We start from the raw sequence: 113236 nt of genomic DNA, 5'->3' as shown, positions 1-113236 counted from the left end.
GCTCAACCCAGGCCACGCGAAAACTGTCGGGCGAGGCGCGGATGACGCTGGAGACGTCGATCGCGACCTGCTGCTTGCCGAGATTGGCGAAGGGGTCGTTGGCGCGGGCGTAGTCGTTCAGCGCCGCCGCGCCCGCCGTGGTTGTGAAATCATAGGCCTGCAGCCAGTTGTGCCGCACGATGATCGGGTCGGCCGGAAGCGAGCGAACGATCTGAATGAAGTGGGCGAGATACCAGGCGATCTGTGGGTCGTTCGGCCTGTAGTCGGCGGTAGCGGGCGCCATGACTTGCGCTTCGCCGAGCTTGTCGACCTGCACCACCCAGGGAACGACAGTGCCGTGCGTGGATTGCCAGACGAGTCCACCGGCAAGGCCGCAGGACAGCATCAGCGAACCGAAGGCCATCAGCCGCCAGTTCCTGGCCTGCACCCGGGCGGATCCAATGCGCTCATCCCAAACTTGCGCTGCGCGCTGGTAGGGGGTTTCTGGTTCGGGCGTGCGGCCGTAACGAACCGACGATCGCCGGAAGACTGACATTCGTTATTCTCCTCCCGAGAGGTCGACGGAGTGGCCGCCGCCATGGCTGTCGCCGGATTTGAGGGCTTGCGCGGTGGTCTGAGCGCCGTGAATGACGGTCTGATTGCGCTTGACGCGTTGGGCCCAGGCGGGCGGACCGCTCTCGCTCGGCACTTGAGATGCGGCTCCATCGTTTGCGGCCGCGCCGCTCCGAATGGTCCCCATCGTCGAGGAGCCACCCGTGTTGGCGACGCCGGCACGGGCGCCAGAAGTGAAGCTCTCCGTCATTGTCCCTGCCGCTTGCGCAGCGGCGCGTCTGACGGGAGCTGCCGCGTGACTAGCCGCCGCACGGCCTGCACCGCCGAGACCGGACGCGACGCCGCCGGCGCCGGACCGACCGGCTGATGCGAGGCTGTAGGCGGAGGACATGCCGCCCGCCATCGCCGCACCGCCGCGCGCGGCAGCCGCAGCACCAGAGCTGGCTGCCATCGCTCCCCTTCCGGCCAAACCGAGCGCCGCGCCGCCGACCATCGCTGTACCGGCAACAGCCAGACCCGTGCCGACGGTAGCGCCCGCACCAAGCTGCGGCGCGCCGGAAACAAGCCCGGTCGCGATGCCGGGCCCGAAGATGCCGAGGCCCAGCATAGCGAGCGCCGCGAGCACGACAGAGAGCGCCTGCTCGATCGTCGGCTGGCCGCCGGCATAGGCGGTGGTGAACTGCGAAAAGAGCCCGGTGCCGATGCCGACGATGACGGCGAGCACCATGACCTTCACGCCGGAGGCAACGACATTGCCCAGCACCTTCTCCGCGAGAAAGGCGGTCTTGTTGAAGAGCGCGAACGGAATGAGGATGAAGCCGGCGAGCGTCGTCAGCTTGAACTCGATCAGCGTGACGAAGAGCTGCACCGCCAGAATGAAGAAGGCGATCAGCACCAGCAGCCAGGACACCATCAGCACGGCAATTTGTACAAAGTTGGAAAAGAAGCTGGTGAAGCCCATCATTTGGCTTGCGGAGTCGAGCAACGGCTGCCCGGCGTCGAGGCCGACCTGCGCAAGCCGGCCGGGCCGCAGGAAGTCCGCCGTCGAGATCGACGAGCCGCCGGCCTTCAGGCCGAGGCCTGCGAAGCTGTTGAAGATGATGCCTGAGAGCTTGGTGAAGTTAGTGATGATGAAGGCAAAGAAGCCGATGTAGAGGGTCTTCTTCACCAGTCGCTGGAGAATGTCTTCGTCTGCGCCCCAAGCCCAGAACAGGCCCGCGAGCGTGATGTCGATGACGATCAACGTCGACGACAAATACGTGACCTCGCCCTTGATCAGGCCGAAACCCGAATCAATGTAGGTCGTGAAAGTATTGAGAAAGGTGTCGATGACGCCGACGTTGTTCACGGCTTCTCTCCCTTTGGAACAGCCGTCATCGGCTGAGTGGCCGGCGCGGCTTGCGGCAGACGTGGCCGCGCCGGCCTGCCGAAGAAGCGCGCGCGGTTCTCCTTCCAAACCGCCTGGCAGTGCGGATCTTCGGCATCCTGGGGTCCAAGCTCGGCGCAGCGGAGCAGCTCGGCCGAGAGGTCATCGGGAGCGGAGACAGAGGGGGCGTCGGATACCGGCCGCTCGGCTGGACGCCGATGGATGACGTGCAGCGCGGCGAGGAAAATCACGAACACGACGATCATCGCGCCTGCGCGAAAGATATCCGAGCGCTCCATGATCGGTGCCTCAGTTGCCGCTGAACATGGTGACGTTGCCCGGCTGATAGCCGCTGCGTGTCGAGAAGATTTTGTATTGCTGCTGGCCCTGCGACTCGGTCGCCGTTACGCGCGCCTGCTCCAGCGCATCCGCCCGTCCCTTCGCGGCGAGCACCGCGACGAGATCGGATAGCTGCTGGGATTGCAGCGCGAGGAGTTGGTTGCCGGCTTGAGCGGCTTGCAAAGCGCCACTTGCCGACTGACTGGCGGTAACCAGCGTACTCATTGCGCTGGAGTTGGTCGAGATATTGCCGACGACGCCGGCCTGCACCTTCAGCGAGTCTTCGAAAGCGCCCACCGAGTTCTGCCAACGACTTTGAGCCGCGGCAAACATTGTTGCATTGGAGCCCGTCGCCGCCGCCGTGCCGTAGGTGCTGGAATACATCGTCTGGACGCGCTCGACGTTGAAGGCGATGTTCTGGGCCTGGCTCAGCAGTGACTGGGTCTTGGCAATCGATGACTGAAGCTGGGTCAGCGTCGACAACGGCAGGTTGGCGAGGTTCTTTCCCTGATTCACCAGGCTTTGGGCCTGATTGGTCAGCATCTGGATCTGATTGTTGATCTGCTGCAGCTCGCGCGCCGCGGTCAGCACGTTCTGGCTGAAGTTGGTGGGGTCGTAGACGATCCACTGCGCAAGGACCGAGGTCGTCGAAAGCGGCGAGATCGAAAAGGCGAGCGAGAGAGCCGTCGCAGCGGCCAAGCCAGCGCGCCGCACTTCGAGAGCGGTCATGATTGCACCTCCAGGTTTGTCAGGTCAGGGATGAGATCGGCGGCCCACAGCAGTTCGTGATCGGCGAGCCAGGCGGCCGTGAAGTCGTCACGGCCGTGCTCGGCAAGCAGCCGTTCGATTGCGGCATGGTCGGTCTTGGAGGAGGCGGCGCAGAAGGCGAGCGCAACTGGCCCAAGGCCGAGCTCGAACAGCCGATTGCCGCGACGAGACTGGCAATAGTAGTCGCGCTTCGGCGTCGCCCGCGCGATGATCTCGATCTGGCGGTCGTTCAAGCCGAACCGCTGGTAGATGGCGGTGATCTGCGGTTCGATCGCGCGCTCGTTCGGCAGGAATATCCGCGTCGGGCAGCTCTCGACGATCGCTGGCGCGATGTTGCTGCCATCGATGTCGGAAAGCGATTGAGTGGCGAAGACGACGGAAGCGTTCTTCTTCCGCAGGGTCTTCAACCATTCCCTGAGCTGTTGCGCGAAGGCTGGATCGTCGAGGACGAGCCACCCCTCGTCGATGATGAGGAGGGTCGGCCGGCCGTCGAGCCGGCCCTCGATGCGATGGAAGAGGTAGGTGAGGACGGCAGGCGCCGCGCCTGCGCCGATCAAGCCCTCGGTCTCGAACGCCTGCACCGACGCAAAGCCGAGCTGCTCGGCCTCCGCGTCGAGCAAACGGCCGGAGGAGCCGCCGACGCAATAAGGTTGCAGCGCCTGCTTGAGTGCGGTCGATTGCAACAGAACCGTCAAACCGGTGATCGTGCGTTCCTCGGCCGGTGAGGACGCCAGTGACGTCAATGCCGACCAGACGTGCTCCTTCACGGTCGGATCGATGGTGACGCCCTCCTTGGCGAGGATTGCCGTCACCCATTCGGCCGCCCAGGCGCGCTCGGCCGCATCGCCGATACGTGCGAGGGGTTGAAGGGAGACTGAATCTTCGGCGCTGTTGGACAGACTTCCGCCGAGGTCGTGCCAGTCGCCGCCCATGGCAAGGGCCGCCGTGCGGATCGAGCCACCAAAATCGAAGGCGAAGATCTGGCTTTTCCGGTAGCGCCGGAACTGGATCGCCATCAGCGCCAGCAGCACGGATTTGCCGGCGCCGGTCGGGCCGACGATCAGGGTGTGGCCGACGTCGCCGACATGCAGCGAAAACCGGAACGGCGTCGAGCCTTCGGTCTTACCGAAGAAGAGCGGGGAGCTGCGGAAATGCTCATCCCGATCTGACCCGGCCCAGACCGCTGAAAGCGGAATCAGGTGAGCGAGGTTCAGTGTCGAGAGCGGCGGTTGGCGAACGTTGGCGTAGGCGTGACCCGGCAGAGAGCCGAGCCAGGCTTCGAGCGCGTTCACCCCTTCCGGCATGCAGGTGAAGTCGCGCCCCTGGATCACCTTCTCGACGAGGCGAAGCTTCTCAGTGGCGAGACCGGGGTCCTCGTCCCAGACGGTGACGGTCGCGGTGATGTAGGCTTGACCGACGTCGTCGGTGCCCAGTTCCTGCAAGGCGAGATCGGCGTCAGTGGCCTTATTCGCCGCATCGCTATCGACCAGTGTCGAGGCCTCGTTGGTCATCACCTCCTTGACGATGGCTGCAATCGACTTGCGCTTGGCGAACCACTGCCGGCGGATCTTGGTCAAGAGTTTCACCGCCTCGGTCTTGTCGAGGAGGATCGCGCGGGTCGACCAGCGGTAAGGAAAGGCAAGCCGGTTCAGCTCGTCGAGGATTCCGGGATAGGTCGCGGTCGGAAAGCCGACCACCGTGAGTGTACGAAGATGATGGTTGCCGAGCCGCGGCTCGAGGCCACCGGCAAGCGGTTCGTCCGCGAGCAGCGCGTCGAGATGCATCGGCGTCTCGGGGACGCGCACGCGCTGTTGCCGGGTCGAGATCGTCGAATGCAGGTAGGTCAGCGTCTCGCCATCATCGAGCCACGCCACCTCAGGCATGAACCCTTCGACAAGTTGCAGGACGCGGTTGGTCCGATCAACAAAACCACGCAGCAGCTCGTGGGGATCGACGCCGCTCTGCGCGCGGCCCTCATAGAGCCAGCCTTCGATCCGCGAGGCGTCCTCAGCCGGCGGGAGCCAGACGAAGGTCAGGAAATAGCGGCTCTCGAAATGCGCGCCCGCCTCCTCGAAAGCGTCCCGCCGCTCCAAATCGACCAGCGCTGATGCGGCGTCAGGAAAAGTATTGTGCGGATAAGTCTGGGCGGCGATGCGCTGGGCCTCGACGAAGATCGCCCAACCTGAGCCGAGACGGCGGAGCGCGTTGTTGAGTCGGGCCGTTACGCCGACCAGTTCGGCAGGCGTCGCGCTGTCGAGATCCGGCCCGCGGAAGCGCGCCGTGCGCTGGAACGCGCCGTCCTTGTTGAGGACGACGCCCTTCTCGACCAAAGCGGCCCAGGGCAGGAAGTCGGCAAGACTGTGGGGCCGGTTGCGGTATTCGGCGAGGTTCAGCATGGAAGTCTCACACGCCGAGGTAAGAAGGATAGCGGAGGTGGCGTCGAACGACGTCCACGAACTGCGGGTCGCGCTTGGCCGCCCAGACCGCCGCGGCATGGCCCACGGCCCAAATCAGCGCGCCGGGGATCCAGAGGTGGAGGCCGAGCGCTATTGCCGCGGCCAACGTGCCGTTGGCGATCGCAACCGTGCGGGGCGCGCCGCCCATCAGGATTGCCTCGGTGAGCGCGCGATGAACCGGCGCGAAGAAGCCCGGCACGTCTAGATCGATGATGCCGGCCATCACACCAGCGCTCCGCCGGAGAAGCTGAAGAAGGTCAGGAAGAAGCTCGACGCGGCGAAGGCGATCGACAGACCGAAGACAATCTGGATCAGCCGGCGGAAGCCACCGGAACTATCGCCGAACGCAAGCGTCAGGCCGGTCACGGTGATGATGATGACCGACATGATCTTCGCGACCGGCCCTTGCACCGACTCCAGGATCTGATTGAGCGGCGTCTCCCACGGCATCGACGAGCCGGAGGCGTAGGCCGCGGGCGCGATTGCAATGGAGATGACGGCAATTGCGGCGAGGCCCGTGAAGCGGAGTCGCACGCGACGGATCGCGGGAGGAAACTGGATCATGAGGGGTCTCCGGGAAGTGAGGATGGGCCGCCCGCCGCGGCAGAGTTGACGCGGTAGTCGCCGGTGGCGGGATCGAGGCCGGCGACGAGAGCAAGTTCAGCGAGGCGGCGTTCGCTGCCGCGGCCGCGCAGAACCGCGACGAGATCGATGGTCTCGGCGATCAGCGCCTTGGGAACAGTGAGGACGGCTTCCTGGATGAGCTGCTCGAGGCGGCGAAGCGCGCCCAGAGCCGTGCCGGCGTGAATCGTTCCGATCCCACCGGGGTGGCCCGTGCCCCAGGCTTTGAGGAGCTCCAGGGCTTCGCTGCCCCGTACCTCGCCGATCGGAATCCGGTCGGGGCGTAGGCGGAGGGAAGACCGAACCAGATCCGACAGGGACGCCACGCCGTCCTTGGTGCGCAGCGCGACCAGATTCGGCGCGCGGCACTGCAGTTCACGCGTGTCCTCGATCAGGACCACGCGATCGGTGGTGCCGGCGATCTCCGCCAGCAGCGCGTTTGTCAGGGTGGTCTTGCCGGTCGACGTGCCGCCGGCGACCAGGATGTTCTTGCGGGCCGCGACGGCTTCGCGGAGCATGCCCGCCTGCCCGGCCGTCATGATGCCGGCCGCCGCGTAGTCATCCAGGGTGAAAACAGCCACCGCAGGCTTGCGGATCGCAAAGGCCGGCGCCGCAACGACAGGCGGGAGAAGCCCCTCGAACCTCTCCCCCGTCTCGGGAAGCTCGGCCGAGACGCGGGGCTTTTCGGCATGCACCTCAGCGCCGACATGGTGCGCGACCAGGCGCACGATCCGCTCGCCGTCGGCGGCGGACATCGTTCGTCCGCTATCCTCCAGCCCGCCGGACAGCCGGTCGACCCAGAGCCGACCATCGGGGTTGAGCATCACCTCGACGATCGAGGGGTCTTCCAGGAAGGTGGCGATCGCGGGACCAAGCGCGGTGCGCAGCATGCGCGCGCCACGCGAGAAGGCTTCCGAATGGAGTGAAGTGCCCGCCACGATCGTCCCCCGTCGAGTACCAATCGCGGCAAGCGATCAGCAACGGGGATGGATAGAAAAGGCAGGAAACGGGTTAGTTCAACAAGTATTCAGGCGTCGTAGGAAGCGGGCGTAGAGCGGCGAAAAAATACTTGCTGCGTCGAAGCATGCTGATCGACAGTAAGCGCGAATTTCCCTCCACCTTTTGCTTTTGAGTACTCTGATGCATGAGGTGTCCACCAAAATAGGTGGGCACCTTGTGATGGCAGACGATGATCAGAAATTGCGAGTGAGGCTTGTTGGCCGGAACGGTCGCCGGCGCTACGAGGCGGCATCGAAGGAGCGTCTTGTCGCGACCTGTCTTGAGCCTGGGGTTTCGGTATCGAGACTTGCGCTCGAACACGGGGTCAACGCGAACCTGCTTCGGAAGTGGATCAAGAAGCACACCGCGACCAGGTCTCTGCCGCCATCTTCACCATCGGCGTTCATCCGGGTTCAGCTTGAGGAGACCGCCGATCGAGCCCTGTCGCGACAAGACAGCGTGGCGACGGTTGATTTGCCGGCGACTTGCGATGAAGTGCGCGGGTCGGAACCCAAGGGGACTACAGCTTTTTGTTCTCTAGCTGTGGAATCTCAACAGGTCGTCCTTCGGGAGGCCGAGGCGGCTGATGGGTGGTTTGGCCTGCAGGCTGCCGTGCGGGCGATGCCAGTTGTAGTGATGAAGCCAGATTGGCAGGTTTTTGGCGCGCTGGTCTGAGGTGTCATAGGCGCGAGCGTAGGCCCATTCGCGCAGCACTGTCTGGATGAAGCGTTCGGCCTTGCCGTTTGTTTGCGGTCTGTAGGGTCTGGTGAAGATGTGCTTGAGGCCGAGCTTCCTGCACGCTCTGGCGAAGGCCTTGGCGCGGTAGCAGGAGCCGTTGTCGGTCATGATGCCGGTGACCTTCATGCCGAGGCTGCGGTAGTAAGTGACGGCCTCCTTGAGGAAGGCGATGGCGCTCTCCTTTTTCTGATCCCGCCGGATCTGGGAGAAGGCCAAGCGCGATGCATCGTCGATGGCCACGTGGACGAACTCGTGGCCGGCGCCGCGGCTTCGCCTTTCTGGCGATCGTGTGTGATGCGGTGGCCTGGTCTTACGAACCTGCCGAGCTTCTTGATGTCGATATGGATGAGCTCGCCGGGGTGCTCGCGCTCGTACCGGCGCACCGGCTCGGCGGGCTCCAGATCGCGTATCCGGCTTAATCCCAAGCGGCGAAGGATACGGCTGACGGTGGCCGGTGACACCTCGACCTCGGCAGCAATCTGCTTGCCGGTGTGGCGCTGCCGGCGCAACGTCTCGACGGCGGCGCACGTGGCCGGCGGGGTTTGGCTCGGCGATGAACGAGGTCGCGACGAGCGGTCGCGCAAACCATCCACGCCTTCTGCGCGGAACCGCTTGACCCATTTGGCCACGGTTTTCGGTGTCGTGTTGAACTGATTTGCCGCATCAGCCTGGCTCAGCCCGCCCTCGACCACGCCTCGCACCATCGCCTCTCGACCTTTGAGCGTCAAAGGCGCATTCTTGTGGACGTTCATCTGCCTTGGAACACTGAAGCTTCGCAACCTCAGCTTCCTCGGTTCAGACCAGATGGACAACCTCCTGAGAGACCAAATCTAGCCCAAGTGAGCGCGTCCCTGCCGAACGGCGTGAAGCTTGCGCTGGAATGCGGCGATGTGGATGCATGACGGCGATCATCGGAGCACTGGGCCATGTTCAGACTGGGCGGTGAGCTTCAGGTCTATCTGCACCGTGAGCCGATCGACTTCCGGGCTGGCATCAACAGCCTTGCGGTTCTGGTCCAGGAGACGATGGCGCTCGATCCGTTCGCTCTTGCGGTTTTTGCGTTCTGCAATCGCCGTTGCGACCGGATGAAGCTGCTGTTCTTCGATCGGTCCGGCTTTGTGCTGGTCCTGAAGCGGCTAACCGAGGACAAGTTCCGATGGCCGCGCCGCCAAGAGGCGGTCGTCACGCTGACGACCGAGCAATTGCACTCGATCCTTGACGGCATCGATATCGATGCGATGGTCCGCCATCCGGTGCGGCAATATCAGGTTGCCGGCTGAGCCCCAAAGCCGCCACGGCCTGAACAGCCCAGTATCGCCAGATACGAACGCCATCCGTCAAAAGCCCGCGCGTCAACGTGCGAGGAAAATCGTGCTTACGCTCAATCAACGCCCTTTGCGCGTTCTTTACTGCTTCACCTTTCGAGCCTAGTACCCGGAATCAGAGCTGAGTGATACGGCGGCCTTTGAAACGGCGTTGCCGGACCTTTTTCTTGGTCCAGACGAAGGGCTCGGCTCTGTCGTTGTATGCGTTGACGTAGGCATCGATGTGTTCCTGAAGCTGCTTGAGGCTCGTGAAGGAGGTGCCGCTGAGCGACTGCCCCTGCAAGATGGAAAACCATACTTCGACCTGATTGAGCCATGACGCACTTGTCGGCGTGAAATGAAATTGCACGTTGGGGTGGGCCTTGAGCCAGTCCTCGTTCTTTTTATGGGTGTTGAGGTTGTCGAGGATGACGTGAAGCTTGCGGTTCGGAAAAGTCGCGGTGACGCTGTTCATGAAATCGAGAAACTCGACGCGGCGCCGGCGTTTTGAATGGGTCGCGATGATCTTTCCGGTGGCGACTTCGAGCGCCGCAAACAATGTTGTGGTGCCATGCCGCTTGTAATCGTGGCTTTGGCCGGTTAAGGCGCGGCCATTGGGCAACTTCAGATAACCCTGCGCTCGCTCCAAAGCCTGGATCGAGGGCTTCTCGTCCACGCACAGCACAATGGCCTTCGCCGGCGGCGCGACATAGAGGCCGACAACATCGGCGGCTTTGGCCGTAAAGTTCGGGTCGTTGCTCTCGCACCAGGACTTGCGAGCCACCAGGTCAATCTTGTGGCTGCGCAGGAACCGCCAGACATATTGGACATCGACATCGCCCAGCGCCTCGGCCAGCAGGGGGCCGGTCCAGCGCGCAAACCCTTGCGGTGGCGGCTTATCCAGCAGCTTCAGAATCCGCTTGTCGGTCGTCTTCGTATAAATCGGCTGCTTGCCAGGCCGCGGCTTGTCTTGCAGCCCTTCAAGGCCATGGTCGGCATAGCGATGCCGCCAAAGGCTGACAATCCGCGGCTGGACCCCAACTTCCTTGGCGATCGACCGGGTGCTGCGCCCATCCGCCGCCAACAGAACTATCCGCGCCCGCTTCAAATCGCGCTGCAACGTCACCGGTGAGCGACAGCACGCCTCAAGCACCTTGCGATCTTTCCTCGAAAGGTGGACTTCTCTTGCTTCGGGTATCATCCCGACCTTGAATCACGACTCACGTTCCAAGAAAAGTGGGTACTAGCTCGATGAGTGGCCCGTTCTTTAATCGCGGGCACGGTATCAAGTGGCCGTTCCGTCATGGAGATTGCCAAGCTCCGAGGGGAGAACGACGAGCTCCTGAGGATGGTCCGCCTCGTCACCCTGAAGCTTAACGAGGCCCAAAAAGAGATGAGAGACGCCGGCGTGGCCGCACGCGAGGCGCGCGCAATCGCTCGCCGTTTCAGCCCCTGCGCTGTACTACAAACGCAAGATGCCGGAGCGCGACCATGCGCTCATGCGCTCCGGCGGCAGATCGAGGAATTCTTGCGCGACCCGCTCTCGGCAATGCGCTCCTTGCGCACGGCCGTCCCGCGATCTTCCGCCCCGACAACGGTGCCGAGTACAACGCGAAAGCCGCCCGCGCCTTCCTTGTGTCGCTCAATATCGCCATCTCCCGCTCGAAGAAAGACCGTCACTGGGAGAATGGGTACCGGGAGAGTTTCTACGACAAATTCAAGATCGACCTCGCGATTCCGGTCCGCTTCTCTTCCCTCGGCGAGTTTGTCGCTGAAATCTACAGACAGATTCACTACGACAACAATGATCGCATCCGACAGCGCACGGCGAGCGGCCGGTCGTGCTCGTGGGCATGCCGGGTGCCTGAAACTGGGCGTCTTACGAAACGGCTGCGGCACTCTTCGTCTAAGTCACTGACAAGGCGCAGTCGGTCAGATCGACCACGACGTCGCTCGTGGAGATGACACCTCTCCGATGAGTGATCGCTAGCACAGTCACATCCTCAGCTAGCGTGCGTATATGGTCCATAACGTCCCGTTCGGTTCGTTCGTCGAGCGCGGAGCTAGCCTCGTCGAGAAGAAGGATCGCCGGCTGTCCATAGAGCGCGCGGGCAATAGCAACGCGCTGTCGCTCCCCGCCGGAAAGCTTCAAGCCGCGTTCTCCAACGGTTGTTTCAAATCCTTCCGGTAGCGCCTCAATCAACGGGAGAATAGCGGCTTCTTTCGACGCATCGCGAAGGCGTACCTCGTCGCGGGGCCGTCCTAACAAAATGTTGTCAGCTAGCGGCTCATTGAGCAACATCACCTCCTGCGGCACGAGAGCAACTGCGGCATACCAATCCGCGCGATCGACGCTCGCTATATCCGTTCCATCGACGAGAATTCGGCCGTAGTCGGGCTCAATCGATTTCAGGGCGAGCTTAAAGATCGTGGACTTCCCCGATCCGGTTTCACCGACAAGAAAAGTAATCCCGCCGCGCCCGGCCTTAAACGAGACGTCGGTAACGCCGCGACCGTTGTCGTAGGCATAACCAATGCTCTCGAAAGAGAGCTGGTCAGCGGAGGGCTTGAAATCGTGAGCATGAGATGCTTGCCGCTCTTCTGGTGCGGCCCACAGTCTACCTAGAGGGATGAGGTCGGCTCGCGACCGCGCCACGTCAGAGATCGCCCTCGCGACCGTCTCAAAGGGCATATTGAGCTGAAGCAGAAGCGTATTGAATAGCACCATATCGCCAATGGTGATCGCGCCGGCGTGATATTCAGGTATAAGAAGGAGAAGCGTGACCGCAAATTGCAGCGCGACGGCAAGGCCGAGCACGGCGATGTAGGCCAGTCGTTGCAACACGTAGGCTCGCCAGTTATCACGCACCTCCCGCGCCCTTATCATAAAGCACTCGTTGATCCAGGAGTGACTGCCGAAATGGCGCAACGTGTCCATCGCGTTCATGACGTTGCCGACGAACCGAGCATTCTCCTGTCCGGCTTCGATCGCCGCATCCAGGAGCGCGCGTGCCTGACGCGTGGAACTCCAGGTCAATGCAATCGCGATTGCGGTCTTCTTCACCTCGGTCAATGTGGTGAAGCAGCGCTTGCGCCTGGCCTCGGTCTCGCCCGCGTTGCTCGACATCTATGCCGAGGACGGCATGTCGCTTGAGCAGTTGATGGCCTTCACCGTCACCGCGGATCATGGACGCCAGGAACAGGTCTGGCAGGCCATCTCCGGCTCCTGGCAGAAGGAGCCCTATCAGATCCGCCGCATGCTGACGGAGAAGACGGCGCGCGCCTCCGACCGGAGGGCCGTGTTTGTCGGCCTCGACGCCTACGAGGCGGCTGGCGGTGTGGTGCTGCGCGACCTGTTCCAGTCCGACGACGGCGGTTGGCTCGAGGACGTCGCTCTGCTCGACCGCCTGGTCGCCGAGAAGTTGAAGGCGGAGGCAGAAACGATCGCTGCCGAAGGTTGGAAGTGGATCGAGGTCGCGATCGACTTCCCCTACGGCCACACGCGTGGCTTGCGCGAGCTGGACAGCGTATCCGCCGGTCTCACCGCCGAAGAGCAGGCGACCATCGAGGCGCTCAAGGCCGAATTTGCCAGGCTGGAAGCCGAGCATGACGGCGCGGATGAGCTGCCCGACGAGGTTGACCAGCGACTTGGCGAAATCGAGACGGCTCTCGCCGTCTTTGACGATCGACCCATCAACTATCAGCTTGCCGACATCGCCCGCGCGGGTGTGTTCGTCGGCATCGACGCCGAAGGCACGCTCTTGGTTGATCGCGGTTACGTCCGCCCTGAGGACGAGCTACCCGTGGCCGAGCCAGAGCAGGGCAGCGATGGCGAACCCGCTGCCGCGACCTTCGACGGCGCCGAACCATCAGCGCCGGGAATCCAGCGCGCCGTCATCACCATCGGCGGGCAGCTCGCGGAGGCAGAGGATGAGGATGATGATGCGGTGAAGCCGCTCCCCGATCGCCTGCTGACCGAGCTCACGGCGGAGCGGACTTTGGCGCTGCGCGACAGGCTGGCGATCACGCCTTCGGTCGCCTTCCAGGCGGTGCTGCACAAATTCTGCCTCGACGTCTTCTCCCGCTATTCCTCCTACGGGACGGCGATGGAGGTCTCGGTGCGCAGCGTCAGCTTCCCGGTGCAAGCGCAAGGGCTGAAGGACACGCCAGCGGCCAAGGCGATCGACGCGCGCCACAAGACGTGGGAGGAGCGCCTGCCCAAGGAGAAGACCGAACTCTGGGATTGGCTGACCGGCCTCACCGGCGACGAGCAGGCGGCGCTCTTCGCGCACTGCGCCTCATTCGGCATCAACGCGCTCTACGAGAAGGGCGACCGCTACGGCGGCGGCATCACGCCGCACACCGTCGAGCACCGGATCACTGAGGCCGATCGCATCGCCCGGGCCGTCGACCTCGACATGGTGGAGTCCGGTTGGCGCCCGACCGTCGAGAACTATCTCGGCCGCGTCCCGAAGCTCCGCATCCTGGAAGCGGTGCGGGAGGGGGCCGGCGAGCGGGCCGCGCAGCTCATCGATCATCTGAAGAAGGGCGACATGGCCAAGGAGGCCGAGCGCCTCCTCGCCGAGGCCGGCTGGCTGCCCGAGCCCCTGCGGATGCCCGACGCCCAATTGGCGGCGGCTGTCGATGCTGCGGAGCCCGAGGGCGATGGCGAGGCGCTGCCGGAATTCCTCGCCGGCGACGACGAGGAAACTCCGGCCGATGAAGCAGACGAGTCGCGCATGATCGCGGCCGAATAGCTCGAGCACGCGGGGCGGCTTCGGCCGTCCCGCGTCTTTTCACTGCCATTCACACCAAAGCCTGGCGCGAGCCGGGCTTTTGCATTCTGGAGGCTATCGTGCCCTTCTTCACCATCGAGACGACCTATCATTTGCCGATCTATCGGCAGCGAACCTACGAAGCCGAAACGCTCGACCAAGCCTGCGATCTTGCGATCGCCGACGAGGGCTGGGACGACAACAGGTCGGACGTTGAAACGTCTGGCGATACCTATGTTACCGGTGCCTGGGAAGGCCGCGACGCTGCCTATAGCGGCCCACGCCTGGCGTTTCCCTCACGTTTCGGCGAGCAGGTCCAGCGCAAGGCCGGCCATTTCGAGTTGCTGCTCGGTCTGCTCAAAATACTCATCCACGTTCCGGAGGAAGGCTCAATGGATGTCGAGCTTTGGCGCCGGCGGGCAGACGCCGCCATCGCGAAGGCCGAGGCCATTCTCGCGGGCGAAAATGATCCGATCGAAGGAGCTGCGTCGTGACGAAATACGCCGTCACCGTCGTCGAAGGCGATGCGAGCTACCTCGCGGAAGCGGGCGCCGCTGACGAAGGCCAGGCGTAGCCGTCCTGGCAGTTCGGATACTGACGAACGCTTTGTACACGGCGCGCCGCCAACCCGGTGGGGCGCCGTTTCTCATGTCGGGCACCGCCTTGATGCTGAGAGGGAGAGGACGGCCGGGACGGGTTTGAGCCGGCGCGGTCAGAGAGAGCGCCGATCGGCTCGCCCATTCCCGCTCTCCTGAAGGCTTCCTCCATGAATGACCATTCCCCGATCGCGGCCGACCCGGCCGCTCCGATCTCGCCTGTTCGCGCTCCCGAGGGCGCCAGTATCATCATCGCTGCCGCGAGTCATCTCCTTCCGCATCTCGAGCGTGGCCGACGCATCGACGCCGCGCTTCTCCGCGCCGCAATGGAAGTGGCCTCCGGCGCATCCGATGCGACGGGCGCCTGGGACTGGAAGATGGCCTATGACACTTGTGAGGTCGCCACCGTCCTGTTCTTACGCAAATACGGAAAGGCGCTCTTCCGCAAAGCTGATTCTGCGGCTTCACGACTTTCCGCTTTGGAAAAGATCGCAAGGCTTCTGCCGACCCACACGCGCCGCTCTGCCGAGAGCGAAATCTTCCAGCAATTCTCGACCCCGATTCCGCTCGGCCTGGCTGCGCTGACTGCGGCCGCCATTACTGCGGCGGATCGCGTGCTGGAGCCGTCCGCCGGCACCGGGCTGCTCGCCATCCTCGCCGAGATTGCCGGCAGCGGGCTTGTGCTGAACGAACTGGCCAAGACCCGGGCCGTGTTACTTTCTTCTCTCTTTCCGGCCGTTTCCGTCACGCGCTTCGACGCGGCCCAAATCGACGACCACCTCGATCCCACGGTGGTCCCGAGTTTCGTGCTGATGAACCCGCCGTTCTCGGCGATGGCAAACGTTTCGGGCCGGATGGCCGACACCGCGTACCGTCACATCGCCTCGGCCCTGGCGCGTCTCGCCGATGGCGGCCGGCTGGTCACGATATCAGGCGCAAACGTCTCACCCGAAGCCTCAGCCTGGCATGACGCCTTCGCCCGACTGCAGGAACGCGGCCGCGTGGTGTTCACTGCGGCGATCGCCGGCGCGGTCTATGCCAAGCACGGCACCACGATCGAGACGCGTCTCACCGTCATCGACAAAGTGCCTGCCGCGGATCCGAGCGCGTTCCCGGCGTCGCCGGGAATGGCGCCCGACGTTGCGACACTGCTCCGCTGGATCGGCGAACACGTTCCACCTCGTCTGAGCGTCGCATCGACCGGTGTGCTTCCCGTGTCAGCCTCGCCGGCGCGTCGCACCGTGCGCGGCTATCTCGCGAGCGCCGCTGCACAGCCGGTTAAGGCGTCGGTCGCCGATCCCGAAGCCGTCGACCTCGCTTATGAGGCGACAGATTGGGCGCCGCCCGAGGGCGCGCGCCTCAGCGACGCCATCTACGAAGAATACCGGCTCCAATCGATCCGGATCCACGGTGCGCAGGCGCATCCGACCAAGCTGGTGCAGTCGGCCGCGATGGCCTCGGTCGCGCCGCCGAAGCCGAGCTATCGGCCACGGCTGCCGGCAAACCTCGTCAGCGATGGCATTCTGTCCGACGCCCAGCTTGAGACGGTCATCTATGCTGGCGAGGCGCATGGTAACTATCTCGCTGGCGCCTGGACGGTAGACGAGACCTTCGACCTCGTCGCGGCCGCCCGCGACGACGCACCGAACGCCGTCCGCTTCCGTCGCGGCTTCATGCTCGGTGACGGGACCGGCGCCGGCAAGGGTCGCCAGTCCGCCGGCATCATTCTCGACAACTGGCTCCAGGGCCGGTGCAAGGCGGTCTGGATCTCTAAGTCCGACAAGCTGCTCGAGGACGCGCAGCGCGACTGGTCGGCGCTCGGCATGGAGCGTCTGTTGGTCACGCCGCTCTCGCGCTTCCCTCAAGGGTACGACATCCGGTTGGCCGAGGGCGTCCTATTTTTAACCTACGCTGCGGTCCGACGACCGCGGCGAGAAGCTTTCGCGCGTCCGGCAGATTGTTCAATGGTTGGGCTCCGACTTCGACGGCGTCATCATTTTCGACGAGAGCCATGCCATGCAGAATGCCGGTGGCGGCAAGGGCGAGCGGGGCGATGTCGCGCCCTCGCAGCAGGGGCGTGCAGGCTTGCGTCTTCAGCATGCGCTGCCCAATGCCCGCGTCGTCTATGTCTCGGCGACCGGCGCCACCACCGTCCACAATCTCGCCTACGCCCAGCGCCTCGGGCTGTGGGGCGGCGAGGATTTTCCGTTCGCCACCCGCGCCGAGTTCGTCGAGGCGATCGAGGAGGGCGGGGTCGCTGCGATGGAGGTGCTCTCTCGCGATCTTCGTTCGCTCGGTCTCTACACCGCCCGCTCGCTTTCCTACGACGGCGTCGAGTATGAACTGGTCGAGCACCAGCTCTCCGACGAGCAGCGCCGGATCTATGATGCCTACGCCGCTGCCTTCAGCGTCATCCACAATCACCTCGACGCGGCAATGGAGGCCGCCAACATTACCGGTGAGAACGGCACGCTCAACCGCCAGGCGAAGTCGGCCGCGCGCTCGGCCTTCGAATCGGCCAAGCAGCGATTCTTCGGTCATCTGCTCACCAGCATGAAGACGCCGACCCTGGTCCGCTCCATCGAGCGGGACTTGGCCGAGGGCCATGCCGCGGTGATCCAGATCGTATCGACCGGCGAGGCGCTGATGGAGCGTCGGCTCGCCGAGATTCCACCTGAGGAATGGAACGACGTGCGCGTGGACATCACGCCCCGCGAATACGTGCTGGATTACCTCGCCCATTCCTTCCCGGTGCAGGCCTATGAGCCCTTCACCGACACCGAGGGCAATCTCTCGTCGCGGCCCGTCTTCCGCGACGGCCAGCCGGTCGAGAGCCGCGAGGCCGTCGCCCGCCGCAATGAGCTGATCGAGCGGCTCGCGTCGCTTCCGCCTGTTCCCGGCGCGCTCGACCAGATCGTGCAGCGCTTCGGCACGGACCTCGTGGCGGAAGTGACCGGCCGTTCGCGGCGCGTGGTGCGCAGATGTGACCGCCTTACCGTCGAGCCGTGCAGCTTCCGCCAATCTCGCAGAGACCGCCGCCTTCATGGATGACCTGAAGCGCGTGCGTGTCTTCTCGGAGGCTGGCGGCACAGGCCGCAGCTACCATGCCGAACTCTCGGCGCGGAATCGCCGGCTTCGGGTCCATTATTTGCTCGAGCCGGGCTGGAAGGCCGATGCCGCGATCCAGGGTCTCGGCCGAACGAACCGCACCAACCAGGCGCAGCCGCCTCTATTCCGCCCCATTGCGACCGACGTGAAGGCGGAAAAGCGCTTCCTCTCGACCATCGCGCGCCGGCTCGACACGCTGGGTGCCATCACGCGCGGCCAGCGCCAGACCGGCGGCCAAGGCCTGTTTCGGCCTGAGGACAATCTCGAGAGCCACTACGCCCGCGATGCGCTGCGCCAGCTCTACCTGCTGCTCGTGCGCGGCAAGGTCGAAGGCTGCTCGCTCGAGATGTTCGAGGACGCCACGGGCCTGAAGCTCGTCGACGAAAACGGCATCAAGGACGAGCTACCGCCGATCACGACGTTCCTGAACCGGCTGCTCGCGCTCACGATAGGCCTGCAAGCTTTGCTGTTCACGGCCTTCGAGCAATTGCTGAACGCCAAGGTCGAAGGCGCCATTGCTAGCGGCGTCTACGACATTGGCCTGGAGACGCTACAGGCCGACAGCTTCGTCGTCACCGGTCGGCATCCGATCTACACGCACCCTGCGACCGGCGCGGAAACCCGGCTGCTCACGATCACCGAACGCCGGCGCAACCGTCCCATGACGCTGGATCAAGCGCTCGATTATCTCGCCGATGCTCGGGCGGTGCTGCTGGTCAACGAGCGCTCGGGTCGCGCCGCGGTGCAGATTCCGGCGCCGAGCTTCATGCTCGATGACGGCGAGATCGAAAGTCGGGTGCGGCTGATTCGTCCGATGGAGCACCATCATGCTTCGATGAAGATGATGGACGAGAGCCACTGGCAGCCTACGGATCGCGAGACATTCGCCGCGGCATGGAACGGCGAAGTCGTCGACGTTCCCGAGTTCGCTGAGAGCACGCTCCACATCGTCGCAGGTCTGCTGCTGCCGATCTGGAAGCGGTTGCCGAACGAGTCGACGCGCGTCTATCGGCTCCAGACCGATGCTGGCGAGCGCATCATCGGTCGCAGGGTCTCGCCAGCTTGGGCCGCGAGCGCTTGCATGACCGCGACCTGCAGCTTGACCCCGAACGAAGCCTTCTCGGCGCTGATGGAGGGGCGCACCGTCCTTGAGCTCGCCGAGGATCTGCAGCTCCGTCGTGTCCGCGTGATGGGCGCCCATCGCTTCGAACTGTCCGGCTTTACAGATGTGATGCGTGACCGGTTGCGCGCATACGGCCTCTTCAGCGAAATCATCTCGTGGAAGCTGCGCATGTTCGTGCCATCAGATGCGACCGGCGCCGCCGTGTTGGCAAAGGTGCTCGACCACTATCCGATCGTGCGCATCGGCGAGCGGGAGGCCGCCTGATGGCCCGCGACAACGCCTCCGAACTGGCCCGCCGTCTTGCGCGTGACGCCGAGGCCGTGTGCCGCCATTACCTGTCCAACGGGCGGCGCCAGGGCCGATATTGGACGGTGGGCGACGTCCGCAATACGCCCGGCCGGTCGATGTTCGTCCGGCTCAGCGGACCGGAATCCGGACCCGGCGCCGCTGGGCATTGGCGAGATGCTGCCTCGGCCGAGCATGGCGATCTCCTCGACGTGATCCGCGAGAGCTGCTGTTTCACGAACTTTCGCGACGTCGCCAATGAGGCACGACGCTTTCTGAGCCTGCCGCGTCCAGAACCGGAGCCTGCGCCAAATCGCCTCCGGTCGAGAACGTCGCCCGCGCCCCTCGGATCGCCAGAGGCGGCGCGGCGGCTCTTCGGCGTGTCTCAGTCGATCGCAGGCACACTCGTAGAAGCGTATCTCCGCAATCGCGGCATTACGGCTTTGCACGAAACCGGAAGTCTGCGCTTTCACCCACGTTGCTACTACAGGCCCGACGACCACAGCGCGACCGAGACCTGGCCGGCGATGATCGCCGCCGTCACCGATCTCCGCGGCCACCTGACCGGCGCGCATCGCACCTGGCTTGACCCCGGAGGCTTCAGCGAGACGACGCTCGGCAAGGCGCTGATCGACACGCCGAAACGGGCGATGGGCGACCTGCTTGGTCACGCCGTTCGATTTGGCCTAGCGGGTGAGGTCATGGCGGCCGGCGAGGGCATCGAGACGATGCTGTCGCTCCGCAGCGTGCTGCCGACCATGCCGATGGTCGCGGCCCTATCGGCGGCGCATCTCTCAGCCATCCTTCTCCCGGACACGCTCCGCCGGCTCTACATCGCCCGCGATGACGATCCTGCCGGTGACGGCGCCATGGCGACCTTGATCGATCGGGCGCAGGAGGCCGGGATCGAGGCGATCGTGATCTCGCCACGGCTTGGCGACTTCAACGAGGATCTTCGTCTGCTCGGATTTGACGCCCTTCGGGCCGCGAGCCGCGTGCAGATCGCGGCGCAGGACGTCGCGCGCTTTATCGAGCTGGCGGCATAGCCGGAACGGGGATGAGGTGCGACGCAGCCGCTTCGTTATCGCGAGGCCGGTGGTCCTGCTTCCCCTCGGCGCCGGAGAGGACCGCCCCACGGCCTTCCGAGAGGGCGATCGGGCGGCAAGCGGCCCGGACCGGCAACCTCGTGGACCGACTATTTTCCGTCGGCGGCAGAGCCGCCTTTACATCGCGAGGCAAAATAGTCGGCCCCCTTCGTTCCTCCGCTAACGCTCCGGCCCTCCGCTGCGCTGCGGGTGCAAGTCCGTTCCGCCCGCCGCTTTCGTCGCCATGAAGATCCTATGAGTGGCGACGGCGGTCCGTTTCGATACGATCGGCATTGCCAATCGTCGAAAAGGGAGCGATCAGATGAAATTAAATGGAGATGCTAACAAGACGACGAACAAAGTACTGAACGCAATCTTCGTCTCTGTCGAATTGAGCCGGAAGACTTGGCTCGTCACATCGCTGGTGCCGGGAACGGGGGAGAAGCTGTCACGTCACACAGTGATGGGTGGTGACATTGCGGGGCTTTTGGAACGTCTCGCCCGACTGAAGCAGAAGGCATTGGACAGAACCGACCAATCCTATCCCATCATCGTCATTCAAGAAGCTGGACTCGACGGCTTTTGGGTCCATCGGGTTCTGCAGGCCCAAGGGCACGAGAGCCATATTGTTGACGCCGCCTCGATCGCAGTTTCGCGGCGTCGTCGCCGGATCAAGACAGACCGGCTGGATGGAGAGACCCTCATCCGAGCCTTGCTGGCCTTTGAGCGAGGCGAGCCGCGTGTTTGCTCGATGCTGCGTGTGCCCTCGCCCGACGACGAGGACCGTCGCCGCATAACACGCGAACGCATGGTGCTGATGCAGGAGCGAATCCAGCATAGCAACCGAATCAAGGGCCTTCTCTTCTCGCAGGGCGTCACCGATTACGATCCACTCCGGCGTGGTCGGCGCGAGCGGTTCGAGGCTGTGCGAACCGGTGATGGACGAGATCTCCCGCAGCATATGAAGCGCCAGTTCGACCGGGATCAAGGAATCGGAAAGTCCGGAAACACGCGCCTGCGCTCCACACTGCTGGAGATGGCTTGGCTTTGGTTGCGTCATCAGCCCGGCTCGGCGCTCAGCCGATGGTTCAACGAGCGTGTCGCCCAGAATGGCGGCCGCTTCAAGAAAGTCATGATCACGGCATTGGCGCGCAAGCTCATCGTGGCTCTGTGGAAATACGTTAGCGCCGGAGTTGTGATCGAAGGCGCCATCGTTCGGCCATGACAACATCGCTTCCCAGTTCGGTCCGGGCCTAATCAGCTCGCCCGGAACCAGGGTGGACGACCGGATCGCGGCTTGGCTCGCACGCCGTCACGAAGAATGGTCTCGTCCTCTTGAGCCTTTGCCGCCGTAGGCGGGATTTTGGTGCGGCCGCATGCGCGGCGACCGGATGTGAGGTTGATACGTGCATTGGCGCGGATCAGCAGATCGGCTCAGACCTTGGGTTCGAGAGCGGGAAGCAGGCCGGTAAGGGGCAGCGCCGACGATATCGAGGTGCGCCCAATGCCAGCGTCGTTCTCGGCAGACTTGCCGACGAAGCCACCGTGCGGCCTCTCTCTTGGCTGGTCTGGCGCTGTCCGGCCTATGCCAGCAACGGCTTCGCCGACCTTCTTCCCCGGCGTGTGCCACGCCTTCCTCGCGAGACAAGAAGCTCGGCTATCGCCGTCCTCCGCTGTGCTGCGGCCCTCCGGGTGCAAGCCGGCCGTCCATCGCCTCTCGACCGCCATCGAGACCGCATCGGGTGGCTTCGAGGAACAGTCAGGAGAAACGAAAATGGCTCAGATCGGTACGTTCAATCACGGCGAAGATGGCTCCTACACCGGCACCAAGCGTCCGATTTGTACTCCACAATAATCTCGAGTTCACCACCGCTCATTCTTGCCTTGACCAAACAACTCTCATGTGAGGCCGCGATGGGCGCGGTCGATCCGACCAGGGAAAGCCGCAATGACCACCGACCACGACGACGATCTCGAGCCGCACCAAAGCTCATCCCCAACCGACCAAGTGCTCCAGGAACTCCAGCTCTTTGGCTACCGTCCCTTCCACGATGAGCCCGATCCCCGGCGGCTCCCTGAAGCGCGAGTCCTCGCCGGCAGCATCGTCGACATCTTCGATGCCCTCGTGGTGGAGCTGTCCGATACCCGTCTTGAGCCCGACCTCGAGGACCTGCTCTGGTCGACGGTGAACGTCTTCCACCGCGCCAGCGACAGGATCGAACGAGAGCTCGACGGCAATGAACTGGCCCAGCAGCGCTCCCAGCGCGAACAGGACGGCAGCGAGGTGAAATCCGTCGAATTGGAGCGCCTGACGGCGGAAGGTCAAACACTGATCGAGCGACGCAACGCCTTCGAGCTGATGCGCGACCAGGCCGCCGACGAGTTCGAACGCCACACCCATTCCGTCTGGCGGCCGCGCAACGGGTCGAGGGTCAACCACCGCAATCTGACCTCCGCGATGATCGACAGCCGCGACTTCCTGGTCGCGAAGAAGCGCGCCGACAATCAGGTGCTCATGCCGCCCGGACCGAAAGTCGCGCTGACCGGTGGTCTCGACTTCAACGATCACCGGTTGATCTGGGCCAAGCTGGACCAGGTGCACGCCAAGCATGCGGACATGGTGTTGCTGCACGGCGGATCCCCCAAGGGCGCCGAGTTGATCGCCGCCAAGTGGGCCGGCAATCGCAAGGTTCCGCAGATCGCCTTCAAGCCCGACTGGACGAAGCATGCCAAGGCCGCGCCGTTCAAGCGCAACGATGCGATGCTGGAGACGCTACCCATCGGCGTGATTCACTTCCCCGGTACCGGTATCCAGGACAATCTGGCCGACAAGGCGAAGAAGCTCGGCATCCCGGTCTGGAGGTTTGGCGGCGCGTAAGCGCTGCCGCAAACACTAACGGCTAGAAGCCTGCGGCTCGCTCAATGCGGCTGATTGTGCGATTTGAGCTGCGGCCCCGACGCGTCGGCCGCAGCCTTGCACCGGGTTTGCTCGGATCTTCGTTCAGATCACAATTTCGAGCAAGGCCCCCACTCTCGTCCCCGCGCGCGGCCTTGATCACCTCTCCGACGTCGAGGGCGGTGTTGGTAATTGTCCATCCTTGCAGAGCGGAGGTCTGCCGTACCTCCTCATCGCTCGCGGCGAGGATTTCCTCGCTCAGCGCTCCGAGCAGGCGGGCCAGATCGAGACTGGGGTGCTAGCGTGTCACTTACTCCAGTTTTGTTGATGGCGCAGCAGGGTGCGCCGCATCCGCCGTCGCGTCGTGTCGTAGTCGAGCTCGGACATATCATGGACCTTGCAGATTTCTCTGGCCGTCAGGCCATCGGCCATGCCCGCAATGATCTTCAGCGCCCGGGGATCGGCTTCGAACAGCCGATAGACGTTGGCCAACTTCTGGGCGGCGGCCAGGATCCGCTCCGGATCGGGCTCCTCATCGGCCTCGTCACCGGGCCAGCTTCTCTGGTCCGGATCATCTCGGCTCACAAGCAGCCTTTGCTCGAGCCGCGCACGCCGCCAATGGTCGTTGCAGATACTGCGCATGACACCCGACAGAAACGCAAGAATGGGTACGTCTGGCGGCCAGGGGCGCGAGCCGTCGAGAACGCGTGCGATCGCCTCGTGGAGGATGTCGTTCCAGCCAACTCCTCCCGGCAGCATGCGTGTTTTTGTTGAGGCTCGCACAATCGTGACGACCTCGAGGCTGCAGTCGTAGGCGGGAAGTCAGCTACCGTAAGAATCGCAATTCCTGAATAATATCAGGGCAAGCCTCACAAATCCGAGGCTCTCTTTTTGCCGCGGTAATTGCCTATGGTGTTCGGAGACGGTGACCCCGATTGCGCTGCGGATCTGGCGCATCGATTTGTGGACGGCATCGAGGAAGGCTCGACTGGCGTTCTCCATCAACGATCTGCGACCTGAACCGCGTGCGGCAGGGCCTTTGCCGCAGCTTCGCCATATCCCCCGCCGCGATCGCGATCGTGGGATGAGGGCGAGCCGGGCTTGGATCCGGCAGCAGGGTGACGATCCGGTGCCTTTCCAGGTTACAGATGATGCTGGCGTATCAGGTCGCGAGATCTTGAGTGGCGATCATCCACTGCTCGGCGTGATATCCCCGCTGCTGTTGATCCACAAGATCGACGACGAAGTCCGCGGACTGGCAAAACTGGACGAGACCGCACGCCGCCTGATGACGGTTCCTGGTGTCGGCGTGGTGACGGCCTTAAAGATCCGACATACGATTGATGACCCATCCCACCTTCGATCGGCATCAGCCGTCGGCGCTTATCTGGACCTTACACCGCGGCGCAGTCAGCCCGGCGCAACCATTGGCAAGATCTCTCGATGGGGTGGCCGGCTTCCCCGAACCTACTTGTTTGAAGCCGCGGCCGTCCTGCTTTATCGAACGAAGAAATGGTCCTCCCTCAACGCCTGGGGCATGAAGCTCGCAAAGCGGATCGGCATGAGGAAGGCAAAGGTCGCCATTGCGCGGAAGATCGCCATAGTTCTTCACTGCATCTGGGTCAATGGCACATCGTTCGACTGGGGTCAGGCGAAGGAAGCCTGACCCGGTTTGTCAGCTCCTGGTACGGTCCGCCGAACTAGCGATGTCCCGCTGGGACGGTGCTTGTGACGACCTCGTTCATTCATTCGGCTGGTGGCGGCTCGACCGTACTCCGCTGCAGACGTTGAGGCGTCCGCCCCGGACCTCATCATGAGGTGCTGCGCGACCTCGGAAAGGACCATGATCTCAGCGATGGCATCCGCAGGTCCAGGGCGCGTGCAATGCTTGGCCGACGATCATGTATCAGCTGCGCTCGCACCATCTCCACAACCCCGGCCAACGGCGCGAGCGCTACCGTCGTGCCGCAGGCGAATCCAGAAGGATTGCTTGACATTGAACTGCAAATTAAAGGGCCGAATGATAGTATTGCGCTAGGAAGCCGTCGATAGCACTGGGGGCCGGCGCGCCTGCCAGCCTTACTTACCTGGCATAGAGAACTCGTCCCGACCGGTGAGCCGCTTCTCGTAAAAGATCACCGCATATCCGTCCAGTATCCCTTCTCTGCGGCGAACATAGCCAGTGCTCTCATAGAGTCTTTGAGCCCCTACCTGGATCGTTGTCGTGTCGAGCACGATCTGCTTGAATTCCAGCGCAACGGCTCGCGATTCCAACTCACGAAGAATCCGTCTTCCAAGCCCCCGTCGTTGAAAGGAGGGATGGACCCGCATGCGCTTCAATTCTACGACGTCATTGTCAAGCGGTTTCAAGCCACCCATGGCAGCGAAATCGGAACCGATATGCGCAACCATGAAGTCGCCGCCTGACTTGATGTAGACCTCCCCGATATTCCGTAGATCATCGCCCCATGTCCCTTCCGGACTACATACACCAACATCCTGCGACGCGGTTGTATGCAGATGCCAGACATTATCGGTGTCCGCTGGCGCGAACCGACGAAAGATCACTTCGTCCTTAGACATCTATGATACTTTATCCTTTGGCATCGGACGCCGGTGCTCCGACACGATCCCGGGTTCTTCCGAGCAGATACTAATCCTCGGCCTACGGAGGCAGTGTCAATAGCCGCTGGCAAAGCACGACCTCAATACTCTCCGACGCCTCAACTCCGACAAGTGGTCGACCTGGCTCAACCGTGTGCTTCAGGGCCGCACGACGATGCATCCGGGTAAATCGGTCCAGCGCGCAAACACAGGCCTCGTGTAGTCTCTCGATTTCACGGCCGCCGCGCTCGACCACGGGCGAAATGGTTGCAGACCTTGGAAAGTCCGCTTTCCCTTCGAGCCAGGCTGGCTTGAGCCATGCATCCCTGTTGTCTGGCGACAGCCAACAGAACACCTTGCCAATGCTCGTCTGCGGATAGTATTCGGACAGCCGATATAGATCCCAATAAAATTGAGGTTTTTGACGAAATAGCTCTTCGCCGACCAGCAAAACCGAGACCGCGACAACGCGAGCCGAGAAACGGCCGCTTGGACCAAGCGTATTCCTATAAGGATTTTTTCCGTAGAACGCGCGAAACTGGCTGAACAGTTCTGGCGACATATGGTCCTCGAAACGCGTCAAAACATCTTGTGCGGACTCAAGCCGCGCCACGCATTGCGTAAGACATCGAGAAGCATCCGCGCCACCTAAGTCTCGCAAGTCGAGCAGCGCATCCATTGCTGACTGCAATTCGCTCTCGATCAGTTGATGGCCGGCGCAAAAATCACGCTCCTCGACGCCAACTGCGCCAAGGCAATACAGGCGGGGGTCGCTCTGTACCGGATTCGTAAGGATCATGTCTTCGTAGGAGAGGACACCAACGCTAGGCTGACGCTGGCACGTCAAGCTCGCCAGGCGGCTTAATTCCGCTCCCACGGTCAATTCGGCGTCAGAAGGATCGAGGCCGGCAAAGGCCGACATCTGATAAGTGCAATTGACGAGATACTGGATGTCTGTTTTGGCTATTTCGAAATCGCACTGCGGCAGCCTCAACAGCAGCCCGCTGTAGTCTGCCTCACCAATCATTGCGTTGACGCTACGCCCGAACGCCTTTATCGCTCCATTTGGTCGTTCACTACGTTGGATCTCCGCAACACAATGCGGCAGTTGTTCGACGGTAAAGTTGCTCACTGGTCCAAGCGGACGCTTTCGTTCACTTCGATCAATGCTATCAGTTAGATGAGAAAAAATGTCCTCCGAACGGTTGGGCGACCGTTCAGGGGCGACTGGCGAACCACTATCGACCGCAGTCGGGCGCACCACCGATGTCATTGAAAGACCTCTTTCATCTGAACACTTGAGCCGTATCTCGCCGCCGGCGAGTAATCATGTTTTTCGATAAGATCCGTTCGTTTGTCTGCTATCCGACCGTCATTGTATGCGACCTGCTCAAGCACATTATTCGAGAAGAACAGCAGTGACACTGCACCCGAATTGATAGTGCCGGCATCAGTTAACGAAAGGACGCCATCCTTCGAAATGCAGATGAGTCCTGCCTCCTTCAAGGCCCTTAGCTCGCGAGCAAAGTATACTTCAAGGGATACGCCAAATTCCCGTTCGAAGCGGGAGAGCAACACGCCGCTGCTTCGCAGGGCGAACATTAACGTCCTGCGCATGAGATCATCCTGCGATAGGACGACGCCTTTCCACACCGGTTTCTCGCCCGCTTCGACCCTGGACAAGTAGCGATCCAAATCCACTTCGTTGTAGAACTGACACTCGCTCATGAAACCAAATCCGCTGACCCCAAACGGGACCAGATTATTATCGTTCCAGGAATCGTATTTTCGGGCTTGTTGAAAGGAGTGCGGTTGCGACATCTTAGTCCAATAGAAAATCGGTCCATGGCGGTAGCCGAGACTCGTGAGCATATGCTCGGCCATAAAATGCATCATGACGCGCTCCTTCGCCCCGGCGAATTGATATCGTCCGCGCGCCAAGTGACGAGCTATGGGGTCGGTCGATTTGAACATCAATGGAAATATATTGAACTTTTCAACTTCCATATCGAGGAGGCCGATCAGAGAGCCGTACCAGCTCCGGAGCGTCTGCTGCGGCAATCCGTACATCAGGTCGAGCGACAGGTTCTCGACACCCATCCCCTTCAGCAACTTTACGGTTTGCATCACCTCGTCCACACCATGCCCGCGGTTGAGTATCCGCAAAATATCTCGATCTAGAGTCTGAACACCCAGCACGAAGCGGTTTACGCCGCCTTTAAGGAGAGTAGATATGCGATCGGCAGCGTCTGCCTGCTTGGCAAGAGACGGATGTAACTCGAAACTCACCTCCGAATTGGACAAGTCAAAGCGCTTCCCAATCATACCGAACAATGCTTTGAGCTGATTGTTCGTCAAGAATGAGGGAGTGCCGCCTCCAATGAAGGCTGTCTCAATTGCGCTGCCGGCCAGCGCCGCGTCTGACCAACTCATCTCCTTATCCAGGGCCGCCAAGTAGCGTTCGACTCGTCGGGGAGGAGGATTGATCTCCTTGCCGAAGTGGCAAAAGGTGCAGTTCTGATGACAGAAGGGGATGTGGAAATAGAGGTCAATCGACGGCGCAATGCGATCCAACAATATGTCTGGATTGATCTCCCCCATGGCCTTAAGGGGGGGGATATGTGCCGACCAGGTAATCGTTAAACGTGTCGAGGTGCAAATTGCGCGACCTTAACATGTCAATGTTGATGTCGTACGAGCGGTCGATCGCGAATTCCAGGGCCTCGGAATAGGTCGGCGTACTCATCTTTCGTGCTCCTTAGGATTTTGCGTTAAGGCAAAGGTGCGATGGCAGTTCTGTTCGTTCGGCGACGACGTAAGGATGTCGCTGTCGGTGCGAACATTGTGCGCGCGGCGGCGCCGACGGGCGCGAGCATTCGTCGAGAGAATGATGCGCTCCCCACAGACGTGTTGGAAGCGGAGGTGGTCTCGGCGAATTCGCTCCGAGCCACGAAGCTTTCGCGCGACCTCCCTTCGCTCCTTTCTCCGCAGCCGCCACTTTCGCAGGGCGCCAAACCTCGTTTGCCTCTTGGGCGATGCCGAGATTGCCCCTGCAGGATCCTCCGCATGCCGCATGACAGCTCCAGCCAGCCACACTGGTTCGGGCCTGCTCGGGACTAATTGAGCCGAATGGTAGGTCGATCCGATCGTCTTGAGCGTCAGCCAATTTGGATGACGGCAACGACTCCGGCGTTGCGCCCGGCAAAGTTCGGGCCGCCCCCAACTCCACGTTGTCGCGGCAATTGCACTTATTCTGATCAGTCGAGCAAGTCTCATCTAAATCCCTGGGCCGACGACGGAGAGACCGCCACGGTCGGGCGGATCGGTCACCGTGTTCCAGCAAGCGACGTGCCATCAAAGATGGGCAACGCTTGCTTGAAAACAGGCGCAAACACGCGCTCCGGACCGCGAGGAGGTGAGGCTTGCGCTTCGGTGTCCAGTCTCGAACAAAAGAGCTTGAACCAGACACACCTGTGCAGCGCCTATCGTGACTGACGGCGACTAGTCTCTCTCAATCCGACGGTCGCCATCTTCAAGGAAGGCAGCGACGACGACGAAGAGGAATTCAGGCACGTAACTTGCGCGGTTGCGGCCACCGATCCGTTGGCAGCCGGGAAGTTGACCATGAAAGACTGCGGCGCCAAGGCTGCAACCCTAAACTGCCCGATCGAAGAGGAACAGTTGCAAAGGCTCGGCTTGGGCCCGATGAGCTGATAGCTATACAGGATGACGAGATCGCTCCAATCATCCCCTGACCCGGACGCCACTAAGCGCTGCACGGCGGCATCGCGGTGGGCCTCGTGGAATCGCCCAGATAGCGATACCTTCACCCGCCTCGCAGACGATTTTCTCGGTCGTCGGGGCCATTGCCGTCAGCATCACGGCCTTCGTCCGACTCACCGGAATGGCCGCAGGCGGACCAGCCAAACACCGCTTGACGCGCGGCTGATATCGGTAGGACGGTGGGGCCGCTCCAGGCATCCAGACTGGCACCAAGCCTTCATCATCGAGCCTGCGCTAACCGCGGCTTTAGCGCCGATGGTGCGAGCTCGGAAACAGAGATCATGGAGGACACCGTGGCGACCATCAGCATCTTCCGGAAGACCGGCAACAACGAGTTGACCGGTCCGATCCGCACGCTCGCCTTCAACGTCAAGGCACGGCCCGTCTCGCATCGAGAACCCTCGGACAAGGGGGCCGGCCTGCGCTCCTGCCTTTAGCCGTTCAGCACATCCTTGAGGGCCTTGGCCGGGGCGAACGTCAGCTTCTTCGCCGCCGCGATCTTGATCGTCGCGCCAGTCGAGGGATTGCGGCCTTCGCGTTCCGGGGTGTGCTTCACCTTGAACTTGCCAAAGCCCGGCACATTGGTTTCAGCGTCGCTCGCTGCTGCATCGGCGATAGACTTGAAGACACCGTCCACGATGGCCTTGGCTTGCGCCTTTGGCAGATTGTACGCCTTGGCGATCTCGTCGGCGATTTCAGTGGCGGTGGTCATGGTGTGACGTTCCTCGGGGATGTCGGTTGCAATTGGCTGCGCGCAGCCTCGGCGCTCTAAGCATAGAGGAGCGCGCATCGCAGCCACGTCAAGACGCGGCCTGGCCGCTTGCGCGAATTATCCCATGGATTCGGCTTACGTGAGCAGCTTTCGCGAACGGGTCTGGCGCGCAAGCCGGCGATTGGCTGCATTCTTCTGGGTGATGGCCGGAGCGAACTCGTCATAATTAGTCGTCCGTTAAGAAGCCGGATTGATCGAGGCTGGCCGGGCGAGCGTGCGCCATAGCTGGGCCAGGAACAGGCACAAGAGATATCTCAGCCAGGCGAGGATGCGGCGGAAGTTGTGTCCGACGGCTGAGAGGACGACGTTGGCGGCATCGCCGGCGCGGCCTTTGAGGTAGCAGCGCCCGAGGTGGCCTTCCGCCTTCAGGTGTCCGATGATGGGCTCGATGGCGGAGCGGCGGCGCAGCTCGCGCTTGATGACACCGAAAACGCCGCGCTTCTGGCCGGAGATGAAGACGCGACGGGGATTTTGTGCGTCGTGGCCGCGGTATCCCTTGTCGACATAGGCCCGCTCGATCGGACAGCCGGTGAGTGTCTCGGTGCGGTCAATGACGTCCCGCAAGGTGTGACCGTCGTAGGGGTTGTCGGGCAGTGCGCTGGCGTGCAGCACGAACAGGCCACCGGGAGCCCGGCGGTTGTTGGTGACGATGGAGGCCTTCACGCCGAACTCGTAAGGCGCGCTGGCCTTGCCCTTGCCGATGCACTCCACTTCCGGGGCATGGAAGGAATAGAGCTTCCAGCCGCGCTGGCGCTGCTGCTGCGAGCGGATCTGCGTGGCCCGGCCGAGCGGGAGGGCGAACGCCTGCTCCAGTGCTGGCTGGCCTTCGATCTTGCGGCGGATGTCGCGGATGATCCGGCCCAGCCGGCTACGCAGGATACGCAACTGCCGCTGATGCCGCCTGAACTGTTTGGCATGGGCGTAGCGGCCGGCCATCATCGCGGCGGCCTTGGCGATGCGAGCATAGGATTGCCGCAGCCTGACGCCGTGCCTGATCGCCAGGCGGTTGAGCCCCTTGATGGCCGCATGCAGCAGCTTGGCATCGGTCGGAAAGGTGATGGCCTTCGGCTGCACCGTGGTGTCGACCGTAACCCGCTTGAGGTCCTGGCTGCGTAATGCACCGGCCTCGTGCGCTACCCGCAAGCTCTCGGCCAGCAGCAACTCCAGCTTGTCGCCAAGCCGCTTGCGCCAATGGCTCAGGTCCGAGCGCTCGTGCGGGAACGTGTGCTGAAAGAACTCTTCCCCGGTGAAGAACTGGAAGTATGGGTCATGGACCCAGCGCTCGCACACCTCCTCATCGGACAGCCCGTAAATGTGCTTGAGCAACAGCAGACCGATCATGAAGCGCGTCTCGATCCCGGGCCTGCCGTTCTCGCTGTAGAGCGGCGCGATCTCGCCGTCGATCCAGTCCCAATCGACCTTGCCGGCGAGCAGAACCAGCTCGTGCTTCATATTGATGATCTGGTCGAGCCGAGCCCGGAACAGATCGTTCGATCCCGTCGTCTTGTGCTTCTTCGGCCGCATCGTTCCCTCCGATGCAGACAAGGAATCATGCTTCCCGCTTCGAGGGAATCCACGAAAACCAAATCGCAAGGTTCTGACGCCCAAAGCATCAAAACCTTGCAATCTGGAAATGCCCCTTAGCCCAAATCGAGATTCCCGATCAGTGGCTTAGTCCTTCTTCACGGACGACTAATTAGCGCGGCTCTTTTGTAGCGCGCGTTTGGCATCGGCGAGTTCGATTTCAACGGCCAATCCAAAATGTCTTGCAGTGGCAGACTTTCGAACTCCCTGAAATCGGGATAGGGGGAAGCCTCGCGGCTCCGCCCCTCCCACACCACCGGACATACGGGTCCGTATCCGGCGGTTCAGCGGATTATGCGGGTCGCCGTGCCGCGACGGAAGCCAAGCCGAGTGAGGCAAAGAAGCCGTTTGGCAGAGCAATGGTGAGCGCGGGGCTGTTCGCGAGCCGCCAAGGGCCACGTGGGCTGCCGGCGGTTTGCGCCGCCAGATCCCGGCCGACGCCGCGGCGTCGCAACTGGCAAAGCGAGCGGGTCCATACTTCCATTGCTTCCAGGCAACGGCGCGCAACCGTCGCCTGATCCACTGGTCAAGCACGCGCAACACCGACGGGGTTTGACAGAAGCCGAAGTAGCCGTGCCACCCAATCAGGTAGGTCGACAGTTCTTTGGCGATCTGCACGAGGCATCGACCACGCGTGCGTCGCGTGAGCTCCCGAACCTTCGCCTTGAAGCGGGCGAGTGCCTGCGGCGCGATGCGCCGCCGCGGTTCTTGCCCGCCGGTGAAGCTGAAGCCCAGGAACTTGCGAACACTCGGTTTGGCAACCGCGCTCTTCGCTTTGTTGATCTTGAGCTTGAGGCGCTTTTCGAGGAACCTCTCGACGCCAGCCAGCACCCGTTCGCCCGCCCGCTGACTGCGCACGTAGATGTTGCAGTCGTCGGCGTAACGCACGAAGCGGTGGCCGCGCTTCTCCAGTTCCTTGTCCAGCACATCCAGCATCAGGTTCGACAACAGCGGCGAGAGGGCTCCCTGAACGCAAAAGATAACTTCCGCTTTGAACGCGTCATCGTCGGCTGGCGTGATAGAGCCGTTGTTGATTTGAGACGCAAAAGGTAATACCGTTATGTCATATGATTCGATCGACGCAAGCGCAGAAAGCCGAGCGGCTGAGGGCGGCGCGACGCTTGCTCGCGAAGAAAATCGGCATGGCGGAGGCGGCCTTGGTGCTGTCGCGCGAAAGCGGCTTGTCGCTGCGGCAGGCCTATCGCTATCTCGAAGTGGCCAAAAGCAGGGAGCGGCTCCTTCCCGCGCCGCAGCCATCAGTGACGCTCTCCCTGAAGATGCCGGCCGATCTTGCCCAAAAACTCCAGACGCATGCGACGGCTTCCAGGCTTTCGGCAAGCGAGGTGATGCGCCGAGCGGTGGCCGCTTATCTCGCGTCTGTCCGCGAAGATGGCTGAGCGGCGAAAAAAACGCGACGTTCGACTCGAATTTGCGTTCGATCGCCTCGTCGCCGTCAAACTTGAACAGGTTTACGAAATTCTCGTTCCAGATCAGGTGCGCTTCGCGCGCGCTGGCGCCGATGTGACGGGAGGCGAAGATGAAGACCGCCGCGATTTACGCCAGAGTGTCGTCGGACAAACAGAAGGAGGAGAACACGATCGCCAGTCAGACGAGCGCGCTGATCGCTTTCGCGCGCGAGCAGAACTGCGACGTGCCGGCGGAATGGGTGATCGAAGACGACGGCTATAGCGGCGCGAGCTTGTTGCGCCCCGGACTTGAACGACTGCGCGACCTCGCCGCAGAAGGGCGGATCCAAGCCGTGCTCGTCTACGCTCCCGATCGGCTGAGCCGGCGCTATGCGCATCAAATCCTTCTTATCGAAGAGTTCGCGCGCGCCGGCGTCGAAGTCTTGTTCATTCGCTCGAGACGGGCAGCGACGCCGGAAGACGAGCTGCTGCTGCAGTTTCAGGGCATGATCGCCGAATATGAACGCGCGCAAATCCTGGAACGGTCGCGGCGAGGGAAGCGCCATCGCGCCCTTCAAGGCCAAGTGAGCGTGCTTTCCGGCGCTCCGTTTGGCTATCGCTACAAGCGCAAGACCGATCACTCTGCCGCCTATTATGAGATCGACGAGCGACAGGCCGGTATCGTGCGCTGGGTCTACGAGCTTTACACCGCAAAAAGCCACAGCATCGGCGCCATCACGCGCCTGCTCAATGAGCGCCAGATTCCGACAGCCAAAGAAACAGGCCGCTGGGAGCGCTCGACGGTCTGGGCGATGCTGCGCAATCCCGCGTATAAAGGAACGGCCTGCTTTGGCAAGACGCGGATCGCGCCGCGCATGCGTGTGACGCGGCCGTTGCGATTGCGCGGCGGCGTCGCTCCTCGCAATAGCGCAAATCATGAGCTTCCTCGCACAGAGTGGATCGAAATCCCTGTGCCGACCATCATCAGCGAAGAGACCTTCGCATTGGCGAACGAGCTTTTGGAAGCCAACAAGAAGCATGCCCCGCGACGCACGATCACGCCGAGCGCCCTGCAAGGATTGTTGAGCTGCGCCAAATGCGGCTATGGGCTCTATCGCACCTCGACCAGGTCGAGCGCTCGAACCATCCATTACTACCGCTGCTTGGGCTCGGATGGCTGGCGCCGGCTCGGCGGGCCGGTCTGCGACAGTCGCCCGACGCGCCAGGATTTGCTGGACGAGGTGGTATGGAAAGAGATCGCGCGTTTACTTGAAGACCGACAGCTCATCGAAGACGAACTTGAGCGCCGGCTCAAGGCGGCGCGCAACTCCGATCCCACACAGCGCCGGGAGGAAACGCTTCGCCGCGATCTTGCGCGCTCCCGGAAAAGCATCGAGCGTCTCCTCACGGCCTATCAAGAGAGCCTTCTCTCACTTGAAGAGCTGCGCAGTCGCATGCCCGATTTGCGTAGCCGCGAACAGGCTTGCTTGTCGGCGCTGCAGGCGATCGAAGACCAATCGCAGGAGCAGGAGGTTTGTCTGCGTCTCGCTGAATCCGTGACTAGCTTCCTCGAGCGCCTCCGCTCGTCCGTCGGCGCGCTCGATATAATCGAACGCCAACGCGTGCTGCGCCTTCTCGTGAAGGAAGTCCTCGTTGGCGACGACAAGATCGTCATCCGCCACTCCATCCCCCTCCCACCCACCCCTCCCGGTGGAAAGGCGCCCGGCGCCGCCAATAGCTCCGTGACCGCTCCCCCACCGCAAAGTTATCTTTTGCGTTCAGGGAACCATCGGACCGCCCTGCGGCGTGCCCTCTTCCGTCGGACTGACCAGCCCTCCTTCCAACACACCCGCATTCAGGAAGGCGCGGATGAGCTTCAGGATGCGCTTGTCAGCAACCCGCTTGGCAACCAGTCCCATCAGGATGTCGTGGTTGACCCGGTCAAAGAACTTCTCCAGGTCGATGTCCACCACGATGCTGTGGCCGGCCGCAATGTACGCCTGCGCCCGTTCCACCGCCCGATGTGCCGAGCGCCCCGGCCGAAAGCCGAAGCTCGTCTCGGCGAACGTCCTATCCCAATCCGCCTGCAGCACCTGCATCACCGCCTGCTGGATCAAGCGGTCGAGCACCGTCGGAATGCCGAGCGGCCGCAGGCCGCCCGACGCCTTCGGTATCTCCACCCGCCGCACCGGCTGTGGCTTGTAGGTGCCGTCAAGCAACTGGGCTCGGATCGCAGGCCAGTGCTCCTTCAGGTGGGCTGACAGCTCGCCGACGGTCATCCCGTCGACGCCCGCCGCGCCCTTGTTGCGCTTTACTTGCGCCAACGCTGCCTTCAGATTCTCACTCTCGACAACGTCTTCCATCGACGGTCCTGCGACCGCCGGGCGTTCGAGACAGACTTCCGCCGCACGCGCTTCAGGCTCTCGGGCGCCGGCGCTTCGGGCTTCACCCTCCGCTCCGGGGCTCAAGTTCAGCTCGACCTGATTCTTCTGCCGCATGGCTCGCACGAGATCGCCGCTCTACTGACCACTTCCACCGTTCAGGCCTTCAGCGGCGCGCTGCCGCCTACTACGCCCTCGGCTGACTTCTGCGCTGCGGTCAGGCCGTCTTGCGACGGTCTCAGTCTCGTTGCCGAGACACAGCGCAGACCTCCCGAGGTAAGACCGACCGCCTTCACCGCACGCCCGCCGAATTTACCACCCCGACCTTTGATGACCTTGGACTTCGCGATCAATTGCTCGCTCGTCCGGCCGGGTAGGCCTCGTTATCCGGTGTTTGTCCATCGGGCCGCGGCTTTGCTCCACGCTTTCTTCAGACCCCACCTCACGATGACGCCCTTGCGCTTCGCTAATCCTTCGCCGCCATCAGGCTGGATAGAGGACTTCCACCTCCAAGCTGTCGCTCATACTCGGCACACAACGAAAAACCCCGGCATGAAAGCCGGGGCCCCGTGATGCCACGGCGTACATCCGGCCGTGACGATCAGGCGACAGATTGCATTTGGTTCTTAAAGAAAATGTGACCTTTTGCGGCCGTCGCTCTTGAATGTCGCGCCAATCAATCGCGATCACACACTGTTCCATCCGCGCGTTCACCCTGTCCGGTATAAGATATCCGTGTCACGAAGGGTATTCGTGAGGTTACGTCGAGCCCGCCACCGACGCCGGCACGGCGTCACGTATGGAATCGTCCAGATGGCGATGCCTTCACCGACTTCGTACACAATATCTGCGGCCGTCTGCACGATTGCCGTCAGCACCACGGCGTTCATCCACTTCACGGGCTGACCGCGCCCTAGCCAACAGGGCAGATCTTGCCGCGGAGCTGCTAGCGTCACACCGAAGGGGCTGGACTGGATCAGGCACCCCGAGTGCTCGCGGTCCTCGTCTTTGAAGCTGGACTGAGAGCGACCTAAGCGTCGAGGCTCGACCGATCATCGCAGACAGGCAGGTTCGTGGCGGTCATTGTGAGGGGCATCGACCAAGCGGCGGCGGATCACAGACACGGCCAACGACTCTCGTGAGCGCGGCGTGTTGCCGAGGCTTGATCGCGGAAGCGGAGATTCGCAATCGCCGGGTCAGAGAGCCAATCACCATTGAGTTCGTTGGGCCGGGCTCTCGGTATAGCGCGACGATCTGGGTGGGAAGAATCGAGGGCGATTGTCGCCCGCCATCGGTGAAGTCGGACAGACCCAGGCGCGCAGAAGAAGACGCCGAGGGGCCGGCGCCGGTCCGATCCGCTCGCGCAGTATTGGGAGGCCGAGATCGTTCCGATCCTGAAGGCTGCGCCCGGCATCCGCGTGATCGGCGTGCTGGACGAGTTGCGCCGACGGCATCATGACCTGAACCCGAACATCCGCCGCACGCTGGAGCGGCGCATCAACGCCTGGCGGGCGCTCAACGGCGGGCTTGCAGAACGCGCTGTGGGCGCTTGGCGGCGTGCCGCGGGAGCATCGCAGCGACAGCCTGTCGGCAGCGTTCCGCAATCTGGCCGCCGACGCACGGGAGGATCTGACGCAGCGCTACGCCGGGCTGATGGGCCACTATGGCATGGCGCCAACGCGCAACAATGCGGGCATCGCACATGAGAACGGCTCGATCGAGAGCGGGGAACGCGTCTTCACGCACCAGAGCATAGCTCAACGGCTTTGGGACCAATATAGATGGGCCTCCCGCACGCGCCGTCGCCCCTACACTCTCAAACAACACTAAGAACCTTCTAGGCCGAACGAATCCGTTGGTCGGGCGGGCGGGCGGGCGAGTCTATTTGGTCGAAGAGACGTGGGAGCCGGGAGTGTCTGAAATCGTGACGCCAATCGGCCGTAAGCGGGCAATAGATTGGCTGAGCGCCAATCCGACCCGCCGTCGTGATGCGGCTGCCACTGATCGTAAGCGGGCCGAACGCCTTTTTAATGCGGCCTGATCGATCTGCAAAAGACCGAGGCTGAAATACTGGCAGGCTGAGCGGCGTTAAGTCGCTCAGTCTGGCCTATCAATTTAGGTAGGCCACGCACGGCGGCTTTCTCGCTAAACCGCACTTCAGCTCCCAGCGGATTAAGGTTCATGGGAAAGCAGGGTGTGGGTTAGCCTTTATGATCCGAGGGGCTAACTTCACGGGGCAGTGCGGATGCCGCAGGGATAGCGCCTCTATCTAAGCCCCCCAGCCGATAAAGGCGCCGAGTCGCATCCGCGCGGCTCTTGAGCCGACGAGGAAATCATGGCACCAAAGGCTAAGCCTTTAAGGCATTTGCGCGCGCGGGACATTGCTGAAGCGGTCCATTTCGCGACGCGAGTATCCTATAAAAGGTGGCCGACGGGCGTGTGGTTTGAGCTAAGAGATCGGATGGTCAGAACAGCCGACGGGCAATTCTATCTTATCGAAGATCACCCCATTAAGCTTGACGGCCATGAAGTCGCACGGCCTTACAGTCTAGCGAGCGTCTTTGCGTGGCTGCATGATTGCCCACAACAGATTGAGCTTTGAACGGCCCAAGCGGGCCGCTTTTCGTTTGTAAATTTTCCGCGCGGATCTTTGTCAGCTTTTGGAAAGCTAGCCCGAATACTCAGCCATTGAGCTTAGCGGCGCGTGGCAGGGACAGTGCGTGCCCCGGTGTACGCGAGGGGGCTAGAGCGCCGAGTCACGTCACCGCTAATCTCAATTGCAGCGCGGGCGCGGTAGGGACAACGCCCGATTCTTATCCTGACCTGGCGCCGAGCCGTGCCCGCGTTGCTTCCGGTCGCTGAGACTGATCGCCCAAGCGTCTGGCGGCAACCAGTCCTGGTAGTTGCGCCACGGGCTTTCCCGGACGATACTTTCCGCCGTCAGCTTCAGTCGCTTGACGCTGGCCATGTTGAAGTTGGCGGGGCGTGGTAGGGACAGCGCCTCTAATTCCAGCTCGGGCGCGGAGTCACGTTGCCGCTAACTTCTACCATAGGTCCAAATGGACGGTGATCATCAGCGTGACAGACCTTCGCCCGCAGAGCTGAGACGTTCGGAGCGGATACTACGCGCCGATCAGATCGCACCTCGGGGCCTCACTAAGGCCAACGCAGCCGCCTATTGCGGGTGCTCCAAGGACGCGTTCAACACGTGGATTAAGAAGGGCTTGGTACCGGAGGCTATCCCCGGCACTCAGCGTTGGGATCGCAAGGCGATTGATTGGTATCTGGACCGGGCGTCCGGTCTGCCTACCGGGGAGACCGCATCGAGCGATCCGCTCCCAGCCTGGCTGACCTCAGAACGGAAGGCTGGCAGATAGGAGCGTACACGTCCAACCTTTTCAAGTGACTCTCGGGAGGCGCTCTATCAAAATTATACTACTGATCAGCCGGATCGCCAATGAACTTTATCCTTGCGACAATTAGGGGCACTCAGGGAGTGAAAGCAAATTGTCCGGTTGAATGCCGTCGGCCTTCGTCTTGATGTACTTGTGCCCGTTGTGGACGGCCACAATCACATCGGCCGTGCGCTTTTCCTCGACATAGAACTCCCATACACCGTTTTCGATTTCTTTGATCGTGTGATCGACGGATTGCTTCCACCTAGACCCGTCCGGGTTTACTCCGCCAACGTTTTTGATTCGCTCGTGAGGGTTCTGCCTGTCAGTCTTGTTGATGCATTGAATTCGTATGCGGCTGGTCACTCGGGTCTCTCCCATCTGCAAGAAAAAAGAGCCTCAGTGTGGACCTCGGCCGTGGGTTAGTGTGCCGACCAATCCCAGTAGGTTGCCTTGCATCCTTCTCGGCGCCGAGTCGCGCCCCCATTGCCAGGCGACCGTGACTGTGATGCGGCAACCAGTTCTGGTAGTTGTGCCACGGCTTTTTGCGGTGGATGTATCCTACCGACAGCCTTCTTCCCTCCCGAAGCTGGCGGTGGAGTTAGCGGCGCGCGTGGTAGGGACAGCGCTTCTTCTTCTCTCAGATTGAGCGCCGAGCCACGTGGCCGCTAACTCCCAACCATGGGGCCAAAGGATGCATATATTCGAGCGGCACATCACGGCCCTACGGTCGCAAGCGCTTGAGGTGCTTACAGCCAATCAGGCCCGGGCGGCCGATCAGTCTTTGAGCCTGGCAGATCGCCAAGTCGCGACATTTGATGCCGAGGAGGCTCGGGCAGTGTTAGGCATCCTCGACAGCGTGAAGCCCAATCTTAGGCCGAACGACGCGCGGCGGATCGCTGCACGCATACGCGCGCTTCTAGAGTGGGAGGGTTGAGTGCCGCACGACTCTCTCGGGGACAAAGGCGGTCAGCCCCGGTCTTCGGCGACGGTCTGGTCAACAAGGCCTACTTAAACTCGTGAACATCAGCGGCGAAGGAGTTCGACTAGGCAGCTCTCCGGCAATTCATGTCCTGTAGGGTAGCCAAAGTCATTTCGATGAAACGTCAGCTTTCTTGACCAGCACTTTAACGTACGTATCCATCAAGTACACCGAGCGCCTGGCTGAGGCTGGCGTCGAGCCGTCTGTCAGCAGCGTCGGAGATTCCTATGACAACGCTCTTGCCGAAACCATCAACGGTCTCTACAAGGCCGAGGTGATCCATCGGCGCGGGCCATGGCGCAGCTTCGAGGCCGTCGAGTTCGCCACTCTCGAATGGGTCGACTGGTTCAACAACCGGCGGCTCCTGGAGCCCATCGGAAACATCCCGCCGGCCGAAGCCGAGCAACGCTACTACGCCATGCTGGAACAACCAGCCAAGGCGGCATAACTTAAACCAAATGGCCTCCGGCAAACCCGGGGCCGTTGACTATGATTGCCGGAAAGAGCTTCAGCGAGCCTGCGAACAAACCCCTTCGCCTTTTCCTTGGGTATCGTCGTGACGACGGACATGCGCCCGTGCGACTCTTGCTTGCGGGTGCTCAACTTGGGCGCCGCTCGAGCAGGATAGCGCCGATGAGACGCAACCTTCGCTTGCAGCATCGAGTGCAGGCCGCTTAAACTCTAGCCCCTGAGGAGCCCGACGCTCCTTTCGCCAGCCGCCTAATCAGCCTCAAATCATTTGACAACGGACAACGGTTGCCCCGCTTGTGCGGTGCCATCAACCGGTCGGCCCTCTGCTGAGATGTTTCGTTGTCGTGCAGAACTTCGAGACTACAGACGCGAGCGATCGCCACGACGCGGCGCGAGATTCGCTGATGGTTCATGGATTTTGCTTTTAGCTCTGATGCCGGTAGCGGACTGGCTGCCGGGGTTCAGAAACCGTAATCGTGACCGGCCAATGTGCTTTTGGGGTGCCCTTGGACACGGGCGCACCGTCCCCGCCGAACGGGGCTGTTAGCACGCTGGCCCATTGATGGCCACTGATGCTGTCTTCGGTTTCTGAGACCCAAGCCTATGGTCGCACACAACCTAGACGGTTGCAATGTTAATATTCTACTCTAGGCGCGACGAAACCGCGCGCTTCCGTTGCAAGGCTCGACGCTGAAAGAACTTGGCCTTCCATTTGTAGATGCTGGCGTCGCTGACGCCGCCGATCTTGTTGACCTGCGACGAACGCCTTGTTCCCCACGCAGACCAAGGGCACGCCCGCTGCAGAACCTGGCACGGCAGCGCTCGACAGGGCCGGCCTCAGAAGCGCGGTCGGAAAGTGGATAAGTGTTCGGTGTGAGATTCCGCCCTGCTGATGCCACGCGCTTTGGTGTTGCGGGGCGGGCGTGGCGGGAAAGGTCGGCGCCGATCTCATGTGGTCAGCGATTAGCTGGCTGGTGGGGGTATGGGTCGTGGCCATATGTCCACTCGATTCTAAATTGGTGGTTTCCCTTTGAACGAGAACCTGAGCGACGTGCCCTGCCGCGGCGTCGACGGCGACGCGGTCGCCTCTTCCTCAGTGGCGTAGGGGCCGGAGTACTCAAAATTGAGCGCAACCTTCCACCGGCCTTTATGGCGCGACACGAAGTATTGAACGCCAGCCATAAAGCTTGCTCCGGCCTCGCCCCTGTGATCGACAGATGGCCTTACTCTGCAAATCTGCCGCGGTCGCCTCAACTACCGAATTTGGTGGGCTCGGAAGGAGCAGCGCCTTGTAGTGATAGGGCTGGACTGTTGCTGTGACCGGGGAGACCAACTGCCGGGCCTTGGTCGCTTCCCTTATTCACGAGCGATCGCGGCTGCAATCGGCGAGATCGAGTGTCGAGAGCGAGATGTCGCCTAGCTGCTAGCCAGTCTTTTCTCTCTCGTTAGAGTCAAAGGCTGGATTGATGACGGATTGGGAGACGATCCACTTTTCCATTATGACCGTGATCCCAAGCTCTTGTTCCGTCTCAGCCCTCGGGAAAACATGCGTTCGATCGTCAAACTCGTCAGGGTCCCTCACGGTAGCAGCACGATTTGAGCCGAACCGCGTTGCCGCGCCCTTTCTATTGCCCCCCTGCACGCCCTGGGGAACGTCATTGGGATCTCCGTTCTTAATTAATAGTCTTTGACTGCAATACTGGGCGATATGATCCGGAAGCGCCGATAGCGGCGCCCGCTTGGCTTCTTCCCGTACTCGCGCTCCCACGTCGAAGTGTCAATCCGCACATCCGTCATGTTCGCTGATCGCCTCAAAGATTACAACCTTGCCCTAGCGACCGTGCTTCAGAGCGTCAATTCCTTCGAGCTGGTCGGGGTTGGGCTCGTCCTTGATGTTCCAACGGATATCGCAAGCCGCCGAATCTTCTCCAATCGAACAAGCGCCTCTTGGAGTAACGAGGCTCGGAATTTGCAAGTCGTCGGCGCGGGGTGGCGCTGCTCAGCCGTCCTTCGGAAATCCCTCCGTTCAATGCAGAAACACCATAGCGGCGGCACGCCTGACAGCTCTTTATTTCCGTCAGCTACAAATTCTTGTAGTTGACCCGCGCGGTGTCCTCCGGGCTGAATCGCGATCAACCCCACAGGAGAGCAAAGCTATGTCTCCACTAGAAGCAATCACCCGTTGGCTGGACTCACAAGATTTGGGCATGCAACTTGAGATCGCCGGTTTCGCGACATTCTTGGTTTTCGGGGATGATGACACTTTCACGCTCGGCGACTCGGAGCAGCTCGAGTCTCTTTACCGATGGTTGAACGAGCCAAGCTTGGCATCGGGCATCGCCGCCGAACGTGCCCTGACCTTTCGAGTGTACTTCGCTTCCTTGGCCGAGGATAGATCGACGGGCGCCGGATGGAAGCGAACCGAAGTGTTGGTGCGGAGAATTCTGAAAGACGCTACGCGAGACGGGAGGTTTGCCGCTGCCCGCAAGGCGCAAAGGATGCTTGAGCTCTTGCCCGCCCGAAAAGAGAGCTGGAATCAGGTCGTGAGATCCTGGAATGAATTGGCCGCGACGTATCTAACACACGAGGCTCTCAGTAGTTGGAGCGCCGCCGAGAAGCTCCGAGGCCTGAGGGCGATTTCAAGCACCAGCGTTCCTGTTGCTGGGCTTGGGTCGCCTCATCGAGGCGCTGCTTAATTCTGGTAAAGCCGCAATTCCCCTGTGCTGCGGGGCGAGCGTCTGCATGCACCTGTCGGATCCATGGCGGCCACGCTAGCCGCTTAAAAGCATGACAGCGCATTGAAACTGACCGTCAGGGCCACCGGAGGATATCTCCACCCGACCGGCGGCCCACTTGCGATGCTGTAGCACAAGAGCCGAAACCGGCATCTCAATGGCAGGCACGGCTTCGCGCTTTTCTTCGAACATATGCCAATGCCAGCGGGCCTAACACATCGAGATGAACGAAAGTCTCCGGATAGGCTATATCGTTTCGGTAGCTTCATTGCTCGAGAGCCGCTCAGGCCGATGTTCAGGGCCGTAAAAGGTGGTACGTCCGCCTGCCTTCGGCGCAGACGTGGCTGCTGCTCGACATGATGTCGCGGCGGCGTCAGTGCCGCTGCGAACGAAAACCGACAAATATCGGACAAAATCCGCAATTGGTGACGAAAAGTCCGGATTGGCTATATAATATGAGATCGTTGGATGGGGGAGCCCGATGTCGATCTATAACCCTTTGAGAGACAAGCTGGTCGCAAACAGCTCTGCCTCGCTCAAGATGACCTTTGCCGACATCGAGATGCTTATCGGTCGCTCCCTCCCGAAATCAGCGTATGAATATGATGCGTGGTGGGCCAACGAAGACCCCGTCAAAACAAATCACAGTCACAGCCTTGCGTGGACAGTTCCGGGGTATCAAGCCGAACCAAATCGATTGCAGCGGACAGTAACATTTCGGCGCAGGGGGTAGCATTTTCCGCAAAAGCGAATGCCTTGAACCTGGTTCGCTAATTCGACAATCGAGGATGCGTCGTGAATGAAAATGATCACGCGACACGACTAAGCCCGTATCGACAAGACATGATATTTCTTATCGCAGTAGCCTCTCCCTCCGTTGGCAGCAAGCAAGGGGCGGCCGGGCGCCGATACGCGTGCCGAGCTCGATCTTGGCGTCCCTCATCTCCGCCAGCAGAGCCACGGGATCGAGCGTGCGATAGCTCTCGAAGGCGCCGTTCGTTTGACGCCTTTGCTCAGCTTCGGATGCGCGAGAGCGCACTCAGGGATCATCGCCGCTTCGAGTTTGGGACGGAGCGGATCGGCGACCTTGCCGAACTGCGCCGTTGCAGCTTCTGCATCGAACTCGGTGACGATGAAGGCGAAGACGACACGGCGCCCGGTCTTCCAGCAACCGGCTCACGTGGCTGTTGGAGATGGGTGCCGTAGTCGGCCGCTCCGAGCGCAGTCGTTCAATACCGAACTCGGCTGGGAGTTCTGTGAGAGCTCCTGGAATAGCCAGTTCTCGGGATGTCGCTCGGCCTGTTTCGCGGCTCAAATTTCATGTATCGAAGAGGGTACTGGCCGTGATCGAGAAGGCCAGCCGCAGCAAGAAATTCTGGACTCTTAACTCGATGCGGCGCCGAGCCTTATCGCCGGCCCCTACACACGCCTCCGTCTTACTGCGGATGCATCGTCCGCCCGGAACGAAATGGATTGAATGCGGCTCGTCCGTCGAAGCTTCGCCGTAAGCGGGAACACTTGCATCCAATGGCCGACGAACGGTCGATACGGGCGGAACGAGGACACGCGGAGCAGCTGCAATCAGGAAACTGACTCGCTGTCGATGCGCTGACTCTTGTCATGCTGATGTGCTCGAAGCCGCGCAGGACGGGTAACCGCGATTAGACATTTTCGGGTCAAGCCACTTAATCAACAGTCGGCGGACAGCATCCGCGACCGACCCGACATGCACTTTGCCCATCGACCGGCCGCTCAGGCGGCGCTTGCGACCCCGTCAACTACCAACCCTTGCAGTTGATGGAGGTGGCGGAAACGTGGCAATCGTCGTCAATATCCCGTCGGGGGCGTCGAATTCGAAACTGGGATTCAGAAGAATAAAAAAATTGCTAGCGGGCACGGTAGCCCTCAACACGCTGGCTGCTCCTGCCTCTGCCGTTGATCCGGCCGCGCGGCCTTACTTCAAAGCGCCTCCGGCGGTCATTCCGATCTATGATTGGAGCGGCTTCTACGTCGGCAGTGCTGGGACGTGGTCAACGCCGGCGGCGTGGTCGTCGCTCCGCCCGTTGGCATGGGGCGCCATCATGCGACGGGAGGCACGGTGGGCGGTCACATCGGCTACCGCTGGCAAATAGCGAACTCGGTGTTCGGTCTGGAGACGCAGGGCAATTGGGCCGATTTCAAGGGCTCCAACGCGAACCTTGCTTTCGCAGGCGTCCGGGATGACTCCACGCTTGATGCATTCGGCCTGTTCACGGGCCAAGTCGGCTATGCTTGGAATAACGTGCTGCTCTATGTAAGAGGTGGGGCTGCAGTCGTCCGTGACAAATACCGGGTCTCCGATTTTGCGACCGGGCTCACTATCGACAACGGCAGCGAAACTCGTTGGGGCGGCACGGTAGGGGCGGGCCTTGAATTTGGCTTTGCTCCGAACTGGTCCATCGGCGTTGAATACGACCACCTGTTCATGGGTCGTCGGGATGTGGATTTCTTTTTTTCACCCGGACTCGTGGGTGTTCCGGTGGGCACTTTTGCAGGGACTGCCCGTATCGGTCAGGACGTCGATATCGGCTTGGTCCGTGTGAACTACCGGTGGGGTGGCGTGATCGCCACGACCTATTGATCGATCTTCGCCAAAATGGCGCGGGTTCGCACCAATATCCTGAGCCGCATCGCGGCATAGAAACCTTGGCAACAGGGACTCGCATCAATAGCGCTATCGGCTTCTTGTCGGTACATCGGCTCGAGCTGGTTAGGCGTGGTTCAAAGGAATCTGGCTGATCTGGTTATGACGCAGCGCCACGGCGAGATCGCGGCGAACTCAAGCGTGCTGCCGTGGTCGAACGCCAGCCGCTTAGTGGCTGGCTGCGCCGATTTCCCGGCCCCGTGCCTCCACCTGCATCACCGTCGGCTTTCCGGCCGTCGGAGAATGATGAGGCAAAAAATAGTTTTGTCGACCGTCGTAGTTAACCCGGCCCTCGCTTAGGGAGACACAGGTCATCGATTACAATCGTTCCGGTCGGCCGCAGCACGCTCATCGCACAGGCAGCGCACTGAAATGCGAGCCGAGGTGCGAGCCGGGCGCACCTTCGTGCTACGACTTGGTCGACCAGGTCGAGGCCGCACTGGCCACCTCGGACGAAAGGCCGACGAGCGGTCGAAGCGGCGCTCGTGCGAGGGTGGGACATAACGTCGACGACGTGATGGCTTGCGTCATCGTCGCTGCCGATCTCTGCGCCCGATCAGCCTGCCGAACCCCCGCTGGCGCGGATCAATTGGGAGCGCCTCGGAGAGCGGATGCAAAATCTCGAGAGGTGGATCGGCAGCGCTGAAGCGGAACTCTTGTGTTAGGACAGAAACGCGGCTGTCATCCGAGCCGCATTGCCAGCGTCTGCTCGTAGTAGATCACCTCCGCGAAGCCACGGCCGAGGAAGACCGCCAGTGGGTCGGCGACGAAATCAAACGCGAAGGGGGATGAAGAACAAATCGGTTTGCCTGATCCGACCGGGCTGCAATGAAGATGACCCCCTTTGACAGGGTTGCCCCTCTTTACAACTTCCGATTGCGTGATAGTAATCCCCTCTAGCCCTAAGAGGGGGGCGGCCGTGGCGATCATCGAGAACATTCGTCTGCTCAAGGGCGTAGCCGTGTTGCGCTGATTGACTTCATGAAGGTGGTTGACGAGACCCACCTCACCGACCTGCGGAAATACTGTAAACCCTAGCCGCCATCAGCAATGGAGCGCATGTACCGGCTTAACCCAACAAACCATCTGTGTGTCCGGCTTTGTCGCGCTGCAATCAAGACGCCACGATGAGGAGGTCCGGTTCTATGCCTTTGTCATGCTGGCGGGTGACGGCGACGACTATCGGCGCCTGCCGCTGTCAATGCCGCTAGCATGAATAAAATGGGCTAGATACGGCCGAAAGTCGCCCACACCCCGTCTTCGCCGTCCCAGCTGCCGCGGCTCGCCGCCTTGGAGTACTCCGTGGCGCGCTGCTCGAAGAAATTGGCGTGCTCGACGCCATTGAGAATCTCGACGAGCCACGGCAGCGGATGCGCCTTGAGCTGGGTGAACCCGCCCTCCTTCGCCTCGAAGAAGCCGAAGACCGGGGCAATCCGGAGTTGGGCCAGTCGCCAGTCGGCGACGTAGCGGACGTAGGCGTGGATATGCTCAGGCAGCATCCCCTCGATCTTGCCAAGGCCGAAGGCGAGCTCGACGAAGTTCTCCTCCAGCTTCACCATGGTCTTGGCTACGTCGACAATGTCGTCGCGGACGGGGCGCGTCACCGCGCCGGTTTCGCGGTGCCATTCGTGAAATAGCTTGATGATGCCCTCGCAGTGGAGACTCTCGTCGCGCACTGACCAGCTTACGATCTGTCCCATGCCGTTCATTTTGTTGTGGCGTGGGAAGTTGAGCAGCATGGCGAAGCTGGCGAACAAGGCCATGCCTTCGGTGAAGGCGCCGAACATCGCCAGGGTACGGGCGACATCCGCCACGCTGTCGACGCCGAACTCGTGCATGTAGTCCGCCTTGGCGCGCATCTGCGCATAGCCGCGGAATGCCTCGAACTCGGTCTTAGGCATACCGAGCGTCTTGAGTAGCAGGGCATAGGCGTCGATATGAACCGTCTCCATGTTAGTGAAAGCGGCCATCATCATCTGGACGGTGAGTGGCTGGAAGATCGGAATGTACCGCTTGAAATAGTTGTCGCCGACCTCGATGTCCGACTGAGTGAAGAAACGGAAGATCTGGGTGAGCAGCGCGCGCTCGCTGTCGGTGACGCGGCCCGAAGCCCAGTCGTTGAGGTCGGCGCCGAGCGGCACCTCCTCGCCCATCCAGTGGGTCTGCTGCTGGCGCTTCCAGAACTCGTAAGCCCAGGCATAGCGATCGACGTCGTAGCTGCCGGTCGAGTCAAGGAGGCCGACGCGTCCCTTGCCGATCAACGTGCGCGGATCGGCGCGCGATAGATCGATCACTGACATGCGAGGCACTCCTCATAGTCGGTGCGCTGCCGCGCCGGCTGCTGCGTCGGCGTTGCATCCCCGGCAATCTTGCCGGCGAACGCCGCGCGCGAGATCGACTTTGATCGACAGTAGTAGAGGCTCTTCACCCCACGCTTCCACGCCGTCCAGTGCAGCATGTGGAGGTCCCACTTATCGACGTCGGCCGGCAGATAGAGGTTGATCGACTGGCTCTGGCAAATCAACGCGGCGCGGTCGGCGGCAAGCTCGACGATCCAGCGCTGGTCGATCTCGAAGGCGGTGCGAAAGATCGCTTTCTCGTGCTCCGACAGGACGTCGAGATGGGCGACCGATCCGTCGTGCGCGATGATCGACTCCCAGGTCGCCGAGGTGTCGGCGCCTTTCGCGGCCAGCACCTTAGCGAGGTGCGGATTGCGCACCGAGATGGCGCCGGATAGCGTCTTGTGGGTGTAGATGTTGGCCGGGATCGGCTCAGTGCAGGCGCTGGTGCCCCCGCAGATGATGCTGATCGAGGCGGTCGGCGCGATTGCGATCTTGTGGCTGAAGCGCGCCATCACGCCGCGTTCCAGGGCATCCGGGCACGGGCCACGCTCGCGAGCGAGCGCCACGGATGCGGCGTCGGCTTCGCGACGGAGTTTTCGGAACATGTTCAGATTGAATGACTTGGCCAAGGTACCCTCCATTGGAATGCCCTTGGCCTGGAGAAACGAGTGGAAGCCCATGACGCCGAGGCCAACGGAGCGCTCGCGCAGGGCGGCGTAGCGGGCACGCTTCATTCCGTCCGGCGCCACCGTGATGAAGTGCGTGAGCACGTTGTCTAGGAAGCGCATGACGTCCTCTATGAAGCCGGGCTCCTCATTCCACTGGTCCCAGGTCTCGAGGTTGAGCGACGACAGGCAGCAAACCGCGGTGCGCTCCTCGCCGCGATGATCGATGCCGGTCGACAGGGTAATCTCGCTGCACAGGTTGGAGGTCGAGACCTCGAGGCCGAGCTCGCGCTGGTGCTTGGGGAGCGCACGGTTCACGGTGTCGATGAACAAGAGATAAGGCTCGCCGGTCTGCAGCCGGTTCTCAAGGATGCGTTGCCACAGCTGGCGGGCGTCGATCTCGCGGACGACCTCGTTAGTCTTCGGGCTGCGCAGAGCGAATGCGGTGCCGGCGCCCACGGCACACATGAACTCGTCGGTGACGTTGATGCCGTGATGTAGGTTGAGGCTCTTGCGGTTGAAGTCACCAGACGCCTTGCGGATCTCGAGGAACTCCTCGATCTCGGGATGGTGGATATCGAGATAGACCGCCGCCGAGCCGCGCCGCAACGAGCCCTGGCTGATCGCCAGCGTGAGGCCGTCCGTGACGTGGATGAACGGGATGATGCCCGAGGTGACGCCGCCCCTCGCCTTCTCGCCGATTGAGCGAACATTACCCCAGTAGGTGCCGATGCCGCCGCCATTGGAAGCAAGCCAGACGTTCTCGTTCCAGGTGCCGACGATGCCTTCGAGCGAGTCCGACACTGAGTTAAGGAAGCACGAGATCGGAAGGCCGCGCGTCGTGCCGCCGTTGGAGAGCACCGGTGTGGCCGGCATGAACCACAGCCGAGACATCGCATCATATAGACGTTGGGCATGCGCAACATTGTCCGCGAAGGCGCAAGACACTCGGGCGAACATGTCCTGGAGGCCTTCGCCGGCGAGCAGATAGCGGTCGGTCAGCGTCAGCCTACCAAACGAGGTCAGCAGGTCGTCGCGCGACCGATCGAGCGAAAGGTCAGACGGAGTTGGCGATCGCGCGGGGGGCCTCGGCAGGGGAGCCGGCAATGCTGGGGGCTGCACAAGACACAGTTCAGGTGTGGTAGGCTTTGCCTGCGCTGAGGGCTGCCGCACACTCGGCAGCTCAATGAGATGACCATACTGATCGAAATCGTAAGACGCCGACATCGGCAACCCCGTGATATTTGGGGGCTGGGACCGTGCGGACGACTTGCGAGGGGACCGGGCAAATGTCCCCGGCTGCAAGCGACCCACCGGGCACCCCGCCCGAGGACATGGGTTCTGTCGCGGTAGGTTTCCTGGCTCGCGGGTCGCTGCGGCTGTCGGCCTTCCCAGCGCTGTCGCGCTAATGCCTCGGAATAGCCGCTGCCGACACAATGGGTTCCCCCCTAACACCGTGCCACCATATATGCGAATTTAAAACCACTACGACACCACATATAGAAGCCTTTGCCCAGACTCGTCAAGACGGCACAGTCAAGTTAACCAGTTGGAGCAGCCCCGAGGTCGAGGTTCGAAATTCGCCGAGCGCCTGTCCTGAGAGCCTCACTCAAAAAACATAGATGTCTCAAGGCCTGGCCAATCGGCGAGTTAGGAGCCTCAGATGGGCGACGAGCGGCCAGGCGAGCTCGGTAGCGGCGGAACCTTCGAAGTCTTTGCAGAGATGCCCACATCTGCCGAGCCACGCAAAGGTGCGCTCGACGACCCAGCGCCTGCGATCGGCCAAGATGTGCTCAAACCTTTGGAAGTGGCGTCGCAAATTCTCCAACAGGGGAACAGCAACCCTGGACATCCTGAATGTTGGCATCGATCGGTTCGCGGTCCGCGAATTGAGTTGGGCCGGATCGGGTTTCGGTAGCCATACGCGTCTCGCCATTCATCGCTTTCTGTGGCCTTAGATCAAAAATTGTCTGGAGCCCGACCGCAAATCGATGCAGCCGCCCGTGGCAATATCCCAGCTTAGTGGATTTGACCCCGCCAGCTCTCACATCAGACGTGCCAACTTTGCCGAAGAGACGATTGGTATGCTTTTCGCAGGCCCGGCGAGCCGCCTCACGTGCTCAGTTGTCTGGCCGCGAACATAAGCCGTCCTGACCGAACGCGGTCATGTCAGGTTATTGGCAATCAATCCTAACGGGATGAGGCGGAGCTATGCTTGAGTCTGGGTGACGAGCCGATCCGGCGGCGCGGCCTTGCTGGGTCGGAATGAAGCCGTTCGCAACATTGGCGTGAGCGGCGGCGAAGAACCGTGTTGTATCTCACCAACGACCTTGAAGCCGTGACGTTGGTAAAAGGGAATGTTTTCAGGGTTCGAACTTTCGAGGTAGGCAACAATGCCGTCCTCATCGCATCGTTGAAGGGCGTAGTTCATCAGCAACGTGCCAAGCCCTTTTCCGACCCAGTTCGGATCGACGGCAATGAGTGGCAGATACCAATGTGGCTCGTGGGGACGATGTTCGGCCATTCTCCGCCGCAAGTGTGCCATATCCTCGGTAATCTCCGGGCGCAGGGATAGCGCCATGATTGCATCCAATGCCTCCTCATCTTGCTGCACGTTGGGAGGCAGCCACAGGGCCGCGCCACGAATCTCTCCCGCGACGTAGGCTGTGCCATGTGCAAATGCTCGGCCCCCACAGGCGTCAATGAACTGAGGCATGCTTCTAAGGTATTGCCTTGGGTCAGGCCAGCTCCAACGCATCAACGGATCCGCGGCAAAGCCGAGCACAATTGTCCAGACAGTGCTTGCACGAATGTTTGCGTTCGCAGATCTGATATCTGATTCTTCTGTCATGAAGTCGTTTCGGGGCTCTGTTTTGGCATTGGCCTTCCAAGGAGGAGCATGGCATCGACACATCTGACGGTGAGCGGAATGGATGCACCGACGGGGACTCGCCGGGTGCATTTGGTTTCCCTTCCGAGATCTCCGCCTGTCTCAGACGGCTGACTTTGACGGCCACTTCGGACGAAGGCTCCTTGGTAGGCAATGCTTGGATCTACATATTCCTGGCGGGCTTCTGCGCTTCCACGCCCTATCTGGAACCCGCCCCGCCCTTCCCAAGGAAGCTCCGACGTTCTCAAGGTCGACACGGTTCGGCAGCCTGCAACCGTCCGCGAAGGGAATGACATGAGGACGCCTTTGATATTGCAAGTGCGAAGAAGTCAGGGCATGGCGAACATCGGGCGATGGCTGCCTGAACCGGGCTCCGGCACGAGCAAACAGCCAGCCAAGTGTCGCGCGTCGAGGTCCAGACTAGGCAAGGAATCATCACCTCGTCTCGTATTGAGCGGTTCTCGTAAGTTTCTTGGTCAAAACACATGCTAAGTGCGAAACCTCCATTGCCAACGTCGTGTCCGCGGTCACCGGCAGAGAGAGCTTTCGTCTGCGAGACTCATATGCGTAGTACAGCGGCTTTCCAATTATCGCATGTTGTCCGCGCTCCTTGATGTTCTTGTCTCGGCGCATCATCGCCGCGATTCGCGATTGTCGGATCAAGGCAACGGGACTGGATACCACGACGCTGCCGCCGTCGACCTACTGAACAACGCAACTTGGGATCGCGCGAGAGCTTTCGTGCATTGATTGATCGTCAGGCGTGTCGATCGCTCGCACAACGGCGTTAGCTCTATCGAGCGAAAACGTTGCTGTCGTGCCCTCGTCGTACTTGACGCCCAGGTCAGTTGTATCCGCCGCGATCCTTGCCATAGTGGGAAAGACAGCAGGCTGACGTAGTTGCGTGAGTAACTCTCGTAAAAGAGGTTTTTGGCCACAAGCGTTGATGGCTTCGTAGGACTTGTTCCAACTCACTCCCTGATCGGAACGGTTTGGAAGATTTCTTGGCGCTGGTATGCTTGCCACACCAGGTCCGAGATCCACGTGGTGAGTCATGTTGTTTCGTTCTGTCTTGGAAAACTGTAGTCGTCGGGGCAGCATATCAGAAGGCAATGTAGCGAAGACCTCCCCAGAATAGGTAGGGATCTATCCGCCCTTGATGCTGAGTTGGCCCGGGTTCAACCTTGAGCATAGTCTGTCGAACGCCATCCGGAACTGCCCCCTTTTCGTCATGAAGAACTGCCCCCACCATCGGACGTTTGATGGTCGCTTCCGCCGGTGACGGGACGGAGGGAGGCGGAGCCGACCGGACGGCCGTCACCGGCGGTCGGCGGTTTGATGAAGCCACTCTTGGCGCGGAGTCGGTAGCTGTCGCCGCGGATCGTCAGCACGTGGCGGTGGTGCAGGAGCCGGTCGAGGATCGCGGCAAGAAGACGCGCCTCCAGTAGACGATCCACCGGAAGCGGCGGATCTGCTTTGAGGCCGTCGTCTACGTTCGCCAGTCGACGGCAGACCAGGTCATCAACAACCGCGAGAGCGAGCGCCGCTAGTACGGCTTGGCCGACCTTGCCCGGCAGCTGGGCTGGAGCGAGGTGGCCGCAATCGACGACGAACTCGGTCGCTCTGGTGGCGGCACCGCGCGTCCCGGTTTCGAGAAGCTGCTCGCCGCCATTTGCGAAGGGCAAGTTGGCGCTGTGGTCTCGAGTGAGGCCTCTCGGCTGGCGCGCAACGGCAGGATTGGCATACGCTCCTGGAGTTCTACGGGCTCGTTGGAACACTGATCGTCGATGAGGATGGCGTCGACGATCCTCGCCATCCCAACGATCGCCTTCTGCTGGCATGAAAGGCACGATGAGCGAGATGGAGCTGTCTATCGTTCGGCAACGCTCGCTTGAAGCCTTGGAGCAGAAGGCACGCAGGGGTGAGCTCTTCCTCAACGTCGCCATCGGCTATCTCAAGGTCTCCAACGATCGGATCGACAAGGACCCTGATCGGCGCATTCAGGAGGCGCTCGCACTCGTGTTCACCAAGTTTGCCGAGATGCAGACACCGCGCCAGGTCCACCTCTGCTTACGGCAGGAGCGAATCACTTTGCCCGGGGGGCGGCCATGGCCCCGAGGGCCGCCACGTCGAATGGAAGTTACCAGTGTACAATACGATCTACCACATCCTGACCAATCCCGCCTATGCTGGCGCCTATGTCTTCGGGCGCTCGGGCAGTCGGGTGACGATCGAGGCCGGCCGCAAGAGGATCGTGCGGGGCTTCCGGCGCGAGCGCAACGACTGGGAGGTTTTGATCAAGGACCACCATGAGGGCTACATTACGTGGGCGGAGTTCGAGAAGAATCAGGGCCTGATCACCGACAACGCCAACGGAAAACGCTTCATGAGTCGAGGCTCGGTTCGCAGCGGCGAAGGCCGGCTCGCGGGTTCTTCGTTGCGGCCACTGCGGCCGCAAACTTCACGTTACCTACAGCGGTACGCACAGTACTGTCGGGCGGTATCATTGCCGCGGTAGCCAGATCAACCATGGTGGAGACCCGTGCATCTCATTAGGCGGTCTGCGCGCGGATCGCGCGATCAGCGCGGAGGTCATCGCGCGGCTGCAGCCGCTGGGTATACAGGCAGCGCTGGCGGCCATGGAAGCGCGCGGCTGTGAACACGCCGACAAGCTGCGTCAGCTCGAGTTGACTCTGGAGCAGGCACGCTACGAGGCAACTCGCGCTCCTCGGCGATACGAGGCTGTCGATTCGGACAATCGCCTTGTTGCCGGCGAGCTGGAGCGGCGCTGGAACGAACGCCTGGTCGCTGTCCGCGAGCTTGAGGGCAAGCGCGACACGTTGTTGGCTACGCCGGAGATGACGTTGAGCGACATCGATCGCGATCGGTTACTTGCGCTTGATTCCGAACTCAAGAGAGCTTGGGAAAGTCCGGGTGCAACAGCTGCGACGCGCAACAGGATCATCCGAAGCTTCATCAATGAGATCGTTGTGCGCATGCGCGACGAGGTGCTGGACTTGATTGTCCACTGGCATGGCGGCGATCACACGGCATTGCAGGTGAGGAGGAACCGCACCGGCGAGCACCGCGGCGGATGTGGTCGATCTCGTTCGTGTCCTCGCGCGTCAGATGCCCGACAGCATCATCGCCGCGGTTCTCAACCGCGCCAGTAGGTCGACAGGGCGTGGCAACAGTTGGGCCCGCGTCCGCGTCCGCGTTCGCAGTCTGCGCAACCAACACGCCATCGCGGCCTACCGAGAGGACGAGCGCGCCCAGCTGCGTTGAAAGTCAGTCCTTCGACGGCTCGCCGTCTGATCGAAGAACAGAGCTTGCCTGCGCAGCAGCTGTGCAAAGGCGCACCGTGGATGGTCAAAGCGGTTGATCTGGAACATCCCCAAGTCAAGGGCGCGGCGGTTCCGGCGGCCATCGTCTGGCGATCCGGGTCAAAAAGAAACTCAACTCCAAGGGGGTAGCGAGGTGGGCAGCATGAACCTGACTCGAGCGCGCGAGCAGCAGCACGTTCTCGCCGTTGGCGATCCAACGTGACGGCGGCCAGGTCGCGGATCTGCTTCGGTCGATCGACGGCTGCGTCTATGATCCTTGCGCACGACCTCGCGCTCGCACAGTAGGATCAGCGTCTCACGCGCCGACAGGTTCACGCGCGCCGTCTCGTCGGGCAGGTTGTCGAGCTGGTCGCGGATGCCGGAGAGCTGCGAGCGCGCCAGCATGGCCCCCAGCCAATCGATTGGTGCTTCGGTGACCTTCTTTGTACGCACCATCAGAAGCTCCCTCCGATCGTAGCTTCGTATTCGGCAAGAGGACGTAACAACGAGGGCAGTGGTGAAGGCGCCGGCACTGTCGGTGTCGCGGTTGCTGGTTGGCAGACCGCGCCATCGCGACAGGCAACCCCGTCGAGGTGGGCGAACTCGACGATCCGCAGCCGGCGATCCTCCGATTGCCTGTGACCGCAACCTCGCGCATGCCATGGTGGATGCGCACCTCGCCAGCCGCGACCGTCACCGCCACGCGCTCGCTGATCAGCCGCCAGGGTACCGTAGTTGTTCGTATCGATCTCGACAGCACAATCGTTGCCGACGACGCGGGCCAGTTCGCGCGGCGATCCGAGCGACGCCGAGCGGCTTCGACCGGTGTACCTCGTCACACGCAAAGCGAGTGATCGGCGCCACGCCCGTCGTGCCGTGGATACGTACGTTCGCCACCCCGCCCTCCCACTCGGCGAGATGCGTCTCGAATGCCTCCCAGCTCGCGAAGGAATGCCCCGCGATCACGCTCTTCTTCACGTAGCGGACGCCATTCTCCGTCTTGCCCTTTGTGCGCGCCCGATACGGTGCGCAGGCGCGAGGACGGAAGCCCCAATGCTTCGCGAACGTGATGAGCTTGTCGTCAAACTGAACCGACCGGCTCACCTGTCGTGGCGCACCACGAGCGCGCGTGGATTGTCCTTCAGCACTTCCTCCGGCAAGGTCGTGAATGCGCTCTCGAGCCCAGCGAACCAGTGCTCTTGCTTTTCGGCGCGGGTCGCCACGAACACAAATGCTTTGACCTTCGCCCCGCCGATATCGACCAGACGCTCGCCGAAGTCGATCTGTAGCTGCCGCCCCGGGGGCGTCTCGAACCGGGTCGTCGCCAGAGCTTCGGCCTTCAGTGCCTGGCGGTAGGGCTGCACGGCGCGTCGCAGCGTTCGCCGGCTGACCGCCAAGCCGTTTTCGGCCAACAGGTCGTGACGGACCGCATCCGCATTGCCGCGATGTCGAATGAACCTCTCGCGCAGCCAGCCTTCAAGGCCATGACCCGCTTCGCCCGCTCAGGCGACTTGAAGGCTTCACCCACCCGCGCCACGTAGTCCTTCACCGTCTGCAGCCCAGCTGGCGCGCAATCCGCTTCAGACCTCACCCACACACCCTCAGGTGCAACATCTCCGTCACGTCATCCGGCGTATTCATCACCTGCCCCTGTGAATTACTCCACGACAAGCCTTTGATTCGTTAGAGCTGGCCCCGCAAATTCGGACAGTAGCTTGAGTGGATTTTCTGCCTGACAGCGGCGAGGATTCTTGCTGCGAATCAGGAGCGAAGATGACGAAGAAGAGCCGCCGGACGCATTCTCCGGCATTCAAGGCGAAGGTTGCTTTGGCTGCGGTCAAAGGAGACAAGACACTGGCGGAGCTGGCGCAACTGTTTGATGTTCATCCGAACCAGATCACGATCTGGAAAAACCAGCTCCTGGAAGGCGCCGCCGGCGTGTTTGGGCATGACAAGACATCGGCCGAGACGCCGGTCGATTTGAAGGCGTTGCATGCCAAGATCGGCGAGCTGGCGTTGGAAAACGATTTTTTGTCCGGCGCGCTCACCAAGGCGGGCCTGCTGAGCGCAAAGCGATGATCGACCGCGGTCATGATCTTTCTATCGTGCGCCAGGCGAAGGTCCTGAAGCTGGCTCGCAGCACGGTCTACTATGAACCTCGGCCAGTTTCGGCCGAGGACCTTGCCTTGATGCGTCGGCTCGATGAGCTGCATCTCGATTATCCCTTCGCGGGAGCGCGTATGCTGCGATCGTTGCTGCGGCGGGAGGGGGTATACGCCGGTCGCCGCCACATCGCGACGCTGATGAAGCGCATGGGGATCGAGGCGGTCTATCGTCGCCCGAACACGAGCAAGCCGGCTCCGGGTCACAAGATCTACCCGTACCTGTTGCGCGGATTGAAGATCGAGCGGCCCGACCATGCGTGGGCAATGGACATCACCTACATTCCGATGCGGCGTGGCTTCGTCTATCTCGCGGCGGTCGTCGATGTGTTCAGCCGACGGGTCCTGGCCCATCGCGTCTCGATCACAATGGAGGCGGCCTTCTGCGTCCAAGCGGTCCAGGAGGCGTTGGCGAAGCACGGCAGACCCGAGATTTTCAACACGGATCAGGGCAGCCAGTTCACCAGCCTCGAGTTCACCGATGTGCTGCTGGACGCGAAGATCGCCATCAGCATGGACGGCAAGGGCGCCTGGCGCGACAACGTGTTTGTCGAGCGGCTCTGGCGCACGGTCAAATACGAAGAAGTTTATCTCCGCGCCTACGACAGCGTGTCCGAGGCGCGAGCGTCAATTGCCAAGTATCTGGCCTTCTACAATCAGGGACGCCCTCACTCGAGCCTTGACGGGCGCACGCCCGACGAGGCTTACTTCGGCACGCAAGCTATGGTGATGGCCGCATGACCGTCGCCGACGATTTTGTCGTCGCTCTGGTCGGGCTACGCCCTCCCGACGCAACGACAAAATCGTAAAGCCCCGCGTTCAGCATAACCCGGCAGGAATCCACTTAAATCCAGCGGGGCGCTGTCCAAACAACCGGGGCCAGCTCTGTTCCTCGTTCATTCGCTCTCTCCTCGGCTATCCAAGGAGGGGGCAATTCCTCGTGACGTCGAGGGGGCAGTTTTCGATGGCGCGCGCGACAGCGAGCCGACTTTGTTGTATCAGTCTGGCTCTGCCCTTTGGCAGAGCCAGAAAGCCAAACAAGCTCGGCCGAAGCTGTCTCGATGGGAGAACTCCAGCCATCTTGGGACGTCAAACAGCACGCGCCATGTTCGATGCGGAGCGCGTTTTCGTACGATCGCTGTCGCTACTGTCGATCAGGTTGGCAGCAGCCATGTGCACTCCACGACAACATACTCCGGAATGCTGTCCAGCGAGGACTTGCCGACGGCCCGAATTTGACGCGTCTGAATGCCAACGGGCGATCGAAGCGATTACCCCTTCTGGGAGTAAAGAGTCGGAATTCGGTGGAGGAGCTCGCCCGGACCTCAACGACGAAAAATCAATGGGGCCGCGAGACGATGCAGTCCCGCGGCCTCGCCACCGGAATTTAGTGAAAAGACAGTTTAAGTATAAAATCCCTCAGCCGGTGTTCTTTCAAGTAGAACACCGTGTTCCAACACTTGCCAATCCGGACAGCTACGGGGAAACGCGTGCAACCGCAGACCAATGCGGCCGCGAGATCGATGAAGAAGCCGGTAAAATTACGGTTCGCCTGTCCTATTCGCCTGTCATAACGGGTGCCAAGCGTCGAAAGAGTGTATCAGCGAGCAGAAGCAGCGCTCGATGCTATGCGCTGTTTGTAGTCGTCGGCGTCGTGCGTAATGGTGATCCTGCAGGTGCCGTTTGAGCGTATCATTGCTGTTGCGCTGATTGCGCGATGTTCGTGCATAACTGCCGGTTGCCGAGGCCCGCTTCAGCGTACGGCTTCCGTTCGCTTAAACCATTTCCTCGGTAAGCCAATGTAGTAGCCGCGCATGCGAAGCTCTGCCTCTCATCTATTGATGTGTTTCGCAAGCGGAACACACCACCGACACGATTGATTATTGCCTCACGCATCTCACGCGCATCGCGTGACGGAGACTTCGCGACGACCGACCTAGTGCTGACGCCAGAGGCCGCCACGCCAGCGGCCGGATCGGTACTCGCGGCTCGTTGCTGGGAAGTCCGGCCTTCAGACCGGCGTGTCGTAGGTGATGGGATAACGCTCTGGAAACGGCCCTCCTGCGTAGTCAATCTCCGCGGCGGGACGGACGCCCCGGATTTGCAGGATGCGGCGAACGATTTCCGGAACTTGGATGCGGCTGATCTGGTCGCCGAGGCAGGTGTGCATCCCGTAGCCCAGATGCATGTAGACCGACTCCGGCCGGTCGATCGCGAAGCTGGACGGCGCCGGCAGTTGCAAGCCATCGCGCATCGCCGACCGGGTCGAGATCAGCACCGTGCTGCCGGCCTTGATTGTCGTCGCGCGCAGCGAGCCCTTGGCTATCCGGTAATCGGTCCGGCAGTGGCGCACCACGAACGGATTGATCGGGTTGAAGCGCAGCGCTTCCCAGCAATAGCGATACATCAGATGGTCGTTGTTGCTGCTGGCGACGTCGATGGCCTCCTTCAGGATCCTCGGGCGCTTGAACAACTCGTCGAGCAGCTGCACGATGGCCGCCGATGTGGTCTCAATCCCGCCGACCAGTGTGCCCATCATATTGGTAATAATGCGTTCGTCGGCGAAGCCGATCGAATCGTCAAAATGGCTATTCAGCAGGCGGCTGAACACGTCCTCGAGCGGCGCCCCATTTTTCAGCTGCTCGCGCCGCTGCGGGAGCAGTTGTGTCAGATAGGCGCGCATCTCCTGCCCAGCGTCAATGTTGTCCTGGTGCACCTTCGGATCTTTGTCCAGGTTGTGAAACATGTCATATTGCGTCGCGCGCGACCAGCGGAACATCGAGGCCAGATCGGGGCCGGGAAAGCCGAAATATTCTCGGGTCAGCTGAATGGGCACCAGGCGCGACAACGTGCTGACCACCTCGATCTGGTTCTGGGTATAGATCTGCTTTTCGACAGACGCATTGGCGAGGCTGCGCACCTTCTGGCGAATTGCCGGCAGATCCTCCATGCGCATGAAGGCGCGCATGATACCCTTGTCGCGCTGGTTTATTTCGGTGCAGTCGCGGCCGAGCATGAAGGGGCCGACCGAAGGGTCCATCATTGGCGCATAGGTGACGTTGAAGATGTCGGGGCGGCTCAGCGCTTCCTGCACGTCGGGGAAGCGGGTGATGAACACCGGCCCCGCGGCGCCCAACGCCAGGTTGGGCCTGACGCGCCGGATGAATGCGAACAATGCATCCGGATGTTTGGCGATCATCCATTTCAGGAACTTCGCCGCCGGCCCCTGTTTCTGTTCCGCCATTGCTGCCGCACCCTAACTCCGAAAAGCTTCGCCTGGTCGGTCGATCCGGGCTTCCGTCCACCTTTCCCCCTGCGGGAGCGAGATGGTCTTCGCTATTGCTCCAGTTGGAGCTGACCCAATCAATTTCAGATCGACTTGAGGAACTCGATGATTGCGTTGCGCTCCTCCGGAGACAGCGCAGGGCCAATGACGCCCTCATGCTTCTCGTTCGAGAATTCGTGGCCGGTATTGCGATTGGCGGGCCTCGACGTATCGATGATGAAGTAGCCCTTGCTGTCGTAGGTCCTGCCTTCAGGAGCGACCGTCCGTGTCACGATACCGACGCGGACAGGATCGAAGCTGGGCTCACCGAGCAGGAAGACTTGTGGGCGCTCCGCAACCGGGCTGAGCAGATCGTAGATCGTCGGCACCGAGCCGTTGTGCAGGAACGGCGCAGTCGCCCATACGCCGTTCAGCGGACGCGCCTTATAGCCGAAACCTGCCGCTAGACAGTTCGGCCGATCGCCTTCGATCTCCGCTTGGACCGTCCCGGTCGACCGAAGCCATTCGTCGATGCCGGATTGGACCACGGCGCCGAGCGCAAGCGCGTAGAGTTGCATCGCATGGTCCGAGAGGTGGATCGTATCCAGCGTGTTGTCAGCCTTCCGTTGGCAGACATCGATGTCGAGGCCGAGCCCTGGGCTGCTCTGGCCCGCCCTGGCCAGTTCGCTGCCGGCGGTGTCCACGGTGCGATTGCGCAGCACGTCGCCCTGGGCCGGATCGGTGCCGATATGGCTTTGCTTGATGATCTTGACGTTGAGTACGGATTCCCTCGTCTGCTTCTCCTGCCCATCGCGACCGCGCCAGCGGATAGGGCCGAAGTTCTTCCAGAACTCCGCGTCCGGGGCCTTGCCGTGCACGATGTCCGGCGTCAGCGCTGGAAGATGGCAGCCGCTGCAATGTTTGTCGTAGAGTTGGGCTCCCACGGCGGCCTTGGCTTTGTCGATCGCAGGAAAGCTGTCGGGCCAGGCTGGCGCATTCAGTCCGGTGAAGGCTTTCGCCACCAGCGGCAGGTCCTTTCCAGCGAGCTGTTGTTCGATCCAGTGCAGATTATCGAAGGGGATGCTGCTGGCAAAACGTCCCCCCTTGGGCGGGGCGGTGAGGTTGAGCTCCGCCGAAACCCCCATCGCCTCGCCGGCATTGCGCACCAATGGCTGCATAATCGAGCCGTCGTACTGCACCCAATCGAACCATGACGATGTCCAGATGTGCGGGTAGCTGACAGGGGCGTTGAGGTTGACGTAGTTGCCGTAGCGCTTGGGGTCGAGTGCGAACACCTGGTTGCCGATGCGATTGAGCGCATCGAGGCGGGTAAACCCTTCCGTGACGTCGATCCCAGCGGGCTGATCGATCAGAGCACCAAGTATTCCATCGAGCTCCTTGGACAGTTGGACGCGTGTAAGATCGCTGTACTCGGTTCCTAAAACGCGCTTCGCGAACCGCCCGAAGCGACCGTCGAAGAAGGGTAGCTTTGCCGACAAAGCGGTCTGTGCGAGCGCAGCGCGGAGCGCATTTGTCAATTGACCGAGATCGGTCACGGCGGGGCCGCCTTCAATGACATAGCGCTTCTCTTTGAAGATCAGTTGGCCGGTATGGCACGCGGCACAGGTCAATCCAACGGCAGTCTCCTTACGCGAAAGTCCGCGGATCGACTGAAACGGCGAATATGCAAAGCCGATCGGCAAACCGTACTCATTGTTCTCGCTTTCGGCAGACTCTATGAATCCAAACCGCAGTAAATAGCGGTTGTCAGAAAACCGTTCTCGTTTGAAAAAGGGGATAGCGAAAGGCGAGTTCAGCGGCGCTTCCAGGGCGAGAAACCATGACAGCGGGATCGGTAAGGTCTGCGTGCCCTGGGCTTTATGATGGAATCGATCGGCGTCTTCGGCGTTCCAGCCCTGATCGAGCGAAACCTGCTCGCTCGCGGAAACCGGTTCAGGGAGACCAGGCGGCGTCAGAGCTTCGATTGTCGCGCCAAGCTGGGAGCTGGTCATGACTGCGATCAAAGCAATGACCACGATGATCGCCAGAAGAACAAGAAAGCGTCGCCACCAAAGGCGCCGAATTGCGCTGGTAACTGTCGACATGGCTCCCCCGTGTCAGCGAACGGCCTCCAGCAGAGAGCCGTGCAAACAGTAATACTACAACTACATGATCTTGTAGGCTTACCCCTGCTGTTGACGTCCTTGAGACGCGATCACTATTCTTTCTGACGTCACAATCGGTGGTCTGTGGAATGGGCGAACTTGACCGCATAACAAGAACATCTAGAGCGTTCGGACGAGCTCTTGTTCGAGCCGCCATCCCATCCTCGCGATCGAATTTGCAGTGACGTTGGGTCCGCTGTGGGAGATCGGGGGGCTGTAATCCGCGGGAACGCGAGCGAACGGAATTGGCCGGGCGCCTGAGGGCAATAGGCTCGCACTCGGAGATCAGGACTCCGTAGGGCGCAATGACCATGAGCATACATCCGGCCACGCCGATCACGATGATGCAGACGGCGAATTCGAGCCAAGCAACGCGGCTACCATTTAACGGCTTCGTTTGGCAAGCACGATGACGGCGCGGCTGACCTGAATTAGCAGCATCGGCGTCAGGCTGTAGCCCGCGACAATGCTCCACATCGTGAGCGTCGGTGGCAGACGTGGAAGACCTCTGTCATCGGCGGCCAGTAGAGAGGGACTGCGAGCAGAGGGCCGTACAGGCCGAGCGCAGCCAGACCCATGGATTGCGCGTGAACTCGTTGAAAACGGTACCGGAGCGGCTGCTGCGCATGGCGACGACGCGCCAGAGTTGTGCGAATGCGACGGCGAGGAATGTGGTGGTGACTATGGCCTCGCCCGTCCAGCCGGGCCGAAACCGCCAGTGTCCCCGCGGTTCTCGCGCTTACGAAGGAAGGCCTCATATCCCTCCGGGTCAACCTCCTTCAGGCGGTTCAGCGCGCGCTTAGCTTCCAGATCGGCGGACTTGCTATGACGCTGTTTGATCTTTTTACTTTTGCTTCCATCTCTGCGAGCTGTCCCGTTGCTGTTGGTACACTCTCGGGTATTGTCTCGAGCTTCGCGCTTGGTCGCGTCTCTTCGAGGCCTTCGACGCACCGATTGGGATGACGAGATGCTGCGGCTCGAATTGAACGACCTTCTCGAAGGTGGGTTTGAGCCGCTCGACGATCTGCACGAGGCCGTCCAGGCGCTGCTCGACCATCCGCGGCGGCGGCGGCGGCGGCTCCGGCGGCCTGCTGCCCGCAGGGCTGATCCAAGCGACCAAGTTTGCATCGTCGCTGTTGAAATGGTTGAAGTCGAGTCGACGTCAGCATCGTCACCTCCGGAGACGTCGGCGTCGCGGCACCGGAAGCTCTGGCAGTATTCCGAGAACGGCACGATCCCCGGCACCGACGACACCTAGCAAGGGATCGACTGCATGGCCCATCCTTCCGCGCAAACGCTCGGGTACCCACGCTAGTAGCCGTGTGCGAGCAGTAACGCCGTCGTGGTCTAGTCATCTGGAACGGAAGTTCGTGACATTAGTTGATCGCTCGGATCTCTAGAGAGGAGAGCGCTCGTGGCGAATGCAGGTGTGAAAGGCCGGCCGATCGCGCCGTTGGTGCTGAGTTCGCAGGAGCGGGCGTACTTGGAGAGGCAAGTTCGTCGTCATCGTGTAGCCCGATCGCTATCTGAGCGATGCCGCGCGATCCTGCGGTGTGCAGTTGGTCTGCCAAGCAAGTCTGTGGCTGCCGAACTTGGCATCCATGAACACACCGTCGGCAAGTGGCGCCGCCGATTCTTGAAGGATCGTTGTGATGGCCTGCTTGACGAAGCCCGCCCGGGCCGCCCTCGAACCATCGACGATGATCAGGTTGCCGAGGTAATCGAGCGGACATTGCGTACGACGCCGCCCGACGCAACGCACTGGTCGATCCGCTCGATGGCTGCGGATACTGGCTTTTCTCACACCACGATCCGCCGAATGTGGACGGCGTTCGGCTTGCAGCCGCACCGCAGCCAGACATTTAAACTATCGAGCGATCCGCTATTCGTCGATAAGGTGCGCGATATTGTCGGGCTTTATCTGTCGCCGCCTAACCGAGCCGTTGTCCTCAGTGTCGATGAGAAAAGCCAGATCCAGGCACTCGATCGCGAGCAGCCGGTCTTGCCGATGATGCCTGGGGTGCCGGAACGTCGCACGCATAGCTATGTGCGGCATGGTACGACCACGCTGTTTGCCGCGCTCGATGTCGCTTCCGGCTTCGTCATTGGCAAATGCTACAAGCGCCATCGGGCGCTCGAGTTCTTGAAGTTTCTCAAAGAGATCGACGCTCAAATCCCTGAGGGGCTCGCTGTCCATATCGTCATGGACAACTACGCTACCCACAAGACCCCCAAGATTAAAGCGTGGCTCGCTCGCCGGCCGCACTATCATGTCCACTTCACGCCGACTTCCGCGTCGTGGATCAATCAGATCGAGCGCTGGTTCGCTGAACTCACCAGAAAGCAGATCCGGCGAGGTGTTCACACCTCCGTCAGGCAGCTCGAAGCCGACATCCGTACCTTCATCGAATTGCACAACAACAACCCGAAGCCCTTCAAATGGACCAAGTCCGCAGACCAGATCTTGGCTTCCGTCAAACGCTTTTGCCACAAAGCCCAGCAGACTCTATGTGGCGAACTTTAGATTCATGTGACTAGCTGCTGTTGTTAGTTGGTAAACTCACCGCCGTTTGTCGTGCTGGTGATTGCAACGCCGTTAACGCATGTTGTCAACAGCCGTTAACGTAAGCGGATCAACTTTCCGGACACGATGCAACCGCAGGCATAAATACACGTTCGTCTGCCTATTTTATAAGGCAGGCCGATCGTCGCAGCCAAAAACCTTTCCGAACATCGAATAGCGGCGAACAAGCGTAAACATCGACACGCACTGCTTTTGGCGACAATCAAAACGACCATCGACTCGTGCTCGTGACGATGACGAACGATGGTCAATCAAGCCACATCGGCATGGGATTCTGAGGAGGTGTCGCTTCTGCAATGCATGTGGAGCGCGGGCCACTCGGTGTCTGCGAGGGGTGGCGATGCGTATCTCGCAACGCCATCATCGGCAAGGTCAAGCGCATGAGAGCTCGCCGAGGCCAAGCAACGCAACAGGGACAAACGACGGCAAAGTCAGCAGCAGTCGCTATCGACTTTGATCCGGCGCTCGTGCAGGAGATGCTCGCCAAGATCGATGGCTATCACGCCGATCTCGCATCCGAACGCGGTTCGTCGATGGCGCGGTGTCGCAACATCCGCGATGTCGATCAGCAACGTCTACAAGGAAGTCAAAGCGCGGAGCTCATCGGCAACCCAACCATCGGCCGTCGCCCCGCGCGAGGGCAAGCGCCTCGAACAGCCGCGGCAGCCGCTGACAGAGCACGGAGCGGTTGTCGCGGCAGGCCTTGTGGCCCAAGGCGCAAGCAATCCAGCTCTTGCAGACGCCGGTCGGGCCGATGATGAGCAGGTTCTGATGCCGGTCGATCCACTCGCCGGCGACGAGCTTTTGGAACAGCGGCTTGTCGAGCCCGCGCGGCGCCTTCATGTCGATAGTCGATCCAGTCCCAATTGATCTTGCCGGCGTGCTGAACCAGTTCGTGCTCCATGTTGATGACCTGCTTGAGCCTGGCCCGGAACAGATCACCTTCGTCCGTCGCCTTCGGCTTCTTCGGTCGCATCGGCTCCTCCCGATACGAGCGCCGAATCATGCCGTGCGATTCGAGGGAATCTCAAACTGCAAATTGCAGGTTCCGAGCTACCGCACTGTCAAAGCCTGCAATCACAAAATCGCCGCAGCCGAAAAACAACGACTCCAGATCAGCCCCTTACCTGTTCTTCACGGACGACTAAGGAGGCACGGATGAATCGATCCATGAGTCAAAAACCAGGCGCACGCTTTACCGAGAAGCAGGGCCATTATCTGGCGTTCATCTATACCTATTCGCACATGTCCGGACGGCCACCCGCCGAATCCTGCATCCCCAGAAGCATCGAAGTCCTTGTGCCGCCAGAAAACTTGCCTATCCTAAGCTGGCCGGTATCAAACCATCAAGATCACTGTGACGAGCCACTAGCTAGTTTCGCCCTCACCTCGTGGCAAGAGGTTAATCGGATGCGTGTGGCGAGAATAACATCAAGCCGAAAGAACACCGAATTCCAGAGTACGCCTAAAGGTTGCCTGGAAGATCGGCGCGAACGTTTGATCCGCGCCTTGGCGAGTCCGAGCCGTCACGGCGCAGGACAGCGCTTCTCTATCCGAGCGAAGCCGCAGCGTCCGCTGCCTTAATCACCTCAGGTGATATTTATTGAGTAGTTCGCCAAGCTCAGTCGCTTCAATCTTTTTTAGAATGAGCTCGCGCAGGAACGCAGGTCCCGGGATCTCAATTTCATTGCCGTCGCGCAGTCTACCCATTGCTGCAAGCAGCTTGCGAATATCATAGGTCGAGTTGAATACCTCGGGCACGCCACGTTCAATCTTGAGGAGGATATACACGGCTTCCATCGCGGTCCGAACGGAGTATTCCGTCGTGAAGATACAATCCCGTTCACCCGACTCCGCGAACTGGCCGATGAAGGCGAAATTGACCGCATCTTTCGGCACAACATCTGGCCGGTCGCCCGCCTGCCGCGGCATGAAGAAGGAAGTGACGTAGGGCATCATCACCGGGACCGTCTTGGCGGCCCCAGCGGCGAGTTCCGGTATACTCGCAACCGGCACACCGAGGTGATAAAGCCATTCTTGCGTGATTTCCTCGCCCGTACAATCTTGCATCGGTTTCCTCACGTAGTCGCCGGCTTTATCGACGAATAGCGAATAGACCCAGACGACGACTTGATCGCTGGGCTGGCGCTTGAAATGCGGCTGGCGATTTGTGGTCCAACTGAGCAACCAGCTCGAATCTTTCACCGTAACGATGCCTCCTGTGACAACCTTGCCGCTGAACGGATCGCGTTTGGCGATCTTGCGGATGTATGCTGGAATGCGTTTGTCCAGGGTCGTGATCGTCGCCGATTCCCATTTGCTTGCAGGAATATTGCCGCAAAAGACATTTGGGCGTCCAAAGGCCGCATCTTTGGCCGCAATACGCCGCCACAGATCCCAGGCGGGCGCCGGTCCTTCGTTGAGCCTGGCGGCCGTGTGATGGTCCCCCATGTCCGAGTTTTCGGTCAGCGACCCGATCGTCATGAAAACAAGATCGTCGGCGCCAATAATGAGACTGCCCTCAATGCCATTCTCCAGCCAGCGGATGGCTGTGGCTTGCTTGCGGCCACGCTTTATGTCGAAATCGATATCGGTGACTCCGACCCCGTAGCGAAAGTTGACGCCTTGCGCCAACAGCCATTTGGATAACGGCAGAACGAGCGATTCATATTGATTGTATTTGGTAAACTTCAGCGTACTGAAATCCGGCAGGCCGCCGATATGGTGGATGAATCGATGCAGATAAAGTTTCATCTCGAGGGCTGAATGCCATTCTTCAAAGGCGAACATGGTCCGCCAATAGAGCCAGAAATTGCTGTTGAAGAAATCTCTTCCGAACACTTCGTCGATGCGCTTGGTCTCCATCTGCTTACGAGTGGCAAGAAAAAGGGCAATCAGCTCTTTCTGGGCCTGTTCGCTCAGTGTGAAGAGGCCATCGGTATGGGCATCCTGCCCCTGCTTCACCGTCGCCCGCCGTAGTGTGTAGTTCGGATCATCCTTGTTCAGCCAGTAAAACTCATCGAGCACGCTGGCGCCTTCAAGTTCGAGCGATGGGATCGAACGAAACAGATCCCAGAGACACTCGAAATGATCCTCCATCTCTCTACCACCTCGAATCACGAATCCCCTTTCCGGATCCTGACAACCGTCCAACGCGCCCCCCGGAACCGTCTGTCGTTCGAGGATGGTGATACGGTCGCCACGCAACTGCCCGTCGCGGATCAAGAAGGCCGCGCCGGAGAGCGCAGCCAACCCCGAACCAACGAACCATGCTGTCTTGCTATCCACGCCGGCGGGTTTGCGGGGCCGAGCAAAAGCTTCGTAATTTCCACTGGTGTAATACATCGCGACATTCGATCTCGTTTGATGTGACAATCCGTCCGCTGATAGTCAGAAGATGTTTTCGACCGCCTGACCCTTCTGCGGGACGCCGATCGTCAGACCGCCATCGACGACGATTTCGGAGCCGGTAAGATAAGAGGACTCGTCGCTAAGCAGGAACAAGACTGCCTGTGACACTTCCTGCGGCTCGGCTGGCCGCGCGAGCGGAATTGGAAAACTGGAAAGATCGATGTTCTCTGTCATCCGAGTGTTGATGAAGCCCGGATGGATAGAGTTTATGCGAACGCCGGACGCGGCGGCCTCCAAGGCAGCGGACTTCGTTATGCCCCGCACGCCGAACTTGGAAGCAACATAGGCGTGAAGCCCAGGACTACCCCTCATCCCCTCGACCGACGAGATGTTGACGATCGAGCCTCCGCCCGCGCGGCGCATCGCAGGTAGGGCAGTCTGCATTCCCAAGAATACACCGGTGAGATTGACAGCCAGGGTCTTCTCCCACTGCTCGAGCGGGAACCGCTCGATGGGAGCCATACTCGCTATGCCTGCATTGTTGACGAGGCCGTGCACCGCGCCGAACTTGCCCTCCGCAGCCGCAATCGCCTGGCACCATTCCCCTGGCTGAGCGACGTCTTGACGCACATAGATCGCGGATGGGCCAAGTTCGGCCGCGAAAGTCGCTCCTTCATTGTCAAGAATATCGGTGATCACGACTTTCGCGCCCTCGGCTACCAGCAGGCGCGCATGAGCGGCCCCCATCCCTTGAGCCCCGCCGGTTACCAAAATGACTTTTTCGCTCACACGTCCCATAACTCTTGGTTCCCTCGATCAGTGGCGGTGCAGGGGTTTTCAGCATCAAAAAGGATGACGGGCGTGTTGATCAAAATGGTTGAGAACGAGCATTGAAAGTCGGGCAAGCCAAGAGTTGCGGTCTGCACCACGCCCCGGACTCTTGGCGATCTGCCCTCTGCTACGTATCATCTTTGATTCCCAAAGCCTGTGCGCAGTACCCGTGTAAATTGGCGCTAAAGCACTTCGATAACGATTTCACGTCGCGAACATGCTTCCGCCGCTCAGGCGTTAGCCATCCTTTGGATTATTGCATTGGCTTTGCCGAACTACCCCGCCTTCTAGACGCCGACAATTTGCGACCGAATTTCCTCCGGTTTCGGAGATAGGATCGGTACCCGCGAGCGGAGCGATACCGGTGCCGAACGGTGCTGAGCTCCTTGTGGATCGAAAAGTGGGGCGCAGAACGCATGAGGTTCTCCTTAGTCTTGCGAATTGGAGTATCCATTCCGTGCAATCGGCGCGCCGAGACTCTGATGGGAAGTCAGCCTCACGTGACTCTTGCACAGGCGCCGGAGGTCTTCCGACTCTCCACCGAGACGGCGATGTCAGGGCCTGCGTTTTCGACCATGCGCAGCGACAATGTTACGCTGATCTGGTTTAATCGAGGCTGTTGCGAAAACTCGTGAGAGAGCCTCATCGACTTTCTGTCCGGATACTTGATCATGTCGGGCTTTCGACATCGCGTCGTCAATCGGACAAGCGAGGAAGGCAACAGAACAAGGGTCGAAAGTTGTCGGGTCACTCGTACCCAATTTGACGTCAGCCAGTGAGCCGTATAAACCGCACGAGGTGCCTGGCATCGACGTTGCATAACGACTGATAGACAAATAGGAATCACCCACTCGCCTTGACGTCATCATCGGTGAGCAGGCTCCGCCGGAATGGATGCACAATCAGGCGCATCCGGCAGCACAGGACAGCTGCCGGCTTCTAGAATGGAAAAGGTCAAGCGTGTCGGATGTTTTCGGATCGTTTAATCCGGCGGATTGAGGTGCAAGGCGCAGAAACGGCACTGCGGCCTCGCGTAGCGAAGATCGCTATCACCGGATCGATGTGCCGCACGGACTACCGAACCCACATCGCTGCCAGCGCAGTACAGTCGCTTCAGGGGCGCTTCAACAACCGGAGAGGCGCGGTGAGATGAATAGCTCAATCTCCAACCGCGCGAATTGTTCTGAGATCAAGGAGGATGCGATGCCCGACGTCAAAGGCATTCCGCTTGATGCGCCTCTTTACCATGGGGGCAAAAATCGTGGCGGTGCGTTTCTCGGCTGCCAAGCCATAAACCTTATGTTCAGCGTGGGGCACGAGGCGAATTGTTTATTGCCGAAGGAACTAGCACCTGCAGCAAACCCTGCAATCGCCATTGTGGGGGTCGCGAGCTATCGCTCAAGCACTGTCGGGCCATACTTGGAGTGCTATTCAGGAATTCAAGTTCGTGATCCCGACGGCGAGACTGGCTACTACATCCCTTACATTTACGTGACGGTAAATGATGCAGCTCTCGCCTCGGGACGAGAGGTTCTTGGTGCTCCAAAAAAGCTGGCGCACATTAGACTGATCAGAGAAGGCGGTCTAATTCAGGGTACGCTCGAGCGTCCGAAAGGCAAGCGCCTGCTGACCCTTACCGCTCAACCAGACGAGCGCATGAGCTCGGATTCGCGGCAGATGTATTCTGCGCGGACGAATTTCTACTCGGTTCGGCAGCTGCCGCCCATCATTGAGTCCGGGAAGGGAGAGGTCACGCAACTCGTCAAATGGTGTACGGACCGAACGTTGCGACGCGACGAGCGTGGCGAAGAAGTTCTATTTACTGGACCAACCTCCCTAACTTACGACTCCCCCTCGATTATCGATCCCGTGCACAACTTGACAGTTGGCCAAGCCCTGCTCGGCACATACGAGGAGTATGACGCAAGGCTCGAGGCCATTGATATCCTTTCGGAGGAATCAAACCCGGTAAACGATGATCGACGAGCTTGAAGAATTCATCCAATCCTAAATTGCTGCCAGCGCTGTCGGTTTGCCAGCTGACGGGCGGTATGTGGGGTTCACCTCCCCGGCGACTCATTCTGGAAGATGGTCGACAAGGCCGGCTTCAAGACCCACGTCTACAACAAGAATAGCGGCAATAAGGAGAAGAAGGCCGACGTGGCGATCGCCACAGCCATGATGGATGGGCGTTCAACATCATCGACAAGGACAACGACGATATCCTGCTGGTTGCCTCGTCAGAAGCAGACGAAAGAGCTGCGCCGGACATGTCGGCTACGGGCCCAAAAGCGCAAACCCGCATTTCTCTGCAGCTCGCTTCGCCCGCCGCAACGTGCTTTCAAGAAAAACGACATAGCAGTTGACTCTTTCTGAATACACTTTCCGATGGCGCGGACTTGATGATGCGCCTAAATGGTTTGCGATGCGCAATACAGCGCGGCGCGATATAGCCGCGGGGAGGCAACATGGGGAACACCCTTGTTGTACACGCGAAACGTCTGCCTCAGTCGCAGAAAGCGCGACGGGCGGCGCAGTATGTCCGCATGTCGACGGATTACCAGCAATACTCGATTGAGAATCAGGCAGTGGTCATCGCGACCTACGCCGAACTTCACAAGCTAACCATCGTCCACACCTATCGTGACGAGGGAGAAAGCGGCCTCAGAATCGAAAACCGGGGGGGCCTTACCGAACTGGTTGAAGACGTGCAATCGGGACGCGCTGACTTCGCTCATCTGCTTGTCTTCGACGTGAGCCGATGGGGACGCTTTCAGGACGTTGACGAGAGCGCGCACTACGAGTTCATCTGCCGCAGGGCGGGCGTCGAGGTTGCTTATTGCGCGGAGCAATTCGACAATGACGGAAGCCTTCTCGCCAGCATCATGAAGAATATTAAGAGAGTGATGGCGGCTGAGTTCAGTCGGGAACTCTCCGCCAAAGTTTTCGCAGGGTCAGTCCGGCTGACGCATCGCGGCTTCAAAATGGGCGGCCCTACGGCTTACGCGTTCCAACGACGTCTCGTCGACGATCAATGCAGACCGAAGGGCATTTTAACGATCGGCCAGCGCAAATCTTTGCTTACCGACCATGTCAAGCTCATCCCCGGTGCGCCCGATCAAGTCGAGATCGTGAATTGGATTCTCCACGAATATCTCCGTCACAAATCGCAGGCCACCATTGCCCGAGAGCTCAACCAGCGAGGGATCTTGAATAGCCAGGGAAGACCGTGGCTTGGAAAGGCTGTCGGTGACCTCCTCCGGAACGAAGCTTATATCGGCGTTCTGACCTACAATCGCAAAAGCAGAAAACTTGGCGCCAAGGTGACGCGCAACCCAAGGGAGCTCTGGATCAGAAAAGAGAATGCCATCGAACCTATCGTCCATCGCGACGCATTCCGGCGCGCGCAAAAGATTATGGGTGAGGGGCGCGTCAGCATTCCCGAAGAGGAAATGTTGCTTCGGCTCCGTAAGGTCCTGATGAAGAAAGGCAAGCTTAGTAAGACGATTATCAATTCAAGTCCGGGACTGCCGTCCATGTCATCGTATGTTTTGCACTTCGGCGCGCTGCGGAACATCTACCGTCTTATTGGGTACAACGGCAATCAAGAATGGTTTGACAAATACGCGTCGCACCAACGGTGGGCCGCCCTTCAGCTTAGCAATGCTGCTCGCCTTCGAGACGCCTTCGAGAGACTTGGTCGCAGTGCCACCCTCAATGCTTCGACTGAATGTCTTCGAATCGACAATGTCGTGAATGTCGTCTTTCGGGTCGCGAGATGCCGCAACTATGAAAACCGGCCCTTGCGCTGGACGCTGCAATACCGCGTGAGGTGGCCGAAGGGATGGGTTGTCGCGGTTCGGCTGGACGAGAAGAACGAAGCGATCTTCGACTATGTCTTGATGCCCTCGGCGTGGCTCACCTTCAGTCGTCGCATGTTCTGGTTCTCAAAGGAAGTCTATAAGGGCCGCACCATAAACCGATTTGACACGTTCGAAGCGCTGTCACGCTTCCTCATCGAATGCGTCGGCAAGGAAAAGCCTTCGTGAGTCTAACACCGCAGATGAAGAAGCCGTTGAAGGCGGCAACTCGCCACGCGACATCGCAACTGCCTTGAACAAGAAAGGCGTACCCGGGCCACGTGGCGGCGCCTGGAACGCCTCGACCATTGACGGTAGCCGCAAGCGCTTGAACGGCATCCTTCAGTACGCCGGGCGGATCATCTGGAACCGCCAAAGGTTCATAAAGGTCCCGGAGACCGGCAAGCGCATCAGCCGCGAAAACCCGCGCGAGCAGTGGATGACTGCTGAGGCAAACGATCTGCACGCGCATGAAGGAAACTGGTTTCTGTGATAACCGGCGCACGGTGCCGCTCGAAGCGATTGAAGCCACGGTTCTAGAGGGGCATCGAGCAGATACTCGCGGTCTGCTGAGATCATGCGTCGGTTTCTTCCAGCTCGGCGATACGCTTGCGCAGCGCGGCGACTTGGCGGCCCAGCTTCCATATCTCGTCGCCGGCCCAGTAGGCGCCGCGCTGGGCGATTTCCTTGCGAACGTCGTCTGCTTCCGCGATCTCGCAGCGGATGACGCTGTCAAAGGCTTCGATGATCAGGTCTCGCACGGGTTATTACCACCTTTTCGGAGCGTGCCGGGGCCATCAGATGCCGGCTTTTGCCGGCCGCGTTGCTCAAATACGTAGAGCGCTCCCTACGGAGCGCTCTACGATCGTCAGTTACGCCTTCGGCAAACTGCCGGCGCGCAAGATGGCTTACGCCTGCCGTACGAGGTTTTCTGGATGCGACGATAGGAAATACCATTCGGCCATGTCAACGTTTAAGTTGTATTCTTTTGTATAACACGTATTGAGTCATTAATTATATCGACACACAAAGGTGCACCGTGTTTGAATCGCGCGATGAAGCGTAGAATCAAACCGAACTCGCAGATGGCGGACTATGAAGTCGTCCTCACCTTCGATGACGGACCGCGGCCGCCGAACACGGATAAGGTGTTGGCTGCGCTCGCACAGGAATGCGCGCGAGCCACGTTCTTTCTGGTGGGCCGATCCTCGGCGGAATTTCCCGAGCTCGTGCGGCGTATGGCCGCCCAGGGCCACACCGTAGCGCACCACAGCTGCCGATCGACGTGATAAGCAGATTGCCCATCCCGGGCCACGAAAACACCGTCTCAACAAGGATTGAGCCCGTGACCACTCCCCCAACAAGCAACCCGAGCACCGTCAATATGGCACGGCCGCGTTCGGCAACGCATGATGGATCAAGATACGCCAGACCGGGATGTCGCGTAGCGGACCGAGTTTGAGCTTCGTCATGGCGTTCCTCCCTTGCCGTAGGGTGCCAATACCAAATCGCGGGTAACGATGACCCGCACGGGGAAACCTGGCCGGATGGTCAGCGTCGGCTGGATGTTGAGCTGGCGCTGCAGATCTGCTGGCCAGTCTGGCTGATGCTGCTAGGTCGTCCAGCGACTCGGCATAGACGACGTATCGCTCCGGGGAGGACCGCCTTGTGCGGTTTGATGGAGGATGAAGACATAGGCGTATGACTGACCATATGCCTATGCCGAAGGTTTCCCGACTTGAAGTCGTCTCGACAGGCGCTCGACGTCGTTGGACATTGGAAGAAAAGCAGCGAATCGTCACCGAGAGCTATGGCGGGCCACGTCTGGTGTCGGTCACGGCACGACGTAACGGGCTGTCGACAAGCCAATTGTTCACGTGGCGCCGGTTGGCGCGGGAAGGCAAGTTGAGCGGGGATGCCGCGCCGGTGCTTGTTCCGGTTGAGATGACGCCTGCGGCGGCTCCGATCTCGAGTGGCGCGCCACAACCGGTGTCTTCACCGCCTGCGCAACGTGCACGGGCCGGCATTATCGAGATCGAGCTTGGGGGCGGCTGTCGCGTGCGCGTTGACCGGGACGTGGACGCGGAGGCGCTGCAGCGGGTTCTTGAGCTTCTGAGACGGCGATGATCCCGATCCCGAGCGGCGTCAGGGTCTGGATCGCCACCGGCCACACCGACATGCGCCGCGGGATGCAAAGCCTGGCGCTTGCGGTCCAGGAGAGCCTGAAGCGCGATCCTCATGCTGGCGATCTCTACATCTTCCGGGGTCGCCGCGGCGATCTGGTCAAGATCCTCTGGCATGACGGGCTGGGCATGTCGCTCTACGCCAAGCGCCTGGATCGCGGCAAGTTCATATGGCCTTCGGCGTCGGACGGCGCAGTATCGATCTCGGCGGCGCAGATGGGTCCAGAAACTAAAGGTCCCAAACGTGAAAATCCTAAACATCTCGAATTTTTCAGAAGGACTCTTGGCTGTCGATAGCGATCGCGCCGACGCGTTTTGTTCGGACGACGCGATCCTCTACACTTTGCGACAAAAGCCGGCTCGCGACCGTCTGGAGGTCGTCGGCCGCCCGCTCTCCTTCGAGCCGTACGGGTTAATGATGCGCCGTGACGACTCTGCGTTTCGCTTGGCTGTCAACAAGACGCTGGCCGAGCTCTTTCGCTCGGGAGAGATAACATCTCTCTACCACAAGTGGTTTGACCAATTTGGAATTCCACTGAGCGAGAAGCTCGAGACCGTTTTGCAAGCGCAAGCAGTCCCTCAATAGCGGCTGGGTCGAATGCTCTCCTACAATTGGAACTGGAGTATTCTCTTCCAGCAGCCGCAGCTTGGATGGCTGCTGGAAGGTCTGCGTCTCACAATAGTCATGGCGGTGGTGAGCTTCCTCCTAGCGCTTGCGATCGGAACCTTAGTCGGTACAGCCCGCACTGCTCGATCGAGAGCGGTGCGTGGAATAGGCTTCGTCTACACAGCTCTCTTTCGGAACGTGCCATTGCTGATCCAGATGTTCCTGTGGTTCTACGTCTTTCCGGAGCTCCTGCCCTCAAATCTTGGACGCTGGGTGAAGCGGGATTGGGCGTGCTTGTCGTCCCTTATGGCGATCGATACGTACGGTTGGTCATCTACGCTGGAATAGGACGGGATCAGATCGATGCGGTCTTGAGCGCTTTTTCGGAGATAGGCCAAAGCTTAGAGGCGAAATACCCCGATACACTGTCGACATCCTAAGCCGCGGGCATCGTGCGAAGCGCGTGGGACGCCGACTGCCCACGTGCATCGATCACGGTCCCGGCCGCGTTTGAGGCTAGATCACGTCGAGGAACACCGACCAAGAAATAATAGCGGGATTATAGCCAGTGTTTTGAGGCCTAGCACCATGGCATGAGTTGACGTATGAAAACTCGTGCGATTGTAGCCTGGAATGTGCGTCGGATTCGCGTGAATCGGGGTATCTCGCAGGAGCAATTGGCTTGGAAGGCCGGGATCGACCGCTCCTACATGAGTAGTCTTGAGCGGCAATCGAAGAACCCGACGATTGATCTTCTCGACCGCATCGCCGAAACGCTGGACGTGCAGTTGTCCGAGTTCTTTGTTCTGCCGCCCAAAGGTGCTAGGTCTCCGAAGACCTTGCCTAAAAGCCGCAAGCCAGCGGGTCCACGTCGCAAGAAAAAATAGCGAATTTCAACGGCTTCTACGTAGCCAATTGAGGGACTTAGAACACCAATTTCGCCCGACAAGCCTTCTTTGCCGGCCGAACAGGGCTGTGATTAAATTGGAGTGCGTTTCACAGCACGGGAGTGAGTGACGACTGGTTGCCGGATGCAGGTTCGCGAAATGCATTGGCGGGCGCGGTCGCATCGGAAGAGGAGACTTCGATAATCGCAATTGCCTCGACTTTTTCAACCATTTGTACGCAGCCGATTGACCACGGCAACCGGGTTCATCCCCACTGGGGCGATCTTTCGTAGTCCACGTGTGATGTGTCCGGAGGCGCAAAGGCGCGGAGATTACGCCTCATCAGGCAAGTCTATTGGAGCGCCAATTGAGCTTGAAGAATATCTGATCGATTCGCCGTGATCTCGGGATGCCCCGGCTGTGGGAAGTCCACGCTGCTGACCGAACTCGGCCGACGCGGCTACGCGACGATAGATGAGCCTGGACGCCCGGTCGTAAGGAAGGAATTGGAGTCGGGCGTTCCCGCGTTGCCCGGGACAGGTATTGAAGCGCGCCTGCACAGTGCGTTTGATCTTTCCCTTGAAAACCTGACGCGAGCGAGTGCGTTCGACGGCTGGGTTTATTCGATCGCGGCCTGATCGACGCCGCAGCGGGTCTCGAACGCGTGACAGGCGAGCCGGCGACAAGGAACTCGGACAGGCACGCCACTATCATCGACGCGTGTTCATCGCTTCCGCCTTGGCCGGCCATCCACGCGACCGATCAAGAGACGCGTCATGATTTCGAGGATGCCTGTCGAAAACGAGCATCTTCTGAAGGTTTTCCCGATGCTCGGCTATGAAGTGGCACTACTCCCAAACTCAGCGTGGTGGAAAGGGCCGATTTCGTTCTTTGAGTGCCGACGTCCAACGAACATCACCAATTATAAACACGTGCAGTCGAACGGAAAGTCCATGGCAAGGGCCGCTATGGCGAATCAATTGTCAGCCTGCTGCCGTGAATCTGCCGAACGGGCACTGAAAACGGATCGAAGTCCTTCAGGCAACGCACGTTCACTGCCCATCCGTCGAACGGCCGAATGCCGGCTTCGCGTTCTGCTGCGGTGGGCTGGCTTGGTTTGCGGAACGGCAAAATACCGCAAACCGGGCAAAAATAGTCAGCCGCAGTGAATAAACCCCAGCGATAGACCGACAACTCCTGGAGGGGCGTCAGGAGCCGGAAGTCGCCCTCGGCGACGCGATAAATCAGCGCGCCACGCTTCGAGCAGATAGAGCAGTCGCAAACCCGCACATGGTCGATATCGGCGTCGATCTCGAAACGGACGGTGCCGCAGTGACACGAGCCGGTGTACGTCTTCATCATCGGCGGTTTGTCTCTAGAAGCCCGACCGAAGATAGATCAACGGATGGGGCCTGACAAAATCTCGTTGATCCTGTTCGCAAACACATAATAGCCGCAACTCCGCCAGCAAGTCACGGGCGCGGCGCGCTGATTGGCTCCTGGCTTACTCGCTCGATTGGAGTCGAGAAGAACTCGGGTGGAAGAAATGCCAGTCGTCGCCTTGAGACACACACCGTCTAAAGATACGCCCGCTTCAATGGCGAGGTCATTGGTTAACCAGTCTGGGAAATCGAGCGTGAATGTGCGAACACTATCCGTGTCTTCGACTGAGGCAATCTTGGCAACGCTTGTACAATTGTCGCAAACACAGGATCCCCCCTCATCCCGTTGACATCACTCGCTAGGTCGCAGTCGATCCTGGCAGGCCGTCGAGGGATATAGCTCGCATCAGACGGTCGCATACGGGGCCAGGGGGTCGCCTCTGATCGAGTTGATCCAGGGGAGGGCATGCATTTCGCAGTTGAGCACGCGGGTCGCCTAACACTTTTTGGATGGTCCACGATCCGCTCGCCGTCGGCGGCGGACATCGTTCGTCCGCTATCCTCCAACCCGCCAGACAGCCAATCGATCCAGAGCCGACCGTCGGGGTTGAGCATCACTCGCCTGGGGACGAGTCAGTCTGCTGGGCATCCTCCGGGATTTCTTGCCGCAGTTTCGGCCCTTGATTGAGCCGGCGGCCCAATGCGGCAAGGAAATTATCATAACGCGCTCCGGCCTGTGCTCTCGCGGCCTTGGCGGCGGGTTCGGGGAGTGATGGTGTTGTCGTGAGCCAGAAGCGGATGAAGAGAGCGATAGTCTCGACCGAAATCCCGACATCCCGCTCAAGGCGCGCGATCCGGCGGTCGATCTGGTCAAGACGCTTGGCAGTAGCAGCCTCTCGCCGTTCATCGGCGTCCGGCGACAGAAAGGAAGCGATCGCGGCTTCCGCGATAAGCGACAGCGACTGCTCGCGCCGGGCGGCGTAGGCCGATAGCGCCTTCATGACATCAGGATCGAGATAGACCGACAGCTGAGCCTTCTTTTTTGTCCCGATCATGGCTACCTCACAATCCGAGATCGTCGCCGGGATCGAGGGAGGCTTGGCGCGCCACGCCCTGCATCATGTCGTTCATGCGCCTGATCCGCGGGACATCTTCATCGAGCTCATCCACGAGGTCCGAAGCGAACTCGTTCTCGAGTGGTTCCTTATTCTCCACCGTGTCTCGATCGAGTTCCGGCTGCTGCCTGCGGTCGGCGGCCTTTGGATCTTCGTCATCCGTCTGGTCGTCGTTCAACGTCTCCAATGCCCTTGGGCGCGGCGGCAATGGCCTTGAGCTCCAATCGTCCAACCGGCCGCCATTGGATTTCGTCAGCATCGGCGGCGCCATGATGCGCTCCTGGAAACGTCTATCTTCGTAATAGCGCGCCTTCTTCGCCCGAATCGGATGGAGGCCCGACATCATGACGATCTCGTCGGAGGGCGGGAGCTGCATCATCTCGCCGGGCGTGAGCAGCGGGCGGGCGGTCTCGGACCGCGACACCATGAGGTGGCCCAGCCAAGGCGCCAGCCGGCTGCCGGCATAGTTCTTCATCGCCTTCATCTCGGTCGCCGTGCCGAGCGCGTCGCTCACGCGCTTTGCGGTGCGCTCGTCGTTGGTCGCAAAGCTGACCCGGACGTGGCAGTTGTCAAGGATCGAGTTGTTGGGCCCGTAGGCCTTCTCGATCTGGTTCAGCGACTGAGCAATCAGGAAACTCTTGATGCCGTATCCGGCCATGAAGGCCAGCGCAGACTCGAAGAAGTCGAGCCGGCCGAGCGCCGGGAATTCGTCGAGCATCAGGAGGAGCCGGCGCCGGCCGGCCTTGGCTTGCAGATCCTCGGTCAAGCGGCGGCCTATCTGGTTGAGGATCAGACGGATCAGCGGCTTGGTGCGATTGATGTCGGAGGGCGGCACGACAAGGTACAGCGTGGTCGCTCGCTCTCCGCCAACGATATCGGTAATCCGCCAGTCGCAGCACCGCGTCACCTCCGCCACCACGGGATCTCGGTAAAGGCCCAGGAACGACATGGCGGTGCTCAAGACACCGGAGCGTTCGTTGCCGGACTTGTTCAGCAACTCGCGGGCAGCGGACGCGACGACGGGATGAACACCGGCCTCGCCGAGATGCGCGGTTCGCATCATTGCGGCAAGCGTCGTCTCAATGGGCCGCTTGGGATCGGACAAGAAGGCTGCGACACCGGCGAGCGTCTTGTCTTCCTCGGCATAGAGGACGTGGAGGATCGCGCCGACCAGCAGGGCGTGACTGGTTTTCTCCCAATGGTTCCGCTTCTCGAGGCTGCCCTCCGGGTCGACCAGAATGTCGGCAATGTTCTGGACGTCGCGCACCTCCCACTCGCCGCGGCGCACCTCGAGCAACGGGTTATAGGCCGACGACTTCGCGTTGGTCGGATCGAACAGAAGGACACGGCCGTGTCGGGCGCGAAAGCCGGCAGTGAGCTGCCAGTTCTCCCCCTTGAGGTCGTGGACGATAGCCGAGCCCGGCCACGTCAAGAGCGAAGGGATGACGAGGCCGACGCCCTTGCCCGATCGCGTGGGTGCGAAGCACAGGACATGCTCCGGTCCATCATGGCGAAGATAGGTGCGCTCGAACCGGCCGAGCACCACGCCGTCGGGTCCAAGCAATCCAGCCTGCTCGATCTCCTTTGCCTTCGCCCACCGCGCGGACCCATAAGTCTCGGCATTCTTCGCTTCGCGGGCGCGCCAGACCGACATACCGATCGCGACCGCCGCAGCGATGATGCCGCCGGATGCCGCGATGAAGGCGCCCTCGGTGAAGATTGAGGGCGCGTAAGCATCGTAGGCATACCACCACCAGAAGAAGGCAGGCGGAAGGTAGAACGGAAAATGGAGCAGCTCGAACCAGGGCTGCCCGAGCTGCGGCTGAAAGCCGAGGCGCCAAGCCGTCCATTCCGTCGCGGCCCAGATCGTGAGCAGGACGATGCCGAAGACCATGATGACCTGCCCCCAAAGAATCTTGGTCGCCGACATGGCGGCCGCCCTCTCCTGACGTCGGTGATTGGAAGGATCACTCACAAGCCGAGCCCCCGGTTGCGCCCAAAACCCCAATCGATGCCGCCATCCGCGCGCGCGACGCCAGAGACATGCCGGCCGAGCTGTTTATCGAGTGAGGGCGTCCAAGGCACGAGCTGGAAGCCGAGACCGTCGTCGATCATGGCGAAGCGGCCGGAGGCGAGCGCGAAGCGCTGCCGATAGGTGCCTGCCACATACTCGCCGCTAGCCGACGGGTTGAACGGCTGACCGGTCTCGGCGGCGAGCTGCTTGCCGAGATCCTCTAACTCCCGACGGCGCAGCGTGCCGATAAGGTTTTTCGCGAACACCAGTCCACGCGCCTGGCGTTCGGCGAGCCCCTGCCCGATGAGCTGCTCGGGCCGCCGTTCCATAGCGTCGCGGACCTCGGCGCCGAAGCCGCCCTGGCCAAGCGCCACAGGGTCGCGCGCGACGGCCTGCCGATCGAGCCATGTCGCGCCGCTCGCGGTCACCTGCGCTTCGATCGAGAGATCGGAGCGGACGGCAAGCGCCACGCGACGCTGCCCTCTTGCGTCATCGAATTTGCGAAGCTCGACGATTGAGCCTGGCGCGCTGTCGCCGGCAGCGTCGAGGTCGGGCAGCCGGATGTGGTGGGTGCGGCCGTCGACCCCGTCGACCACGGCATAGGCGGTCGCCTTGAGCTCGTCGTCGAGACCGCGATCAACGAGACGCCCGATGACGGGGACGTCAAGATTTTCGCCTGATAACACGTAACTCGCGCTCCCGCGCTCGATGCCGCGTTCGGTCAAGCTGCGGTGGATACGCTTGATGATGTCGCCGCGTTCGCCGAGCTCGCGCAAGGTCGTTTCGGCGGCCTCGTCCATGGACCATTGGCCGGGCCCGAGTTGATGAGCGAGGCCAAGACTTTCCAAGTGTCGCAGCCGGCCAACCTTCAACGCATGGAATTGATCGGGCTGCTGCTCGGGACGCGGCGCAAGGTCGATAACACCGTGCTGGTTTGCATCGCGAACAAGCTGGCGATCGAGCTGCGTCCAGCGCTCGGCTCCGATCTGGCTCTCGAGCGAGCGACGAATGTCGAGATCGGAGCGCAGTCCAAGTTCCTGGGTGACCAGGTCCTGGGCGCGGGCGCGCATCCCTTCCTTGATGTAGTCGCGGGAGATGACGAGGTCTTGGCCGTCCTCTGCGACGCCGCGCACGATGATGTGGACGTGGGGGTGCTGGGTGTTCCAGTGATCGACCCCCACCCAGTCGAGCTTGGTACCCAGATCCACTTCCATCTGGCCGACCAATTCGCGGGCGAAACCCTTGAGGTCGGCCATGTCAGGCGCGTCCTCGGGGGAGACGATGAAGCGGAAATGGTGGCGGTCATTCTGACAGCGCTCGGCGAAGGCCTTGGGATCGGCATCCTCGGTGCCCGGGCCGAACAGGTGGGCCTTCTCCCCGTCCCGGGTCACGCCTTCGCGCCGGAGATAGCCGAGATGCGTCGCGAGCGGCGCCGACCTCGCCCTGTGCCGGACGACCCGGGTCTTGATGGTCACCAGACGCGAGCGGCCGGTGAGCAGACGGTTTGCCCGCACGCTGGCGGCTCGGCCGCGGCCGAAGCGCGAATGACGGTGGCTGACGAGCTGGCCGGCTCGCGAAATGCCGCCGCCAGCGCGTTGAGCGGCGGCAAGCGCCTGGGCGATGAAGGGCTTGGCCCGCTGGCTCCTCGAGGAGCGGATGCGGCCGGGCCGTGGTTGAAAATCGCTGTCTTCAGCCATGGCCAGCCTCGACAATGTGCGGAATGCAGAATCCCTGCAACGGGTTGATAGTCGAGCGCACATTGCGCGCCGAAGCCGCACATTGCGGACCCGAGGAAAAATAGCAGCACAAACAACCAACCGACCGAGCCGCACATTGCGGCCTTTTATCTCGCCATCGTTCGGTCGGTACTCGCGGAAGCCCCCACTGTTTGCGAGTGTTTGCGATAGCGATCGTTACGCGAAGGGCCGAGACACCCGTAGGGTGGCTCGGTGAGGAGCGAAGCGACGAGTAGAGCGCGGGCCGAAGGCATCGCCCGTATGACTGTGTTGCAGCGTTTCGAATGCAAACCGAATGTTCGTCAAGGGGCGCCAGCGAACCTGGAAACTGACAGCTGATATCGCGAGCTGCCCGATGTGCAGCCGCCGCAACAAGGGTGCCTGCAGACGTACCGCGATCCGCGCATTGACGTTGAAGATGCCGTGCAGTCATTGCGATCGCCCCATGGCCGAGAGCGCGACGAACAGGCCCTCCGACTGCGGCGCAATCGCCGAAATATCGTGCACCGTAGTGCCGACTGAGCCGCCGTGCGCGGGTTGATCGAGCGCCGCTCGCGCGCCAGGGGACGGCCCGTCAGCGTGGTCGAAGAACAGCGGCGCCCGCGTCCAGGATGAACGAGAAGAAGCCGCGAGGAGAAGAGGTCCTGGCGCTCCCTCCGCGTCGACAAAAGGGACGATGGCCGCGACATAGGCTGTCGTCTCCGCGGGCAGTGGACGGTGTCTATCCCGAAACTCCTCGTAGCGGCCGGGACCTGCATTATAGGCCGCGAGAAAGCCCGGCGAGCCGTAACGGTCGTGCAGTTCGCGAAGAAAGGCGGCGCCGGCGAGGATGTTGTCACGGGGATCGAAGGGATCGCGCCCGAGACCATAGCGCGCGCGCATGTCCGCCCAAGTCTTGGGCATGAGTTGCATCAGGCCGAGTGCGCCTTTGGGTGAGACGGCACGCCGATCGCCATTGCTCTCGACCCGCATGACGGCTCGTATCCATGCAGCCGGAATGCCAAAGCGCTGCGCGGCCTCTGCCACATGAGATGCGTAGTGATCGCTCGCCGGTTGACTTCGTGCCGGTGCTCTCTGCCCGGACACTGCTGCCGTTGGCCCGCCAATCACCAGCAGGCCGGTAAGGAGGAGAACGGCAAGGCTCGCCCTGTCTCCGCCATCATGGCGAGGCGTCTTGCTGCCTACCGGCGGTGCGCACGGACCACCGGTTTGACCGCCGCTGTGCGTGGCGGCCGCCCGACGGTTGCGTGGACCCGAGTTATGAGAGGGCTTTTCCCCGAACAAGGGGGTGGACCGTTGATGCGCCTGGTTGGCGGCACGCGCGACAGGATCCTGCATGCAATCAGTCCCGCTCGGCGCGTTGGGGCTGACGATTCCAGTTCAGCGTCCAGGCCGCTTTGTCGTTGCCCGACTGGAAGAGATTTGCGCGGATCGGCCGCGGCAGCGCCGGGTCGTCGATGACGAGCGAAACGTAATCGCCGGCCTTCTCGCCGGTCCGCTTCCAACCTGCGCCGATCTCCGGGCCATCGGCATCGCCGAGGCGGATACGGTAGTCCGGCGCGTTCTCGGCATCCGAGGATTCGGCCGGGACGAGGGTGAGAATCCGCTCGAAGAACAGCGTTTCAACGCGACCGGTGAAGCCGGACTTATCGCGCGTGAACTGGCCGATTTGTGCCATGGGAAAGCTCCTGGGTTGCTGGGTTGGAAACGGGTCAATGAGTGGCGGCGCGCCAGACGAAACGGCCGTCGGCGGCTTCGTCCGTCCAAAGCGGGACTGCGCGCGCGACGATCGAGCTGACGGGGAGCGCGCCGAAATAGCGGCCGTCCAGGCTGTCTGGGACGGTCGGGTTCATGAGAAAGACCTCGCCCGGTTCGAGGGTATGGCAACCGCTCCAACGCGGCAGCGGACGGCCGCGATGATCGTGCTCGTGTGCGGCGCCGACATCGACAGCATCGACCGTGATGGCATCGCCCGACCGGCACACGGTTTGCCCGGGCAGCGCCATCACACGCTTCAGCAGCGGCAGACCTTTTGGAAGAAAGCCGCCATCGGCAAGGAAGCTGGCGATCGGTTCCGGCAGCCGTACCGCGACCAGTTCCAAGTCGCGCAGCTCTCCGAGCGGATGCAGCGCGTAGAGCCCTATTGGCGTGCTCGCGGTAGCGTTCCAAATCAGCCGCGGCGCAGGATGAACGAGGGCCAGGGCGCCGGCGACCAGCGCCGCAAGGTAGGTCAACATGAGATAGCCGAAGCGGGTCATGGCGTGACGCTCCGGCGCTTGAGCCAGGCGATATGCTGCTCGCGCGTGTAGGCGCGCGGCACATGGTCGGCGGCGAGACGGTTGTGGAGATGCCGCCAGTATTCGGGTGCGGCGTCAGCCGGATCGATGGAGAGCGCCTCGATGGCGTCGATGGCCTGCAACACGCGCTCGACCTTCGGCCAGCTATCAACGCGCAGCAGGATTTCGCCACCGGGGCGGACGAAGGGCAGCGTCTGATAGCGCTGCCCGGCTTCCACGGCACGCACGATGTCCATGCGCGACACCACGGTGCCATAGTCGTTCGATGCCCAGCGGACGAAGCCGAAGATGCTGCCCGGCTCAAAGCTCGAGATGCTGCGGCGACGGTCGAGAATCTTCTCCTCCGCGCGGCGGCCGAAGCGCAGCCAGTGCTCGATCCGCTTCTCGATCCAGGTCAGCTCGACATGGGTGAGCGCGACATCCCGTCGATGCGAGGGCGGCACTGCACGCGGCGGCAAGGCTTCATTGTCGTTCATGACGGTTCTCCGGGGCGTCAGCGGGGAACTCTCGCGCCAGCAATTCGCGCAGCATGTCGGCGACGGTCACGCCGCGCTGGAACGCGGCGACCTTGATGCGGCCGCGCAGCGTGGGCGTGACGTCAATCGTCAGGCGCGCGGTGAATGCGGCAGCATCATTCACGCTGCGTGGCGGCGTATCACTGGCTTTGATCCAGCTCTCGGCATCGCCCGGACGCGAGGCGAAGCCGCGTTTGATAGAGCGGTCGCTCATGGCGCGAACCTCGCAACTTCTGCCGCGAGCGCGGCGATCTCGCGGGCGGCGGCGCTCTGCTCGACGAACTCGAAGACGAGCCGTCCGGACTGAGCGGCGTCGGCGAAGACAACGCGTTGGCCGATGGTGCTGGCGAGCACCGGCGGATCGTGGTCGGCGAGAGTTTCGGCAGTCTCGCGGGCGATGATCGTGCGCGCGCCGCAGCGGTTGAGCACAAAGCGAGCAGGAAGCTGCGGACGATAGATGCGAGCCTCTCGCAGCAGAGCGAGCATCTCGGCCGAGGCCCAGCCGTCGAATGGCGACGGCTGCACGGGGATCAACACGAGATCCGCCGCCAGCAGCGCCGAACGCATCAGTCCCGCGACGCGCGGCGGTCCGTCAATGACGACATGATCGGCGGTGCGTGCGATTTCCGGCGCCTCGCGGTGGAGCGTATCGCGCGCGAGGCCAACGACGCCGAATAGCCGTGCGACATTCTCCCGCGCACGCTGCTGCGACCAGTCCAATGCGGAGCCCTGGGGGTCAGCGTCGATCAGCGTCACGCGCTTTCCGCGCAGCGCCCATACGCCGGCGAGGTGCAGGGCGAGCGTGGTCTTGCCGACACCGCCTTTCTGGTTGAGCACGGCGACGATCATCGCATGCCTCCCGTCTTGCGACCTGAAAGCGGCAGAGATGGTTGGCTTGGGTGCTCGGTTGGCGGCTGAGCGCGGATGTCGGTGTTATCCGCAAGACGCGCGGCCCCACTACAACAGTTAGATTCTAAGTTAGACTCTAAGTTAGGGCAGGCGATCGTGTTTCCTGGCCAAAGCGTTAGCTGTGGTTTGCACTCCCGGAATCCCGATACCGGCACGCCCGGAGTCCCGATAGTGTGAACGCCCGAAGTCCCGAGCTGATTCACAGCGCCGTCCACAGGAGCTGTGAATGACTTCGATGGCAGGATGCGCAATAGCTCTCGGCGTTCCCTGCGTTCGATGCTCAGGCAGTAGCCTGGCAGCGGTTGACGTGCCGCGATCCGGCGGAGATCAAAGGCGAAGTCTGCAGGCTTGGCGAGGCTGCCGGATTTCTCATGGAGGTGTGCGACCTCGAACAGCCAACCTCTCGGCTGGCGGCCAGCATGCTTGCGCGCGACGCGGTAGAGCCAGCGCTCGATCCCACCAGTCAGGCTGAAATAGGCCGGATCGATCGTGAGAACGAGTGAGCGATCGATGACGCCGCGATAGAGCCAGTCGGGAAGGACGAATTCCATTCCCTGCACCCGACCGTCGCGCGTCGCGCATTCCTCCCATTCGTTGATCCATGAGAACTGGTGGCGCCGCCAATGCTCCCCCTGCCGGATGCTGGTGCGGATGACGGTCGCCTGCAGGCGGGCCAATGCCCCCTTCAAGAGCTTGTAGTCGCGGGCGCCGGTCTGCCGGCCGACTGCGGTCAGAAGCTGGTAGGGTGTGAAGCGCAGGAAGCGCGAGGTCTTCAGACCGAGGTTCTCGGCCTCGACAATCTGGCTCGCCGCCCAAATCAGCACGTCGGCATCCCAAATGGTCGCCATACCGTGCTCAGGAACTGCATAGACTTCGACACACACGTCGCCGGTCTGGTAGAGGATCGGTCTTGTTCGCTTGGCCTTGGCGAGCGAAAAGAACGGGCGCTCCATCAGGTCGCGTTGATCACGCGGGCTGGCATCACCGGTGGCGACAACGAACGGGTCGAGCTTGCTTCGCTCGCTGGGTGTGATGAGGCGACGCGACGACATGACGAGCGTTGCCTTAGCGATGCGCGTTGCCGGCGGCGCGCGCTTCGAGGTAGCGCGGATCCGACGTTGAGCTGCAGGCGGCCTGATCGGCCCAGGCTTCGAGATCGCCGATGGCGTAGACAACGCGGCCGCCGAGCTTGCGAAAAGTCGGGCCATTGCCATGGCAGCGATATTTTTCAAGCGTGCGCGGCGAGATGCCGAGGAGGCGCGCGGCCTCGGGGGTGCGCACGTAACGGGTGGCGAGTTGCGCAGGCCTGTCGAGCATGGGAGATCTCCGTCTTGCCTCGAAGTGCCGCGGCCAAGTCGCGGCATGTCCGGGCCAGAGTGGCGGAGAGTTCAGGCGTTGGGGGTGGACGAAAATTGACGTACGTTTGTGTCCCCCCATCGTCGCAACCAGGCGAAGCCAGGCGTACTACCGGGGCGCAACTAACTCATCAGGTCGATGGCTTGAAGGAATCGGGGAGCCGATCAGAGGCCGCGTAGAAGTTTCAGATAGCCGCGCTCGACCAAAGCGATTGAATCGTGAATGAGCCGGTTCGCCTTGCGGCGGGCATGAGAATCCTTCCACTCGACCGAGCGGCGCTGAGCGTGGTCGGAGGCGAGCACCTTCGCTGCCACGTCTCGCGGGCCGCCACCCAGGTCGTGGACGTCGAAGGCGTGCAGGAGCTGAATCAGTCGCCGTTTCTGAAACGACGTCAGCCGCAGCGCCGCCGGGAGAAGACCGGTGCGCTGGCCGCTGAGGCGACGCACGAAGTGTAGCGCCACGTCGGCCCGCAGTTCGCCCATGCCGTCGAGCGGCACAAGCACGGCGGGACGGCGCGCGGCCTGCTCGTCGCGCAAACTGACATGGAGCTCACCCGAGCCGTCGGCGACAACCAGCTCGCGACCGTCAGCATCTGTCCGCCCGACGATCGACAGTCCGAAAGCGTTGCGATCAATCGAATGAACGGTCTCGAAGTCCGGCGGCGCGGGCGTCAGGATCAATGTTCCCGGTGATGCCTCGGGCAGCCAAATGGCTGGTTCGGGCCAAACCGGAGAGGCGGGGTCATGGGCGACACCGCAACCTCCATCGACGTGCGAAACTGGTTCGGATGGTGTTGGGATCGGATTCGCCGCGCGCGATCTGTCGCTCAGTGCGGGCGAAGTCGCGGCGGTAGTCGGCATTGCGACGAAGGAATTCGAGGGCAAAACCCGGGCGCTCAAGACGATTCAGGCGTTCGATGGTCTCCGGCGAGCGCCAGTACTGGGTCGGCATGGTCTGTCTTCTCGTCTTTTTGTTCTGTGCCCCGCACCACGATCCCTAAAGACGCTACAAGAGACCAGACCCGGAGGTTGCATCACGCGAGATCGCAATTTGCGTGATTGGGGCGCAAATCACTGCATCCGCGGTTCCAAAAGGCCCTGATATCCGGCTTCCACCATCCATCGCGCGCGGGCGAGATGGCTATCATGGACATTTTTGGCACGATCTGGTTCGCGCGTGGGGTCGAGGCCGAAGATCACGCTGACCACCTCGCGCCAGTCGGCGCCCTCCTCTTCGGCCATCAACAACCGAACGTAGATAGCAAGATGTTTCTCGTCATAGGCGTTGACGCGATCCGTTATTGGCGGCCGGTCCTGGAATGGCGCGCCGTTCATTGCAATTGCCCCTCAGCATTGATGCAGCGATTAGAATTCATCTAAGCTCCAGAACTTTGCAAGCTGGGAAATCGTCACACTCGAATTGTGCCGTGATGCGCAGATCGCATCGCGGCGCTCCCCGGAAGCGGCACACCAGGGCCTAGCCAGACGATATGAATAGCACAGTGACGCACGAATCGGAACGATCGTTCCTGGAACGATCATTCCGATGTGAGTTCCCTTGTTGCCATGGATCTCAAGGAGGTCATGGCGGTCAATCTGCGTCGGATACGTCATGTGAAGAAAATGACGCAGGAAGAGTTGGCCGATGGCGCTGGACTAAGCGTCCGTTACGTCGGCGCAATTGAACGCGCAGATGTGTCGGCCAGCGTGACCGTGCTTGGCCGAATCGCGGAGGCGCTCGGCGTCGAAGCAACCGATCTCGTCAAGCGAACGACGGTTCATTCCCATCGGGCTCGATGACGCGACAATTTTGTGCCCCACCGCAACACCGGCACGTCGTGAATCAACTCCGCATTGCCTCACGCATAAGTTGATAGTCGGCTTTACGTAAATCTGATCTGTCTCCAAAGCGCATGCCTAGTTCAGAAACGGACGAGCATGCTGGGGAGATGGAGTAGGCCTCATGACTCTGTACGAGCACTTGCCAGCCGACATTCGCGAGACAGTGGATGCTCTGGTCACGGAACTCAGGCCGCAACCTTGGCCAACGCGGTTCTTTGCGCTGATTGGCCTGCTCGGAGAGAAGTTGGAGGCGCGGCGCGAGGCGGAGCCGTGGCATCTGATCCAACAGTGGACCGGCATAGTGACGGCAACGATGGAGCACTTGCTCCCCGACAGTTCGGTTGTCGAATGCCTGGGACTGATGAGCATTAGTTTCAACGACCAGTGGCGCGCTCAGGCGCTTGGCCAGATCGAACGGGATCCCACAGTGCTGGATCGTCTCGTCGCCATTTGTCCGGACTGGGAAGACATCGTCGAGAGCGTGATCGAGGCCAACCAAAGACGTCCAATCAAATCGGCACGCGGCCGCTGATCGGCATCGGTTACGCCCTTGCCGCTTGCGCCGTCACGGCAAACGAGGTGCCTTCGCGCTTCCTCAGCGTGGCGGTGCCCCGCCCGGGCCAGCCGGGCGGGGCATTGCGGATCGGCTCAGTCGCCGTTGCGACGGTTGGGGCGAGACCAGATCAGGCTGAAGCCCTCGCCCTCTTCATCGGCGAAGAGGTTGGCGAAGATCGGGGCGGTGAAGCTCGGATCGTCGAGCTTGAGGCCGAGATAATCGCGGCCTTCGTTGGAGCGCTTGGACCAGGCGGCCCCGATCTCGACCCGGCCGACATAGATCCGGTGGCTGGGGGCGTTGTCGCCCGAGCGGCTGGTTTCGGGGACGATGCGGACGTTCCTCGCCTGGAGCGAGAGAGTGACGATCTCGCCGTTGAACTCGTTGTTGCCGGTCTTCTTGAAGGTGCCGATGGTCGCCATGGTAGTTCTCCTTGATCTCTGTTTTCGAGCCCGCACCTTGCGGCCTCGATGGTGATCGACAGGCCGGAGGCGATCGACGGCGCACCCCGAAGGGGCTGGACAGCAAAGGAGGAACTTTCTTGTCTCGCGCGAGGAATGGCGGCGCAGCCGGCAGGGGAAGAAAGTTGTGACGCCGCTGTTGCGCCAAAGGCGGTCGAGGCTTCAGCCGTCCTTCGGCCAGATCCATCCATCGAAGAGGCCGTTGGTGCGCTCGATCCAAACAGAGCTGACATCAAGGAGAACGTGGCGATTTGGGAGCCCACCGAGAGAGCTGGCCCAACGAATCCAATGCTGCTTAGCCCTCTGTAATCGAGACGGACGGATCTCCGCTTCCGCGATCGCGCGTCGGCAGCACGCCCCATTCACGAGAGCGGCTGGCCGTAGTTGTGATCCGTCACCGTTTGGTCGATGCCGCACAACGACTGCCACGAAACTGCCACTCTGCGATGATCGGTCGTGTCTCGATGCTTGGCCGCTCTGTGTGAAGCTCACAGACTAGAATGCGAGCACGCTGGATGTCTGATCGAGTCAGCCCCTTCCAATGGACGCTGCCGGCTTGCGCCAGGCCTTCCCGCCCCTACAGGGGTTACGACAATTCGCCGCGCGGACCCAGAGGAGGATCTCGCGCAAATGATGACCGCTAAGAGCTCGAGTGAGAAGAGAACCGGATGAGCGACAAAAGCGATCTTGAAAACAGAGCCATCGAAGCGATATGGAACTATCGTGAGGCCTTCGCCGTGGTCGGCCGCCTGGAGCGAAAAGAACGTTCCGCGCATCGAGCGGTGACCAGGATACTGCCTGAATTGGGGCGCGCCTTACGCAGCCAAGACACGCGGTGTCTTAAGAATAGCATTAAGATCGGCTCGGCAGCTGTCTCGCGGCAGAACGAAGCGTGGGCCAACCTAACTGAGGCGACCGCACGTTTGGATTCAGCCCACTCGACTTTGGCCGCCCTCGAGCGCCAACTAGGATATCTTCCAAAGGTCTCAAAACCACGAGATTCAGGCTAGCTCAAAGTATGCCAGGACGTCGAGCTGCGCCTTATCCTAGGCGGAGATTTTCTGCGGCTTGTTTGCCGCTGCGGTTCATCACCAGCTCGTAGCTGACCTTCGCGCCTTCAACAAGCGAGGTATAGCCGGCCTTCTCTACCGCCGAGATGTGCACGAAAACATCGTTGCCACCGTCGTCCGGCGCAATGAACCCATAGCCTTTGGTCGGGTTGAACCACTTAACAGTCCCTAACGCCACGTCATTTGCTCCAAAAAGAAAAAACACCTTCCCATCTAAATCATTGAACGAGCCGATCGCAAGTCTCCGCGCGAAAGCGGCTCGATGGGATCCGTTGTCCCGCCCGTTCGTAGGTCTTGGACAGAAGAAATAGAGTGCCCCACTCGATGAAATGAACGAGCACGCTGAAATCGGCCGGCATTCAAGAACGACGAGGCGAAGGTCACATTTTCTTCGAAAACTCCGTGCTAACTGTCGCCTGCTTGTCGCGGCCGGATGTACGTCGTGGCATCACGGGAGCCCCGGCTTTCATGCCGGGGTTTTTCGTTTCCGGCGCGAGAAGCAGCTTGACCGGATAGGCTCGTCAAATGGCGCAGCCCACTGCGACAATTCGACTTGGATGCGTAAGAATCATCCGGAGCGGCACAGAGCGAAAAGCCGAATAGCAGGCAGATATGGCGCAGAATATCTACGACAATCCCGATTTCTTCGCTGGCTACAGCCAATTGCCCCGGCAGGTGCATGGGCTGGACGGCGCTCCTGAATGGCCGGCGATCCGGGCCATGCTGCCCGATTTGGTCGGGAAACGTGTCGTTGATCTCGGATGTGGCTTCGGCTGGGCCTCGCGCTGGATGCGCGAGCAGGGCGCGGCCTCGGTTCTGGGTCTCGATCTGTCGCAGAACATGATCGAGCGTGCCAGGGCGGACACAGCGGATACGGCCATTGAGTATCGCATCGCCGATCTCGACACACTGGACCTCCCTGAGGCGGCTTTCGACCTCGCCTACAGCGCACTGACCTTTCACTATGTTCAGGACTTTGGCCGTCTCGTACATGTGATCCGCAAAACGCTCGTTCCTGACGGGCATTTCGTCTTTACGATTGAGCATCCGATCTTCATGGCCGCGGCACATCCGCACTGGATTTCCGATGAGGAGGGCCGCAAAACCTGGCCGGTCAATCGATATTCCGTCGAGGGCGAACGTCGGACGGACTGGTTTGCCAAGGGCGTTCTGAAATACCACAGGACACTTGGCACTACCTTGAATACGCTGATCGGCGCAGGCCTTCAAATTCGGCGGATCGAGGAGTTTGCCCCAACACGCGAGCAGATCCAGCAGATGCCGCAATTGGCCGAAGAACTCGAACGCCCCATGATGCTGATTGTATCTGCGTCCACATCGATCGGCGGTAAGCTTCGAAGCCTTCGTGATATCCGGCCGGATTAGGTTCCTGCCGGGCCCGCCCCGGTATTGATATCAGCCCGGCGTCAAGCGCTATCTTGCCGGCCCGTCTGCGGCCATGCCGGTGAAGCGAGCCAAGGCCGTGATGCTGACCGCAACGGCCCCGGCGATCGCGAAGACCGTTTGCCAGGTGGGCGAAGACATCGCCATCTGGGCGATTCCATGCGTCGCGCTGTAACCGGCGACGGTCGCGGGCGCGACATAGAGGATGATGATTAAGAGCCGCAGCCAAGCCCATGTCACGAGGGCGAGCGCGAGTTGGCCGATGCCGAAGGTTACGGCGCCAGCCGCGAACGCAACCGCGATTCCGCCCAGAGCGCCAGCCCCTGTGTGGAAGGCCCGAAGACCAATCGTCACGCCGGCGAAGACGGGCACCGCGAAGACCGCAAGCGTGAAGAGTAGCCAGGCGAAGAAGCCTATGGCGAGGAAAATAAGCAGTGGTCCCAAGGCAATCATGGTGGTGGGCTCCGTGAGATAGGGGTCTGACGGTCGCGCCTTCCACCACCACCACGGCGCAAACGCAGTATAGCAGCAAATGCCAGCGACCGGAATCGTCACAAATCCGGTTGCGGGCGAATGACAAAATGACCATATTGAGCGTCAGGAGCCGATCGCCCGGGCTGCAAGCGACCCAAAAGGCGGCATCTCGATTTCCCAATCGAACACCCGAACGGCAACCATTCTGCCGGCGCGCGGTGGTCATGAAGCGCTTGTGACTGCCACTAAGACGCCGGTGTGAAATGGATTTGCCATGTCTACCATCCAAAAGAAGTGCGCAGACTTTCTGCGTATGACCTTCAACGATCTGGCCGGCGGCAAGCTCGGATCAGGTCACGCCCACGAGATCGTGGCTGCGTATTTCGGCTATGGTACCGCGGCGGCTCTAAGGGCCGAGCCGAAGTATCAGCTTGCGGCTTTGGATAAAGCCGCGATCCTGATGCCTGATCTGCGCTTGATGGATCAGCGCGTGCAGCACCTCAATGGTCTCCCTGCAGGTCTACCCAATGTTGACGAGCTGGCTTCGCTGCTCTCGAGCTTTCTTAACGCAAACGGCTACTTTTCAGGTGAGGTTTGGTACACCCGAGATCTCGAGGAGTATATCGATGTATCCTTCATTCAAGAAGATCCCATGATGATCGAGGACGCTCTCTCGGGTGAGATGGCTATGACGAATGCTTTTTTTGACGAGCTTTACATAGACAAAGTAAGCCTAGACGTCGGAGACGATGTGCTCGTGGCAAATGTCTCAGGTTCTCTCAATGGAGAGAACGATCCGGATAAGCCGTTCCACGGGGATTCGATCGCTTTCACGACGATGATAACATTTGAGCGTGTGGCCGGTCGAACCGGCTATATGCGGCCGGAGCTGGAGACGTCGGGCGCCATTGATGACTCACATTACTATGATCAGGACGCCTGAGGGCAGCTAGGCATTTCATGGCACGATTGGGCTCTCATTTCGTCTGTCGTTCTGCACGACAAGGTACGGCGGCGCTCACGAGCCGCCGTACCTCCAGACCGGGATGCCTAGCTTCTTCGCTTTGTCAGCGAGATTGTCTTGGATGCCGGTGCCAGGAAAGTGCATCACGCCGATGGGTAGCGTCTCCAGCATCGCATCGTTGCGTTTGAACGGCGCGGCCTTGGCGTGCTTTGTCCAGTCGGGCTTGAAGGCGATCTGCGGGACCTTGCGATTGTCGGCCCACTTGGCGGCAATCAGCTCGGCGCCCTTGGGCGATCCGCCGTGCAGCAGCACCATGTCCGGGTGCTTGGCGTGCACCTGGTCGAGCTTAGCCCAAATTAGCCGGTAGTCGTTGAAGTCGAGTCCACCGGTGAGCGCGACTTTCGGTCCGCGTGGCATGAGCACCTGATTTTCGGCGCGCTTCTTCGCGGCCAGGAAATCGCGGCTGTCGATCATCGCTGACGTCAGATTGCGGTGGTTGACCTTCGATCCGTTGCGCGGCCGCCATGCGGAATGGGCGTGGCGTTCGAACTCGTCGGCGGCCTGGTCGCGCATCAGCTCGAAGGCGTTGCGTCGCTCGATCAGCGTTTGCCCTTCTGCCGTCAGACGCTCCAGCTCGACGGATTTGATTTCGCTGCCGTCCTGCTCCCGCTGCGAGCGCTGCTGGGCCAGCTCGTTATCGTCGAGCTCGCGCTCGATCCTGTCGATCGCACGATGGAAGACGTTTACCATCGACCAGAGCAGGTCGTCGAGGTCGGGCTCAAGACGGGTATCGGACAGCGCCACCACCAGGGCATCGAAGATGTCGGCGACGCTGCCGGCGAGGATTCGCGCTTCAGGAAGCCCCCGGGGATCGGGATCATCGTGGAAGGGACGGTAGCCATGGAGCTGGAGTTCCTGGAGGACCTGGTCGGTCGGGGATGAGCTGTGGTGCGGCTCGAAATCGTTGTCGTGGTCGGCGGTCATTGCGGTTTTCCCTCGTCGGATCGACCGCGCCCATCGCGGCCTTCATGGCGACGAAAGCGGCAGGCGGAACGGACTTGCACCCGCAGCGCAGCGGAGGGCCGGAGCCTTGGCGGAGGACCGAAGGGGGCCGACTATTTTGTCTCGCGATGTAAAGGCGGCTCTGCCGCCGACGGAAAATAGTCGGCCCACGAGGTTGCCGGTCCGGGCCGCCTGCCGCCCGATCGCCCTCTCAGAAGGCCGTGGGGCAGTCCTCTGGCGCCGAGGGGAAACACGTTCACCGACCGTGCGGTAACGAAGCGGCCGCGTCGCCCCTCATCCCGTTTCGGCTATGCCGCCAGCTCCATAAAGCGCGCGACGTCCTGCGCCGCGATCTGTACGCGGCTTGCGGCCCGAAGGGCGTCAAATCCGAGCAGGCGAAGATCCTCGTTGAAGTCGCCAAGCTGTGGCGAGATCACGATTGCCTCGATGCCGGCCTCCTGCGCCCGATCCATCAAGGTCGCCATGGCGCCGTCACCGGCAGGATCGTCGTCCCGGGCGATGTAGAGCCGGCGGAGCGTATCCGGAAGAAGGACGGCGGAGAGATGCGCTGCCGAGAGAGCTGCGACCATCGGCATGGTCGGCAGGGCGCAGCGGAGCGACAGCATCGTCTCGATGCCCTCACCGGCCGCCATGACTTCACCAGCGACGCCAAATCGAACAGCGTGACCAAGCAGGTCGCCCATCGCCCGCTTTGGCGTGTCGATTGGCGCCTTGCCCAGCGTCGCCTCGCTGAAACCATGCGGGTCGAGCCAGGTGCGGTGTACGCCAGCCAGCTCGCCGGACAGATCGGTGACGGCGGCGATCATCGCCGGCCAGGTCTCGGTCGGGCTGTGGTCGTCGGGCCGGTAGTAGCAACGTGGGTGAAAGCGCAGGCTTCCGGTTTCGTGCAAAGACGTAATGCCGCGATTGCGGAGATACGCTTCTATGAGTGTGCGTTCGATCGGCTGCGACATGGCAAAGAGCCGACGAGCGGCCTCCGGCGATCCTCGTGCCGCGCTGGAATTGCGGAGCCGCGGCTGATTGGGCTCGGGCTCTGGATGCGGCAAGCTGAGAAACAAGCGCGCCTCGTCGAGGACGTTCTTGAAGTCGACCAGGCGGCAACTCTCGCGAATGACATCGAGCAAATCGCCATGTTCCCCGGTGGCGGCATCGGTCCATTTGCCGGCGGCTCCCTTCGCCGACTGCTTGAGCCGCACGAACATTGAGCGGCCAGGCGTATTGCGGACGTCGCCGACGAGCCAATAGCTACCTTCCCGTCGTCCGGCAGAGAGGTAGTGACGGCACACGGACTCAGCCTGCCGGCCGAGACGCCGTGCGAGATCGTGTGCGTTATCGGCCATCGTCATCCCCAAAAAGAAAAGGTCCGCCGTCGCCAGCGGACCTTGTTGTTGCTCTCGACGGCTTATTCGGCTGCCATAATCTGCTCACCGGCTCGCTGATTGTGGGCGGTCCGCTCTTCTTCGTCTTCCAGTTTGTTTTCGCTAGGCTGCTCTGGAGTTTCCTCGACTATAGATTCGACCGCCGGTTCGTCGCCAATGGCTCGGCCCAGCGTGCGAAGCGGTTCGGGCAGCCAGGCCGTGTCGGTGAGCAAGGTCTGCGCCTCGGCAGCCATGTCACCCTTCTTCAGATGCTCGATCCGATCGGCGGCGCGCTGCCCTTTTGCCTCCACCACGGCCTGGAGGATTCGCGTCTTCGTCACCCGACCGAAGAAGTTGTCTACGGTCGGTTTCCACCCCGCCGCAGCCATGTCGAGATCGACAGCCCGGGCGAGACGGTCGGCGTGAGCGAGCGCACGCGGCCGCCGATTCCAGGGTTCATGCACGGCGTTGACCGACAGGCTGACGACATGGGCAAAGAGCATCGCCTGGCTGTCGCCGTCCCACGCCTGAAGTGCGTCCCAGAGGTCGGCCGATTCCTTCGGCAAAGCCTTCGCCCAGCGCTCGTGCCGAGCGCGGATCGCCTCGGCTAAGGCGCTGTCGTTCAGGCCGAGCGCCTGGGCGCCGAAACTCACGCTCTTCAGATCCAGCTCCAGGCAGCTATCCGAGCCGTAGTGGTAGAAGGTCTTCAATGTCAGAGCATGCAGGGCCGCATGAAAGGCGACCTGCGGCTGCTCACCGAGGGCATGACGCAGGCCGAGTGTCCGATGGGTGGTGAGCTCGGTCATCAGCCGGTCGGAGATGGGCGAAAGGCCCTCGTCCTCCTCCTGCTCGGCGCCGGGCTCGACCGACACGTTGCGCTCGCCGCCTTCGTAGCTCGCGGCCTTGGCCCGTTCGGCCTCACCATCTTCTTCAGCAAGACCGGGCTCCGGCTCCGCCGACGGTTCGTCTTCGGGCCGGACGTAGCCGCGCTCAACACGAAGCTCGCCTTCAGCGCCAATGCTGACGAAGACGCCTGCGCGCACGATCTCGGCCGGGTCGAAAACAACCGGCCGGCTCTCGAGCCCCTCCAAAGCTGTTTCCAGCTCGGACAACCGTTCGTCGACCTCGTCGGGCAGTTCATCGGCGTCCGCGTGTTTCTCAGACAGCTGATCGAACTCTGCTTGCAAGGCGTTGCGGGCCGCTTCCTCCTCGGCAGTGAGGGTGACGATCTCGCCGCGAAGTTGTCGCAGACCGAAAGCGTGGCCGTAAGCGAAATCGGGGGCGACCTCGGTCCACTTCCAACCCTCGGCGGCAATCGTCTCGGATTCCGCCTTCAGCTTGTCGGCCACCATCTGGTCGACGAGCGCGACATCCTGCATCCAGCCGCCATCGTCGCCCTGAAACAGATCTCGCAGCACCGTGCCACCGGCGGCAGTATAGGCGTCAACCCCGATGAACAGCGCCCGCTTGTCGGAAGCGCGGACCGCGCCTTCTGTCAGCATGCGGCGGATGACGTAGGGCTGCTTGTCGTGGGACGCCTTCAGCCGCTCGAACACAACTTCCTGACGCTCGTGGTCGCCAGATACAGCGAAGGCCATGAGCTGGTCGAGCGTCATGCCGTCCTCCGCATAGACGTCGAGCAGCGTCGGCGAAACCGACGCGAGCTTGAGGCGTTGCTTGACGACGTTGACGGAGACGAAGAAGGCGGCAGCGATCTCCTCCTCCGACTGGCCCTTTTCGCGCAGCGCCAGGAATGCCCGGAACTGGTCGAGCGGATGAAGCGGAGCGCGCTGGACGTTCTCGGCGAGCGAGTCTTCCTCAGCGATGCCGCTATCGCGGACGACGCAGGGCACCGGGGCGGTCTTGGCGAGGCGCTTCTGCTTGACGAGCAGCTCCAGCGCGCGGTAGCGCCGGCCGCCAGCCGGGATCTCGAACACGCCGGTCTCGGCGCCGACCTGGTCGACGACGGGCCGGACACTGAGGCCCTGCAGAAGGCCCCGGCGGGCGATGTCCTCTGCTAGCTCCTCGATCGAGACGCCGGCCTTCACGCGCCGGACGTTCGACTGACTCAGCACGAGCCTGTTGAAGGGGATATCGCGCGAGGGCGAAAGGGTGATCTTGCGAACGGTAGTCGCCATGGGATGATACTCCGCGACGGGCGCCGAGAGCCTCTCTCTCGACATCAACTCGTCACGAAGCGCAGCGCCGCCCTCTCACTTTGGAGGGCGGCGTCGCAAAGCCAACGAACAGGAAAGACGGAAAGCCTCGGAACCGGAAAAGCACCGTTCCGTATCTCCGGTTGTCCGGGAATCAGGCCGCGCGGTCGAGCAGCTTCTTCGCCCGTGCCTCCATGTCGAGTCGTGCGTCCTGATGAGTCTTGTCGCGCGCGACGGCTGTGATGCCCTGGACGAAATCAAACACGCTCTCGGGCTTCCGGCCTTCCTCGGACAGAACTGTGTCGATGATCTTCGCCGTCTCGGTCTTGGAGAAGCCGCCCTTGCGCAGAAACTCGCTGCGGTCCTCGTCGGTCCGGGCGACGATCCGCTCCCGCGCCGATTTGATGCCGTTGACGAAGGGCATCGGCGAAGAGTTCGCGAAGCGTGTCAGCGCCGGCGCCGCCTCATGGGCGAAGCGCGTCGCGGCGTATTTCGAATGGCGGATGGTGATCTCCTCGAAATCCTGAACACCCCACAAATTCCGATTCTGACAGACGGCGCGAAGATAGAAGCTCGCTATGCCGAGCGTCTTCGCGCCCACCTCGGAATTCCAGCAGTAGAAGCCGCGGAAGTAGAGGTCCGGCAAGCCGTCGGGCAGCCGGCCGGCCTCGATCGGATTGAGGTCGTCGACCAGAAACAGGAAGACATCGCGATCGGAGGCGTAGAGCGTCGTCGTATCCTGGGTGATGTCGACGCGCGGGTTGTAAACGCCAGTCGACCAATCAAGCACGCCTGGGACCTTCCAGCGCGTGTCACCCGTGCCATTGCCGGCGATGCGCTGAACAGCTGCCACGAGTTCGTGGTCAAATATACGCCCATATTCCGGACCCGTCGCGGCGCGAAGCTCGAGGCGACTGCCCTGCACCTCAAGCGTTTTTATCTGCTCGGCTCGATGAAAGCTGAGGCCGAACTGCAGGTTGATGCCAGCGAGCGGTGCCGGAAGCTGACGGAGGTAAGCCGCCGGCGCTCCGACCAAGCTGGCAAGTTGACCGAAGCTCCAATGAGTCGGCGCGATCGGCGCGTCGCAACCGGGTAGCATCAGCGTCAGGCGCTCGGCATCGTCGCGGTTGGCCTCCACTCGGATCGCGGTGCTCTCGACCGTTCGGGTCCGGCTGCGCTCGCTCCGGCTGCGCACGGCGGAGTAGAGATCCGACAAGGACAGATAGCGTTCGTCCGCCGGCCGCGAGAACCATTCGGATGAAACGCGGCCGATGCGCTCGCCGCGACTCACATCCACCTTGTAGCCGCCGGCGCAGTCGTGGGCAGCGATCAAAACTTCTGCTTGGGTCATGGGACAATCTCCATGACGGGCGCCGGAGGCCTCTCCTCCGATCATCAACCCGTCACGGCGAAGCCGATCCGTCCTCTCACTCTAATGGGGGCGTTGCGGGGTCTCCCCGCAGAAGGGGGTGCGTCGGCGACCGCGGCGCCGACCAGGGGGAAGGCTTTCCCCTCAAAGGCGCACCGCCGGAATTCGCCATATCATCGGAGCAACAGGCTGCGTAACCCGATGGACCAGCTCGGAAAGTTAGTGCGCGCGCAAACAAGGGGAACTGAACATCGGAGCCAACTGGCGGGTGCTTTCGCCATTTTCATACGACAGCTTGACTTGACGTCCCACACACCGGCAGAACGATCCTCCACAGACCACAACGTCAGCGATTGAAACGAAAATGACGTTCGATATCAGGGGCAGCATCAAGAATACGAAGATCAGCTCGAACCTGTATGTCGTTTTTGAGGAACCGATCTCAAATGCGACCGACTCATTCCTTATCCGCAAGCACGAAGACGCCTCTGAAACGGACATGCTGGTTGAAATCGACGTCTAATTTATTCGAGCTGACATGCTCGACGACCGAGAGTCCATGATCGTTTCCTGCAAAGACAACGGATACGGGTTGGGAGACGATCAGCTCAAGGCATTTCTAACCAAAGACACTTCCTACAAGGACGACCTTCCGATCTTCGCGATTGGTCAGTGTACCTGCGGCCGAGAGCCGCAAGTATTTTTGCTACGCTCCGTTACGCTATCTTGCGGCTATCAACGCAGGCTGACGCGTTAACTCGCTCGCGTTTGACGCGAGCTATGCGGGGTCATCGAGAATATCGTTTTCTTCCGTCATTCTGGGTGCCAACATCTCAGTCATCTCGACCGTGACGTTTCGTGCGGCGGAGTGATGGAGAAGACGAATGACGGAGTCCAAATTCCTGACACCGGAGGAAGTGTCTGCACGATACCGTGGCGAGGTCTCCGTGGGTACGCTGCGGAATTGGCGCGCAATGCGAACTGGGCCTGCATACATCAAGATCGGCAAAGCCGTCTTATACCCGGTGGACGAGCTTGACGCATGGGATCGGGGAAATCTGGTGATTTGTAGTGCGTCGAAAGAACTGAACGTGAGCTAGCTTGAGAAAAACAAAATCGCGCTCTAATATGATGACTCAATCCGCTGGCACGCTCGAGACAACGACTCGGTTGCTGTGCTCGGAATGATAGGGAGCTAAAATCGCGAACCGCGCTGCGTTTCCCCTGTTCAGCGGTGCACCGTCAGACCACCGCTTTCATCATAAGTCGGCTCAACACTGACGCCATGTCCTCGCGGCACTCCGTCCGTGACCAAATACTCAGCGCAGAGAAGGCGACGTTGAGTTGAGCGCTCCGAACCGGTCGGTTCAGGCAATCAGCCGTGTCCGATAGGCCTCAAGCCGCGCCAGTCGATCCTGCAGATACGTGCGATATTGGATCAGAAGATCATCTGGACTGGCGAACTCGCCAAGCACCCTTTCCGTCTCTGCCATCGCCTGATCGATGGTGAGGCAGCCCGAACCGTCGCCTGTCATCTGATCGGTCAAGTAGCGCTCGACCTCCAATCGAGTAGGTTCGGGGAGAACCGAGCGCGCTTCGAAATAGATCAACCGGAGCCCGAACCAGCGCAGTCGCTCGTCCTCCATGCCCTGGACGATCGCGAGGCGGTCCTCCCATCGCGCATCGTGGAACGCGGCAATGCGTGCCTCATCAGCAGGACCGGGAAAGCCGCTATAGATGCGCTCTTCGAGGTGCGGAGATAATGCGTAGGGCTCGCGCGCAGCCATGTAAGCAGCCACAAGCCGCGCGCACAGACCAGTGTCCGCCTTCATGAGACAGGCCCGGTCTCCGGTGGCGCCCATCGAACCGCCATCCAGCATATGCTCGGGAGCGTCGTAGAACGCCGTCAGCGTGGGCGCGGCATTGATCCTGAAGCGACGAATCGGACTTGGCTTCTGCGTCAGATGAACTTGCAGTTCGAGATCGCTCATCGCGGCAAGCCGGCCCATGTCTTCGTTGAGACTCAAGCAAAGCCGGCCATTGGCCTGATCGGGATCCCTGCCGATGCAGACGACCGACGTATGATAAGCTTGGCCGCCGAAAAACTCGGTCAACACGAAGCCGTCTTCGACCTCAATGAAATCCGCGACGGTCGCTTTGTTCGAGAAGCGCACGAAGCGCTGCCACAACTCCGGAGACCTTCGATAGACCAATCGGCTCAGTTCGAGCGTCGCAAGCACATCGGACATCGCGTCGTGTGCCCGAGCATGTGCGACGCCATTTGCCGCCGCCAACTGTTGCAAGCGAAATGTCCGCCGCCCTTCTTCGCTGACCGGCACAACTAGTTGCGCAGGCGACACGGCATCGGCGGCCATCACCAGACTGAGCGCATCGGCGCGGCAGTTTCGATGATTACTTGTCAGATATGCCGGATATAGGCACTGGAAGAGGGCGTGGCGCAGCATCTCCTCGTCGAAGCGGATGGAGTTGAAGCCGACGAAAACCGCAGGGCTCCAGGAAATCAAGGTCCGGCGAATATCTCCTACCATGGTGTAGTGCGACGGCAGGCTGGAATCAGTCAACGACTCGATCGGCAATCCGTTCGTCCGAAGCGCCGAAGGATGGGGAAGCACATGTGGCTGAAGGCGCGAGCGCGTCTCGAACCGAGCCACCTCGTTCAGGTTTTCATCGGTGCGAACAGCGGCGAAGTGGAGAATCTGATCGAAGCCACGCTTAAGCCCCGTCGTCTCGGTGTCGAAAAAGACGAAGCTCATGGGTGTGCTACCAACGAGTCAACCGGAAACGCATCGCCGCCGGGCTTACCCTAAACCGGCGCGCGAGACCCTCAATCGCTGCCTCGTCCTCGAGATCCACACCACCGCCTTCCAAGACGGCGGCTAAGAGGTCGCCGGGGATCAACAGCTCTGAGGCGAAGGCGTTGGCTTCGATCTCTATCGGTTCGGTTCCGAGCGCTGAGATATCATCTCGGAAGAGAACGCGTATCCCCTTGTCGACGTGAACGGCTTGTCTGATGTCTTCGTCGTGCAGCACATGATGGGCGAGTTCATGGGCGGCGGAAAAACGCTGGCGGTTGGGATGATGTAGCGCATTGACGCCGATGATGCCGATGCCGTCCTTGATATAGGCCATGCCCGAAAGATCCTCCTCCAGCGGTGCGTACTGAAGGACGATCTTGCGCGATTTAATGATGCGTTCGACAGGGACGGGCGGCGCTGAAACGCCGAACTCCCGAAGGATCGAGCGCGCAGCTTCGCGCGCTCGACCTGGATCAGCGTCCCTCACGATCCGACCTTAGAGCCGCGGCGTGGCGCGAGCGCGCTGCTGATCAAATCAGCGACCTGGGCGCCCGCGTTCTCGGACAGCGACTCCTTCGAAAGCTTCTCATTGACCAGCGTCATCTTCAATTCCTCCCCGATGGACTTATGCGGCATTGGCGGCAGCAGGTCGGCGACCTTCGCGAAATCAAGCGCGGTGGCGAGGGCATAGACATGGTGCAGCAATATGTTCTGCCGGCCGCTCTCGATGTTGGCGATCGACGCGCGAGACATCTTAACTTTGCTCGCCAACTGGGCCTGGGTCAGCGAAAGAGCCTTGCGCCGCGTCGAGACCGCGTTGCCGAACGCTATATAGACCGGATTGCCCGCCATCGCCGATGTTTGCGCTGCTTCGGGCATAATGTCAATCCCGCAAACATTATGTGCTTATTACAAACTTACTAGTGTGATCATTACTTGACATATTGGCCAATCTCAGGAATCCATATCCCGCCGGAGAGCGCGACGCTCACCGACGAGGCGAAGGAACCGAGATGTCGAAGCGCATTCATGTCGTGCCGCACGAATCAGGTTGGGCAACCCGACGTGAGGGGGCGTTGCGGGTGGGGTCCACCCATCACACCCAAGCCGAGGCGACGGAGGCGGCGCGTAGCACTGCGCTTCGCGAGCACGGCGAAGTCGTCATCCACCGTCCCGATGGCCGCATTCGCGACGCCAACTCCTACGGAAACGATCCCTTCCCGCCGAAAGGATAACCCAACGGATCGCTCACCAGGGCGATCCGGTCGGATCGGCGCGCGGAGGTCATTCAAAGAAGAGGACCAATATCGATGTCGAATTTTCCGTCCCTGCGCCGCGATGATCGGCCTGATGATCCCTTTGCCGACCCGCTGGACGCGGTACTCGCCGAGCTTGCCATCAATATTCAGCTTCCGCCCGGCCTGCATGCCAAGGCGGTCGAGCGATATGAGGCGGTCCGACGCTACATCGAACGACCCGGTAGTCCGCTCGAAGGCAGGGTCGCCTGCTTCTATCCCCAGGGCTCCATGGCAATCGACGCAACCACGTCGACCCGCGGCACGGACGACGAGTACGATCTCGATATCGTCGCCGAGATCGAAGGCCCCGACCTCGGTCCCGAGGCGCTGCTGGATGACCTGGAAGCCGCACTCGAGAGCTACCCGGTAAGCAAGGTCGTGCGCCAAACTCGGTGCATCACGCTCTACTACGCCGACGGCATGCATCTTGACATTACGCCGTCGCGGCGGCGGGCGCCGAAGGAGAAGGAAGGCGAGATCCCGCATGCGAAGAAGGGGACTCGCAGCGACCCGGCGCGCTATGTGCCGATGAACTCATATGCCTTCGGGAAGTGGTATTGCGCCCGAACGCCTACCGAGGAGCGGTTCGCGCTGGCGCTGAATCGTCAGCTGTACGAACAGGCCGGAATCGCCTTCGCCGCAGCGGACGTCGAGGACGTTCCGCCGCAAACGCCGCTCATCATCAAGAGCGTGACGACGGTCGCGCTGCAGCTAATCAAGCGGCACCGCAACATCGCCTACGCGACCGAGACGGGCCGGATCCCGCCATCGGTGATGTTGTCGTGCCATGCCGGCCATGCCGCCCGTCCGGGCATGAGGCTTGCGGAAATGCTGATCCGGCAGGCGCGCTGGACGGCCCGCGCGATCGACGACGCCGCGAAGCGCGGCCAGCTCCTGGTCGTGCCCAACCCCGAATTTCCGGTCGAGCGTTTCACCGACCGTTGGCCAGAATCTCAGCTGCAACAGACAACCTATTCTCGCCACCTGCACACCCTCGCTAACGGGCTCGAAGCCGCCCGCACCGGCGACGTGCAGCTGGAGGACTTGCAGGAGTGGTTGCGCGGGCAGTTCGGGGACCGGGTCGTCACGCGTTCTGTCAAAGCTTTCAACCAGCGGCTCGGGCGCCAAGTTCAATCACGGCAGCATGGTTATACGCGCTCCGGCGGCCTGTTCGTTCCCGCCGCGCCGGCGATCATCGGCGCGGCGACCAGCCTGGCGCCAGTCGCGGCTCGCGCACACACCAACATGGGAGAGCGCCGATAAGTGGTGATGACGGTCGACGCCCAGATCACTGACATGGCTTCCTTGTGGCCGAACTTGAAACTCATCGGCCGCCACGGCGCAATCGCGGCGTGGCAGGGCCCTCTCCGGCCTTTGCTTCAGACGTTTCAGGTCGAGATCACTTATCGAGCGCCGCTGGTGATCGAACGGCTCGACGTGCGCATTCTCCAGCCACGCGTCAAAGTCTTGTCACCGCCGTTACGGCACCGTCCGGGCGACCCGGAGGGTAGGCTCCCTCACGTGTACTACGGTTCGGATGGCGAAGTGACGCTATGCATGCTCGATCCCGATTCCGACGATTGGTCGCCGTTCGACAGCCTCTCGCAGACAACTGTGCCCTGGGTGATCGAGTGGCTTGCCGCTTACGAGGGCTGGCGCGCAACGGGTCAATGGACAGCGAGCGGCCGCCACGTCGTAGCAGGTGGCGTCGGTGTCTAAGAGCAGCATTCCGCAAAAGGTCCAATCGGCGCTGTGGGCGCGGGCTGCTGGCCGCTGCCAATATCGTGGATGCAATACTGATTTGGTCGGCGACCTGGTGGCCGGGCGGCAAGACGGGATCTTCGGCTTCATCGCACACATCGTGGCTGACGTCGAAGGCTGCCGCGCGGCAATCAGGGTGACAGTGGAGCGTCAATCAGGATGAGAGAGCTTCGCCGGGCTCGTGACGCAGGGAGGGCGTAGCCCGACCGGAGTTACGAGCCCGGCGTCGGCGCGATCCACAGGGGACCGCGCCGACTGGTGATCGCGGCCGGCTGGTTGTGCAAGTGGTTCTTCCGCCAAGAGGAATCACTCGCTTGCCAGGCCGACACGTTACCGATCACCAGATGAGGCTCTACATGAAGTACCGTCAGACCGATACCCCGCCAGTGGCCGCCGCCAAGGCGTCGTTCAGTACCTCGACCGCGTATCGCTTTGAGAAGGATCGAAGGCTCCCATTGCAGAAGAAGGGAGCCCGCGGCCGGCGCCGACCGGACCCGTTGGCCAGTGTTTTTGAGACCGAGGTCGTGCCGATGTTGAAGGCGGCCCCCGGCGTGCGGGCTGTCGCGATCTTCGAGGAGATGTTACGCCGCCACCCTGAGCTCGGGGCTGGAATCCGCCGCACGCTGGAGCGCCGGATCCGCGCCTGGCGGGCAATCCACGGCGAGGAGCAGGAAGTCATCTTCCGTCAGACCCACGAAGTGGGTCAGGTCGGCCTGTCCGACTTCACCGACATGGGCGAGCTCGGGGTCACCATCGCGGGCGTGCCGCTCGATCATCGCCTCTATCACTTCCGGCTGGCCTATTCCGGCTTTGAGCACGCCCATGTCGTGCTCGGTGGCGAGAGCTTCGTCGCCTTGGCGGAAGGACTGCAGAATGCTCTGTGGTCGCTCGGCGGCGCGCCGCGGGAGCATCGGACCGACAGTCTGTCGGCCGCCTTCTGCAATCTGGACCGGAATGCTCAGGACGATCTGACCCGGCGGTACGAGGACCTCTGCGCCCATTACGGCATGCGGCCTTCCCGCAACAATCGCGGCATCGCCCATGAGAATGGGGCGATCGAGAGCTCGCATGGCCATCTCAAGCGGACGATCGCCGATGCGCTGCTATTGCGCGGCACTGCCGACTTCGATGATCTCGCGGCCTACCGCGGCTTCATCGACGAGATCGTCAGCCGCCGCAATGCCCGCAACGCCAAGCGCATCGACCACGAGCGCGCCACCCTGCAGGCATTGCCAGATCGCCGCACCTCGGACTACGAGGAGGTGATTGTCCGCGTGACGTCAAGCGGCGGCTTCACCTTGCGCAAGGTGTTCTACACCGTGCCGTCACGCCTGATCGGCCACCAGCTGCGGGTGCGCCTTTACGATGATCGTCTCGACACGTTCGTCGGCGGCACCCATCTCGTCACCCTGCCGCGTGGGCGGCCGCATCCCAACGGCAAGCACGACCAGGTCGTCGATTATCGGCACGTGATCCATTCCTTGCGGCGCAAGCCAATGGCGCTGCTCAATCTCGTCTACCGTGATCGGCTGTTCCCGCGCGATGCCTATCGGAAGACCTTCGATCGTTTGCGCGAACGGCTGCCGGACAAGAAAGCCTGCCGGCTCATGGTCGATCTGCTTGCGCTGGCGCACGAGCGCGGCTGCGAGGCCGAACTCGCCGGTCAGCTCGCCGCCGACCTGGACGCCGGCCAACTGCCCGATCTCGGACAGCTGCGCACGCACTTCGCGCCCGATCCTGCCCGTGTGCCGCAGGTCGTGGTGCATCTCGCGCCACTGGCCGCCTATGAGTGCCTTATCGGCACCGCCGAGATCGGAGGTGCCGCATGAACACGGCCAACACCGTCGACACCGCGCGCCTCAATCTGTTGCTCAACGAGCTGCGGCTGCCCGCCATCAAGGTGCTGTGGCCGCAATTTGCTGAGCAGTCCGACAAGGAAGGCTGGCCGGCGGCCCGCTTCCTCGCCACCATTGCCGAGCACGAGATCGCCGAACGCGGCCGCCGTCGCATCGAGCGGCACCTCGTCGACGCACGGCTGCCAGCCGGAAAGACCTTCGACAACTTCGACTTCGAGGCCGTGCCGATGATCTCCAAGGCGCAGGTCACCGCGCTCGCCGCCGGCGACGGCTGGCTGGGCAAGGGCGCCAATTTGCTGCTGTTTGGCCCGCCCGGTGGCGGAAAGAGCCATCTCGCAAGTGCTCTCGGCCTCGCTCTGATCGAGAACGGATGGCGCGTTCTCTTCACCAGAACCACCGATCTCGTGCAAAAGCTCCAGGTGGCGCGGCGCGAGCTCAACCTCGAGGCCGCCATCAACCGCCTTGATCGCTTCGATCTCCTGATCCTCGATGACCTGGCCTACGTCACCAAGGACCAGGCCGAGACCAGCGTGCTGTTCGAACTCATCAGCGCACGCTACGAGCGACGCTCGATGCTGATCACAGCCAATCAGCCATTCGGCGAATGGAACAGGGTCTTCCCGGACCCCGCTATGACCCTCGCCGCCATCGATCGGCTTGTCCACCACGCTACCATCGTCGAGATGAACGTCGAAAGCTATCGCAGGCGGACCGCGCTCGAACGAAAACGCGGACCTGGACGCCCGCCGTCACACGCGACACCCAAAACCGTCTCTGATTGACGCTCCGCGACAATCAGAGTTCAAAAAACTCTTGCGCGCGACAATCAACGCGGCAATCATCACCTCGCCGCGACACCGACTCGCCATCCTGATTGTCGTGCGCTTCCCACCCAGATTGTCGCGCTATATCGAAGGCGGCCCGCGCGGCGATCCGATCCGGTCGACTCAGCTCGCGCGTAGTCTGGAAAATCTAATGTTGATGTGCGCCCGACATCACAAGCTGATCGATCTTGACGCCGTCGCCGATCATCCGGAATCTGTTCTGCTAACTATGAAAGCCGAGCACGAGGGCCGGATCGCGATCGTTGCCGGCATCGACGAAGACCGGGCATCTCACGTCATCAGGTTTGGGGCGAGCATTTGTGACAACGAGGCGCTTGTATCGACGCAGGCGATCTTTTCGGCGATGCCGCCCGACCGCCACCCAGCCAGCGGCCAGAGGTTGGATCTTGAAATGGTAGGCTGTGCGTTTCGAGACAACGAGCCTGCCTATTGGACGGTCCAGCGCGAGAACCTGAGACGCCAGTTCGAAGCGAAGGTGCGAGGCCGCGTAGAGCGACAGGAGATTAGGCATCTAAGCGTATTCGCACTCGCACCGCAGCCGCTGCTGATCGAGCTTGGCCGGCTGCTCTGCGATATCGTTCCGGCCGTCGTTCATCAAAGGCATCGCGAACCCGCGAGTTGGCGATGGGCGTCCGATGGCCCCCCGATCACATTCCAGGTCACCGAACCGGATATCGGGCTGTCAGGCTCGGTCGCGCTAAAGCTCGGTGTCAGCGCTACCGTGACCGACGCGCGACTCCAGGCGGTTCTCGGCGACGAAGCCGCGATCTGGTCGCTCTGCGCGGATCAACCTCACAACGACGTCTTGCGGCGAGCTGACGATCAGGCCGCATTTCGGCGCGAACTCCGACGGCTCTACGACCGCATCAAGGCTCGGCATGGCGAGGGAACGCTGCTGCATGTTTTTCCCGCGCTTCCCGCCTCCCTGGCGGTCGAGGTCGGCCGCGTCTGGATGCCCAAATCGGATCTTTCCCTCCGGCTCTACGACAACAATCGATCGCACGGGTTCATACGGACCTTCGATATTCCCTAAACCCGATGCGACAAGCGCGCGGACATCTTCCTGTCCGCAATCCTCCTCGCCGCTGCGATTACCTGGTGGATCAATTAAGTCCGGACCCAAGCCCTCTCTCGTAGAGGCATGTATCCGAACGGGAGAAGCCTATTTTTTCAGGAGGCCACCAAGCCACTTTTGAAGGCTGTCACCGTTCATCAATTCGAGACGCGTCGGCAGAAAGGGAGTTATGAACGGATCAGATATTAGCCTTGGCGGAAAGTCCGACGTTGTAGTCAGGATTCCCTTAGAGGCATTCTGCTCCCCGCTGAGTACGCCCAGCAATGCACGAATGTCATCATATGAAACCTCGTTCCTCGGCTTATACGCCTTCACCGATCCTATGATCTTGATGCAACCAACCCCCTTCGAACAGCTATGACATCCCGTCCGTGATCCCCTGAGCGTGGCGTTAATGTCACCTCGTCGAACCCCGCTTTATCGAAGGCACCAGCGACGATCTCTTCCCAACGCGTCGCAGAAAGTGAATACGCTTGGCTCCAATCCGATTGCAGGCTTGCTACAATTTCATACCAAACCGCTGAGTTTGCCTTTATTAGAAATCCCTCTGCCGTTTTACGATCTGCCAGGACGATCTTGTGATCTGGTGTAATGATTCCCGCTACTCGCAACTCCGCTTGCTTATTCCCCTCGGAAAACCGCCGAGCGATAAACGACTCGAACACTGACGGAAGCCTGTCTTCGTAGATCAAGTCAGTAATTTTGATCTTCTCTGGTGGAATTTCCAGATTCCTAAAATCCACTAGTCGTGTGAACTCTAAAAGAATCGGAAACGCTAATTTCTGCGCAATAGGAAACAGCTTAACGGGCATGTAGAATATCAGTTGCTGCGCTAGGCGAACCCTTACCTCTTCCATCTGCTGCAAAGTAAGCATGGCACGCGCTCTTTACTACAACTGCGCATAGGTTAGCAGTCAGCCGGCTGTCGGGCCTTAACAGCCGGAATAGCCAAATCGCAGTTTCGAATACCGACTCCGTGATCAGCGCCTGCTAAGTTTGACAGATCACGTATCCATGTGCGTTCATTTCGGTACACGCCGAGAAGAATGACATCAACAGCCAATAGAGCTGAACGAAGTATGGGTCTGGCGCTTGGCCGGCTGCGACTTCCTTTAGCGCCTCTTCAACAGCACCGCGGCTCAGCGAAGAGGTCACGATGAAGACCCGACGAATTGCATCCGGCGCAAGCCGCACTTGAGCGAATTCGTTCATTAGCTCGTCGGCATCGCCTCGGACAATCCTCTTGATCCGGGTTTTGACTCCGCTACCGCTTACATACTTGTTGTTCCAACCACGAATTTTCGCTTCCATCGATTCCGGCGGAAGGCTCATACGCTGCAAGTTCTTAATTGCTTGGCTCACGGAGATATGGAACGGCCCAGCACCGAGCGATAGTGGACCATGCTTTGCGTGATAAAAGGTAATTCTAGGCGGGCTGCTGGAGTTGTTTAGCCCAATATAGTCCGCCCATTCGTCGCCAAGATCGTCGCACACAAGCACATCGTCCCCGTCCGCAACACTCGCTTCGATCACACCGAAAGTGGAGTCAGCATCAAAGGTGGCCTTTCGCGTCGAAAAGTTACCCTTTTCATCAGTCACTCCGTCTAGGAGCGGATCAGAGCGCAAATGGCGCAACAGGGCTGCGCCACCATCTACAAAGCCTTCGTCGCGGAACAAGGTCCCGTCGATGTAAGCTAAAGAGAGGGCGTCGAACAGCAATATGAACTTATCCTCGCGATCGATGTAGCGTCGGAGCGAGATCCGATTTGGATCGTGACCGAGAGCATACTCTGTACTTTCGACCTCGATGCCGGCAGTGATCGGCAATTGCAAGTCACGCAATGCTACGCGAGCTTGGTTGATTGCAATTGCTCCAACCGAATCAGCACCGTCGAAGATATCCATCCTCTTTCCGTCGCCGCTGACCCTAAACGCACGATCGAGCTCATTTAACGCTGCATCGATTTCATGCTTGGAGAGTTGAGTGAGTCTACCGCTATCTTCATGTACAAGTCTGATTTCGCGATCGACATGGATCGCATCAACAAATCCCGCAACGTCGACGGCAAAACTTGTTGGACGCGCGGTGCCGCCAATACTCGCCAAATCGATAGCGCGGGCTAAGGTACGGAGAAAGCTGGCAGGTGCAGCTCTTCCACCTACCAGCTCGTCAATTACAGATTTCGCGTACTCCACAAGTGCGAGGTGATCGACCCGATCAGACCGCTGCCCTATCCTGCCGGTGCTAGGAGTTGTAGAATAGTGGTCAGTTCCCGACCGGACCGCGTACGCCTGGGGCACATACCGGTTTGCGCCAGCAGGCCCGACAACATTTTGTAGGTCATCGGCTTCGAACGTTTTACTCCTCATCACGTGCTTGGAGACCGACATGTTTCGAAGCCGAATCTTTTCGAACACCGCTCCCTGCCGTGCGACCGCACGATCCACGCGTTCGGCTGATACTCGACCGAGATAGCGGGTGAAAAATCCTGCCGGAAGATCGAGCTTGGATTTAAGAATCGCGAGATGATCGCGATATTCGATCAAAAGAATAAATCCGCAGATTCGTTCTCGGATTCCTGCGTCTTCGGTTAAGAATGAAGGCGAGCGGTCATAGAGGAAGGAGATCGCAGACCAACGCGCGCGCCCAGCTTGGACGCGCCGAT

At 61.1% G+C, this 113236-nt stretch carries 103 protein-coding genes and 15 pseudogenes (2 of these 118 only partly in view); 50 read left to right on the top strand and 68 right to left on the bottom strand.

The features are described 5' to 3' along the window. The 8 genes in view from trbF to trbB are tightly spaced (at most 43 nt apart) and all read right to left on the bottom strand, a layout consistent with a single transcriptional unit that may run on beyond the window. Positions 1–535 carry the 5' portion of a conjugal transfer protein TrbF gene (gene trbF / locus XI02_RS04430; protein ID WP_011090989.1) on the bottom strand. It extends 155 nt beyond the left edge of the window, so only the first 535 of its 690 coding nucleotides appear in the window; its start codon is at positions 533–535; the stop codon falls past the left edge of the window. Between the two features lie 3 nt (positions 536–538). After that, positions 539–1900 (bottom strand): P-type conjugative transfer protein TrbL, encoded by a 1362-nt coding sequence (gene trbL / locus XI02_RS04425; RefSeq protein ID WP_011090990.1) that lies wholly within the window; start codon positions 1898–1900, stop codon positions 539–541. Further along, entirely contained in the window at positions 1897–2184 is a 288-nt protein-coding gene (trbK-alt, locus tag XI02_RS04420; protein ID WP_231088586.1) for a putative entry exclusion protein TrbK-alt, read from the bottom strand. The genes trbL and trbK-alt overlap by 4 nt, the downstream gene beginning before the upstream one ends. Positions 2185–2227: 43 nt before the next feature. Beyond that, positions 2228–2986: a P-type conjugative transfer protein TrbJ gene (trbJ, locus tag XI02_RS04415; protein ID WP_011090992.1), complete on the bottom strand. Its 759-nt coding sequence runs from the start codon at positions 2984–2986 to the stop codon at positions 2228–2230. After that, entirely contained in the window at positions 2983–5421 is a 2439-nt protein-coding gene (gene trbE, locus XI02_RS04410) for a conjugal transfer protein TrbE (protein ID WP_011090993.1), read from the bottom strand. The genes trbJ and trbE overlap by 4 nt, the downstream gene beginning before the upstream one ends. 7 nt (positions 5422–5428) lie before the next feature. Beyond that, positions 5429–5704 carry a VirB3 family type IV secretion system protein gene (locus XI02_RS04405; RefSeq protein WP_026312513.1) on the bottom strand — a complete coding sequence of 92 codons (276 nt, stop codon included), beginning with the start codon at positions 5702–5704 and terminating at the stop codon, positions 5429–5431. Further along, positions 5704–6045, bottom strand: coding sequence for a TrbC/VirB2 family protein (locus XI02_RS04400; protein ID WP_011090995.1), 342 nt, complete (start codon positions 6043–6045; stop codon positions 5704–5706). Before XI02_RS04400 ends, XI02_RS04405 begins: the two co-directional genes overlap by 1 nt. Next, entirely contained in the window at positions 6042–7040 is a 999-nt protein-coding gene (gene trbB, locus XI02_RS04395) for a P-type conjugative transfer ATPase TrbB (protein WP_011090996.1), read from the bottom strand. Before trbB ends, XI02_RS04400 begins: the two co-directional genes overlap by 4 nt. Before the next feature lie 241 nt (positions 7041–7281). Between trbB and XI02_RS04390 the strand changes: the two are divergent. Continuing rightward, positions 7282–7519 (top strand): annotated as a pseudogene (locus XI02_RS04390) (transposase); the annotation flags it as partial. Positions 7520–7638: 119 nt separating this feature from the next. Here XI02_RS04390 and XI02_RS04385 read toward each other — a convergent pair. Next, positions 7639–8591 (bottom strand): annotated as a pseudogene (locus XI02_RS04385) (IS481 family transposase). A gap of 78 nt (positions 8592–8669) precedes the next feature. Here XI02_RS04385 and XI02_RS45055 point away from each other — a divergent pair. Continuing rightward, positions 8670–8785: pseudogene (locus XI02_RS45055) on the top strand (IS66 family insertion sequence element accessory protein TnpB); the annotation flags it as partial. Further along, positions 8766–9119 carry an IS66 family insertion sequence element accessory protein TnpB gene (tnpB, locus tag XI02_RS04380; protein ID WP_011091000.1) on the top strand — a complete coding sequence of 118 codons (354 nt, stop codon included), beginning with the start codon at positions 8766–8768 and terminating at the stop codon, positions 9117–9119. The pseudogene XI02_RS45055 and the gene tnpB (XI02_RS04380), both read left to right, overlap by 20 nt. A 160-nt stretch (positions 9120–9279) precedes the next feature. Here tnpB (XI02_RS04380) and XI02_RS04375 read toward each other — a convergent pair whose 3' ends face one another. From XI02_RS04375 to XI02_RS04365, 3 genes are all read right to left on the bottom strand, one after another. Then, positions 9280–10344: an IS630-like element ISRj1 family transposase gene (locus XI02_RS04375; protein ID WP_011084514.1), complete on the bottom strand. Its 1065-nt coding sequence runs from the start codon at positions 10342–10344 to the stop codon at positions 9280–9282. Between the two features lie 296 nt (positions 10345–10640). Then, positions 10641–11042: a hypothetical protein gene (locus tag XI02_RS04370; RefSeq protein ID WP_011091001.1), complete on the bottom strand. Its 402-nt coding sequence runs from the start codon at positions 11040–11042 to the stop codon at positions 10641–10643. Between the two features lie 7 nt (positions 11043–11049). After that, positions 11050–12207: an ABC transporter ATP-binding protein gene (locus XI02_RS04365; RefSeq protein WP_223153799.1), complete on the bottom strand. Its 1158-nt coding sequence runs from the start codon at positions 12205–12207 to the stop codon at positions 11050–11052. Between XI02_RS04365 and XI02_RS04360 the strand changes: the two genes are divergently transcribed. The 7 genes and pseudogenes from XI02_RS04360 (at position 12164) to XI02_RS04330 (ending at position 22993) form a co-directional block, all read left to right on the top strand. Further along, positions 12164–13900: a hypothetical protein gene (locus XI02_RS04360; RefSeq protein WP_011091003.1), complete on the top strand. Its 1737-nt coding sequence runs from the start codon at positions 12164–12166 to the stop codon at positions 13898–13900. The genes XI02_RS04365 and XI02_RS04360 overlap by 44 nt on opposite strands. 98 nt (positions 13901–13998) lie before the next feature. Then, the gene (locus XI02_RS04355; protein ID WP_011091004.1) at positions 13999–14412 is read left to right on the top strand and encodes a hypothetical protein; all 414 of its coding nucleotides are present in this window, start codon (positions 13999–14001) and stop codon (positions 14410–14412) included. A 272-nt stretch (positions 14413–14684) separates the two neighbouring features. After that, a pseudogene (locus XI02_RS45050) lies at positions 14685–17565 on the top strand (strawberry notch-like NTP hydrolase domain-containing protein). Continuing rightward, positions 17498–19009, top strand: coding sequence for a strawberry notch C-terminal domain-containing protein (locus XI02_RS46215; protein ID WP_371814032.1), 1512 nt, complete (start codon positions 17498–17500; stop codon positions 19007–19009). Before XI02_RS45050 ends, XI02_RS46215 begins: the two are co-directional and overlap by 68 nt. Further along, complete coding sequence (locus XI02_RS04340; RefSeq protein WP_011091007.1) at positions 19009–20076, top strand: toprim domain-containing protein; 1068 nt, start codon at positions 19009–19011, stop codon at positions 20074–20076. Before XI02_RS46215 ends, XI02_RS04340 begins: the two co-directional genes overlap by 1 nt. Positions 20077–20437: 361 nt before the next feature. After that, positions 20438–21340 (top strand): transposase, encoded by a 903-nt coding sequence (locus tag XI02_RS04335; RefSeq protein ID WP_018646331.1) that lies wholly within the window; start codon positions 20438–20440, stop codon positions 21338–21340. Between the two features lie 723 nt (positions 21341–22063). Continuing rightward, positions 22064–22993, top strand: a complete 930-nt coding sequence (locus XI02_RS04330; RefSeq protein WP_011091010.1) for a DUF2493 domain-containing protein — start codon at positions 22064–22066, stop codon at positions 22991–22993. A 324-nt stretch (positions 22994–23317) separates the two neighbouring features. Here XI02_RS04330 and XI02_RS04325 read toward each other — a convergent pair whose 3' ends face one another. After that, on the bottom strand, positions 23318–23770 hold the full coding sequence (locus XI02_RS04325; protein ID WP_018646330.1) for an RNA polymerase sigma factor: 453 nt from the start codon (positions 23768–23770) through the stop codon (positions 23318–23320). A 174-nt stretch (positions 23771–23944) separates the two neighbouring features. After that, a pseudogene (locus XI02_RS45045) lies at positions 23945–24173 on the bottom strand (ISL3 family transposase); the annotation flags it as partial. Positions 24174–24299: 126 nt separating this feature from the next. On the opposite strand from XI02_RS45045, the gene XI02_RS45040 reads away from it, so the two are divergent. Further along, positions 24300–24677, top strand: a complete 378-nt coding sequence (locus XI02_RS45040; RefSeq protein WP_223154118.1) for a transposase — start codon at positions 24300–24302, stop codon at positions 24675–24677. A 413-nt stretch (positions 24678–25090) separates the two neighbouring features. Here XI02_RS45040 and XI02_RS04315 read toward each other — a convergent pair whose 3' ends face one another. From XI02_RS04315 to XI02_RS04305, 3 genes are all read right to left on the bottom strand, one after another. Beyond that, positions 25091–25594 (bottom strand): GNAT family N-acetyltransferase, encoded by a 504-nt coding sequence (locus XI02_RS04315; RefSeq protein ID WP_011091014.1) that lies wholly within the window; start codon positions 25592–25594, stop codon positions 25091–25093. An 82-nt stretch (positions 25595–25676) separates the two neighbouring features. Further along, positions 25677–26888, bottom strand: a complete 1212-nt coding sequence (locus XI02_RS04310) for a hypothetical protein (protein ID WP_011091015.1) — start codon at positions 26886–26888, stop codon at positions 25677–25679. Beyond that, positions 26885–28216, bottom strand: a complete 1332-nt coding sequence (locus XI02_RS04305; RefSeq protein WP_011091016.1) for a coproporphyrinogen-III oxidase family protein — start codon at positions 28214–28216, stop codon at positions 26885–26887. Before XI02_RS04305 ends, XI02_RS04310 begins: the two co-directional genes overlap by 4 nt. Positions 28217–29679: 1463 nt before the next feature. Between XI02_RS04305 and XI02_RS04300 the strand changes: the two genes are divergently transcribed. Continuing rightward, positions 29680–29835 (top strand): hypothetical protein, encoded by a 156-nt coding sequence (locus tag XI02_RS04300; RefSeq protein WP_018646329.1) that lies wholly within the window; start codon positions 29680–29682, stop codon positions 29833–29835. Here the strand turns inward: XI02_RS04300 and XI02_RS04295 are convergent. The 3 genes from XI02_RS04295 to XI02_RS04285 form a co-directional block, all read right to left on the bottom strand. Then, positions 29832–30110 carry an HU family DNA-binding protein gene (locus XI02_RS04295; protein WP_011091019.1) on the bottom strand — a complete coding sequence of 93 codons (279 nt, stop codon included), beginning with the start codon at positions 30108–30110 and terminating at the stop codon, positions 29832–29834. The two genes, XI02_RS04300 and XI02_RS04295, sit on opposite strands and share 4 nt — an antisense overlap. Before the next feature lie 237 nt (positions 30111–30347). Further along, on the bottom strand, positions 30348–31694 hold the full coding sequence (locus XI02_RS04290) for an IS5-like element ISBj5_B family transposase (protein WP_011084757.1): 1347 nt from the start codon (positions 31692–31694) through the stop codon (positions 30348–30350). A 168-nt stretch (positions 31695–31862) separates the two neighbouring features. After that, positions 31863–32702 (bottom strand): group II intron maturase-specific domain-containing protein, encoded by an 840-nt coding sequence (locus tag XI02_RS04285; protein ID WP_233475823.1) that lies wholly within the window; start codon positions 32700–32702, stop codon positions 31863–31865. A gap of 119 nt (positions 32703–32821) precedes the next feature. Between XI02_RS04285 and XI02_RS04280 the strand changes: the two genes are divergently transcribed. Together XI02_RS04280 and XI02_RS45035 are read left to right on the top strand one after the other, a co-directional pair. Further along, complete coding sequence (locus XI02_RS04280) at positions 32822–33151, top strand: ribbon-helix-helix protein, CopG family (protein ID WP_011084760.1); 330 nt, start codon at positions 32822–32824, stop codon at positions 33149–33151. Between the two features lie 140 nt (positions 33152–33291). Next, a pseudogene (locus XI02_RS45035) lies at positions 33292–34359 on the top strand (recombinase family protein); the annotation flags it as partial. A 579-nt stretch (positions 34360–34938) separates the two neighbouring features. On the opposite strand, the gene XI02_RS04270 reads toward XI02_RS45035, so the two are convergent. Further along, positions 34939–35439, bottom strand: a complete 501-nt coding sequence (locus tag XI02_RS04270; protein ID WP_245164117.1) for a reverse transcriptase domain-containing protein — start codon at positions 35437–35439, stop codon at positions 34939–34941. A gap of 1418 nt (positions 35440–36857) precedes the next feature. On the opposite strand from XI02_RS04270, the pseudogene XI02_RS04265 reads away from it, so the two are divergent. Further along, positions 36858–37266 (top strand): annotated as a pseudogene (locus XI02_RS04265) (IS21 family transposase); the annotation flags it as partial. Positions 37267–39020: 1754 nt separating this feature from the next. Here the strand turns inward: XI02_RS04265 and XI02_RS04260 are convergent. Then, on the bottom strand, positions 39021–39302 hold the full coding sequence (locus tag XI02_RS04260) for a DUF3892 domain-containing protein (RefSeq protein WP_370057846.1): 282 nt from the start codon (positions 39300–39302) through the stop codon (positions 39021–39023). A 767-nt stretch (positions 39303–40069) separates the two neighbouring features. Here XI02_RS04260 and XI02_RS04255 point away from each other — a divergent pair. From XI02_RS04255 to XI02_RS04245, 3 genes and pseudogenes are all read left to right on the top strand, one after another. Then, positions 40070–40366: pseudogene (locus XI02_RS04255) on the top strand (integrase core domain-containing protein); the annotation flags it as partial. A gap of 3239 nt (positions 40367–43605) precedes the next feature. Beyond that, positions 43606–43857, top strand: a complete 252-nt coding sequence (locus XI02_RS04250; RefSeq protein WP_014490241.1) for a hypothetical protein — start codon at positions 43606–43608, stop codon at positions 43855–43857. Between the two features lie 1293 nt (positions 43858–45150). Then, the gene (locus tag XI02_RS04245; protein ID WP_011082835.1) at positions 45151–45744 is read left to right on the top strand and encodes an outer membrane protein; all 594 of its coding nucleotides are present in this window, start codon (positions 45151–45153) and stop codon (positions 45742–45744) included. Between the two features lie 744 nt (positions 45745–46488). On the opposite strand, the gene XI02_RS04240 is transcribed toward XI02_RS04245, so the two are convergent. From XI02_RS04240 to XI02_RS04215, 6 genes and pseudogenes are all read right to left on the bottom strand, one after another. Then, positions 46489–46746, bottom strand: a complete 258-nt coding sequence (locus tag XI02_RS04240; protein ID WP_014490244.1) for a hypothetical protein — start codon at positions 46744–46746, stop codon at positions 46489–46491. A gap of 287 nt (positions 46747–47033) precedes the next feature. Then, complete coding sequence (locus XI02_RS04235; RefSeq protein WP_014490245.1) at positions 47034–48107, bottom strand: ribonucleotide-diphosphate reductase subunit beta; 1074 nt, start codon at positions 48105–48107, stop codon at positions 47034–47036. Continuing rightward, positions 48098–50041: a ribonucleoside-diphosphate reductase subunit alpha gene (locus tag XI02_RS04230; RefSeq protein ID WP_014490246.1), complete on the bottom strand. Its 1944-nt coding sequence runs from the start codon at positions 50039–50041 to the stop codon at positions 48098–48100. The genes XI02_RS04235 and XI02_RS04230 overlap by 10 nt, the downstream gene beginning before the upstream one ends. Positions 50042–50441: 400 nt before the next feature. Then, positions 50442–50588 (bottom strand): annotated as a pseudogene (locus XI02_RS04225) (transposase); the annotation flags it as partial. Positions 50589–51023: 435 nt separating this feature from the next. After that, positions 51024–51665 carry an N-acetyltransferase gene (locus tag XI02_RS04220; RefSeq protein ID WP_043900134.1) on the bottom strand — a complete coding sequence of 214 codons (642 nt, stop codon included), beginning with the start codon at positions 51663–51665 and terminating at the stop codon, positions 51024–51026. A gap of 1268 nt (positions 51666–52933) precedes the next feature. Continuing rightward, positions 52934–53137 (bottom strand): annotated as a pseudogene (locus tag XI02_RS04215) (ATP-binding protein); the annotation flags it as partial. A 159-nt stretch (positions 53138–53296) separates the two neighbouring features. Here XI02_RS04215 and XI02_RS45030 point away from each other — a divergent pair. From XI02_RS45030 to XI02_RS04200, 3 genes and pseudogenes are all read left to right on the top strand, one after another. Continuing rightward, positions 53297–53485 carry a recombinase family protein gene (locus tag XI02_RS45030; RefSeq protein ID WP_231088716.1) on the top strand — a complete coding sequence of 63 codons (189 nt, stop codon included), beginning with the start codon at positions 53297–53299 and terminating at the stop codon, positions 53483–53485. 140 nt (positions 53486–53625) lie between these two features. After that, positions 53626–54009: pseudogene (locus tag XI02_RS46210) on the top strand (recombinase family protein); the annotation flags it as partial. Positions 54010–54343: 334 nt separating this feature from the next. Continuing rightward, positions 54344–54877 (top strand): transposase, encoded by a 534-nt coding sequence (locus XI02_RS04200; protein ID WP_011082845.1) that lies wholly within the window; start codon positions 54344–54346, stop codon positions 54875–54877. Between the two features lie 282 nt (positions 54878–55159). On the opposite strand, the gene XI02_RS45015 is transcribed toward XI02_RS04200, so the two are convergent. After that, on the bottom strand, positions 55160–55483 hold the full coding sequence (locus tag XI02_RS45015; RefSeq protein WP_014490252.1) for a hypothetical protein: 324 nt from the start codon (positions 55481–55483) through the stop codon (positions 55160–55162). Further along, a pseudogene (locus XI02_RS46205) lies at positions 55483–56668 on the bottom strand (transposase). The gene XI02_RS45015 and the pseudogene XI02_RS46205 overlap by 1 nt, the downstream one beginning before the upstream one ends. Positions 56669–56800: 132 nt before the next feature. Here XI02_RS46205 and XI02_RS04180 point away from each other — a divergent pair. Next, a protein-coding gene (locus XI02_RS04180; protein WP_085967575.1) for an IS3-like element ISRj2 family transposase occupies positions 56801–57930 on the top strand; the annotation gives its coding sequence in 2 pieces (ribosomal slippage) (positions 56801–57053 and positions 57053–57930; 1131 coding nt in all). Between the two features lie 1270 nt (positions 57931–59200). Here XI02_RS04180 and XI02_RS04170 read toward each other — a convergent pair. Both XI02_RS04170 and XI02_RS04165 read right to left on the bottom strand, forming a co-directional pair. Further along, positions 59201–60388, bottom strand: coding sequence for a cytochrome P450 (locus tag XI02_RS04170; RefSeq protein WP_244436112.1), 1188 nt, complete (start codon positions 60386–60388; stop codon positions 59201–59203). A gap of 170 nt (positions 60389–60558) precedes the next feature. After that, a complete protein-coding gene (locus XI02_RS04165; RefSeq protein WP_011082853.1) occupies positions 60559–62559 on the bottom strand; it encodes a cytochrome c in 2001 nt (666 codons plus the stop codon). Between the two features lie 1027 nt (positions 62560–63586). Between XI02_RS04165 and XI02_RS04160 the strand changes: the two genes are divergently transcribed. Then, positions 63587–63877: a hypothetical protein gene (locus XI02_RS04160; RefSeq protein WP_011082854.1), complete on the top strand. Its 291-nt coding sequence runs from the start codon at positions 63587–63589 to the stop codon at positions 63875–63877. Between the two features lie 156 nt (positions 63878–64033). Beyond that, positions 64034–65143: an IS630-like element ISBj5 family transposase gene (locus XI02_RS04155; protein ID WP_011082855.1), complete on the top strand. Its 1110-nt coding sequence runs from the start codon at positions 64034–64036 to the stop codon at positions 65141–65143. Positions 65144–65634: 491 nt separating this feature from the next. Here the strand turns inward: XI02_RS04155 and XI02_RS44805 are convergent, their stop codons facing one another. Beyond that, the gene (locus tag XI02_RS44805) at positions 65635–65775 is read right to left on the bottom strand and encodes a hypothetical protein (protein WP_016841328.1); all 141 of its coding nucleotides are present in this window, start codon (positions 65773–65775) and stop codon (positions 65635–65637) included. Between the two features lie 43 nt (positions 65776–65818). After that, positions 65819–66043 (bottom strand): annotated as a pseudogene (locus XI02_RS04150) (ATP-binding protein); the annotation flags it as partial. 318 nt (positions 66044–66361) lie between these two features. On the opposite strand from XI02_RS04150, the gene XI02_RS45005 reads away from it, so the two are divergent. Next, positions 66362–66787, top strand: coding sequence for a hypothetical protein (locus XI02_RS45005; RefSeq protein WP_223153801.1), 426 nt, complete (start codon positions 66362–66364; stop codon positions 66785–66787). Here the strand turns inward: XI02_RS45005 and XI02_RS04140 are convergent, their stop codons facing one another. Then, on the bottom strand, positions 66788–68548 hold the full coding sequence (locus XI02_RS04140; protein WP_011082857.1) for an oleate hydratase: 1761 nt from the start codon (positions 68546–68548) through the stop codon (positions 66788–66790). Positions 68549–68593: 45 nt separating this feature from the next. Next, a complete protein-coding gene (locus XI02_RS04135; RefSeq protein ID WP_011082858.1) occupies positions 68594–69352 on the bottom strand; it encodes a glucose 1-dehydrogenase in 759 nt (252 codons plus the stop codon). A 1182-nt stretch (positions 69353–70534) separates the two neighbouring features. Here XI02_RS04135 and XI02_RS04130 point away from each other — a divergent pair. The 4 genes from XI02_RS04130 (at position 70535) to XI02_RS04115 (ending at position 73738) form a co-directional block, all read left to right on the top strand. Then, positions 70535–71377 carry an acetoacetate decarboxylase family protein gene (locus tag XI02_RS04130; RefSeq protein ID WP_011082860.1) on the top strand — a complete coding sequence of 281 codons (843 nt, stop codon included), beginning with the start codon at positions 70535–70537 and terminating at the stop codon, positions 71375–71377. 96 nt (positions 71378–71473) lie between these two features. After that, the gene (locus XI02_RS04125) at positions 71474–71761 is read left to right on the top strand and encodes a hypothetical protein (protein ID WP_011082861.1); all 288 of its coding nucleotides are present in this window, start codon (positions 71474–71476) and stop codon (positions 71759–71761) included. 92 nt (positions 71762–71853) lie between these two features. Beyond that, positions 71854–73434: a recombinase family protein gene (locus XI02_RS04120; protein WP_011082862.1), complete on the top strand. Its 1581-nt coding sequence runs from the start codon at positions 71854–71856 to the stop codon at positions 73432–73434. Between the two features lie 64 nt (positions 73435–73498). Next, entirely contained in the window at positions 73499–73738 is a 240-nt protein-coding gene (locus XI02_RS04115) for a recombinase family protein (RefSeq protein WP_014490262.1), read from the top strand. 82 nt (positions 73739–73820) lie between these two features. On the opposite strand, the gene XI02_RS04110 is transcribed toward XI02_RS04115, so the two are convergent. Continuing rightward, the gene (locus XI02_RS04110) at positions 73821–74006 is read right to left on the bottom strand and encodes a hypothetical protein (RefSeq protein ID WP_011082864.1); all 186 of its coding nucleotides are present in this window, start codon (positions 74004–74006) and stop codon (positions 73821–73823) included. Between the two features lie 294 nt (positions 74007–74300). On the opposite strand from XI02_RS04110, the gene XI02_RS04105 reads away from it, so the two are divergent. Then, the gene (locus XI02_RS04105; RefSeq protein WP_011082865.1) at positions 74301–74534 is read left to right on the top strand and encodes a polysaccharide deacetylase family protein; all 234 of its coding nucleotides are present in this window, start codon (positions 74301–74303) and stop codon (positions 74532–74534) included. Positions 74535–74713: 179 nt separating this feature from the next. Here XI02_RS04105 and XI02_RS46200 read toward each other — a convergent pair. Continuing rightward, positions 74714–74868, bottom strand: a pseudogene (locus XI02_RS46200) (TrbI/VirB10 family protein); the annotation flags it as partial. Between the two features lie 78 nt (positions 74869–74946). On the opposite strand from XI02_RS46200, the gene XI02_RS04100 reads away from it, so the two are divergent. The 5 genes from XI02_RS04100 to XI02_RS04080 all read left to right on the top strand — a co-directional run bounded on the left by XI02_RS04100 (position 74947) and on the right by XI02_RS04080 (position 76922). Next, positions 74947–75372, top strand: coding sequence for a transposase (locus XI02_RS04100; RefSeq protein ID WP_011082866.1), 426 nt, complete (start codon positions 74947–74949; stop codon positions 75370–75372). Further along, complete coding sequence (gene tnpB, locus XI02_RS04095; RefSeq protein ID WP_011082867.1) at positions 75369–75725, top strand: IS66 family insertion sequence element accessory protein TnpB; 357 nt, start codon at positions 75369–75371, stop codon at positions 75723–75725. The genes XI02_RS04100 and tnpB (XI02_RS04095) overlap by 4 nt, the downstream gene beginning before the upstream one ends. After that, entirely contained in the window at positions 75712–76014 is a 303-nt protein-coding gene (locus tag XI02_RS04090) for a transporter substrate-binding domain-containing protein (protein WP_014490263.1), read from the top strand. Before tnpB (XI02_RS04095) ends, XI02_RS04090 begins: the two co-directional genes overlap by 14 nt. A 12-nt stretch (positions 76015–76026) precedes the next feature. Next, positions 76027–76383, top strand: coding sequence for an ABC transporter permease subunit (locus XI02_RS04085; protein WP_011082869.1), 357 nt, complete (start codon positions 76027–76029; stop codon positions 76381–76383). Between the two features lie 257 nt (positions 76384–76640). Further along, positions 76641–76922 carry a helix-turn-helix domain-containing protein gene (locus XI02_RS04080; RefSeq protein WP_011082870.1) on the top strand — a complete coding sequence of 94 codons (282 nt, stop codon included), beginning with the start codon at positions 76641–76643 and terminating at the stop codon, positions 76920–76922. A 109-nt stretch (positions 76923–77031) separates the two neighbouring features. Here the strand turns inward: XI02_RS04080 and XI02_RS45940 are convergent, their stop codons facing one another. Continuing rightward, positions 77032–77154 carry a hypothetical protein gene (locus tag XI02_RS45940; RefSeq protein WP_256379488.1) on the bottom strand — a complete coding sequence of 41 codons (123 nt, stop codon included), beginning with the start codon at positions 77152–77154 and terminating at the stop codon, positions 77032–77034. Positions 77155–77320: 166 nt separating this feature from the next. On the opposite strand from XI02_RS45940, the gene XI02_RS45000 reads away from it, so the two are divergent. Then, complete coding sequence (locus XI02_RS45000; RefSeq protein WP_011082871.1) at positions 77321–77560, top strand: AAA family ATPase; 240 nt, start codon at positions 77321–77323, stop codon at positions 77558–77560. Between the two features lie 328 nt (positions 77561–77888). Here XI02_RS45000 and XI02_RS04070 read toward each other — a convergent pair whose 3' ends face one another. The 16 genes and pseudogenes from XI02_RS04070 to XI02_RS04000 form a co-directional block, all read right to left on the bottom strand. Beyond that, the gene (locus XI02_RS04070) at positions 77889–78284 is read right to left on the bottom strand and encodes a GFA family protein (protein WP_014490264.1); all 396 of its coding nucleotides are present in this window, start codon (positions 78282–78284) and stop codon (positions 77889–77891) included. Positions 78285–78820: 536 nt separating this feature from the next. Continuing rightward, positions 78821–78922 (bottom strand): annotated as a pseudogene (locus XI02_RS44995) (P-type conjugative transfer ATPase TrbB); the annotation flags it as partial. Then, entirely contained in the window at positions 78919–79359 is a 441-nt protein-coding gene (locus XI02_RS04065) for a ribbon-helix-helix protein, CopG family (RefSeq protein WP_011082874.1), read from the bottom strand. The gene XI02_RS04065 and the pseudogene XI02_RS44995, both read right to left, overlap by 4 nt. Before the next feature lie 7 nt (positions 79360–79366). Beyond that, entirely contained in the window at positions 79367–81349 is a 1983-nt protein-coding gene (locus XI02_RS04060; protein ID WP_018269525.1) for a conjugal transfer protein TraG, read from the bottom strand. Positions 81350–81390: 41 nt separating this feature from the next. Then, a complete protein-coding gene (locus tag XI02_RS04055; RefSeq protein ID WP_018269524.1) occupies positions 81391–83130 on the bottom strand; it encodes a VirD2 family relaxase/mobilization nuclease in 1740 nt (579 codons plus the stop codon). Positions 83131–83598: 468 nt separating this feature from the next. Next, positions 83599–84141: a lytic transglycosylase domain-containing protein gene (locus XI02_RS46195; RefSeq protein ID WP_014490268.1), complete on the bottom strand. Its 543-nt coding sequence runs from the start codon at positions 84139–84141 to the stop codon at positions 83599–83601. Positions 84142–84511: 370 nt separating this feature from the next. Beyond that, positions 84512–84847 carry a DUF736 domain-containing protein gene (locus XI02_RS04045; protein WP_011082878.1) on the bottom strand — a complete coding sequence of 112 codons (336 nt, stop codon included), beginning with the start codon at positions 84845–84847 and terminating at the stop codon, positions 84512–84514. Between the two features lie 34 nt (positions 84848–84881). After that, a complete protein-coding gene (locus tag XI02_RS04040; protein WP_011082879.1) occupies positions 84882–85427 on the bottom strand; it encodes a S26 family signal peptidase in 546 nt (181 codons plus the stop codon). Further along, the gene (locus XI02_RS04035) at positions 85424–85942 is read right to left on the bottom strand and encodes a DUF2840 domain-containing protein (protein WP_011082880.1); all 519 of its coding nucleotides are present in this window, start codon (positions 85940–85942) and stop codon (positions 85424–85426) included. The genes XI02_RS04040 and XI02_RS04035 overlap by 4 nt, the downstream gene beginning before the upstream one ends. Next, positions 85929–86195 (bottom strand): hypothetical protein, encoded by a 267-nt coding sequence (locus tag XI02_RS04030; RefSeq protein WP_011082881.1) that lies wholly within the window; start codon positions 86193–86195, stop codon positions 85929–85931. Before XI02_RS04030 ends, XI02_RS04035 begins: the two co-directional genes overlap by 14 nt. Beyond that, positions 86192–86830, bottom strand: coding sequence for a ParA family partition ATPase (gene parA / locus XI02_RS04025; RefSeq protein ID WP_011082882.1), 639 nt, complete (start codon positions 86828–86830; stop codon positions 86192–86194). The genes XI02_RS04030 and parA overlap by 4 nt, the downstream gene beginning before the upstream one ends. Beyond that, positions 86827–87942 (bottom strand): replication initiator protein A, encoded by a 1116-nt coding sequence (locus tag XI02_RS04020; RefSeq protein ID WP_014490269.1) that lies wholly within the window; start codon positions 87940–87942, stop codon positions 86827–86829. The genes parA and XI02_RS04020 overlap by 4 nt, the downstream gene beginning before the upstream one ends. Positions 87943–87955: 13 nt before the next feature. Further along, entirely contained in the window at positions 87956–88207 is a 252-nt protein-coding gene (locus XI02_RS04015) for an AlpA family transcriptional regulator (protein WP_014490270.1), read from the bottom strand. A 203-nt stretch (positions 88208–88410) separates the two neighbouring features. Then, positions 88411–88926 (bottom strand): DUF2285 domain-containing protein, encoded by a 516-nt coding sequence (locus XI02_RS04010; protein ID WP_014490271.1) that lies wholly within the window; start codon positions 88924–88926, stop codon positions 88411–88413. A gap of 61 nt (positions 88927–88987) precedes the next feature. Next, positions 88988–89197: a transcriptional regulator domain-containing protein gene (locus tag XI02_RS04005; RefSeq protein WP_014490272.1), complete on the bottom strand. Its 210-nt coding sequence runs from the start codon at positions 89195–89197 to the stop codon at positions 88988–88990. Positions 89198–89316: 119 nt separating this feature from the next. After that, positions 89317–89580: a hypothetical protein gene (locus XI02_RS04000; RefSeq protein WP_011082886.1), complete on the bottom strand. Its 264-nt coding sequence runs from the start codon at positions 89578–89580 to the stop codon at positions 89317–89319. 231 nt (positions 89581–89811) lie between these two features. Here XI02_RS04000 and XI02_RS03995 point away from each other — a divergent pair, with 231 nt between their 5' ends. Together XI02_RS03995 and XI02_RS03990 are read left to right on the top strand one after the other, a co-directional pair. Continuing rightward, positions 89812–90045: a helix-turn-helix domain-containing protein gene (locus XI02_RS03995; protein ID WP_016841283.1), complete on the top strand. Its 234-nt coding sequence runs from the start codon at positions 89812–89814 to the stop codon at positions 90043–90045. Between the two features lie 163 nt (positions 90046–90208). Beyond that, entirely contained in the window at positions 90209–90619 is a 411-nt protein-coding gene (locus XI02_RS03990; protein ID WP_011082888.1) for a hypothetical protein, read from the top strand. Positions 90620–90735: 116 nt separating this feature from the next. Here XI02_RS03990 and XI02_RS03985 read toward each other — a convergent pair whose 3' ends face one another. Continuing rightward, the gene (locus tag XI02_RS03985; RefSeq protein ID WP_011084751.1) at positions 90736–91062 is read right to left on the bottom strand and encodes a DUF736 domain-containing protein; all 327 of its coding nucleotides are present in this window, start codon (positions 91060–91062) and stop codon (positions 90736–90738) included. Between the two features lie 707 nt (positions 91063–91769). Between XI02_RS03985 and XI02_RS03980 the strand changes: the two genes are divergently transcribed. Further along, on the top strand, positions 91770–92111 hold the full coding sequence (locus XI02_RS03980) for a hypothetical protein (RefSeq protein WP_011082890.1): 342 nt from the start codon (positions 91770–91772) through the stop codon (positions 92109–92111). Between the two features lie 31 nt (positions 92112–92142). Here the strand turns inward: XI02_RS03980 and XI02_RS03975 are convergent, their stop codons facing one another. Beyond that, entirely contained in the window at positions 92143–92349 is a 207-nt protein-coding gene (locus XI02_RS03975) for a cold-shock protein (protein WP_014490275.1), read from the bottom strand. A 434-nt stretch (positions 92350–92783) separates the two neighbouring features. Between XI02_RS03975 and XI02_RS03970 the strand changes: the two genes are divergently transcribed. After that, complete coding sequence (locus XI02_RS03970) at positions 92784–93557, top strand: bifunctional 2-polyprenyl-6-hydroxyphenol methylase/3-demethylubiquinol 3-O-methyltransferase UbiG (RefSeq protein WP_011082892.1); 774 nt, start codon at positions 92784–92786, stop codon at positions 93555–93557. A 48-nt stretch (positions 93558–93605) separates the two neighbouring features. On the opposite strand, the gene XI02_RS03965 is transcribed toward XI02_RS03970, so the two are convergent. Then, positions 93606–94028, bottom strand: a complete 423-nt coding sequence (locus XI02_RS03965; protein WP_014490276.1) for a hypothetical protein — start codon at positions 94026–94028, stop codon at positions 93606–93608. A 295-nt stretch (positions 94029–94323) separates the two neighbouring features. Here XI02_RS03965 and XI02_RS03960 point away from each other — a divergent pair, with 295 nt between their 5' ends. Further along, positions 94324–94992 (top strand): hypothetical protein, encoded by a 669-nt coding sequence (locus XI02_RS03960; RefSeq protein ID WP_011082894.1) that lies wholly within the window; start codon positions 94324–94326, stop codon positions 94990–94992. 75 nt (positions 94993–95067) lie between these two features. Here XI02_RS03960 and XI02_RS03955 read toward each other — a convergent pair whose 3' ends face one another. From XI02_RS03955 to XI02_RS03940, 4 genes are all read right to left on the bottom strand, one after another. Further along, the gene (locus tag XI02_RS03955; RefSeq protein WP_011082895.1) at positions 95068–95997 is read right to left on the bottom strand and encodes a DUF2493 domain-containing protein; all 930 of its coding nucleotides are present in this window, start codon (positions 95995–95997) and stop codon (positions 95068–95070) included. 326 nt (positions 95998–96323) lie between these two features. Further along, positions 96324–97382 (bottom strand): toprim domain-containing protein, encoded by a 1059-nt coding sequence (locus XI02_RS03950; protein WP_011082896.1) that lies wholly within the window; start codon positions 97380–97382, stop codon positions 96324–96326. A 56-nt stretch (positions 97383–97438) separates the two neighbouring features. After that, positions 97439–99532 (bottom strand): ParB/RepB/Spo0J family partition protein, encoded by a 2094-nt coding sequence (locus XI02_RS03945; protein ID WP_014490278.1) that lies wholly within the window; start codon positions 99530–99532, stop codon positions 97439–97441. Between the two features lie 172 nt (positions 99533–99704). Continuing rightward, positions 99705–100901 carry a hypothetical protein gene (locus XI02_RS03940; protein ID WP_026192137.1) on the bottom strand — a complete coding sequence of 399 codons (1197 nt, stop codon included), beginning with the start codon at positions 100899–100901 and terminating at the stop codon, positions 99705–99707. A gap of 382 nt (positions 100902–101283) precedes the next feature. Between XI02_RS03940 and XI02_RS03935 the strand changes: the two genes are divergently transcribed. After that, complete coding sequence (locus XI02_RS03935) at positions 101284–101442, top strand: hypothetical protein (RefSeq protein ID WP_016839828.1); 159 nt, start codon at positions 101284–101286, stop codon at positions 101440–101442. Positions 101443–101803: 361 nt separating this feature from the next. Continuing rightward, positions 101804–102019: an AlpA family transcriptional regulator gene (locus XI02_RS03930; RefSeq protein WP_011082899.1), complete on the top strand. Its 216-nt coding sequence runs from the start codon at positions 101804–101806 to the stop codon at positions 102017–102019. Between the two features lie 267 nt (positions 102020–102286). Here the strand turns inward: XI02_RS03930 and XI02_RS03925 are convergent, their stop codons facing one another. Genes XI02_RS03925 through XI02_RS03915 form a run of 3 tightly spaced genes read right to left on the bottom strand, consistent with a single transcriptional unit; the run spans position 102287 to position 104614 of the window. Then, entirely contained in the window at positions 102287–103693 is a 1407-nt protein-coding gene (locus XI02_RS03925; protein ID WP_011082900.1) for an exodeoxyribonuclease I, read from the bottom strand. A gap of 7 nt (positions 103694–103700) precedes the next feature. Then, positions 103701–104222: an ImmA/IrrE family metallo-endopeptidase gene (locus XI02_RS03920; protein ID WP_011082901.1), complete on the bottom strand. Its 522-nt coding sequence runs from the start codon at positions 104220–104222 to the stop codon at positions 103701–103703. Next, complete coding sequence (locus tag XI02_RS03915; RefSeq protein WP_011082902.1) at positions 104219–104614, bottom strand: helix-turn-helix transcriptional regulator; 396 nt, start codon at positions 104612–104614, stop codon at positions 104219–104221. The genes XI02_RS03920 and XI02_RS03915 overlap by 4 nt, the downstream gene beginning before the upstream one ends. 134 nt (positions 104615–104748) lie before the next feature. On the opposite strand from XI02_RS03915, the gene XI02_RS03910 reads away from it, so the two are divergent. The 7 genes from XI02_RS03910 to XI02_RS03880 all read left to right on the top strand — a co-directional run bounded on the left by XI02_RS03910 (position 104749) and on the right by XI02_RS03880 (position 110528). Further along, entirely contained in the window at positions 104749–104970 is a 222-nt protein-coding gene (locus XI02_RS03910; RefSeq protein WP_011082903.1) for a DUF2188 domain-containing protein, read from the top strand. Positions 104971–105045: 75 nt separating this feature from the next. Next, on the top strand, positions 105046–106296 hold the full coding sequence (locus XI02_RS03905; RefSeq protein ID WP_011082904.1) for a nucleotidyltransferase: 1251 nt from the start codon (positions 105046–105048) through the stop codon (positions 106294–106296). Positions 106297–106302: 6 nt separating this feature from the next. Continuing rightward, the gene (locus XI02_RS03900) at positions 106303–106752 is read left to right on the top strand and encodes a hypothetical protein (RefSeq protein ID WP_202557271.1); all 450 of its coding nucleotides are present in this window, start codon (positions 106303–106305) and stop codon (positions 106750–106752) included. Further along, positions 106745–106957 carry a hypothetical protein gene (locus tag XI02_RS03895; protein ID WP_246783610.1) on the top strand — a complete coding sequence of 71 codons (213 nt, stop codon included), beginning with the start codon at positions 106745–106747 and terminating at the stop codon, positions 106955–106957. The genes XI02_RS03900 and XI02_RS03895 overlap by 8 nt, the downstream gene beginning before the upstream one ends. Before the next feature lie 115 nt (positions 106958–107072). Then, positions 107073–108623, top strand: coding sequence for an IS21 family transposase (gene istA / locus XI02_RS03890; protein WP_080650313.1), 1551 nt, complete (start codon positions 107073–107075; stop codon positions 108621–108623). After that, positions 108620–109432, top strand: a complete 813-nt coding sequence (gene istB, locus XI02_RS03885) for an IS21-like element helper ATPase IstB (protein WP_018269937.1) — start codon at positions 108620–108622, stop codon at positions 109430–109432. Before istA ends, istB begins: the two co-directional genes overlap by 4 nt. A 31-nt stretch (positions 109433–109463) precedes the next feature. Next, positions 109464–110528 carry an SAVED domain-containing protein gene (locus XI02_RS03880; RefSeq protein ID WP_246783609.1) on the top strand — a complete coding sequence of 355 codons (1065 nt, stop codon included), beginning with the start codon at positions 109464–109466 and terminating at the stop codon, positions 110526–110528. 129 nt (positions 110529–110657) lie between these two features. Here XI02_RS03880 and XI02_RS46190 read toward each other — a convergent pair whose 3' ends face one another. From XI02_RS46190 to XI02_RS44990, 3 genes are all read right to left on the bottom strand, one after another. Continuing rightward, positions 110658–110885 (bottom strand): restriction endonuclease, encoded by a 228-nt coding sequence (locus XI02_RS46190; RefSeq protein WP_071908403.1) that lies wholly within the window; start codon positions 110883–110885, stop codon positions 110658–110660. 5 nt (positions 110886–110890) lie between these two features. Next, entirely contained in the window at positions 110891–111445 is a 555-nt protein-coding gene (locus XI02_RS03870) for a restriction endonuclease (protein ID WP_011082907.1), read from the bottom strand. Between the two features lie 115 nt (positions 111446–111560). Next, positions 111561–113236, bottom strand: the 3' portion of a protein-coding gene (locus XI02_RS44990; protein ID WP_011082908.1) for a hypothetical protein. It continues 136 nt past the right edge of the window; 1676 of the gene's 1812 nt are visible here — the last part of the coding sequence; its start codon lies beyond the right edge, outside the window; it ends in the stop codon at positions 111561–111563.

The organism is Bradyrhizobium sp. CCBAU 21365 (assembly GCF_015291305.1).
GTDB lineage: Bacteria > Pseudomonadota > Alphaproteobacteria > Rhizobiales > Xanthobacteraceae > Bradyrhizobium > Bradyrhizobium elkanii.
Note: the sequence above shows the minus strand (reverse complement) of the source record. Positions and strands in the feature narration are given on the sequence as shown.

Bases quoted from the DNA above. Each gene is read 5' to 3' on its own strand.
- XI02_RS04295 (WP_011091019.1), bottom strand. From the start codon at position 30,110: ATGACCACCGCCACTGAAATCGCCGACGAGATCGCCAAGGCGTACAAT.
- XI02_RS03910 (WP_011082903.1), top strand. From the start codon at position 104,749: ATGTCGAAGCGCATTCATGTCGTGCCGCACGAATCAGGTTGGGCAACC.
- XI02_RS04035 (WP_011082880.1), bottom strand. From the start codon at position 85,942: ATGAACGACAATGAAGCCTTGCCGCCGCGTGCAGTGCCGCCCTCGCAT.
- XI02_RS04140 (WP_011082857.1), bottom strand. From the start codon at position 68,548: ATGTATTACACCAGTGGAAATTACGAAGCTTTTGCTCGGCCCCGCAAA.
- XI02_RS45040 (WP_223154118.1), top strand. From the start codon at position 24,300: ATGACGGTTCCTGGTGTCGGCGTGGTGACGGCCTTAAAGATCCGACAT.
- XI02_RS03925 (WP_011082900.1), bottom strand. From the start codon at position 103,693: ATGAGCTTCGTCTTTTTCGACACCGAGACGACGGGGCTTAAGCGTGGC.
- XI02_RS04330 (WP_011091010.1), top strand. From the start codon at position 22,064: ATGACCACCGACCACGACGACGATCTCGAGCCGCACCAAAGCTCATCC.
- XI02_RS04300 (WP_018646329.1), top strand. From the start codon at position 29,680: ATGGAGGACACCGTGGCGACCATCAGCATCTTCCGGAAGACCGGCAAC.
- XI02_RS04030 (WP_011082881.1), bottom strand. From the start codon at position 86,195: ATGAGCGACCGCTCTATCAAACGCGGCTTCGCCTCGCGTCCGGGCGAT.
- XI02_RS04040 (WP_011082879.1), bottom strand. From the start codon at position 85,427: ATGACCCGCTTCGGCTATCTCATGTTGACCTACCTTGCGGCGCTGGTC.
- XI02_RS04135 (WP_011082858.1), bottom strand. From the start codon at position 69,352: ATGGGACGTGTGAGCGAAAAAGTCATTTTGGTAACCGGCGGGGCTCAA.
- XI02_RS04310 (WP_011091015.1), bottom strand. From the start codon at position 26,888: ATGACATCGGTGGTGCGCCCGACTGCGGTCGATAGTGGTTCGCCAGTC.
- XI02_RS45940 (WP_256379488.1), bottom strand. From the start codon at position 77,154: ATGGTTGAAAAAGTCGAGGCAATTGCGATTATCGAAGTCTCCTCTTCC.
- XI02_RS03995 (WP_016841283.1), top strand. From the start codon at position 89,812: ATGGATCTCAAGGAGGTCATGGCGGTCAATCTGCGTCGGATACGTCAT.
- XI02_RS03985 (WP_011084751.1), bottom strand. From the start codon at position 91,062: ATGGCGACCATCGGCACCTTCAAGAAGACCGGCAACAACGAGTTCAAC.
- XI02_RS04290 (WP_011084757.1), bottom strand. From the start codon at position 31,694: ATGCGGCCGAAGAAGCACAAGACGACGGGATCGAACGATCTGTTCCGG.
- XI02_RS04335 (WP_018646331.1), top strand. From the start codon at position 20,438: ATGAAATTAAATGGAGATGCTAACAAGACGACGAACAAAGTACTGAAC.
- trbJ (WP_011090992.1), bottom strand. From the start codon at position 2,986: ATGACCGCTCTCGAAGTGCGGCGCGCTGGCTTGGCCGCTGCGACGGCT.
- XI02_RS46195 (WP_014490268.1), bottom strand. From the start codon at position 84,141: ATGCGGGTCGAGAGCAATGGCGATCGGCGTGCCGTCTCACCCAAAGGC.
- XI02_RS45005 (WP_223153801.1), top strand. From the start codon at position 66,362: ATGAATCGATCCATGAGTCAAAAACCAGGCGCACGCTTTACCGAGAAG.
- XI02_RS04045 (WP_011082878.1), bottom strand. From the start codon at position 84,847: ATGGCACAAATCGGCCAGTTCACGCGCGATAAGTCCGGCTTCACCGGT.
- XI02_RS04230 (WP_014490246.1), bottom strand. From the start codon at position 50,041: ATGTCGGCGTCTTACGATTTCGATCAGTATGGTCATCTCATTGAGCTG.
- tnpB (WP_011091000.1), top strand. From the start codon at position 8,766: ATGTTCAGACTGGGCGGTGAGCTTCAGGTCTATCTGCACCGTGAGCCG.
- XI02_RS03970 (WP_011082892.1), top strand. From the start codon at position 92,784: ATGGCGCAGAATATCTACGACAATCCCGATTTCTTCGCTGGCTACAGC.
- XI02_RS03945 (WP_014490278.1), bottom strand. From the start codon at position 99,532: ATGGCGACTACCGTTCGCAAGATCACCCTTTCGCCCTCGCGCGATATC.
- XI02_RS04240 (WP_014490244.1), bottom strand. From the start codon at position 46,746: ATGTTCTCGATGATCGCCACGGCCGCCCCCCTCTTAGGGCTAGAGGGG.
- XI02_RS03965 (WP_014490276.1), bottom strand. From the start codon at position 94,028: ATGATTGCCTTGGGACCACTGCTTATTTTCCTCGCCATAGGCTTCTTC.
- XI02_RS04200 (WP_011082845.1), top strand. From the start codon at position 54,344: ATGGAAGCGCGCGGCTGTGAACACGCCGACAAGCTGCGTCAGCTCGAG.
- XI02_RS03870 (WP_011082907.1), bottom strand. From the start codon at position 111,445: ATGCTTACTTTGCAGCAGATGGAAGAGGTAAGGGTTCGCCTAGCGCAG.
- XI02_RS03950 (WP_011082896.1), bottom strand. From the start codon at position 97,382: ATGACGATGGCCGATAACGCACACGATCTCGCACGGCGTCTCGGCCGG.
- XI02_RS03935 (WP_016839828.1), top strand. From the start codon at position 101,284: ATGACGTTCGATATCAGGGGCAGCATCAAGAATACGAAGATCAGCTCG.
- XI02_RS03955 (WP_011082895.1), bottom strand. From the start codon at position 95,997: ATGACCGCCGACCACGACAACGATTTCGAGCCGCACCACAGCTCATCC.
- XI02_RS04065 (WP_011082874.1), bottom strand. From the start codon at position 79,359: ATGATCGGGACAAAAAAGAAGGCTCAGCTGTCGGTCTATCTCGATCCT.
- XI02_RS04315 (WP_011091014.1), bottom strand. From the start codon at position 25,594: ATGTCTAAGGACGAAGTGATCTTTCGTCGGTTCGCGCCAGCGGACACC.
- XI02_RS04250 (WP_014490241.1), top strand. From the start codon at position 43,606: ATGTCGATCTATAACCCTTTGAGAGACAAGCTGGTCGCAAACAGCTCT.
- XI02_RS04125 (WP_011082861.1), top strand. From the start codon at position 71,474: ATGGTCGACAAGGCCGGCTTCAAGACCCACGTCTACAACAAGAATAGC.
- XI02_RS04400 (WP_011090995.1), bottom strand. From the start codon at position 6,045: ATGATCCAGTTTCCTCCCGCGATCCGTCGCGTGCGACTCCGCTTCACG.
- XI02_RS04085 (WP_011082869.1), top strand. From the start codon at position 76,027: ATGCTCTCCTACAATTGGAACTGGAGTATTCTCTTCCAGCAGCCGCAG.
- XI02_RS04005 (WP_014490272.1), bottom strand. From the start codon at position 89,197: ATGCCGACCCAGTACTGGCGCTCGCCGGAGACCATCGAACGCCTGAAT.
- XI02_RS03905 (WP_011082904.1), top strand. From the start codon at position 105,046: ATGTCGAATTTTCCGTCCCTGCGCCGCGATGATCGGCCTGATGATCCC.
- XI02_RS04070 (WP_014490264.1), bottom strand. From the start codon at position 78,284: ATGATGAAGACGTACACCGGCTCGTGTCACTGCGGCACCGTCCGTTTC.
- XI02_RS04305 (WP_011091016.1), bottom strand. From the start codon at position 28,216: ATGGGGGAGATCAATCCAGACATATTGTTGGATCGCATTGCGCCGTCG.
- XI02_RS04325 (WP_018646330.1), bottom strand. From the start codon at position 23,770: ATGCTGCCGGGAGGAGTTGGCTGGAACGACATCCTCCACGAGGCGATC.
- XI02_RS04105 (WP_011082865.1), top strand. From the start codon at position 74,301: ATGAAGCGTAGAATCAAACCGAACTCGCAGATGGCGGACTATGAAGTC.
- XI02_RS04170 (WP_244436112.1), bottom strand. From the start codon at position 60,388: ATGATCGCCAAACATCCGGATGCATTGTTCGCATTCATCCGGCGCGTC.
- XI02_RS45015 (WP_014490252.1), bottom strand. From the start codon at position 55,483: ATGGTGCGTACAAAGAAGGTCACCGAAGCACCAATCGATTGGCTGGGG.
- XI02_RS04220 (WP_043900134.1), bottom strand. From the start codon at position 51,665: ATGACAGAAGAATCAGATATCAGATCTGCGAACGCAAACATTCGTGCA.
- XI02_RS03990 (WP_011082888.1), top strand. From the start codon at position 90,209: ATGACTCTGTACGAGCACTTGCCAGCCGACATTCGCGAGACAGTGGAT.
- XI02_RS03915 (WP_011082902.1), bottom strand. From the start codon at position 104,614: ATGCCCGAAGCAGCGCAAACATCGGCGATGGCGGGCAATCCGGTCTAT.
- XI02_RS04270 (WP_245164117.1), bottom strand. From the start codon at position 35,439: ATGACCGTCGGCGAGCTGTCAGCCCACCTGAAGGAGCACTGGCCTGCG.
- istB (WP_018269937.1), top strand. From the start codon at position 108,620: ATGAACACGGCCAACACCGTCGACACCGCGCGCCTCAATCTGTTGCTC.
- parA (WP_011082882.1), bottom strand. From the start codon at position 86,830: ATGATCGTCGCCGTGCTCAACCAGAAAGGCGGTGTCGGCAAGACCACG.
- XI02_RS04080 (WP_011082870.1), top strand. From the start codon at position 76,641: ATGAAAACTCGTGCGATTGTAGCCTGGAATGTGCGTCGGATTCGCGTG.
- XI02_RS03930 (WP_011082899.1), top strand. From the start codon at position 101,804: ATGACGGAGTCCAAATTCCTGACACCGGAGGAAGTGTCTGCACGATAC.
- trbE (WP_011090993.1), bottom strand. From the start codon at position 5,421: ATGCTGAACCTCGCCGAATACCGCAACCGGCCCCACAGTCTTGCCGAC.
- XI02_RS04015 (WP_014490270.1), bottom strand. From the start codon at position 88,207: ATGCTCGACAGGCCTGCGCAACTCGCCACCCGTTACGTGCGCACCCCC.
- XI02_RS03900 (WP_202557271.1), top strand. From the start codon at position 106,303: ATGACGGTCGACGCCCAGATCACTGACATGGCTTCCTTGTGGCCGAAC.
- XI02_RS04165 (WP_011082853.1), bottom strand. From the start codon at position 62,559: ATGTCGACAGTTACCAGCGCAATTCGGCGCCTTTGGTGGCGACGCTTT.
- XI02_RS04100 (WP_011082866.1), top strand. From the start codon at position 74,947: ATGACTGACCATATGCCTATGCCGAAGGTTTCCCGACTTGAAGTCGTC.
- XI02_RS04120 (WP_011082862.1), top strand. From the start codon at position 71,854: ATGGGGAACACCCTTGTTGTACACGCGAAACGTCTGCCTCAGTCGCAG.
- XI02_RS04405 (WP_026312513.1), bottom strand. From the start codon at position 5,704: ATGGCCGGCATCATCGATCTAGACGTGCCGGGCTTCTTCGCGCCGGTT.
- XI02_RS04020 (WP_014490269.1), bottom strand. From the start codon at position 87,942: ATGTCGTCGCGTCGCCTCATCACACCCAGCGAGCGAAGCAAGCTCGAC.
- XI02_RS04375 (WP_011084514.1), bottom strand. From the start codon at position 10,344: ATGATACCCGAAGCAAGAGAAGTCCACCTTTCGAGGAAAGATCGCAAG.
- XI02_RS03940 (WP_026192137.1), bottom strand. From the start codon at position 100,901: ATGACCCAAGCAGAAGTTTTGATCGCTGCCCACGACTGCGCCGGCGGC.
- XI02_RS04130 (WP_011082860.1), top strand. From the start codon at position 70,535: ATGAATAGCTCAATCTCCAACCGCGCGAATTGTTCTGAGATCAAGGAG.
- XI02_RS04280 (WP_011084760.1), top strand. From the start codon at position 32,822: ATGATTCGATCGACGCAAGCGCAGAAAGCCGAGCGGCTGAGGGCGGCG.
- XI02_RS03960 (WP_011082894.1), top strand. From the start codon at position 94,324: ATGTCTACCATCCAAAAGAAGTGCGCAGACTTTCTGCGTATGACCTTC.
- XI02_RS04000 (WP_011082886.1), bottom strand. From the start codon at position 89,580: ATGAACGGCGCGCCATTCCAGGACCGGCCGCCAATAACGGATCGCGTC.
- XI02_RS04235 (WP_014490245.1), bottom strand. From the start codon at position 48,107: ATGTCAGTGATCGATCTATCGCGCGCCGATCCGCGCACGTTGATCGGC.
- XI02_RS03980 (WP_011082890.1), top strand. From the start codon at position 91,770: ATGAGCGACAAAAGCGATCTTGAAAACAGAGCCATCGAAGCGATATGG.
- tnpB (WP_011082867.1), top strand. From the start codon at position 75,369: ATGATCCCGATCCCGAGCGGCGTCAGGGTCTGGATCGCCACCGGCCAC.
- XI02_RS04340 (WP_011091007.1), top strand. From the start codon at position 19,009: ATGGCCCGCGACAACGCCTCCGAACTGGCCCGCCGTCTTGCGCGTGAC.
- XI02_RS04160 (WP_011082854.1), top strand. From the start codon at position 63,587: ATGCTGCGGCTCGAATTGAACGACCTTCTCGAAGGTGGGTTTGAGCCG.
- XI02_RS04060 (WP_018269525.1), bottom strand. From the start codon at position 81,349: ATGTCGGCGACCAAGATTCTTTGGGGGCAGGTCATCATGGTCTTCGGC.
- XI02_RS04055 (WP_018269524.1), bottom strand. From the start codon at position 83,130: ATGGCTGAAGACAGCGATTTTCAACCACGGCCCGGCCGCATCCGCTCC.
- trbK-alt (WP_231088586.1), bottom strand. From the start codon at position 2,184: ATGATCGTCGTGTTCGTGATTTTCCTCGCCGCGCTGCACGTCATCCAT.